The 102,930-nt window shown below is 35.2% G+C and carries 68 protein-coding genes and 2 pseudogenes (1 of these 70 running past the window's edge); 45 read left to right on the forward strand and 25 right to left on the reverse strand.

From position 1 onward, the window contains the following. Both ACHRV0_RS17945 and ACHRV0_RS17950 read right to left on the reverse strand, forming a co-directional pair. On the reverse strand, positions 1–120 hold the beginning of the coding sequence (locus ACHRV0_RS17945; protein WP_129025361.1) for a VOC family protein. 294 nt of this gene lie to the left of the window's left edge; 120 of the gene's 414 nt are visible here — the first part of the coding sequence; the start codon lies at positions 118–120; the stop codon falls past the left edge of the window. 97 nt (positions 121–217) lie between these two features. Then, positions 218–1,528 (reverse strand): DUF389 domain-containing protein, encoded by a 1,311-nt coding sequence (locus ACHRV0_RS17950; RefSeq protein WP_395441867.1) that lies wholly within the window; start codon positions 1,526–1,528, stop codon positions 218–220. Between the two features lie 220 nt (positions 1,529–1,748). Between ACHRV0_RS17950 and ACHRV0_RS17955 the strand changes: the two genes are divergently transcribed. From ACHRV0_RS17955 to ACHRV0_RS17970, 4 genes are all read left to right on the forward strand, one after another. Continuing rightward, positions 1,749–2,240 (forward strand): GNAT family N-acetyltransferase, encoded by a 492-nt coding sequence (locus tag ACHRV0_RS17955; protein ID WP_395441868.1) that lies wholly within the window; start codon positions 1,749–1,751, stop codon positions 2,238–2,240. Positions 2,241–2,243: 3 nt separating this feature from the next. After that, a complete protein-coding gene (locus ACHRV0_RS17960) occupies positions 2,244–2,729 on the forward strand; it encodes a MarR family winged helix-turn-helix transcriptional regulator (RefSeq protein WP_395441869.1) in 486 nt (161 codons plus the stop codon). Between the two features lie 325 nt (positions 2,730–3,054). Further along, positions 3,055–3,693 carry a hypothetical protein gene (locus ACHRV0_RS17965; protein ID WP_241686603.1) on the forward strand — a complete coding sequence of 213 codons (639 nt, stop codon included), beginning with the start codon at positions 3,055–3,057 and terminating at the stop codon, positions 3,691–3,693. 103 nt (positions 3,694–3,796) lie between these two features. Beyond that, positions 3,797–4,243, forward strand: coding sequence for a hypothetical protein (locus tag ACHRV0_RS17970; protein ID WP_129025365.1), 447 nt, complete (start codon positions 3,797–3,799; stop codon positions 4,241–4,243). A 102-nt stretch (positions 4,244–4,345) separates the two neighbouring features. On the opposite strand, the gene ACHRV0_RS17975 is transcribed toward ACHRV0_RS17970, so the two are convergent. Then, positions 4,346–5,953 carry a class I SAM-dependent methyltransferase gene (locus ACHRV0_RS17975; RefSeq protein ID WP_395441870.1) on the reverse strand — a complete coding sequence of 536 codons (1,608 nt, stop codon included), beginning with the start codon at positions 5,951–5,953 and terminating at the stop codon, positions 4,346–4,348. A 257-nt stretch (positions 5,954–6,210) separates the two neighbouring features. Between ACHRV0_RS17975 and ACHRV0_RS17980 the strand changes: the two genes are divergently transcribed. Next, entirely contained in the window at positions 6,211–8,586 is a 2,376-nt protein-coding gene (locus ACHRV0_RS17980; RefSeq protein WP_395441871.1) for a sulfatase-like hydrolase/transferase, read from the forward strand. A 284-nt stretch (positions 8,587–8,870) separates the two neighbouring features. Here the strand turns inward: ACHRV0_RS17980 and ACHRV0_RS17985 are convergent, their stop codons facing one another. Beyond that, complete coding sequence (locus tag ACHRV0_RS17985) at positions 8,871–10,343, reverse strand: DUF1254 domain-containing protein (RefSeq protein ID WP_395441873.1); 1,473 nt, start codon at positions 10,341–10,343, stop codon at positions 8,871–8,873. A gap of 231 nt (positions 10,344–10,574) precedes the next feature. On the opposite strand from ACHRV0_RS17985, the gene ACHRV0_RS17990 reads away from it, so the two are divergent. Then, on the forward strand, positions 10,575–12,116 hold the full coding sequence (locus tag ACHRV0_RS17990; protein ID WP_395441874.1) for a DUF1254 domain-containing protein: 1,542 nt from the start codon (positions 10,575–10,577) through the stop codon (positions 12,114–12,116). Positions 12,117–12,150: 34 nt separating this feature from the next. Then, a complete protein-coding gene (locus tag ACHRV0_RS17995) occupies positions 12,151–12,960 on the forward strand; it encodes a hypothetical protein (protein WP_395441875.1) in 810 nt (269 codons plus the stop codon). A 150-nt stretch (positions 12,961–13,110) separates the two neighbouring features. Here ACHRV0_RS17995 and ACHRV0_RS18000 read toward each other — a convergent pair whose 3' ends face one another. Beyond that, positions 13,111–15,285, reverse strand: coding sequence for a TonB-dependent receptor (locus ACHRV0_RS18000; protein WP_395441876.1), 2,175 nt, complete (start codon positions 15,283–15,285; stop codon positions 13,111–13,113). Between the two features lie 344 nt (positions 15,286–15,629). Here ACHRV0_RS18000 and ACHRV0_RS18005 point away from each other — a divergent pair, with 344 nt between their 5' ends. Further along, positions 15,630–15,878: a hypothetical protein gene (locus tag ACHRV0_RS18005; protein ID WP_395441877.1), complete on the forward strand. Its 249-nt coding sequence runs from the start codon at positions 15,630–15,632 to the stop codon at positions 15,876–15,878. A gap of 95 nt (positions 15,879–15,973) precedes the next feature. Continuing rightward, the gene (eptA, locus tag ACHRV0_RS18010) at positions 15,974–17,509 is read left to right on the forward strand and encodes a phosphoethanolamine--lipid A transferase EptA (RefSeq protein WP_395441941.1); all 1,536 of its coding nucleotides are present in this window, start codon (positions 15,974–15,976) and stop codon (positions 17,507–17,509) included. A gap of 35 nt (positions 17,510–17,544) precedes the next feature. On the opposite strand, the gene ACHRV0_RS18015 is transcribed toward eptA, so the two are convergent. Together ACHRV0_RS18015 and ACHRV0_RS18020 are read right to left on the reverse strand one after the other, a co-directional pair. Next, the gene (locus ACHRV0_RS18015) at positions 17,545–18,015 is read right to left on the reverse strand and encodes a cupin domain-containing protein (RefSeq protein WP_395441878.1); all 471 of its coding nucleotides are present in this window, start codon (positions 18,013–18,015) and stop codon (positions 17,545–17,547) included. A gap of 13 nt (positions 18,016–18,028) precedes the next feature. Further along, positions 18,029–19,435, reverse strand: coding sequence for a DUF1254 domain-containing protein (locus ACHRV0_RS18020; protein ID WP_395441879.1), 1,407 nt, complete (start codon positions 19,433–19,435; stop codon positions 18,029–18,031). 345 nt (positions 19,436–19,780) lie between these two features. Here ACHRV0_RS18020 and ACHRV0_RS18025 point away from each other — a divergent pair, with 345 nt between their 5' ends. The 3 genes from ACHRV0_RS18025 to ACHRV0_RS18035 all read left to right on the forward strand — a co-directional run bounded on the left by ACHRV0_RS18025 (position 19,781) and on the right by ACHRV0_RS18035 (position 23,410). Beyond that, a complete protein-coding gene (locus tag ACHRV0_RS18025) occupies positions 19,781–21,205 on the forward strand; it encodes an amino acid permease (protein ID WP_395441880.1) in 1,425 nt (474 codons plus the stop codon). An 83-nt stretch (positions 21,206–21,288) separates the two neighbouring features. After that, on the forward strand, positions 21,289–21,987 hold the full coding sequence (locus tag ACHRV0_RS18030) for a DUF1826 domain-containing protein (protein ID WP_395441881.1): 699 nt from the start codon (positions 21,289–21,291) through the stop codon (positions 21,985–21,987). 697 nt (positions 21,988–22,684) lie between these two features. Then, a complete protein-coding gene (locus ACHRV0_RS18035) occupies positions 22,685–23,410 on the forward strand; it encodes a hypothetical protein (RefSeq protein WP_395441883.1) in 726 nt (241 codons plus the stop codon). 102 nt (positions 23,411–23,512) lie between these two features. Here ACHRV0_RS18035 and ACHRV0_RS18040 read toward each other — a convergent pair whose 3' ends face one another. Next, a complete protein-coding gene (locus ACHRV0_RS18040) occupies positions 23,513–23,917 on the reverse strand; it encodes a helix-turn-helix domain-containing protein (RefSeq protein WP_395441884.1) in 405 nt (134 codons plus the stop codon). Between the two features lie 181 nt (positions 23,918–24,098). Between ACHRV0_RS18040 and ACHRV0_RS18045 the strand changes: the two genes are divergently transcribed. The 8 genes from ACHRV0_RS18045 to ACHRV0_RS18080 all read left to right on the forward strand — a co-directional run bounded on the left by ACHRV0_RS18045 (position 24,099) and on the right by ACHRV0_RS18080 (position 35,200). Continuing rightward, a complete protein-coding gene (locus tag ACHRV0_RS18045; protein WP_395441885.1) occupies positions 24,099–24,659 on the forward strand; it encodes a hypothetical protein in 561 nt (186 codons plus the stop codon). A gap of 273 nt (positions 24,660–24,932) precedes the next feature. Beyond that, a complete protein-coding gene (locus ACHRV0_RS18050; protein WP_395441886.1) occupies positions 24,933–25,766 on the forward strand; it encodes a universal stress protein in 834 nt (277 codons plus the stop codon). A 21-nt stretch (positions 25,767–25,787) separates the two neighbouring features. Then, entirely contained in the window at positions 25,788–26,834 is a 1,047-nt protein-coding gene (locus ACHRV0_RS18055; protein ID WP_395441887.1) for a beta-ketoacyl-ACP synthase III, read from the forward strand. A gap of 94 nt (positions 26,835–26,928) precedes the next feature. Next, the gene (locus ACHRV0_RS18060) at positions 26,929–28,014 is read left to right on the forward strand and encodes a sensor histidine kinase (protein ID WP_395441888.1); all 1,086 of its coding nucleotides are present in this window, start codon (positions 26,929–26,931) and stop codon (positions 28,012–28,014) included. 5 nt (positions 28,015–28,019) lie between these two features. Further along, positions 28,020–28,772 carry a LytR/AlgR family response regulator transcription factor gene (locus ACHRV0_RS18065; protein WP_395441890.1) on the forward strand — a complete coding sequence of 251 codons (753 nt, stop codon included), beginning with the start codon at positions 28,020–28,022 and terminating at the stop codon, positions 28,770–28,772. A 695-nt stretch (positions 28,773–29,467) separates the two neighbouring features. Then, entirely contained in the window at positions 29,468–30,601 is a 1,134-nt protein-coding gene (locus tag ACHRV0_RS18070) for an efflux RND transporter periplasmic adaptor subunit (protein ID WP_395441891.1), read from the forward strand. A 31-nt stretch (positions 30,602–30,632) separates the two neighbouring features. After that, positions 30,633–33,788 carry an efflux RND transporter permease subunit gene (locus ACHRV0_RS18075; RefSeq protein WP_395441892.1) on the forward strand — a complete coding sequence of 1,052 codons (3,156 nt, stop codon included), beginning with the start codon at positions 30,633–30,635 and terminating at the stop codon, positions 33,786–33,788. Between the two features lie 2 nt (positions 33,789–33,790). Continuing rightward, the gene (locus tag ACHRV0_RS18080) at positions 33,791–35,200 is read left to right on the forward strand and encodes an efflux transporter outer membrane subunit (protein ID WP_395441893.1); all 1,410 of its coding nucleotides are present in this window, start codon (positions 33,791–33,793) and stop codon (positions 35,198–35,200) included. Between the two features lie 104 nt (positions 35,201–35,304). Here ACHRV0_RS18080 and ACHRV0_RS18085 read toward each other — a convergent pair whose 3' ends face one another. Beyond that, positions 35,305–35,682, reverse strand: a complete 378-nt coding sequence (locus ACHRV0_RS18085) for a hypothetical protein (protein ID WP_395441894.1) — start codon at positions 35,680–35,682, stop codon at positions 35,305–35,307. 55 nt (positions 35,683–35,737) lie between these two features. Here ACHRV0_RS18085 and ACHRV0_RS18090 point away from each other — a divergent pair, with 55 nt between their 5' ends. Then, the gene (locus ACHRV0_RS18090; protein WP_395441895.1) at positions 35,738–37,240 is read left to right on the forward strand and encodes a S41 family peptidase; all 1,503 of its coding nucleotides are present in this window, start codon (positions 35,738–35,740) and stop codon (positions 37,238–37,240) included. A 594-nt stretch (positions 37,241–37,834) separates the two neighbouring features. Here ACHRV0_RS18090 and ACHRV0_RS18095 read toward each other — a convergent pair. The 7 genes and pseudogenes from ACHRV0_RS18095 to ACHRV0_RS18125 form a co-directional block, all read right to left on the reverse strand. After that, positions 37,835–38,923: a hypothetical protein gene (locus tag ACHRV0_RS18095; protein WP_395441896.1), complete on the reverse strand. Its 1,089-nt coding sequence runs from the start codon at positions 38,921–38,923 to the stop codon at positions 37,835–37,837. A 1,024-nt stretch (positions 38,924–39,947) separates the two neighbouring features. Further along, the gene (locus ACHRV0_RS18100; RefSeq protein WP_395441897.1) at positions 39,948–40,394 is read right to left on the reverse strand and encodes a hypothetical protein; all 447 of its coding nucleotides are present in this window, start codon (positions 40,392–40,394) and stop codon (positions 39,948–39,950) included. Positions 40,395–40,468: 74 nt separating this feature from the next. Beyond that, the gene (locus ACHRV0_RS18105) at positions 40,469–41,725 is read right to left on the reverse strand and encodes a hypothetical protein (RefSeq protein WP_395441898.1); all 1,257 of its coding nucleotides are present in this window, start codon (positions 41,723–41,725) and stop codon (positions 40,469–40,471) included. A 220-nt stretch (positions 41,726–41,945) separates the two neighbouring features. Continuing rightward, complete coding sequence (locus tag ACHRV0_RS18110; RefSeq protein ID WP_395441899.1) at positions 41,946–42,359, reverse strand: hypothetical protein; 414 nt, start codon at positions 42,357–42,359, stop codon at positions 41,946–41,948. Next, positions 42,346–43,485, reverse strand: a complete 1,140-nt coding sequence (locus ACHRV0_RS18115) for a cyclic GMP-AMP synthase DncV-like nucleotidyltransferase (RefSeq protein ID WP_395441900.1) — start codon at positions 43,483–43,485, stop codon at positions 42,346–42,348. Before ACHRV0_RS18115 ends, ACHRV0_RS18110 begins: the two co-directional genes overlap by 14 nt. Beyond that, positions 43,482–44,288, reverse strand: a complete 807-nt coding sequence (locus ACHRV0_RS18120) for a hypothetical protein (protein WP_395441901.1) — start codon at positions 44,286–44,288, stop codon at positions 43,482–43,484. Before ACHRV0_RS18120 ends, ACHRV0_RS18115 begins: the two co-directional genes overlap by 4 nt. A gap of 3 nt (positions 44,289–44,291) precedes the next feature. Beyond that, positions 44,292–44,518 (reverse strand): annotated as a pseudogene (locus tag ACHRV0_RS18125) (DUF2188 domain-containing protein). Positions 44,519–44,686: 168 nt separating this feature from the next. Between ACHRV0_RS18125 and ACHRV0_RS18130 the strand changes: the two are divergent. The 5 genes from ACHRV0_RS18130 (at position 44,687) to ACHRV0_RS18150 (ending at position 50,385) form a co-directional block, all read left to right on the forward strand. After that, positions 44,687–45,280 (forward strand): hypothetical protein, encoded by a 594-nt coding sequence (locus tag ACHRV0_RS18130; protein ID WP_395441903.1) that lies wholly within the window; start codon positions 44,687–44,689, stop codon positions 45,278–45,280. After that, the gene (locus ACHRV0_RS18135; RefSeq protein WP_395441904.1) at positions 45,277–45,690 is read left to right on the forward strand and encodes a hypothetical protein; all 414 of its coding nucleotides are present in this window, start codon (positions 45,277–45,279) and stop codon (positions 45,688–45,690) included. Before ACHRV0_RS18130 ends, ACHRV0_RS18135 begins: the two co-directional genes overlap by 4 nt. Positions 45,691–45,693: 3 nt before the next feature. Beyond that, positions 45,694–46,473, forward strand: a complete 780-nt coding sequence (locus tag ACHRV0_RS18140) for an ImmA/IrrE family metallo-endopeptidase (protein ID WP_395441905.1) — start codon at positions 45,694–45,696, stop codon at positions 46,471–46,473. 115 nt (positions 46,474–46,588) lie between these two features. Then, the gene (locus ACHRV0_RS18145; protein WP_395441907.1) at positions 46,589–49,720 is read left to right on the forward strand and encodes a P-loop NTPase fold protein; all 3,132 of its coding nucleotides are present in this window, start codon (positions 46,589–46,591) and stop codon (positions 49,718–49,720) included. Between the two features lie 44 nt (positions 49,721–49,764). Continuing rightward, the gene (locus ACHRV0_RS18150; RefSeq protein ID WP_395441908.1) at positions 49,765–50,385 is read left to right on the forward strand and encodes a hypothetical protein; all 621 of its coding nucleotides are present in this window, start codon (positions 49,765–49,767) and stop codon (positions 50,383–50,385) included. 142 nt (positions 50,386–50,527) lie between these two features. On the opposite strand, the gene ACHRV0_RS18155 is transcribed toward ACHRV0_RS18150, so the two are convergent. Both ACHRV0_RS18155 and ACHRV0_RS18160 read right to left on the reverse strand, forming a co-directional pair. Continuing rightward, a complete protein-coding gene (locus tag ACHRV0_RS18155) occupies positions 50,528–54,622 on the reverse strand; it encodes a COR domain-containing protein (RefSeq protein WP_395441909.1) in 4,095 nt (1,364 codons plus the stop codon). A gap of 469 nt (positions 54,623–55,091) precedes the next feature. Then, positions 55,092–56,204 carry a DUF4238 domain-containing protein gene (locus tag ACHRV0_RS18160; RefSeq protein ID WP_395441910.1) on the reverse strand — a complete coding sequence of 371 codons (1,113 nt, stop codon included), beginning with the start codon at positions 56,202–56,204 and terminating at the stop codon, positions 55,092–55,094. 228 nt (positions 56,205–56,432) lie between these two features. Here ACHRV0_RS18160 and ACHRV0_RS18165 point away from each other — a divergent pair, with 228 nt between their 5' ends. Together ACHRV0_RS18165 and ACHRV0_RS18170 are read left to right on the forward strand one after the other, a co-directional pair. Then, the gene (locus tag ACHRV0_RS18165) at positions 56,433–57,923 is read left to right on the forward strand and encodes a recombinase family protein (RefSeq protein WP_395441911.1); all 1,491 of its coding nucleotides are present in this window, start codon (positions 56,433–56,435) and stop codon (positions 57,921–57,923) included. Further along, positions 57,910–58,074 carry a hypothetical protein gene (locus ACHRV0_RS18170; RefSeq protein WP_025572058.1) on the forward strand — a complete coding sequence of 55 codons (165 nt, stop codon included), beginning with the start codon at positions 57,910–57,912 and terminating at the stop codon, positions 58,072–58,074. The genes ACHRV0_RS18165 and ACHRV0_RS18170 overlap by 14 nt, the downstream gene beginning before the upstream one ends. 562 nt (positions 58,075–58,636) lie before the next feature. Here the strand turns inward: ACHRV0_RS18170 and ACHRV0_RS18175 are convergent. Both ACHRV0_RS18175 and ACHRV0_RS18180 read right to left on the reverse strand, forming a co-directional pair. Beyond that, a complete protein-coding gene (locus ACHRV0_RS18175) occupies positions 58,637–59,917 on the reverse strand; it encodes a DUF6602 domain-containing protein (RefSeq protein ID WP_395441912.1) in 1,281 nt (426 codons plus the stop codon). A 217-nt stretch (positions 59,918–60,134) separates the two neighbouring features. Beyond that, positions 60,135–60,773 (reverse strand): hypothetical protein, encoded by a 639-nt coding sequence (locus tag ACHRV0_RS18180; RefSeq protein ID WP_395441913.1) that lies wholly within the window; start codon positions 60,771–60,773, stop codon positions 60,135–60,137. Positions 60,774–61,181: 408 nt separating this feature from the next. Here ACHRV0_RS18180 and ACHRV0_RS18185 point away from each other — a divergent pair, with 408 nt between their 5' ends. The 6 genes from ACHRV0_RS18185 to ACHRV0_RS18210 all read left to right on the forward strand — a co-directional run bounded on the left by ACHRV0_RS18185 (position 61,182) and on the right by ACHRV0_RS18210 (position 72,860). Beyond that, positions 61,182–63,272 carry a hypothetical protein gene (locus ACHRV0_RS18185; protein ID WP_395441914.1) on the forward strand — a complete coding sequence of 697 codons (2,091 nt, stop codon included), beginning with the start codon at positions 61,182–61,184 and terminating at the stop codon, positions 63,270–63,272. 290 nt (positions 63,273–63,562) lie between these two features. Beyond that, positions 63,563–64,552 carry a hypothetical protein gene (locus ACHRV0_RS18190; protein ID WP_395441915.1) on the forward strand — a complete coding sequence of 330 codons (990 nt, stop codon included), beginning with the start codon at positions 63,563–63,565 and terminating at the stop codon, positions 64,550–64,552. A gap of 1 nt (position 64,553) precedes the next feature. Beyond that, positions 64,554–65,468: a hypothetical protein gene (locus tag ACHRV0_RS18195; protein ID WP_395441916.1), complete on the forward strand. Its 915-nt coding sequence runs from the start codon at positions 64,554–64,556 to the stop codon at positions 65,466–65,468. A gap of 470 nt (positions 65,469–65,938) precedes the next feature. Continuing rightward, entirely contained in the window at positions 65,939–66,868 is a 930-nt protein-coding gene (locus ACHRV0_RS18200; RefSeq protein WP_395441917.1) for a hypothetical protein, read from the forward strand. A 59-nt stretch (positions 66,869–66,927) separates the two neighbouring features. Continuing rightward, a complete protein-coding gene (locus tag ACHRV0_RS18205) occupies positions 66,928–68,001 on the forward strand; it encodes a ComEC/Rec2 family competence protein (RefSeq protein ID WP_395441918.1) in 1,074 nt (357 codons plus the stop codon). Continuing rightward, on the forward strand, positions 67,998–72,860 hold the full coding sequence (locus ACHRV0_RS18210) for a hypothetical protein (RefSeq protein ID WP_395441919.1): 4,863 nt from the start codon (positions 67,998–68,000) through the stop codon (positions 72,858–72,860). The genes ACHRV0_RS18205 and ACHRV0_RS18210 overlap by 4 nt, the downstream gene beginning before the upstream one ends. 35 nt (positions 72,861–72,895) lie before the next feature. Here ACHRV0_RS18210 and ACHRV0_RS18215 read toward each other — a convergent pair whose 3' ends face one another. Both ACHRV0_RS18215 and ACHRV0_RS18220 read right to left on the reverse strand, forming a co-directional pair. Continuing rightward, positions 72,896–74,524 carry a hypothetical protein gene (locus tag ACHRV0_RS18215; RefSeq protein ID WP_395441920.1) on the reverse strand — a complete coding sequence of 543 codons (1,629 nt, stop codon included), beginning with the start codon at positions 74,522–74,524 and terminating at the stop codon, positions 72,896–72,898. Between the two features lie 68 nt (positions 74,525–74,592). Further along, the gene (locus ACHRV0_RS18220; RefSeq protein ID WP_395441921.1) at positions 74,593–75,489 is read right to left on the reverse strand and encodes a putative phage abortive infection protein; all 897 of its coding nucleotides are present in this window, start codon (positions 75,487–75,489) and stop codon (positions 74,593–74,595) included. Between the two features lie 351 nt (positions 75,490–75,840). Between ACHRV0_RS18220 and ACHRV0_RS18225 the strand changes: the two genes are divergently transcribed. The 10 genes from ACHRV0_RS18225 (at position 75,841) to ACHRV0_RS18270 (ending at position 98,917) form a co-directional block, all read left to right on the forward strand. Then, on the forward strand, positions 75,841–76,086 hold the full coding sequence (locus ACHRV0_RS18225) for a hypothetical protein (protein ID WP_395441922.1): 246 nt from the start codon (positions 75,841–75,843) through the stop codon (positions 76,084–76,086). Between the two features lie 413 nt (positions 76,087–76,499). Then, positions 76,500–81,080, forward strand: coding sequence for an SMEK domain-containing protein (locus ACHRV0_RS18230; protein WP_395441924.1), 4,581 nt, complete (start codon positions 76,500–76,502; stop codon positions 81,078–81,080). Further along, on the forward strand, positions 81,056–81,700 hold the full coding sequence (locus tag ACHRV0_RS18235; protein WP_395441925.1) for a hypothetical protein: 645 nt from the start codon (positions 81,056–81,058) through the stop codon (positions 81,698–81,700). The genes ACHRV0_RS18230 and ACHRV0_RS18235 overlap by 25 nt, the downstream gene beginning before the upstream one ends. A 1,174-nt stretch (positions 81,701–82,874) precedes the next feature. After that, positions 82,875–83,786 carry a type IX secretion system membrane protein PorP/SprF gene (locus ACHRV0_RS18240; protein ID WP_395441926.1) on the forward strand — a complete coding sequence of 304 codons (912 nt, stop codon included), beginning with the start codon at positions 82,875–82,877 and terminating at the stop codon, positions 83,784–83,786. Between the two features lie 11 nt (positions 83,787–83,797). Further along, positions 83,798–85,741 (forward strand): OmpA family protein, encoded by a 1,944-nt coding sequence (locus ACHRV0_RS18245; RefSeq protein ID WP_395441928.1) that lies wholly within the window; start codon positions 83,798–83,800, stop codon positions 85,739–85,741. A gap of 54 nt (positions 85,742–85,795) precedes the next feature. Next, positions 85,796–92,353 carry a gliding motility-associated C-terminal domain-containing protein gene (locus tag ACHRV0_RS18250; RefSeq protein WP_395441930.1) on the forward strand — a complete coding sequence of 2,186 codons (6,558 nt, stop codon included), beginning with the start codon at positions 85,796–85,798 and terminating at the stop codon, positions 92,351–92,353. A 446-nt stretch (positions 92,354–92,799) separates the two neighbouring features. After that, positions 92,800–94,254, forward strand: coding sequence for a DUF1254 domain-containing protein (locus ACHRV0_RS18255; RefSeq protein ID WP_395441932.1), 1,455 nt, complete (start codon positions 92,800–92,802; stop codon positions 94,252–94,254). 15 nt (positions 94,255–94,269) lie between these two features. Further along, a complete protein-coding gene (locus ACHRV0_RS18260; protein WP_395441934.1) occupies positions 94,270–95,760 on the forward strand; it encodes a DUF1254 domain-containing protein in 1,491 nt (496 codons plus the stop codon). A 276-nt stretch (positions 95,761–96,036) separates the two neighbouring features. Beyond that, positions 96,037–96,282, forward strand: a complete 246-nt coding sequence (locus ACHRV0_RS18265; protein WP_281632454.1) for a hypothetical protein — start codon at positions 96,037–96,039, stop codon at positions 96,280–96,282. Between the two features lie 1,141 nt (positions 96,283–97,423). Beyond that, positions 97,424–98,917 carry a DUF1254 domain-containing protein gene (locus tag ACHRV0_RS18270; RefSeq protein WP_395441936.1) on the forward strand — a complete coding sequence of 498 codons (1,494 nt, stop codon included), beginning with the start codon at positions 97,424–97,426 and terminating at the stop codon, positions 98,915–98,917. Positions 98,918–99,570: 653 nt separating this feature from the next. Here ACHRV0_RS18270 and ACHRV0_RS18275 read toward each other — a convergent pair. From ACHRV0_RS18275 to ACHRV0_RS18285, 3 genes and pseudogenes are all read right to left on the reverse strand, one after another. Then, entirely contained in the window at positions 99,571–100,512 is a 942-nt protein-coding gene (locus ACHRV0_RS18275) for a manganese catalase family protein (protein ID WP_091131978.1), read from the reverse strand. A 424-nt stretch (positions 100,513–100,936) separates the two neighbouring features. Beyond that, complete coding sequence (locus tag ACHRV0_RS18280; RefSeq protein ID WP_250347269.1) at positions 100,937–101,635, reverse strand: DUF2243 domain-containing protein; 699 nt, start codon at positions 101,633–101,635, stop codon at positions 100,937–100,939. A gap of 154 nt (positions 101,636–101,789) precedes the next feature. After that, positions 101,790–101,930 (reverse strand): annotated as a pseudogene (locus ACHRV0_RS18285) (chromate transporter); the annotation flags it as partial. 269 nt (positions 101,931–102,199) lie between these two features. On the opposite strand from ACHRV0_RS18285, the gene ACHRV0_RS18290 reads away from it, so the two are divergent. After that, on the forward strand, positions 102,200–102,421 hold the full coding sequence (locus ACHRV0_RS18290; RefSeq protein ID WP_369014907.1) for a T9SS type A sorting domain-containing protein: 222 nt from the start codon (positions 102,200–102,202) through the stop codon (positions 102,419–102,421). Positions 102,422–102,930 lie beyond the last annotated feature (509 nt).

The following is a 102,930-nucleotide window of genomic DNA, read 5'->3' on the forward strand; positions in this document are numbered from 1 at the left end:
GCCTAAATTTTTAGCGTACCAGTTTTTGGTTTCCTGAGGATTATCTAAAAAAAAGAAAACACCGCCAATTCCGGTAACTTTTGGTGTAGTATTATCTGATTGCTCTTTTGATGTTTCCATAGTATTTTTGGGTTTATAAGTACTAAAGTATGAACTTTTATCTTTTTGAATCTAATAAAATTAAAAAAAAAAAGGAGGTCAAAAAATAAGATTGTCATCACTGCTTCTTAAAGATTTCTACATCCTTAACAGCAAGTCTTACACTAAGCCAATCTTTAAATTTCTTTTGATCAGTTTCATTAAAAGTCCCTTTGCCGTCATAGATTACAGCAGTAATGGCATAGGTGCTGTCACTTTCGGTAACGAAATTTGTTTTTGTGACTGATAAAGAAGAAATAGTAGGAAACAAAGTTTTAGTCTCTTTTAAGATTTGCTCATTATCAAACTTATTCTTAGCAAGTTCCTTTTCGAGATGCAAAAGCTTTAAATCTTTCGCATCCATTTCGTTTTCACTGCTTTTAATTTTATTCAGAAGATCATTTTTTAAAGGATCCTGTTTATCATCGCTCTCTTGTCTGATAAGAAGTTCAGTTCCCTTTAAATATTTATTTCTGTTAAGTTTTGTTTTGAGTTCCTTTATTTCTTGTGTATCAAATTTTTTAGAAAGAAATGCCAATTCAATTTTTTTCTTCTGCGGATTAAACTCCGTTTTCTTATACACCACAGTATATCCCTTACTGCTAAATTCATCATCAAGAAAAAGATCTACATTTTTTTTAAACTGCTGTTCTACATATAATGAAAAGGCAAGATAACTGCTTGGTATTAACATACTCGTAGTAACCACAACTATTATAAGTTTTACTCTTTTTTGTTGTTTTTCATCAATTTGTTTTACCGGCGGATAGTTCAAGTATTTTATGATCAAAAAAGTAGCAATACCAATAAAAACGCAGTTTATGATATACAAATAAAATGCTCCTAGAAAAAATGTCCACTGCCCGGTTGCCAGTCCATAACCTGCAGTACACAAAGGCGGCATTAATGCTGTTGCGATTGCAACTCCTGGAACAGGATTTCCTTTTTCAGTTCTTGTAATTGCAATAACTCCCACAATACCACCAAAAAAGGCAATAAGAATATCATAAATATTAGGAGAAGTTCGTGCTAACAATTCAGATTGAACATCTTTGAAAGGACTTAAGTAAAAATAAAGTGTTGAAACGGCTAAACTTACAAAAGTTGCATTTAGAAGATTTCGTAATGATTTTTTTAAAAGTGCAAAATCATAAATACCCAATGCAAATCCAGCTCCAACAATAGGTCCCATTAATGGAGATATAAGCATGGCACCAATAATTACTGCGGTCGAATTTACATTTAACCCAACCGAAGCGACCATAATTGCACACGCCAAGATCCATAAATTTGCTCCTTTAAATTCAATGTCCTTTTTTACCTGTTCAAGAGTTAAAGCTCTGTCGTTTTCACCTTCACGTAAATTTAAAATATCTATAATCTGCTTCATATTTTCCCTGAGATTTAATTGAACCTAAAGTCACTTTAGTTACTAATTTAAAACAATTTAAGGGATAAAGCACTAGAAAAGGTGTTATTTATTCCCGATTCTCTTTTTAATGTTTAACAGCAAAGACATTAAAAACAATCTCAAATAAATCATAAAATTTCGTATTTATTTTTATTTATGTATTTAACTACGTAGTTTTGTGTTATAAAATTTATACTATATGAAACTTGTTATTAAACCTGTCGATAATCAATATTCGAACGACATTGTAGATTTGATATTAAACATTCAGCAAAATGAATTTAATGTTGCAATTACAATTGAAGATCAGCCGGATTTGCTAAATATAACTAATTTTTATCATGCAGGAGGCGGAGACTTTTGGGGTTGTTTTATTAATGATGAACTTGTAGGAACCATTGCTTTAATTAAGTTTGAATCGAATACAGGAGCCATTAGAAAAATGTTTGTTAAGAAAGAATTTAGAGGAAAAGAATTTTCAATTGCTCAAAAATTATTAGAAACTTTAATTGAATATTGTCAGCAGAATAAAATTGATGATCTTTATTTAGGAACAGTTTCGATATTAGAAGCGGCATTACGTTTTTATGAAAAGAATAATTTTGTACGAATTGAGAAAGGAGAGCTTCCAGAAACATTTCCATTAATGGCTCCAGACAATGTGTTCTGCCATTTAAATTTAAAGAAATAAAAGATGAATATTATAGACGAATCAGGAATTTTGGCGCTTTCAACACGATTGCAGCGATTAAGCGAACAATTGCGTAAAGACGGCGCATTGTTTTATAAAGCTTATGGAATTGATTTTGAGCCAAAATGGTTTCCAGTAATTTATACTTTGTATCATAAAGGTGTATTGAGTGTAGTGGAAGTGGCCAATGAAATTGGTTACACACATCCATCAACCATAAGTTTGCTTAAAGAACTGGAGAAACAAAAACTGATTCGCTCTAAAAAAGATAAAATCGACGAGCGCAAAAGACTCATTCGGCTTACTTCAAAAGGGCAGGAGCTGATCGAGCAGATGAAACCTGTTTGGGAGATTATGAAAAATGTACTTACAGAAATTGCAGATAATCAGAATAATTTATTTAAGGCGATCAATGAAGCCGAAAATAAGATATTACATCAAAGCTTTCTTCAAAGAGCACTGCAGTTAAAAAGTGAAGAAGAAAAATAATAAAAAAGCGATCTAAAAAAGATCGCTTTTTTGTTTCAAGCACTCAACTTGATAAACGATAATTTAAGAATGATAAAGCCAACATGCTCCAAAAACTACTTCATTTGAATTTACTGCATCCTTAAAATGTTATCTATTAAATGTACGATAAAAATTACATATTGGTTTTGTATTCTATCATAAAATTTTGTAAAATTTTTAAGGCAATTTTGATTTTCGAAAAAAGTTAAGAAGTAATGAAAACAATTACGAGTTGATTTTTATAGATTTGTATAATCTGAATATTTTCAAGAGATCAATTGGAAAACAATTACAAAATCTAATAATGATAAAATCGGTTACTTCAATATATTTATTTTTAATGTTAGTATGCGCAAATGCTTACTCTCAATTGAGTTCAGATAAGATATTTGAAAGTTTTAAACAGGGCGAACGTACTAATTGTTCCTCAATTGCATTTATTAAAGCATCTTTAAATGTTTACGGATTAGATAATCTTTTTGTCAGCGAAAAGATAAACGACAGTTTGTATAAAATAACTTTAAAGAATAATGCATCATTCAATTTGAATCGTGATGAAATAAATAAAGCTAAAATTTCTGCTGGCTTTGTATATATAAAAGACAATTGCGAAAGTGAAAAAATTACAGATTATGCCATACTTACATATGCGGTAATGGCAAAATACAAACAAATCATCGACAAAGATGCTGTATTTGATAAAGCATTAGAAGATTTGGAAGACGGTACGATTTATACTCCAACCATTTATAAGTATTTAGGATTTACGGTTGGTAAACAAATACAAAAATTAAAGCGGCAATCAGGAAGCGAATTCTGCGGAGTTGTTGCATGGTCAAAAGCACATGCCGTTTTTGTTTGCGAAGAATTTATGGACTATTATGGCACTAGAAAAAGCATTTGGATAAAATATCCAGGACGTTTTAGAATAATCAAAACGTAGAAGTTATGAAATTCTAGACATAAAAAAGAAATTATTAAGTTGTAATTTAAGTTAATTTATATATTTTTGTTTTTAAGAACAACACCCAAATCCTATTATTAAAATGAAGAGTAAGATTATTTTACTAAGTTTCCTTTTCTTCTTGACAACTGGCGCTGTATCAGCTCAGGCAAAAAACGCTCCAAGAAGTATTATCAGTACAACAGCTATCATCCGTAAATACCACGATCAAAAAGAATTGAGCGGTATGCAAAAAGGTGAACTTTTAGAATTGTACATTGAGCGTATTAAAGTATTAGTAAAAACACTTCCTTATATTGCTTTGGTAACTAAACCAGGTGTTACAATGGCTGACTTAGGTATTCCAGACGATGGAGATCATAAAAAAATTCTTGATGGTCAAGCAGTAGGAACTACAAACTTCTTAGATACTACAGTAGAGTTTCAAAGAAAAATGATGCCTTACTCAGACAAAGGAAATCTTGTTGCTGCAATCTTGTTTTACGAAAGCACATTAAAATCATTACACGAATTCAATGATTTGAACTAAATGTAATTAATAAAAATATAAAAGCTCCAAAGTCATTTGATTTTGGAGCTTTTTTGTATAAAGAATTTTGTTAATCGTAATTTGCGTTTAAAACGAATCTTTTTAATTCCCTTTCAACAAATTGATACTTACCGTGGCTATATCTGCTTCCGGAAATCGCTTAAAAGTAGATTGATCAGGAAACAATCCGGCTTCTGCGGCAATAGCATTAAAAACATCAATTTCAACAATATATTGATCCGAAAATCCATGCGTAGCATCATAAGCTGTGGCAGGAGTTTTTCCTAAATTGGCTGCTGCAAGTTCTGGATTTATAGTATGTAATTCAATTAAAAGCAAACCAAACTTGCGAACGTACGGAGACCATTTTTGTAAATGCTCTAAGAGATTATCTTCTACAAGATTGTTGCTGATTCTTTTTCCTCTATAAGCAAATGCTCCAGTAGAAGAGCTGACTCTGTCTTTTTTGATATGTTCAGGATCTTTCCATATTCGATTGTGATCCAAAAAAGTTCTCACATTAAGTAAATCCTTTAAGTCAATATTATAATTCTCCCTCAAATCATCCGAGAGCAAATCAGGACGTCCAATATCTCCCCAAATCACTTTTGCCCAAATATCGGCCTTTATTAGATTAGCTCTGGTAACTTTCAAAGCAGCTTGATTATAATCGGCTCCAACCAAAAACAACGGATAATCATCCAGCATTTTTCCTCGTAAAGTTTGTCTTTCGATTACTTCAAAGATGTGTTGTAAAAATGCACCGTTGCCGCAGCCCATATCCAAAATTCCTTTTGGCTGTTCTTCAATTGGCAGGTTAAAAAGTTTAATAATAATTTCGTCTACAACCTTAAAATAAGTATCATGAGCGCCGCCGCTTCCCCAAACATTCATGACACGATCAACATGAATTTCATTTTCACCATCAGCTGCCATTCGTAGAACGTCGGGATTGCCAAAAATTAGTTCTTCAATTTTAGCAAACGTTGGCAGATAAGAAACTGTAACGCCATAGGCGCTCGCTCTTTTTGCGAAAAACAAACCTTCTTCAGTAAACTGATAGTTGCCGTTTTTTTCTAAAAACCATCCAAGATGGACAAAAAAGTCAAGTATCTTTTTGAAATTTTCAGGCGATTTATGAAACTCTTCTGGTTTGAAAGAAGTTTCCATAAAATATTTATGAAACATCCCGTTCATTGCCAAACGAACTATTGTAGGACCTATCAAATGTCCTTCAATATGTTTTAAAATCTGATCCTGAATGCTGTTTGTCAAGAGATCATCAGATTGTTTTATGCCGTATTTTGTTTTATATTTTTCAAAAATTGTATTCAGTTTTTCAAACGGAACATCTTCAAACAGACGCGGATGAAATTGAACAGACAACTGCAGTAAATCAACAACATCTTGATAGAGATAAAACATTGAAAAGGCAATTTCTGTTTTTTCGTTTACTGAAATTGTAATTTCTTGTTTTTGATTGTCGACCGCATAATTTAGAAAACCTTGAGAAGCCAAAATTCTCAAACCTACATTCAGATAACCTTCATTTGCTTTAAAAGCCGCTGTAAGTTCTGATAATTGTACCTGTTTTTTGCTTAAGATAAATTCTAAAACGGCATTATTCTTAAGGGCTATAGCTGCCGGAGCAACAGCTAAACCATCTAGATGTCTAAAAATAGAACTACGAAGCTGTGATTTATCGGTCATAACAATAGAATGAAAGTTTACTAAAAATAGTATTTTTTTTTAAATTTATTAGTGGTATTTCTAGAAAATAATTATGCTTTAATGATGTTAAAAAAAGTTAGAACAGCAGTTTTCTTAAAGATCAGATTATAATTACATAGTAGTGCTTTATGATCAAAGTGTTTTTTGTAAAATGGTTTCATATTAGAATTTGCAACATCATTTTAAAATTTTGTTAGACAGCTAATTGTAAATTAGTGTTAACAAAATTGTAAACTATGAAAACACTTATAAGCCGAAATCTGCTTTTGATATTTGCAGCAGTTTTTTTATTCAGTTGTAATCAATCAAAGCAAAACGATGTAGTAACAGAAAAGTCAGAATCTGATGGATTAGATCGAACAAGTTTGCCAATTCCTGAGCCTCCGTTTGGAGGTAAAATAGGAGAAACTTATAAAGATTCAAAAGAAGAATGGCCAAAACTGGTGACACCTCCACAAGGTGCACCAAATATTGTTATTATCTTATTAGATGATGTTGGATTTGGACAAGTAAGTACTTTTGGAGGCCCAGTTCCTACACCTGAACTAGACAAACTAGCGGCAAATGGATTAAAATACAATCGTTTCCATACAACCGCAATTTGCGGACCTTCAAGAGCCGCTTTGTTAACTGGACGAAATCATCATAACGCAGGATCGGGCTTTTTGGCAGAATGGGCAACAGGATACCCTAGTTACAATTGTATGATTCCGAAAACGACATCGACTTCTGGACGAATATTAAAAGGAAATGGATACAATACCAGTTGGTTTGGAAAAAACCATAATACTCCAGATTGGGAAAGCAGTGTAGTTGGACCGTTTGACCGCTGGCCTACAGGTTTGGGATTTGATTATTTTTACGGATTTATAAGTGGTGAAACTCATCAATATTATCCAGTACTTTTTGAAAATACAAAAGCCGTTGAGCCAGATAAAACGCCTGAGCAAGGTTATCACTTTATGACTGATATGACTGATAGAGCCATCAATTGGATGGAATACAGTAAGTCTGTTGCGCCTCAAAAACCTTTTATGATGTATTTTGCTCCCGGAGCTGCACACGCTCCGCATCATGCACCTAAGGAATGGCGTGAAAAGTTTAAAGGTAAATTTGATAAAGGCTGGGATGTTGTAAGACAAGAAACATATGAGCGTCAGTTAAAAATGGGAATTATTCCGCCGGGAACAAAACTAACTGAAAGACCAGACTGGGTTACGCCTTGGGATAAACTTTCTGCAGATCAGAAAAAACTCTTTGCACGTTTAATGGAAAACTATGCAGGATATCTTTCGTTTGCCGATCATGAAACTGGTCGACTTTTAGAAGCTATCAGTAAACTTCCTGATGCCGATAATACATTAATATTTTACATTGTTGGAGATAATGGTGCCAGTTCTGAAGGTGGAATGGAAGGCACTATTAATGAAGTAAAAGCCTTAAGCGGTATTGCAACGCCTTTGGCAGATAACTTAAAACACCTAGATGAAATTGGTAATCCAAATACTGAACCTCATTATCCTGTAGGTTGGGCTTGGGCAGGAAATGCTCCTTTTCAATGGGTGAAACAAGTTGCATCTCATTTTGGCGGAAGCCGAAATCCTATGGTAGTAAGCTGGCCTAAAGTTATTAAGGACAAAGGCGGTATGCGCAGTCAGTTTGTACATTTAATTGATGTATTACCAACCATTTTAGACGCATCGCATTTACCTGCTCCAAAATCGGTTGATGGTGTAGAACAGAAGCCTATGGATGGTGTTTCTTTCCTTTCGACATTTGCAGATAAAAATGCAAAACCTGTTAGAACAAGACAGTATTTTGAAATTTTCAGCAATAGAGCTATTTATGATAATGGATGGGTTGCTGCTGCTCAGCATACCTTTCCGTGGAGACAGGATTTTGCGCCTGGAAATTGGGATAATGACAAATGGGAGCTGTACAATATTGACGAAGATTATAGCGAATCTACAGATTTAGCTAAAAAATATCCAGAGAAATTAGAAGAATTAAAAGCGATTTTTAAAGAAGAAGCGAAAAAGAACAATGTGTATCCTTTGGACGATCGAGGTACAGGAAGATTAATTTCTCCAAAACCAACGCCGTCAGATCCAAAACGCAAACATTTTACTTTTTATGCTGGCGCAACAAGATTGGCAGAAACAGCTTCTCCAAATACTAAAAATAAATCGCACAGTATTACTGCCGTAATTGAACTGCCTACAAAAGCAAGTAACGGAATTATTGTTGCATCAGGAGGAAGTTCTGCAGGATTTGCATTGTATGTACAAAACGGAAAACTGGTTTATCATTATAATTACTTCGATGATTCTCGTTATGTAATTACTTCAAAAGAGGCAATACCGCTAGGAAAAAGTACAGTACGATTTGATTTTGCCTATGATGGCGGCGGTACAGGAAAAGGCGGTACAGGCAAACTTTATATCAATAATAAATTAGTAGGTGAAGGACGAATTGATAAAACTGTTGCAGCACGATTTGGTATTGACACTTTTGGTATTGGTGAAGATTCTGGTTCTCCAGTTACTACTTCCTATCAAGTGCCCTTTAAGTTCACTGGAAAAATTGATAAAGTAGATATTGATTTAAGATAATATATTGTCGTTTGACTCATGTTGAATTGTAGACAAAGATAATAGATCAATAAACGAAACACTTGCAATGACTTTTTTGCAGGTGTTTTTTATTTATAAGTATTTTGATCTGATTAGAAATGGACTTCTTAAAAAAAAGTTGATTTCTCTTTGAGTGTTACATTTTATTAACCTGAACAAAAGTTTTTAAATCACAAGAATAATATGCCTCTGGTTGAAAAGTAATAATAAAAGGCAGATACTAATTTAGTATCTGCCTTTTTTAATATAAAAAACGAACCTTTTTAATACTTTTCTACAACTGGCGGAGTCCAGCTTTCATCTATAATTGCTTTTTCTCCCCAATAGGCTCTAATGTATAATGAAAAATCTCCTTTAGGTGCAGGTATCCAGTTACTTTCTTTATCGGCACCAGGATTTTTATTTCCAACATATAATGTCAGTGAACCATCAGCATCTTTTTTAAGACCTTTGTTTTTTGTGCCAAGAGAATAGCGTTTTAAATCATTCGCAAAAAAGAAATGTTCTGCATTATATAAAGTCATTGACCAAAAACCTTTTACAGGAGGAAGTACTTTAAAAGTTACTTTATAATTGCTGCTGCCATTTAATTTCTCGCCTTTAGTTGTATCGTCTGTGTAGAAATATTGTGTCTCAGTAGGTCTGTTATCAAATATATTACTTCTTCCAGAACTTGTACGATTGGTGTAATCAAATCCCCAAACAGCATTGTGAAAAGATCTGTTCCATCCATTACCTGCAGGTTTTCCGTTGTATTTCCATTTTAGATAATCTTTTATAAGAGTTTCATTTAAGGTAACAGCCTCCTGAACTATTATTTTTTTTATTGCTGGATCTTTTGCAGCTGTTGCAAGTAAAGCTTTAAACTGTGCATATAAAGCTTCTTCTCCTTTTAAAGGCGGTACTTTTTCTAAAATTTCAGGTAAAAGATCAAAGAATTTTTCAGGAACTACCCATTTAATTTCACCTCCGCCAGTATCACCTGTTGGAATATTAGGAACTTTATTCCATTCTTTAGTTTTCATTTTTCCATCAAATTCAGTAAGCGGATACGCTACAATTTGATTGATAACAGGTTGTAAGGCGGCTCTATCTTGTGGAGTATCATCTAAGAATACTCTCGGAATTGCATTTCCTAATTCTGTTTCAAATTTAATAACTCCAGCTATTCCATCAGGAACTTTTCCTTTCCAGTTAGGTCCATGAAGCAAATAGAATCCGGGTTTAGTATTGTACATTTTTCCCATATGACCCGTTTGTTCAGTTCTAGCATTATATAGTGCATAAACCCAAAAACGATCTCCAAAATCAGGAACTTGTATGACTACAGGAGTTTTATCGAGTTCAAAATAACCATAACCGTATGCAACATCTTGGTTTGGACAGGCTACACTGTTTTGCTGAGGCGCTATGTAATCTGACAACATACAGATTTGCCCTAAAGGTGCCCCGGGAAGTACGCCATTAAGTCTGCCGGGCTCGGTTAACGGACGAAAAGCATTACGTCTATTAAATATATTAGCAAGCGGATAACCCCAAATATAGGCTGCACGTGCAATAGTTCGTGCATATTCAGGATGAAGTAAAACATCTGATCCTGGCACTTTAATCGAATCAGAACTTAATGTATCAACGCCTTTTTCTGCTGTTACATTTTCAGGATTTACTGTTGATTCTTTTTTGCAGCTCGTAAAAATGATAGAGAGCATGCAAATGGATAATAGCATTTTTTTCATCTTGACTTTATTTTTAGGATTACACATTTTTTATAAAGGGAAATTGTTATAAGCTTTAGTAAAGTTTGACTTAACGACTATCAAATTTAAAGAATGATTGTTTTTAAAGTTCAAATTTCATGTTGCAAATTAGAACTTGCAACATGTTTACTTAGATGTGCTTTATAGTTATTACTAATTTAGTATGAGTTATATAAGAGAAAAAAAATTGAATTAAAACCAATTGTAATTATGAAAAAATCATTTGCAGCTCTTACACTTTTAATATTGCTTTTTACAGCTTGTAAAGAGTCTTCAGGTAATAATACCGACACTAGTAATTCATCTGATAAAGCAACAGATGGAGAGATTGTTGGAGGTTATCCAACAGCCGAATCTTCTGAAAAGCTAAATGATGATTTGTATTTTCAAAGAGCTACACAAGTTTATTTATGGGCATTGCCAGCTGTAAATATGTATGCGATGAAAGAAGGTTTAGGCAAAATATCTGGTGAAGGATATAATGTAATTTCTGTTTTTGAAAAAAGACTGAAACCAAAAACCGTAATTACAACACCAAATTCTGATGTAATTTATGCCTTAGGATTTGCTGATCTTAGTAAAACAGGACCTTTGGTTTTAGAAGTTCCTCCAATGCTTCAAGGGATATTAGATGATTATTGGCACAGACCGCTTGCAGGTCCTGCAAAACCAGATGGAACTACTTACTTAGGTGATATTGGTCTTCCTGGACCTGATAAAGGAAAAGGAGGGAAGTATTTAGTAATTCCATCAGATTATAAAGGTGCTGTTGACGAAAAAAACTATTTCGTTTTCAGATGTAAAACAAATGGACTTTTTATTTTTCAGCGTGGTTTCTTTAAATCTGTAGATGATTTATCGCCGGGAGTAAAATCTGTTGAAGGAATAAAAATCTATCCTCTCAACGGAGAAAGAAAACCGATGAATTTTAAACACGTTTCTGATATTGCTTCAAATGCCTTATTTGCGCACGATTTTAGTTATTATGAAATGTTGGACAGATTCATACAAAGTGATAAAGTCGATGATATAGATCCTTATATGCACGGTATGCTCGAAGCTATCGGAATCAAAAAAGGAGAAGCATTTAAACCTACAGAAAAGCAAAAAGAATTGCTAGGCAAAGCGGCACAAACGGCATGGAAAATGGCTAAAAACGTTGCAGGAAATTATGATAAAGAAAAAGATGCACTTTGGTGGGCTGACAGAAAATGGATTGCTCACGCTAAAACCAAACAAGATGATTTCATGCGTACTTTGCTGGATGAAGAGTACCGTAATAGAATAACAAAACATACAGATGTAAACGCTAAAATACAAATGTATATTAACCACTATTCTATTAGTACAGGAATGATGTCTTCTATTCCTGGTTTAGGAGCGAAATATGGGAATGCTTATAAAGATAAAGATGGTAATTTTTTGATGGGAGAGAATACCTATAAAATTACTTTCCCTGCAAATCCGCCAGCAGGTTTATTCTGGTCGTTAACTTTGTATGATGCAGAAACGGCTTCAGGAGTTGATGCAAAAGATCAAGTTTATCCATCATTAAACTCTATGAACAAACTTATTTACAACGCAGATAAATCAGTAACTTTTATTGTTGGGCCTGATAAGCCGTCTGGTGAAGCAAACTGGTTAAAAACAGTTCCGGGTAAAGGATGGTTTGCTTTATTTCGTTTCTATGGACCAAAACAAGAGTTTTTTGATCGAAAATACAAACCGGGCGATTTTGAAAAAGTAAAATAAAGGAGCCTTTTTCTAATAAGTAAACACAAATACTATGAATTTTAAATATAGTGTTTTAAGTATTTTATTTTTCTGTTTTTGTCTTCCCATTTTCAGCCAATCTAATGAAAGTGAGAAGACCTCAATAGAAGAAATGAGCAAAAAAAGACAAGATCCCGTAAGTGGTCTGCGCAGTGTTTTTCTGCAGGAAGTTTTATTGCCTGTAGCAGATGGTACCGCAAGTTCCTTTTCGATACAACCCGTTTATCCTTTTAAATTGGCAAGTAATTTAAAGTTGATAACCTATACGATTATTCCTTTTCAAACTGTACCACCGCTTTTTGACGGTGGTACACATGAAGGAGGAATGGGGAATATTTTGTTTAACGGATATTTTTCGAGCATTCAAAAAAAAGGAAAGTTCAGCTGGGGTATTGGGCCCGCTATGCAAATTCCTACCAGAACAAATCCAGCATTAGGAAGTAATCGTTTAAGTTTAGGACCATCGGCTTTATTGTATATGGCAGGAGATAAATTTTCAGGAGGCATTGTTTTACAAAACTATTGGTCTCTAGGCGGTGATGATGTAAATAAAGTTAATTCAGGAAGTATTCAGTACATTGCTTATTACAATTTTCCAAAAGGATGGTTTGTTGAAAGTAATGCGACTATCGTGGTAAACTGGCTGGCATCAAGTGGCAATCAATGGTTGGTTCCCATTGGAGGAGGCCCTGGAAAAACATTCCAAATAGGTACAAAAAGCAAACTGTTTTATTCTGCTGCAGCTCAAGCCTTTTATAATGTAGAGCGTCCAGATTTAATTGGAAATTGGCAGGCGATACTTCAGTTTCAGGTTATTTTTTAATTCAAACAGTATTTAGACTTCTAAGGGACAACGTTTTAATTGTTCCTTAAAATTTAGAGCCTTCAAAATTATTTGATTTTGAAGGCTCTTTTTGTATTTAGAAAAATCTGTTGTAAATCTTTTTATAGCGGATTATTGCCAACTATAGTATTAAAATGCCTGTGTAAAACTAACCGTCAAACGAGTACCATTTTCTTTAACATAATTCATATTGCTTGACTGCCATTGAGAGATAACAGAATAATAATCTTTGTTGAACAGGTTTTCGATACCTAAACGAATAGTACTTTTTTCTCTGAAAGTATAGCTTGAAGAAAGATTAAAAGCCGTGAACGATTTTATAGGCCCTGTTCCATAAGTATAAGCGCCGTTTACAGGTTCAAAACGATCTCTTCCCGGCGTATTTATCATTTGTAAATAGATTGACCAAGCTTCTAAAGGTCTGATAACGGTAAAGGCAGTAATTTTTGGCGGATTTATACGATCACCTCCTAAATATACTTTTTTGTCTGTAAGCTCTCTTTTTCCTTCAGTAAAAGAATAATTAGCGCCAATATCAACTTTAGCGTGAAGACGATATTTTGCTGACAGCTCAAAACCATAAATTTTCTCAGGCGAGCGTGAAATCTGCGGATTACCATCAATGTATACATATGAAGCTCCCAATTTTGAAGTACTGTAATACACCGCAGCATCATAAGAAAGTTTAGCCCAAGCTCCAGAGAAACCAAATTCGTAATTGTTTGCTGTAACCGCTTTTATCGAAGTATTGTTTACTGTATTTTCTTTGGCAGCACGCAATACTAAACCTAAATCAGCAACACTAAAACTTTGAGAGAAACTTACAAAAGGTTTAAACAATGACCATTTTGTATAACGAAGTCCTGCATTAAACATAAGCGCATTAAAATCCAGTTCTCCGCCATTTACAGCAATTCCGCCGCCTACGTAAGTGCCGTTTACATAATTACGAATACCTATAGTAGTATAATCTGGCACATCAATATTTACATTTTCAAGTCTTAAACCCGTTTTTAAAACCAAATTTGGTCCAAACATATTTTTAAGCTGGAAGTAAGGAGCTATGTTATTCATCTTCATTTCAGGAATTACCAATCGGCCATCAGTAAGATGAGTATCAGTTATATCCGATAGAATATCTAAACCATAAGTTAAATTACCTGATATAAGAGTACTGAATTCATAAGGCGTATTTAAATTTAAGCGAAAACCAAGTTTTTTGCTTTGAGTTGCAGGTTGTCCGTTGTTTTCAAAAAAATCACTGTAATTAATTAACGTAAGATAATCTTGAAAATAAAGAGAAGCATTAACATCTGTTTTTCCAATGATGTTTTTTCCAATATAGCTTAAACTCGCATTATGGTTATACGGCGTTCCTTCAGGTTCTCCCGGACGCTGTCCTTTTACACCAATTGTTGGCGAATCAAAATTGCCATAAACACCAGCTTTAGCAACGTAATCTGTATGCTGTGTACTTTCGAAATAATTGTACATTAACTCTAAACGATTATTGTCATTAAAATCATAGCCGACTTTTGCAAAAGCATTCCAATTTTTAAGATCATTCATTCCGTATTCAGGAGAAAGAACACGCCCTTTAGCATCACGATAAAGACCAGTTTCTTCATAACGTCCGCTTACCACATAATCGAACTTTTTTATTTTTCCAGTAAATAACTGCGACACAAAGAAACCAGCAGTTTCAGCAGGTTTAACTAGCGAAAAAGCTGTTCCAGCCTCTGTCGATCCGCTTATTGCTTTGTCTGGATTTGATTTTTTAGTAATATAATTTATCAAACCGCCATCGGCACCATTACCATAAATAGCAGTTGCACCTTTAATAACTTCTACGCGATCTAGAACAGTAGGATCTAGTGAGCGCATATCTTTGGCACCATCTCTCAACGGTGTTGATTGCGGAATTCCATCAATCATAACCAAAACACGTCTACCACGTAATGTCTGACCTAAATTTTGAGTTCTATTAGTCGTAAAACCCAAACCCGGCACAGTTGCACCTAATATGTCACTAAGATTGGAGCTTATGCTTAATTGCTGTTGAATTTGTTTTTTGGATAATAATGTTACCGATGAAGGAACCTCATCCAGAATTTCAGCCTTTCTAGAGGCAGAAACGACAATTTCTTGCAATTCGTTATCCGCTTTCGATTTATCGTTTAAGATACTATCTTGACTTTTTGTGGTTTTGTCTTTTTCGTTGTTTGTATTTGTTTTAGAAATTTGTTGTGCAGAAAGTGTACTTATCGAAAAGAACACTAAGAGTAGAGTAGAAAATTTTATCATTATTTATTTAGACTTAATTAAAACAAGTGCAAATATATGAAATGTAATAAAATATAAGGCTTACTATCAGTACTGTTTCTCTGAAAATTAGTGAGATTGACAGAAAAACTTTTAAAAACTACTTATTAAACAGATCCAGTTTTATTGGTGTATGGACTGTTTTTATTTTTTCTAAAACTTACCTTCTTTTCTAAGTGTTTTATTTAAGATATTTTCTAAGTTGAGGTTTTAATGTTAATATGTTAGTAAATAATGATTTATATCTGTTTTTTTAACAGAACAAAAAATAAAATTTTTCTACATTTGATAGGAATTGAATCTTTATTAATTTAAAAATATTTACGATGGAAAAAGCTATAAAACTAAAAGTCCGCAAGGAGTTGAATAGTCAACAACAGTTGAATATAATTAAATTAAAAGGAAGTTTAATTACTAAGGGCTACACAGAAATTATACATATTCTGGATCAAGATGATGAGTTTCATATCAACTCTTTTGAAACTCCTGTTGAAACAAATACGGAAGTTCAGGAATTTATTAATGCATTTATAATTAAAGAGAATCTGGCAGATACAATATCACTTTTTAGATAAAAGGTATTGATTACAAAGTTTAATTTATAGACACAATAAGCTGTTATTATATGAAATTAGCTTGCACATAACAGTTGCTTTACTATACAAAATTATTGCAGTTCATGTTTGAAAAGGATTGGAGAATAACATATTTTGTTCTACTTATAAGCTTTTTAAATTTTCTTCTTTTTCATTTACCATTCTATGTTTATGTCTTTAATAATGTTGATTATAAAAGCATGAATGGTATAATTTTGATTGTAAGTGTAATCGTTTTAATGTTGGTTTTAAATGCGTTTGTGTTTTTCCTGCTATTTTCGATTTCGAATTATGTTGGAAAAATGCTATCGGTTTTATTCTTTATAATCAATTCTATAGCGCTTTATTTTATCAATACTTATCATGTTATAATAGACGAAAGTATGATTGGTAACGTTCTCAATACCAATTATGAAGAATCAAGCAGTTTTTTTTCTATCAAACTAGTTTTATACATTATTTTCTTGGGGATTATTCCGAGCATTTATATAATCAAAGCCAAAATATTAAGGGAAACATGGAAGAAATTTTTAACTATTTCTTCTCTCTCTTTATTATTTATAGCTGTTTTAGTATTTGTCAATGCCAGCAATTGGTTGTGGATAGATAAAAACTCCAAACAATTAGGAGGTCTTGCAATGCCTTGGTCATATTCTGTAAATACGTCACTTTTTTATATTCATAAATACAAAAAGAATCAAAAGGAAATTTTACTGCCAAATGCTGTACTAAAAGACAATCAGAAAGCGGTTGTGGTTTTAGTAATAGGAGAATCAGCAAGAAGTCAGAATTTCTCTTTATATGGTTATAAGAAAAACACCAATCCGCTGCTTTCTAAAACGCAGAATGTATTTCATTTTAACGCTGTTTCTTGTGCAACTTATACTACTGCTGGTTTAAAGTGCATTTTGGAGCATACTAATAGTGATGATCTTTATGAGATATTGCCCAATTATTTGTTCAGAAATAATGTTGAGGTTGTCTGGCGAACTACAAATTGGGGAGAACCTCCGGTACATATTGAAAAGTATCAAAACAGAGATGTTTTAAGAAAGGATTGTATAGGATCAGGGTGTAATTATGATGAGGTTCTTTTAAATGGACTGACAGAGCAGATTATGGCAAGTAAAAAGAATAAAATTTTGATCGTCTTGCACACAAGTACCAGTCATGGACCTGCTTACAGTAAAAAATATCCGTCTCAATTTGAGACTTTTAAACCCGTTTGCAATAGTGTCGAATTAGGAAAATGTTCTCAAGCAGAGCTTATTAACGCTTATGACAATACTATTGTTTACACAGATTATATTTTGCATCGTGTAATTGAAGATTTAAAACAACTGAAAGAATATAAAAGCACCATGATTTTCGTTTCGGATCATGGCGAATCTTTAGGCGAAAAAAATCTATATATGCATGGAGTTCCTATGAGTTTTGCTCCTAAAGAGCAATATGAAATTCCTTTTATTGTATGGGTATCTGATCATTCTAGACAGCTTAAGCCTAATAAATCAGTAACACAAAATCACGTGTTTCACAGCGTTTTAAACTTTTTAAATATTGAAAGTCCTATTTATAATGAAGAAATGAATATTTATGAATTGAAATAGAATAACGATTCAATTTACGCTGTTGAAACAACTTCTTATAAAAAAGTAATTCCAAAACTGCCGCAAATATTCAAAACCTTCCCCATATCAGGCGGCCCAGGCGGCAGTTGGTTAAGCTGGGTGAACATCTCTTCGATTCCAGAAGGGATTATTGTAACTATGGCTTTGGCATTTTGTTCTCCCACAACTCTAAATGAATGTGGTATTTTACGTGGCAGAAAAATAGTATCGCCTGCTTTTAATCGGTTTGTATTGCCTTCTACAATAAATTCCATTTCGCCTTCTAGTATTCTAAATACTTCGTCTTCATTTGTATGCACGTGCAAAGGTATTCCAACTCCAGGCGGATTATTGTTTTCAAAAATGGTAAACCTTCCTGCGGTGTCTTTGCCTGAAAGCTTTATTGTTTGAATATCTCCAAGAATATTTTGATGCAAACCTTGTTCAGCAGTTATGATTTTTGCAGGCGGTGGGGCAGTTTCGTCAATAAAATTATCTTTTGCCATAAATTTTATTAGATTATTTTTTTACAATTTCAGGTAAAGGCATTTTCCAAATGTTGTTAAGCACATCAGATTCTGGGCCGTAAATTCTCATAACAAACATGAAGTTTTCATCTTTAGGAGTAGGGAGCCAGTTACTTTCTTTGTCTTTTCCTGGTGAAGTGTGCTGCAAATAAATAATCAAATCTCCATTTGCTTCATATTTTAAGCCTTTGGTTTTGTTACCAATCGAATATCTGTTGATTGAGTTTGGAACAAGAAAACGTTTTGGCAGATTATACATAGTTATACTCCAAAAGTATTTTGCTTTTGGCAGTTGATCCTTGCTGAATTTTATCACATAATTATTTTTCCCTAAAAGCGGCTGTTTGTCTTTGTCGTTACCGCTTCCGGTGTAAACCGCTTCTTCTTTTGTATTTCCATAAATTCCTGCTGCGGCAGCAACTGCTCGGGTTAAGTAATTGTTTTTAAGTTCGGCGCGAGTACCAAAAAGATTTGCAAAATCGGTTACATTATTTAAGTTAGATTCCAGTTCTTGTTTTGCTTCAGCAATTCCTTTTTCTATTGCTTTAATAGTTTCTGGCGGATATTTAGAGCTGTCAAAAGGAGTTCCCGGTACAATTCCAATTTTAGCAAAACGTGCTCTAAGTTCCTTTTCACTGCTGTCTTCACTGGTATATTGTAATAATGAATTTAATACATTGATAAACTCTGGTGAACTGTAATCGCTTTCTTTCCAAGTTGGAAGCGGTAAATTGTATTTTTTTACTTCTGGAGCTACGCTTTGTGTAAATTGATGAAGTGGGATTAACTTATATTGCGCCTGAATTTTTTTAAGATTTGATACATCTGATGGATCATGAAGCTGAGTACGTCCAACAAGAAAAATTAAATTTGTTTCAGAGCGTAAAACTTTATTGATGCCTTTTGGAGTTTCGCCTTTCCAATCTGGTCCAGCAATTAGATATTTTCCTGCATTATTTCCAGTAGTTCTTGATCCAATATATTCATAATTAAAAGTATATAAATCTACAAACTGCATTACATAATACCTGTCGTTTTCTATTTTTGGAACTTCCATAACAACAGGTTCATTCGAAACATCAATAGCAGCCATTGAATATGGAGTGTCATTATTTATTGTTATTACCAAAGTGTCTGCAGGAGTTGCACTCATGGCAAAACTTTTAAACTTGTTAAAGCCTACATATTCTTTTGCCTCTTTATTTATGGCACTTGCATAAATAGTTTTATAATTATAGAATATAGGATATCCGTAAATCCATGCTTCTTTTGCAATAGCAGTTATTGAATCAGATGATACTGCTGCATCAGTATTATCTTGTTTATCGTTTGAGGCGTTTTTTTTGCAGCCAGTAAATACTAAAAGAGAAATGATTAAAAAAGCAGTTAGATTTTTCATAATCAAGCAGTTTGTTTATAAATAAATTTTTTCCTGATTTTAAAATTAGAATTTAAACGAAAAACTTCAACTCTTTTAGATACAAATATGGTTGCAACTTATAAGTTGCAACCATATTCTCTATTAATCTTCAACAAAAGAATTAATCAACAGTTTAAGTACAATTGATAATTAGAAAAAAAAGTTGAATTACGTTGTAAAGTTACCGCGAAGTCTAAGACTTCAGAATGCAGTAAGCGAATAGGATTTTTTAGTATAGTGCATCCTTTGTACGATTCCTTTTTTAACTTATCTTCGCTCTTTATACATTTGTGAGTACATTTAACTCATTTTAAATTTTAATTTGTGAAACAAAAACAAGAAACTGCACAAGAGAATCAACTTAAACGCGGACTTACTAACCGTCATATTCAGTTAATTGCCTTAGGAGGATCAATAGGAACAGGTCTTTTCTTAGGTATTGGTCCAGCGGCCGTATTAGCAGGCCCATCTGTTATTTTAGGATACGCTGTTGCCGGAATTATCGCTTTTTTTATTATGAGACAGCTTGGGGAAATGGTTGTCGAAGAACCTGTATCAGGAAGTTTTAGCCACTTTGCTTATAAGTATTGCGGTTCTTTTGCGGGTTTTGCATCTGGTTGGAATTATTGGATTTTATATATTTTAGTCAGCATGGCTGAACTTACCGCCATTGGTGTATATGTGCAGTTTTGGTGGCCGGAAATTCCGCTTTGGGCATCCAGTTTGTTTTTCTTCTTGGTTATTAATGCTTTGAATTTTGCTTCTGTAAAAGTGTATGGAGAAACTGAATTTTGGTTTTCAATTATAAAAGTGGTTGCGATTATTGCAATGATTCTTTTTGGTACTTATTTGCTTATAAGTGGTACAGGAGGAGAGCATGCAACGATTCATAATTTATATAACGATGGCGGATTCTTCCCAAAAGGTTTCTTTGAAAAAACTACTGATGGCAGTTTTCAAGGTTTATTAGCCGCAATGGCTCTAATTATGTTCTCGTTTGGAGGTTTAGAACTTATTGGAATTACCGCTGCTGAGGCTGAGAATCCAGAAAAAAATATTCCAAAAGCGACCAATCAGGTTATTTATAGAATCCTTATATTTTATGTTGGAGCATTGGTTATTCTATTTGCTTTATCACCGTGGAGACAAATTACTACAGACAGCAGTCCGTTTGTAATGGTTTTTCAAAATTTAAACGGAATGGAATTTGAGCTGTTTGGCAATAAAATATATTTTACAAAACTTATAGCCAATGTGCTTAATTTAATTGTATTAACCGCCGCTTTATCAGTATACAACAGCAGTGTGTACAGTAACTCACGTATGTTATACGGTTTAGCAGATCAGGGTAGTGCACCTAGGTTTTTAAAGAAGCTAAACAAGCAATCGGTGCCTGTTAATGCTATTTTAATTTCTTCATGCTTTGCGGCAATCTGTATTTTAATAAATAAAATAATCCCAGAAGAAGCTTTTAGTATTTTAATGTCTTTAGTAGTGTCTTGTTTGGTTATTAACTGGGTTATGATTTCGTATACACACCTGCAATTTAGACTTGCAAAAGATAAGGAGAACACAAAAACTAAGTTCCCATCGATATTTTATCCGCTAAGTAATTACATCTGTTTCGTATTTTTATTGGGAATTTTATCCATCATGTGGATGACTAATATGAAATTGTCTGTAGAATTAATTCCTATTTGGCTGGGGATTCTTTTTGTTTTCTACAAAGTTTTTAAAACAAAAAAATAAAGCAGCTTTTACTGCATTATTCAATATTATTTAAACACATAGAAACAATTATGTTTCTATGTGTTTAAAAATAATATCATTCTATGAGCACTATATTTTCTGATAACAGCCAAATAGGAGTAGTAACTGCTTTCTCTGATCTTGTAAATACCCATTTCAAGGGAAAAATGAATGCGCTTTGCTGGTACAGAAATTTAGATGGCGATTTTAATGAGATTGTAACCAAATTATCTTTAAAAGAAAATGTAACCGAAGTTTTTCCCGAAGATCTAATCGCGCTCCAACTATCAGAAAAGGGAAATACGGCAAGAGAAATAATTTTAAATGATTTACAATTATTAACTGATTTTGGTGCTTCGCCCTCGCTTAATTTACTGAAATGTTACGAACGTGACGACGAATTTGATTTTATATCTACAGATGTGTATTCGTTTCACGTTGATCGTTCACCCATTGCAACCGATACTTTTTTATGTACCTATCACGGAGCCGCAAGTGATATTGTTTCTAATTCGCAAGCAGACCAAAAAATCCTAATTCCAGAAGTCCGAGCAAAATTAAAAGAACTGCATGATGGATCAGAAGAAGAATTCGAAGATTTTCTAAAAGAAAACTATTTTGATTTGCATTATCAGCTTCATCCTGATGCAGAGCCTGTTAATTTAGGATTGGGACATCTGTGGCGTCTGGCGGTAGATCATCCAAAACAACAAGTACTGCCTTGTATTCATAGAGCACCAGTAGAAAATGAAGGTGAATATCGATTGTTGTTGATTTGTTGAGATACGAAGTTAGATCGCTCGGATATTACAAAGCAAATAATAAAACCATAATCTTAATAGAATAAGGAAGTTTACTCTATTCTCATAGTCAAAGGGTAATTATGTTTCTCATTTTGAAAGGCTGATCATATCATTTTGATAGGATTTATATATGACATGATAATTTTAATTTGGTATTAAATTGATAATTAGTTGTTTGATGTTTCTTAAGTTTTATTGGCATGCAATTTGTTTTTGTTTATCAAAAATAATTCAACTGTTTTGCATAAATGCATATTATTATAGTTGTAATAATAGAATTATAACCCCAAAACAGTATCAATTTTAAAGAAATATGAAAGCAAAAAAAACTAGAAATAAAGAGATTACGAAACAATATTTATCAAATAAATCGATGCTGAGAAAAGATAGAGCCATTAACTTAATTGTGTTTGCTATAGTTTCCTTTATTACCGTTTTGCTAATCTGGCAAATAGTGTAGGTTATATTTAATTTAGCCTATTTCAAAATTATACTTTGCGGGCAGGGATTACAAATCCGCGCGATCGGGTTAAAAAAAATATTTGGAAGAGAATAATTTTGTGAATTGCGCAGATAAATTTAATAGTTTTGATGAACTTGATCTTTGAGACGGTATTAAATGCGTCTTAAATGGATAGAAAACAGAACTAAAAAAAAAAAATGAAAAATAGTTGAAATGACAGGTAAAATAGAAGAACTTTTCAAATTCATTTCTAATAATAGAAAATACAACAAAGCTTTACAAGAGAGATATTATCGTTCAATTATTTTGCCATGTAACGGTGAAAAAGAAAAAATAGTTTCTTTATTATATCATATTGCAAACACTCAAAGCCAGCCTAAAATTGACAATCTTGCGGAATTTTACAAATCAATTATTACTGAAGAAAATTCTTTGAAGTCATTTAAAGAATTTGTTATAAAAATTAATCCCAATGGAGAAAGTAATTTTGAAAGCGTTTATAAAGGAATGCTAAATCAAAAAGGATGGGGACCAAAAACTTCGGCATTAATTTCAAAAAGTATATTTCACTTACATAATGGACAATATTCAGCAGATTTAAAAATTTGGAATGATGTTCCTACACTAATTGATGAAAATGATAGTTTTTATCTTCCCGTTGACGCTGTGATAATTGCTATTTTTAAAAAATTAAACCCCGATAAAACTTGGAATTTTACAAACATAAACTCACTTCTTAAACGTAAATATATTGGACAAGAAATTGAAATTTGGGATGATTTATGGTTCTGGGGATTTATAACGCAAAATGGAGGGGAAAATCGAAAATTTGAATGGAATGAGAACAAATACTGGGCATTAAAAGAAAGTGACAAAGACAAAATAAAAATAGAAGAAATAAAAAATAAATGTCAAGAGTTTTTAGGAATCTTTAATTAACAAAACTGAATGAGTAAAATACTTGGCATAACAGTTATTACAAAACAGAAAAGAGACTTTTAAAAGTCTCTTTTTTTTGAATTAATATATCTTTAAAAACTATTATTTGCCAATCAATTTCTCAAGCCTAACCATCATTTCATCTTTCTCTTTCAACATCCTTTCATACAAAGCAATTTTTTCTTCATGAAGTTTAAGTAATTTGTCGATAGGATCATTATTGAAAGTTGGACTATAATTTATCAAACCTTGAGTATCATGAAAGGTATTAGAAATAATATTTATTGCCTGCTCTTCATCAAAATTCTGAAAAGCTTCAACAGGAATTTTTAATACTGCCGAGATTTGTTTCAGCAAATTGTCTTCGATTACATCTTTTTGCTCCAGCATAGAAATTTTCTTTTGGTTCCATTCTTCGCCCAGATCATAAGCTAATGCTTCCTGCTTTATGTTAAGCATTTCTCTAAAACGTTTTACGTTTCTTCCCTGATGTATTTTCTGTTCCATAATGAATATTGGTTTTCTAAAGGCTCAAAGATAAAGCCATTTGGATTAAAAATCATGAGTTTCAAAGATAAAAAATTATTTCAAAGAAGAATTATTTTGTAAGAATATTATAGTTGTTATTCGAATAGATTATCCTTTTGAAAGAATAGAATTTCGCTTGATAATTTTAAATCGACTAACTATGAAAAAGAATAAAATATCTTTCGAAACCAGATATTGGGCAGGATATACGACAAAAAATCCGTTTAGAGCAATTAATGCCTTTTTTGACTATGCAGATCTTGATTATTATAAACAACATTTAAGCGAAATGGTAATGTACAGCTATAAAAGAAAAGTCTATTTACAGGACAATCCCGCTAGTGTTTTTGTTTTGTACACTGCTTTTAACTCTTTTCTGAAAATTTGTTACTGCCTGCAAGAGAAAAACAAAAAATGGAAGATTAAAGAATCTTTGCGTTCAGAAAAGGTTTTCCATCTTTTGTCCCTTACAAAGGAAGAATACGAAAATCCTTTTATTGTATTTCAAAAAGCATTTGATGAATTTACGCTTGAAGAATTTGCACTATTTCTATGTCAAATCCTCGAGCTTTCGTTGTTTCCCTATGCCGAAGATCCTGACTTTGACCTGACAACGCCTTATATTCATTTAATGAAAATGCTCGATGCAGTAGAATTGATAAGAGAAAGGGGAGTTGAGAAAATCAAGAAAACAAATCAGATTAATGCTGTGACAGAATAAACAATCTCTTATTCAAACTTTCAAAATACAACGATATGATTTCAAGAAAATAGTATTGAATATTTTTTAAGTAAAAATAAACAGCCTTAACTTTTTGTGGCAAAAAAGGTATCCACTTCAAAGTAATATTAAATGAAAAAAAGCTTCAGTGAAAATTTTCAGAATGTAAATATTACGGTTGGGTCTAAAAATATGATTCTTCGGTAATTTAAAAAAAAAAGGAAAAGTTTAATTCAGCAATTTTACGGCAATAATTGCTTAATCTATATATCTATGATCACTTCACTTACCATAATCGCGGCTACAAATTTTTCTACTATCGCAGACAATGCAGTAACTTATGCAGCAGGACTTGCAAAAGCAACAGGTGCCAAACTTATTTTGTTTAATTCATTTTCGTTAAGCGTTCACAGTGCTAATTCTTTGATTACTGCCGAATCGATGCAGAAACAAATGGATAAAGCAGCTTTACGAGTTCAGGTTTTAGCTTCAGAGATTGCAGATTTGTTTAAAATTTCGGTAGAAAGTATTTGCAGTTATTCTTTTTTAGAAGATGAACTTCCTGCTATCATTGATCAAACCAATGCTAATCTTGTTGTTATGGGTATGGCAGAACGTTCGCTGGAGCAGGATTTATTGGGAAATACAACCACTTCGGTTATTAAAAGTTTAAACATTCCTATTTTGGCTGTTCCAGAAAATGCTCGTTTTCAAAACGCAAAAAAAATCCTGTATGCTTGTGATACGGTAAGTTTATCGTCAATTAGAAGATTCAGCTGGATTAGAGAAGTAATTGGCAATTTAGGTTCTGAAATTGAATTTTTCAGCGTTGATAAAAAATTGGACGAAATAAGAGAAGAACAAGGTAAAATTTTACTAAATTCTTCAATCGAAAAAAAGTTTGAAGATGTAAAATACATTTATAAAAACGTAAGATCAAATGCGGTGATCGATGAAATTAAGAATGAAATCAAAAATTTTGAAGCCGATATTTTAGTAATGGCGCCTCAAAAATATGGTTTTTGGGATTCACTGATTCATAGAAGTAAAACTAGAATTATGGCAGCAGGTTTAGATATTCCATTATTATCTATTCCAAAGAATTAAAAAAACAAAAAAAACAAAAAAATGAAGGCAGTAATTACAGCTATAGGCGGTTTTGTACCCACTTCAATCCTAAATAATAAAACAATTTCGGAAACTGTTGAGACTACAGAGCAATGGATTGAGAAGAGAACCGGAATAAAAGAAAGACGAATTGCAGTAGGTAAAAGTACTTCTGATCTTGCCTGCGGTGCGATCGAAAATCTATTGAGCAATTATGATGTTGATGCTTCTGAAATTGAAGTTTTGATACTTGCAACAGCTACACCAGATCATATTTTGGCACCAACAGCCAGTAAAATATGTGAGCTGAGCGGACTTAAAAATGCTTTTGGTTTTGATATGAATGCAGCTTGCAGTGGTTTTTTGTATGCCCTTGAAATGGGGGCGACTATGATTGAAAGCGGACGTTATAAGAAGATTATTGTAGCTGGTGCCGACAAAATGAGTTCGATTGTTGATTATGAAGATCGAAATACTTGTATTCTTTTTGGAGACGGAGCAGGAGCAGTGCTCTTAGAAAAGACCGAAACAGAATACGGATTAATGAAGAGTATTTTAAAAACTGACGGAAGCGGTACTGAATCTTTAGTTGTACCAGCTGGAGGGTCTAAATTTCCTGCCAGTATGCAGAGTATTCTACACAAAAAACATTTTATTACACAAGAAGGATCATTTGTATTTAAAAGAGCTGTTGAAGCGATGTCAAGCGTATCAAGAGATGTTTTGATTAGTAATGCTCTAGATGCTGATGAAATTGACTGGGTTATACCACATCAGGCTAACCTGAGAATTATAAATGCTGTGAGCGAGAATCTTGCTATCGATAATAAAAAAGTAAAAGTTAATATTGAAAGATATGGTAATACAACCTCGGCGACAATTCCGTTATGTCTATGGGATTATGCTGCCGATTTTAAAGAAGGACAAAACCTGCTTATAACTACTTTTGGCGCTGGATTTTCTTGGGGAGCAACCTGTTTAAAATGGGGTGTTATGAGAGAAAGAAAATCACAGAAGTCTAATAAAACAATTCAAAAAAGAAAAGTTTTAGAGCCACAATTATCGTAATCTTAAAGATGAATCAAAATAGGATTTTTTCAATTTTTATCTTTGTTTAAAATTAAAAGTCTAAATTTATTCATAAACCAGTTGTTGTAAGTAAATGGGAGCAAGCGTTCAAAATAAAATTTCGGGGAAGAATTTTTTCTACAAATACTATAGAATTATAGTCATTCCGGTAGTTTTTTTAGTGTATTTGTCTTCCTATTATCTGTTGAATCCGTATCAAGAAGAATCTTTAATATCTCTTGACTCGACATTCGATATTTTTATTATTCTGATATACTGTGGTGTACTTACAGAATTAAGTCTTTTTGTTGGACGAAGTTTAAATCGTTTAATACGCTGGGAGCATAATCCTATTTTTAGAGCAATTGCGCAGTTTATGTGCCTCATAGCGGGGAATATTCTTTTAAATTATATTTTTTCATATTTATGGAACTATCTATATCCCGAAGCTTGTTTAGAAGAAAATGAACTGCTTATTATTTGGCAGTCTAATATTATGGCTGTGATATTATCACTTTTTATTAGTTCAGTACATACCGGAATTTTTTTATTGAACCGCTGGCGTGTGACTTCAAATGAAGCAGCTGAGCTTAAAATTAAAGCCTCAGAACTTCAGGAAGCCGTAACACGATCACAGTTAGAATCGCTAAAATTGCAGTTAGATCCTCATTTTATATTTAATAATTTCAGTACATTGACTGAACTGATTCACGAAGATCAACAAGAAGCAGGATCTTTCTTGGAAAATATTACACGAGTGTACCGTTATATGATTTCGAACTTGGATAAAGACACTATAACGGTAAGAGAAGAAATGGAATTTTTAAATGCCTATTTCTATCTGTTAAAAAAACGTTTGGGTGAAAAAATTGACTTACATTTAGAAGTTGACAGCGATTGTCTTGATCTTCATTTGCCGCCATTAACGTTACAATTATTGGTCGAAAATGCCGTAAAACATAACATGGCAACATTATCCAGTCCGTTGATTATATCCATTTATTCAGAAGAAAAAAGTTTAATAGTAAAAAATAATTTACAGCTTACTTCTGGAAAATCCCTAGTTTCTACAGGCGTAGGACGCAAAAATATTGAATTTCGCTATAAGATTCTATTCAACAAAAAACCTGTTTTTTCACAATCATTAGAAAGTTTTATAGTGCGTTTACCATTAATATAGAGAGTATGAGAATTTTGATTATTGAAGATGAGAGTATTAATGCCAGCCGACTTAAAAGACTCTTAGAAGAATTAGAACCCAATTGCGAGATTCTTGCTATTATTGATACCGTTGAAGGCGCTGTAAAGTGGCTTCGCGCAAACGAAAAACCAGATTTAATAACCATGGATATTCGACTGGCAGATGGAATTAGTTTTTCTATTTTTGAAGAAATAAAAATTACAAGTCCAGTTATTTTTACCACAGCTTACGATGAATATGCGGTAAGAGCCTTTAAGGTCAACAGTATCGATTATTTGATGAAACCTATTGATAAGAGCGAACTGGAATTTGCTTTGCAAAAGTTTAAAAAACTGTCTAAATCTGACAGTAATATCGATATTGCCGAGATTTTAAAAGGTTTTATAAATAAACCGAATTTTCGTCTGCGCTTTTTAGTAACGTATCGTGACGGCTACAAAAGTGTGAATGTTACTGATATTGATTTTATCTATTCCGAATTTAAAACTTCAAATTTGGTTTTAAAATCAGAAATGGTAATTCCAATTCCGCAAACTATGGAAGAATTGGAGCAGGAACTTGATCCCGATGTTTTTTTTCGCGCCAACAGGCAGTTTTTCATACGTGCCGAAAGCATAAAATCGATCGCCAATTATTTTAATGCCAAACTTAAAATTCAGTTAAAAGCTGATCCAGAGCGCGAAGTAATTATAAGCCGCGAAAAAGCTCCCTATTTTAAACAATGGATGGATCGCTAGGAAAGGTTTAAAGATGCAAAGGTGCAAAGTGACAGAGGTTTAAAGGTTTCTTTAATTTGCCCTCTTTCAGAAAAATAAACTGTAAATTAAAAATCTGTTAAATCTCCTCAATCTGCGAGAAAAAATGAATCTTTTCAGTCCTTTAATTCTATCTAACTACTTTTTTTAATAGTTTTTTTTCGCCACGACTCTAGCGATAGCGAACAGGCGAAGCAATTCATGAATCGTTTTTTCACGCAGATTTAAAACGATTTAAGCCGATAAGTGCAGATTATTATTCATAATATTTTAGTTTAAATCTGCTAAAATCTTTTTAAATCTGCGAGAAAAAAAGAATCTTTTCAATCCTTTAATTCTATCTAACTCTTCTGAAGTTTTTGTAATAGGCTTAAAATTATAGGCCTAAATCTTTACGTCTTCGCTCTCGATAACTATTAGGATTACATGCGTATTTCTCGTTGCTGAGAAAAATCGTTGTGATTTAATCTTCTTTCAAAATAATTATAAAAAAGCCTTTCTATAGCGTGTAGTACTATAGCATAAGGTTTTTTTTATGCGCTATTATTTGGGTAGACTTACGTCTTCGTTTCAGTATCGAAAAATTCCGTTTGGGTAAGTTTATCCCGTAAAAAGGCTCTTTTGAGTTGTTAATTTGCTGTCAAATTTGAGATAATTCATTTAAAATGAAAAGTAAAATGACAAAACAGTTTTTTAAGAATAATAAAGCAATTGGCAGGATTGCGGTTTTATTGATAATCATTTCTTTCTCTTCGTGTGGGAAAAGTGCAGATGCGCAACAAGCTCCGCCAAAACCAGAAGTCGATTTTTTACAGACCAGTTCCGCAACAGGCGATGTAGAAAAAAAATATCCCGGAACAGTAGAAGGTACTGTAAACGTTGATATAAAAGCGCAGGTATCAGGTTATCTTGAAGCCATTTATGTCAAAGAAGGAGATTATGTAAACAAAGGGCAATCTCTTTTTAAAATTAAAGGCGACATATATGCCGAGCAGGTAAACAACAGCCTTGCGGCTTACAAAAGTGCTTTGGCGAACCAAGCCAATGCAAAGTTGGAAGTAGAAAAAATCAAACCGCTTGTTGAAGGAAAAGTTTTCTCTGATATGCAGTTAAAAACAGCGCAAGCTAGTTACGAAGCAGCGACAGCTCAAGTAGCGCAGGCTAAGGCAGCTTTAGGATCATCAAAGTTAAATGCCGATTTCTCTTTGATTAAAGCTCCTGTAAGCGGATATATTAGTCGTATTCCAAATCGTATAGGAAATTTAGTTACACCAAACGATGCTGTTCCTTTAACTACACTTTCAGAAATTAACAATGTGTTTGTTTATTTTTCGCTGACAGAAGCAGATTATTTGGCTTTCTCAAAAGATTCAAAAAGCGATCAAACAGTAAGTTTGATTATGGCCGATGACAGCCTATACGATCAAAAAGGAAAACTGGAAGTGGCCAGTGGAAACATTGATCGTACAACAGGTACAATTGCTTTAAAAGCCATTTTTCCCAACCCGAGAAAAGAATTGCGTTCTGGTGGTTCAGCAAGAGTGGTATTAAACAAAAGTTTATCATCAGTAATTACAGTTCCAATGGCAAGTGTAAAAGATATTCAGGATAAATTTTTTGTTTTTGTTCTGAAAGAAGGAAACAAAGTAGCTATGGTTCCTATTGAAATTGCAGGAAGCGCCGGAGTAGATTACTTCGTAAAATCAGGTTTAAAATCAGGAGACAAAGTAGCTTTAAATTCTATCGATGTGCTTTACGATAGTATGGAAGTAGTTCCAAAAATCGCTGGTAAAGCCTTAAGCAGTAAATAATTTTTGATTTAAATTTATAATAACATTTTCCATGTTAAAGAAAATAATAGACAGGCCGGTATTGGCCACAGTTATCTCTATTGTATTGGTAATCTTGGGGATCATTGGTCTTACCAGATTATCTGTAACGAGATTTCCTGATATTTCGCCGCCTACTGTAATGGTAAGCGGTACGTACCCAGGAGGAAATAGTGAAACCGTTATTCGTTCAGTGGTAACCCCATTAGAGGAACAAATTAACGGGGTTGAAAATATGGAGTACATAAAATCTACTGCCAGTAACGATGGATCCTTTTCGATCAGCGTTATTTTTAAACAAGGCGTAGATCCAGATCAGGCAGCGGTAAATGTGCAGAACAGAGTACAGCAAGCGACGCCGAAATTACCTCAGGAAGTAGTTCGTATGGGACTTACGACCTCGAAACAACAAAATAGTATGATTGTTATTTTCAACTTGTATACAGATGATAATAGCAAATACGACGAATTGTTTTTGCAGAATTATGCCAACATAAATTTAGTGCCTCAAATGAAACGTGTTCCAGGTGTGGGACAGGTTCAGATTTTTGGACAAAAAGATTATTCCATGCGTGTATGGCTTGATCCTAGAAAAATGGCAAATGCAGGTTTAGTTCCTTCAGATGTTACGCAGGCAATTGCAGATCAAAGTTTAGAATCGGCTCCCGGAAAATTAGGAGAAGAATCTAAAGCCGCTTTAGAATATGTAATTCGTTACAAAGGAAAAAAGAACAAACCAGAGCAATATGAAAATATTGTAGTTAAAAATAACGGAAGTAATGTCCTGCGATTAAAAGATGTTGCGCGAGTTGAATTTGGTTCTATTTCATACAGCGGAGACAATAAATCGAACAGTAAAAATGCGGTTACAATGGCAATTTTACAAACTTCGGGATCTAATGCAAACGATATTGAAATCGGGATTAATAAAGAAGTAGAGCGATTATCAAAATCTTTTCCTCCCGGTATTAAATACGTTAATGTAATGAGTACCAAAGAACGTTTGGATGAAGCAACAGGACAGGTAAAATCGACTTTGTTTGAAGCTTTTATTCTGGTATTTATAGTCGTATTTATATTCCTGCAAGATATTCGCTCGACGATAATTCCAGCGATTGCAGTGCCAGTGGCTATTGTAGGAACCTTTTTCTTCTTGTTGGTTTTCGGATTTACCATAAATATTCTAACCCTCTTTGCGTTGGTTTTGGCCATCGGAATTGTAGTGGATGATGCTATTGTGGTCGTAGAAGCCGTTCACAGTAAAATGGAAGAAGATGCAGGGATTTCAGCAAAAGAAGCCACTCACGGGGCAATGGCAGAAATTACAGGAGCAGTAGTTTCGATTACTTTAGTTATGTCAGCCGTATTTATTCCAATTGGTTTTATGACAGGATCTTCGGGGATTTTCTATAAACAATTTGCCTATACTTTGGCGATTGCGATTATTATCTCGGCTGTAAATGCCTTGACGCTGACTCCGGCTTTATGCGCATTATTGCTAAAGAATCATGGTGATAAACATGGAAATCACGAGCACAAAACTAGTTTTAAAGACCGTTTTTTCGTTGGATTCAATACAAGTTTCAACAATTTTACGGGAAGATATATTAAAGGGGTTCGTTTCCTTATTGGAAGAAAATGGATTGCAGCGGGATTGGTTACCGGAATAACAGCTCTTGCAGTGTATATGATGATGTCAACACCAAAAAGTTTCGTTCCGCTTGAAGACGACGGATTTATGGTTTACAGTTTATCAATGCCGCCGGGAACTGCACTTGATCGTACCACTGAAGTAGTGCAGAGAATGGAGAAAATATTAGAATCAGAAAAAGCGATTGATGTCAATACCAGTATTACAGGATTTAATATTTTGAGTAACAGTTCCAGTACCGCATACGGATTAGGATTTATTAAATTAAAACCTAAAAAAGAAAGAGGTGAAGTTAAAGATATTGATGAAATTTTGAACAGTGTAACGGCTAAATTATCCAAAATCAAAGAAGGTTCGATTATGGTTTTCAGAATGCCGCCTGTTGAAGGATTTGGTGTAACAAGTGGTGCTGAAATTGTATTGCAAGACAGAATGGCAAGAAGCCCGGAAGCCTTAAAAGCAATGTCAGATAAAGTAATCGGACAGATTATGCAGCAACCTGGAGTTCAATATGCGTATACGACTTTTAGAGCCGATTATCCGCAGCTGGAATTAGAAGTTGATGAAGACAAAGCCCGCCAGATGGGAGTGAATGTGAAAGAACTGCTAGGAAATATCCAAACGTATTTTGCAGGAGATCAATCATCAGATTTTACAAGATTTGGTAAGTTTTACAGAGTAAATGTAAAAGCTGATGGAATTTTCAGAATGGATCAAGATGCCTTTAATGAGATTTTCGTTAGAAATGCAGAGATGCAGATGGTTCCTGTAAAATCAATCGTGAAATTCCATAAAGTGTACGGACCAGAATCAGTAAACCGTTACAACCTTTACAATTCCGTAAATATTACTGCAATGGCATTACCAGGTTACAGTAACGGTCAGATTATGGGGAATTTAGAAAAGGTTTTAGATAAACTTCCTTCTGATTACAGTTACGAATGGACAGGTTTAAGTTTGGAAGAAAAAGCAGGAGGAAACCAAACTGTTGCCATTTTTGGATTATGTCTGTTGTTTGTATTCTTTTTATTGGCAGCGCAATATGAAAGTTATTTATTGCCGTTGGCTGTTTTACTATCAATTCCAACAGGAATATTAGGTGCTTTTGCCGGAGTAAAAGCAGTTGGGTTAGATAACAACATTTATGTTCAGGTCGGACTCATTATGCTTGTGGGGCTTCTCGCCAAGAATGCCATTTTGATTGTAGAGTTTGCGCTTCAAAGACGTCTTTCAGGTTTAAGTATTGTCGAAGCAGCAATCGAAGGAGCAAGATCAAGGCTGCGACCAATTATTATGACTTCATTGGCCTTTATCGTAGGTATGATTCCATTGATGTTTGCGTCTGGAGGAACTGCAGTTGGGAACAGATCGATTAGTGTCAGCGCTTCGATTGGAATGTTAAGCGGTGTGGTTTTAGGAATTTTTGTGATTCCGCTGCTTTTTATCGTATTCCAATATTTACAAGAAAAAGTATCGGGTAAGAAGGTTGCAGCGCAAGTTCAAACTATAAAAGAATAATAATGAAAACACTATATAAAATTGGAATAGTTTTACTTACCGGAACGCTCATGACCTCATGTGTGGTAGGAAAAAAATATTCCCGTACAGATTTACAAGCGCCGGAAAAATACCGTGAAGAAATTGCGGTTACCGCAGACACGGTTTTAGTGCCGTGGAAAAACTATTACAAAGATCCTTTGTTGGTTAATTTGATTGAAAAAGCCCTCGTTAAAAACAACGAGGTGCTTATTGCAGTCAAAAGTATGGAACAACTTGACCTTGCTTACAAGCAAGCCAAGTTGTCCTTACTTCCAACACTTGATTTTGATGCAGGAGCAAGCCGTTCCTACCTTTCAAAGAATTCGTTAAACGGATCTTTAAGTTCACAGTTTACGAGTAAAGATTATATGGACGATTACAGTGCTAATCTTCGTATGTCTTGGGAAGTTGATATTTGGGGAAAAGCAGCCATGCAGAAAAGAGATGCAAAAGCAACTTATTTTGCTCAGAAAGAAAACCTGTCTGCTCTAAAAACCAGAATTATTGTTCAAGTGGCACAATCGTATTACAATCTTTTAGGATTGGATGAACAATTGAAAATTGCTGAAAAGAATATTGAATTAAGCGACAATACGCTTAAAATGATGAAACTGCAGTACAATTCGGGCTCTATAAGCTCTTTGGCAGTAAATCAGACTGAGGCTCAGAAAAAAACAGCAGAATTACTCGTTCCTTTAGCAAAAGCCAATATAGCCGTTCAGGAAAATGCCTTGCAGATTTTGTGTGGTGAATATCCAAATACAATAGAGCGTTCCGGAAACCTAAATGTTGATGAATTTGCTTTCGAGATGCCATCAGGAATTCCAGCTTCACTTTTAAGCCGAAGACCAGATGTAAAAGCGAGTGAATATGCAGTTATGTCGGCAACAGCTAAAACAGGTTTAGCTAAAGCCACCATGTACCCAACGTTGAGTTTAAGTCCGTCAATTGGAATCAATTCATTTGAGTTTGATACCTGGTTTAATTTTCCCGGATCAGTTACAAAAAATATAGCAGCGAATTTGGCACAGCCTATTTTTCAGAAAAAAGCTTTAAGAACAGCTTACGAGGTTGCCGTTTTAGAACAGGAAAAAGCAGTTGTATCGTTTAAACAATCTTTTATTACTGCTGTTGGTGAGGTTTCAGATGCCATGTCAAGATTGAAATATGCTGACCAGCGCATTGAACTGGCTCAAGAAAAAGCAGCTTCTTTAGACAAAGCTACTGCCGATGCTTCACTTTTATATAAAAGCGGGATGGCAAATTATCTTGAAATTATTGCAGCACAAAACAGTGCATTGCAAAATGATCTCGATTTGATCACTATAAAATTGGAAAGATTAAATGCGTCCGTAAACCTCTACCGCGCTTTAGGCGGAGGAGTGGAGTAAATTCCAAATAGAATTAATTCATCATCTCTATCAAGACAGATTGAGATGGTGAATTTTTGTATGTTAAAGAAAAAAAATATTCAACTATAATTAAACTTTTTCAATTAGTCCGTGATTAATTTGAATTTTACAGGTTGAAAAAAGATATTTGAATTTTTCTCAAAATAAATTCCATTTTCTTTGTTATCAAATTTTACTTTGTAATTATGAATTAAGGTAGTTTGTGCAATCATATTTATCTGGTAAGTATCTCCAATTTTATTTGCTTTTGATATATCCTGAACAATACCATTAATCACCACCGATTTAGGAACAACAGCAGTGTCATTTAATTTAAAACTAACTATATACCCTCTTTCACTATTGCTGTTATAACTTTTATACGTTTGATTTTTAATATCTAAAAGCTGTCTTGAACAGGAAAGAAAAAAAAGTCCAAAAGAAAATAATAAAAAGACGGCTTTAGGGATACTATTTTTCATAATTTTAGCGTTTTACAACTACAAAATTAGCTTAAATTAAACGATTGAAAAAATAATGAAATTAAAATATATTGTTAAGACATTACTTGTAGGATTGGTTTTTACAGCTTGCAGCAAGGATTCTGATTCTGACACTAAAGAAGCCACAACGACCAAGCCAGACGAGATTAACAACTTTGTTTGGAAAGCTATGAATTCTTGGTACTACTGGCAGCCCAACGTTGCCAATTTGTCCGACGACAAAATCACTTCTACCGAAGTATATAACAATTTAGTCAACGGAAAAACTCCCGATGCGCTTTTTTATTCACTTCTATATCAAAGAGGAACTGTCGATAGATTTTCTTGGATTGAAAACAGTAATGAGATAGTGCGTGTTTCAAAAATTGCAGAAGTCGAAAAAAAGGGTGGTTTTAATTACGCAATTTACCCTAAAGATGCATCCAATACAAATTTGGTAGCCTTAATTAACTACATCGTACCTAATTCACCAGCAGCTTTGGCAGGATTGAAAAGAGGTGACGTTATTACAAAAGTAAATGGAAGCCAGCTTACTTCAAGCAATTATGACCAACTAGAAAATGCACAATTGACAATTACTTTGGCAGCAAGCGTGCAATTTTCAAGCGGTGGTTTAGTAACCACAGACAAAGCAGGAACTGTGAGTGTATCAAAAGCCGAAATTGATGAAAACCCAGTGGCTTATTACGAAAAGAAAGTATACGGAGCAAAGAATGTTGGTTATCTAGTTTTTAATGGTTTCAAATCCGATTATAATGATGAACTCAATTCGGCTTTCGCTAAAATGCAAGTGGATGGAATTAATGAATTGGTTTTAGATTTAAGATACAACGGAGGCGGTTCATTAGAAACGGCAGTTGCCCTAGCTCAAATGATTAATGGCAGTTTTACCAATAAACCATATATTTATTTAGACTTCAATAATAAACACAATAGTGAAGACGGCTATGAAAATCTTTCTGAAAAAGTAAACATTTTTAACTTGGTTGATAACAAACCAACTTTTCAGAGAGAAGAAACTATAAACAGCCTTGCTTTGACAAAAATATATGTGCTGGTAAGTTTTCAAACCGCTTCTGCCAGCGAGCTCACGATACAATGTCTAAAAAAATACATTAACGTAATCACAATAGGTGAAGAAACTGTTGGTAAATTTGTTGGTTCAAACACACTATACGATTCTCCTGCCAGTGATTATACGTCCTATGTCAATCGAAGCACTAAACACAAATGGCAATTGCAGCCCATTACTTTTTCATATTACAATAAAGACAAAGACGCAAATCCAGCGAAAATTGTACCTGATTACGAAATTAATCCTTATAGTACTTTTTTAAACCTGGTTGAATTTGGAAACGTAAAAGATCCTTATTTGAATAAAGCTCTCGAATTAATTACAGGCCAAACTATACGAACTACAGCAAAAACCGCCAATTCTTCTTTTTTAATAAAAATGGACAATCTTGCCGCATTCAATCCTACAAATACTGCCAGAGGTTTATATATAGAGGATTTTAAAAGGTCGAAAAAACAATAAATAACCACGAAACTAAATATAGAAATTAAAAACATCAATCTTAATTTAGGCTATTTCAATTTAGATGAAATTCGTGTTTAAAGTATAAATTAGCTCTTTTAATCTTAATAAAAGAGCTTTACTTTTTTTACAGGAATAACCAACTCTCCGAAGAGTTCTTATGAAAAGCTGTGCGAATGTCTCCGGACTTCGCGCAATTTTTTGTTACTTAGAAATTATAAACCAGATAGAAGTCTCCTGACTTCAAACATCTTTGTTATATCCAAGTTGTAAATAAAAATCGTTGTATAATTCAATTTTTAAAAGCTGCAAGATTTAAGATAATCAACAAAGCACTTTACAAAAAGGCATAAAAAAAATCCCATTTCGTTAGAAATGGGATTTTAATTTTGTGACCCTTATTGAACAATTTACAAACCATTTTATAAATGATTTAAAGAAATCGGCTTATTTTTAAGTTAATTTGTAAGATAATTATTCTGTATTTTTATTCAAGAAAGGTTTGTATGTATCGTAGGGGTTAAATGTTAAAAAATGTAAAACAATAAAAATTCATTTTAAAGCAAAAATCAACAACTGTATTGGTAATTCTATTTATTTCTTTTTTTTGTCAAAATATTCTAATATGAAAATTGTTTTTGCAACTAAATCTTCATTTAATTTATATTTTGCTTCAATTATATTTCCGCTTTTATCGTAGTTATATTCTTCTTGGTATTCAATTGCTTTTTTAGAATCCAAACCGTAAAGATTGGCAATGATAGGGCATTCTGCAAAAGTTTTAGGAGTATTAATAACTGCTTTTTTTAGCACTAATTTACGGTCGATATTATAGAGATATTTAACATTTAAAGTATCTGAATCTTTAGTTGCAAAAATACTTTCCAAGTTATTATTTGAATCGTAAGTATACTTGGTATTCAAGATCCTTTTTACAGAACCCAATGTAATTAAATTTTGCTCTGTAAGTTTTTCGTTAGTATGCGAATAATGTACAGTAGCTATTGTATCTGTTTTAGAATCATTAATGTTAAGATCAATCTCATCAGACAATAAATTTGCTGACGAATAACTTAAGCGAACCTCAGAATATCTCTTAACATTATAAGGGGAACCAAAAGACTTTCGTGAAGTTAATAATTTATTTGTATAAGTGTATTCGTCTTTTAAGGCCAACTCATTTTTAAAATAACTTTCTTTGGCAATTAATTGATTATCATTATTGTAAGTGTATTTTGTTAAAGTACGCTGAATTGTATCGTTGTTTCTTATTGAGCAATTGTATTCTGTACCTCTAATTTTGTTCCTGTTATACCCAATTTTACTATATGAATTAACCCCAGATTTTTTGAAACTTTCCTGAGTAATTCCTAAATAGATACTATTTGTATCATATCTGTAAACACTTTTCGAATATGGTTTTCCTTTATCAAAAGAAGTATTCTCAGTAGTCAAACCTTTATTATTATAAGTTATAATAGACAAAGTATCATTCATAAATTGATTTTGTAGTCTTTGACTAATGATTATTACTTTTTTTACAGATGTTGAAACTGTGTTGCCGTAATGTGCTTTTCCCTCATAAGGTCTTGGCGAGATTTGAACTTCCCAATTATTTTGAGCAAACAAATCTGTAGATAAAAGAATTAATAGCAAAACATAATAGAAATGAAAATTTTTCATTTTTCTTTAATTTTAAAATGATACAAATATATATTAATTATAACTCCAATAATTAATGCTGAAACCAAAATAACATGATCCACTTTACTATCAAGTTCCTTCCCAGCTCTCTGAAGAGTTCTTATGAAAAGCTGTGCGAATGTCTGCTGACTTCGCGCAATTTTTTGTTTCTTAGAAATTATAAACCAGATAGAAGTCTCCTGACTTCAAACATCTTTGTTATATCCAAGTTGTAAATAAAAATCGTTGTATAATTCAATTTTTAAGGATCAGCACAAAATGTTGTGGGGAAATATTAAAAACAAGAATTTACAACAAATCACAAATAAAAACGCAAAGATTTGCAAAGTTTAAATTAAAAACTTCGCGAATCTTTACGTTCACCGATATAGGACTTATTTATCTTATCAAACATAGCCCGTGGTTTCAACCACGGGGACACAATGTATTTAAAAACACGTTTCCCGTGGTTGAAACCACGGGCTATATTTTTATCTAATCTTTTCTTTTTTAGGCTAACGAATATTTATGCTTAATTTTTGCTAGTCCACAGGTTTTTGTCTTGATCCATTTTTAAAAGCTGCAAGATTTAAGATAATCAACTAAGCACTTTACAAAAGTGCATAAAAAAAAATCCCATTTCGTAAGAAATGGGATTTTAATTTTGTGACGTTTAGTTCACAATTTACAAATCATTTTATGAACGATTTAAAGAAACTAGCTTATTTTCAAGTGAATTTGTAAGATAATTATTTTGTTTTTTCGCTTGTGAGCGGTTTGTATATATCGTAAGGGTTAAATGTTAAAAATTGTTAATTCGACGATATATGATTTGGGTTATCATGATTTATGAATAAAAATTTTGGCAAAGTAAAATTAAATCATTCTATAGAAAATATTCCTATCAAAATTTATCGATGATGGACTCTAAAAATAATTGCTTAACTTTTCGTTTATTTGAGTCAAGATAGTTTACTTGAATTTTTAAGTTTTTATTATTCTAGTGCTAGAAACGGTTAATATTTTATTTAATTCTTTTTACTCTTATACTTTTGCCTTTAACTGTCATTATATAATGGCTTCCGGTTTTAATTATAATTGCATTTGGTCTATATGAATAGAAGTATTTATACTTGTGTTTATCCTGTTTCCAAATCTGTCCATTTTGAAGTTCAAAAATTGTGTCACCAGACCAACCTTTAAAATCATTTATTATTTTACTCTTTATTGCTGTTGTTTCCTGAATTTTAGCATAATCGTTCATTCCATTCGGCACAATTATTTTAGTATAACCATCGGAATATATTTTGACAGTTGGTCGATAGGCGTAATGATACCTATATTTATATGCTGATTGATAATAAACAGTTCCATCTGTTAATTCAAAAATCATTTCTTCATCAAAACCTTCAAATTCATCTTCTATTTGTCCTGTTTTAACTAATTTCCATTTTGTTAAATCTATGTCCATTGCAGTTAGTATAATGTTGTGAATAAAAAATATTTGTAAAAAAAATGAAAGGTATTATGAATACCTTTCATTTTTTAATAATTGTTTGAATTGTAAAGTAAAACATTAGATATTAAATATCTAAGTTTAAATTTTAGATCATACTCCATTTCAATTTCGTTTGATGCTGCGCATATTTTTAGTAATGTTTCTAAATTATTTATTTGTCCAGTTTTTTCTCTTGAAAAAAGATCTGCCAGCTTCTTGACTTTCCTAAAAGGACTATTTGTGTTTTTTATTTTATGTTCAATTTTAGCTCTTAGCTCATCGTAGGAATCTGCTTTGCTGTAAAATTCAAATTCGGCACTTAATTTTTCACCTGCATTGAAAAGTTCACTTACATTCGCAAATGTCTCAATAAAATTTTCACCTGAAACAGTGTGGCTAGATCTTATAGAGTTATCAATTTTACTTTCATCTCTATTTGGGAATAAATATATTTTGTTTTTTTCTGTGGCTTTAGGGAAAAATTCGAGAGTGCTGTACACTCCAAAAGAAGTATTGCCTTGATCTTCATTTCTAATAGAAATTGACGATCTTAGAAAACCCACTTCACCTAAAGAAATTGATTTTTTTTGAGAAATAATTAAGTCTAATTTAGATTCACTAAGGGAAACACTAGAAATTAAGAATTCTGTATTAGGGTTTGAAATCTTAAATTTATTCAATTCAAGAATTGTCATTACAAAAGACTCCGCAATTCCGTATTCCTTAAATGCGGCACTATTTATACTTTTGAGATAATAGTTTTCCTTATGATTTAGTATCCTGAATAATTTTGTTTTTATAGATTCTTGATTCTTTTCATAATATTTTGCCCAAGAATCATTTAGGTCAGCAAGTAATTCTCTTTTTTTGTAGTTTTTACTCATTGATTTAACATATTGAGATAAACTTTTGCTATTATAAAAAAGTGCTACAGAATCATAAATACCTTCAGCTTCTATTAAATCATAAATGAGTTCGTTTTCATTACCATTTTTTATCTTGAAAATAAAAGCTGGTTTTTTATCTTTGGTATCAAATTTTAACTGACAAGTTACATCACTTTCCTTTGCTTCTAAACGGACTAAATTAAATTTTTTTGAGTATTGATATATCAGTTGATACAAATATTCAATTTTTTCAATTTCAATAACGTAATTTTTGTCTAAACTATATTTATTAATGATTTTTTGCTTAAGATTTTCGTCATTTATTAGTTTTAATAGCTCATCAGTATCAATAAAATCATTTGATTTTACATTATGTAGTGAAAAGGTTTCAGTTTTAAAGTAGTCTTTATTTTCCATGGTAATTTGTTAGTTAAAAGTTATATTAAATTATTCCAACCTCTTCAATTTTTACGCACTATTTCTTACTTTTCTGAAATATCGATGAAATGCGAATAAAATCTACGAAAGGTTATATATTTTGTAACAGTCATGACATATCATTAAATTATCTCATAAAACAAATTTCATTATTAAAGTTTAAGATTTTTTATGGAAAACCATAATTTAAATAAATTAATTATGGATGTTCACCACCACCTAGCCATTCATTTGTAGTATGCCAAATCTCATAATAATAAAGCCATAAAGAAATCCAGGGAATAATTGTGTCACTGATATACATTTTTCTTGTAAACTCATCATATTTTGGCATGTATAAACATAGGTTTTCTTGTGAATACATATGTGGTATATTTTCTCCTTTTTCATTTTTAATCAAAATCGGACTAATTACCCGAACTTGTATTGGTTTTAAAATATGAAACTTGACTTCAATTGTGTATGCTTCACTTCTTGATGTCGGCTGTAATATTCCAACTGCTTTTAGCTCAAACGAATTAAAACTTACCTTCCAAGTAGAATATTTAGTTCTAATTGCATTTACTTGTTGCACAATAGACTTGTTTCTATTTAAATTCTTAATCTGCATCATTACCAAAGAAGGTATTTGTTTTTACAAGGCTTGTTGACACAGTACCAGCTGCACCAATAATTCCGGAATTTCTGTTTATGCCTAATTGATTTGCATTTCTTGATTTTTCAATAATATCTGCTTGTGAAGTCTGCGCTTTGAAATAGAGTTCATCACCAAACAAGCCTTTAAGTATTCTTCCTTCCGAAATAATGCCATTTTCTTTTTTAAGTTCTTGCCACTGTTCATATAAATGCTCACAAAATGTTTCAAATGCCTGATAGTATCTAGGTTCCCTTTCCCATTTATCCGTAAAATCTTCTTCAGAATTAACAGGATTTAAAACTTTAAGCCTCCATGAATTATGTATTGTATGTTGGCGAATTCTATTAACAATATTTTCAACAGTTAAATAAATACTTTCTTCTCCATTATAATATAAACCAGCAATAGTGGTTAGTATAATACTAGATGTCTTAAAAGTGTCATCGTCGTGAAAGTAAATATCGCGATATCGTTTTATTAACTGGACGGCACGTTGAAGTGGTTTTTTATTCTCAAAATCATTTGAGGGTAAATTTTCTGCACGTAAAGCTTTTTCCAGTAGACTAATTTTGACAATGTTAGCCTTATTCAAGAACCATTTAGAGTAGCCTCGTGGATTGGAACTTACCCAATATCCTAATAATCGGTCAGGTACTCGTATTTTATCTTCATCCCAATCATTTTCCTGTACGCCCGGTAAAATGTCCATATGGAAATCACCAGAGTAATTCAACCGTATACAACGGTTCTTTAACTCCATTTTCTCTTTGTAGATAGCATGTTCGGAAAGTCTTCTTCTCAGTTCGAAGTATATTTTTTCAGGTGTGTGAATATCCCATTGTACTTTCAAATGCAGAGCAATATCTAGATCGAATTCATCTTTGCCTATAGGCTTAACCGTTGTTCTAATTCTTACTGAACCGTGAGGATATAATTCATATTTAAATGGTTTAAAAAATTGTTCATCAGCTTCAATCCATTTTTTTATTGCTTCGTAATGCTGAATCATTAACTCATAACGTGTTTTATCAAGTTGTAGCGATTCGGCCATTCTATCAAGCAAATCGTCTAACTGTACATATTTATTTTGAAATGGTATCATTTTGGTAATATTTTAAAAGTATGTGGTAATATTCTAACACCATTATTGGTGGCACCTTTTTTTATTTCTTCGGATGTGACAAATGCAATGTTTGGATTTTTTTCTAAACCTTTAATAGCATTTTTCTGCGCGTCGTTTTCCAAACGGAGTTCAAATATATCGGCGTGTCTGAATTGATCAATAGGATAATCCTCATTTCTCAAAATTCCTTCTTGATGTTGGCCAACATATGTATATTTAATATGCTTGAAAACATTGGAAGGCAGTAGACCCGACTCTATGAGTTCTTCGCAAAATTCCCTCCAAGGATCTATTTCTCGATTTTCACGACTATCGAACCATTTAAAGAACTCTAATATTTTTTTTCGGTTTTTGATAAGTATGCGCAAATCATTTTCTGTAGCCCCATCTCGAGGTACATGATTGCAAGGGGTAATACCTAGCTTATCAAAATTTGCGCTGTTCTCTTCCTTGAAATATTTGTAAGCACCTCCAACAGGCTGAAAACCTGTAAAGTCATTTTTATGTCGCTTAATAAGCATGTATTTTCCATTAACTTCTATTCTAAACAAATAGGCCACAGTTAACCTTACGGAAGTGTTTGGCTTCCATATTTTTGGCCATAGTAACTTCCATCTTTTTTTATTTTCAAAAATAAAAACGATAAATTCAATGCAACTAGCAATTACTAAACCAAGAGAAATTTTGAAAATAGTACCCTGTACTTCTCCATTAGAAAGAAAAATACAGGATACAAATCCAATTACTCCGATAAAAAAATTAATTTTTCCTTTTGCATTCATATTCTATCCTTTTGGTGGGAAATTATCTTTACCGTAAGTATTACGCTCTCTAATACGTCCATTGCGACCATGTATAAGCATTTCCGAACCTTGATTAATTGCAATTGCCCTTGCAATTTTAATTGCTTTTTTTGTGTTGTAACTACTTTTGTAGCTTTGCTATTTCCAGTTCCTTTGACTGCCCATTCGCCCCTTCTTGGTACGACATGCTGATTTTTTCCTGTAGACATCTTTCTTTTAATTAGTTAATATTAATTGTCTGTATTATTCATCTGTAATTTTATTATTTTTACATTCTTACAGTGATCGTACAATAATAAATGCTATCGTATTTCATAAATTTACCACGACATGGTATTTTTTTTTATTTCGTCAGCATTTTATACTAGCAAAGGCATATGGAAGACTTTAAAACTATAGCTTCACATGAGTTATTGATGGAACAACTATCTAATCGTGACTGGGATAAGTTCTGGTTGCGCTTAATGGGGCGTTGTGCTTGGATATTACGTAAAAGATATGGTGTGAAATGGAAAAACGATGAGTTACAATCATTTTCCAGAGATGCTATAAGCGAAGTAGTAAATCAAATTTTTGTAAAGGGTAGTCGAAATTGGAATATTGATCATTATGTAGATTTTGAAGATTTTATAATTGGTGCAATTGATAGCCATATTAATAATACGCTTAATAAAGCTGTGAAAGAAACCGAATTTGATGAAAAAAAAACTTTGTCAGATGAAGATCCAATAGGTGTTAATATTGAGCAAATAATTATAGGAAAAGAATTAAAAGAACAAATATCTAAGGTCTTACAAGAATCTGGAGCAAAAGAGGATGAATTATTTATATTTGAATGTTTAGCGGAGGGTATTGTCAAACCTGAGGAAATAAGAACAACGATTGGACTATCAGAAGAAGAATTTCATAATGCCTGGAGGCGTTTTAAAAGAAAAAGAGAAATAATTAAACAAAAATTAGCCGCAAAATGAATACTAATAAAAAAAACAAAACCATCATTGATAGATTGGATGATGTTGAATTAGAATTGCTGCGTACTAATGATGAATATACAAAGCAATTCCTCAGTGAAGAAGGAATAGATCCTGAAAAAGAAATGGAGTTCTCAAGTCAGTTCATGAAAAAAATTAGATTCATGGCTACTGGAATGTCAAATAAAAAGAGAGACCAAAAATTGCTTGACATTGCCTTTGAAAGGCTTAAAGAAGTAATTATAGAAAATGCTGATAAAGCATCCGATGCTCTTGTAAGCCTCTTGCAACAGAAAACTCCGGCAGTGCATTACAGAAAGTTAGAAAACTGGTCTGATGACGAGATACGTAATGTTCTTTTAGATGTAGATCTAGCAAAACTTATGGATGAATTAAAAAAAGAGCAATAATAGATGTCAAGAGGGAAATTTGCTGCACAAAAATTAATGAATGAGTGCGGAATTGATGATCCAACTGAATTTCCTTTAGATATAATTGTTTTTGGACGAGGTGCTACACTTGTTGAAAAACCTTTAGAAAATTCTGAAGGGAGAATTGTTTTTGGTAAAGATTCTGCTATTATCACAATAAACTCAGAGATACCTTATGCAGGTAAAAAGCGGTTCGTTATTGCACACGAATTAGGTCATTTTGAAATGCACAGAAATGTTATTGCTGTGCATAATGACAATGATGCTACGTTGGAATTTTTTAAAAACGGCCATCAAGAAACAGAAGCAAATGAATTTGCTTCTGAATTATTAATGCCGGAGAATATGTTTAAAAAAGAATGCGCTGGAAAGAAATTTAGTCCAGATCTACTTCGTAAATTATCAGAGAGATTTCAGACAAGTATTACATCAGTTGCTTATAAATATTTTGAGCTCGGATCACATCCTATTTGTCTTTTTTATATGCATAACAATCAAATTAAATATTGGAAACGGCCTGAAAATTATCCACATTTCATAATTGATAGAACTCGTCTCTCTCCGCCAGAGGATTCTGTTGCTGCAGAATTTTTTGAAAAAGGAAGAATTTATTCAAAAGAACAAAACAAACAGTCTATTTGGAAATCAACTTGGTTTGAGTTAAAAAACTGGGAAAATGATAATAATTTTAAATTTTATGAATATTGCATTATCACGCCGGCATATAATACCGTATTGAGTATAGTTTGGGAGGAAATTTAACGGTTTAATTTCCTGTAATTAAACTTTGTGGCATAATTTAAGAAAAGGGATAAATTATTTAAAATAGCATTTAAATTTTTATACTTTTAGGTGCTACATAATTTAACAATACTGTATGGAATATTCTTACCGGATCTTATTAAATCCCCCTCCTTCTGATTCACAACTAGCGATAGTTTCTATTAATGACTTAGGTACATTGGGTAACCTTAATGGCTTTGTTATTAAAGATTTTGGTTATGATCCTGCAATATTGAATCTTCTTAAGTTAGAAAAAGGATATGATTTGTTTGAATTAAATGCAAAGCCTATACTTTTTGTTGTCACGATCAATCAAAAACGTGATACTGCAGCACTTCTAAGAGCCAACCTTTCAAAAGCTTTAAGTAACAATCCTGAAGCACTCTTCAATAGAAAAATTTGGATTCCTTTACTTGGTACAGGAGCTGGTGGACTGTCTTATCAAGAAAGTTTGCAAATAATCATAGATGTTTTAAATGTTCTTAAGGATTTTTCGACAGATCACAAAGCGGAATTTATAATTGCAATTCCGAACGATAGTAAAGGAATTGCCTTTCATGAGGAAATTTTAAAAGATACAAACAGCGTAAAGGATGATATAATAGAAAAACTAATCGAAACGAGCAATTCAAAGTTTTTTTTAGTAGGTTCATCTTGGGATGGAGAAGAACAGGCAGAAAGATTTTATGAAAATAATCTATGGGAGACAGGATATCACGAAAAATATATAGAGATAATAAATAGGGTTAAGACAGGTGATATTTTAATACATAAATCTTCTTTTTCTACCAAGGATGGAAATAACTATTTGAGATTTAAAGGACTGGGTGTAGTAACCCATAATTTAAATAACGGTACTACACTGAATGTAAACTGGATCGTTAAAAAACAAAAAATTGATGTTAAGAAGTTGGGGTATCATAGAAGTACTATTGTACAGTCTCAACAGGGAGATGTAATTACAATTTTTAACAGTTTGCCTGATAATCTAAAAAAGCGTATAATAGTTCAATTATCCAGTTCTAATACCATTTCCACTTCAACTCAGATTGCCGGACTTATAAGTGATTTGGAATCGGGAAAGGATTATTTGAATATTACTCCTGATGTTAATTCCTTTGCATTACTATTGGCTGCTAAATCTTTTGCCCCACCATTAGCCATCGCGTTATTGGGGCGATGGGGATCAGGGAAAAGTTTTTTTATGAATAAGCTGAAACAAAAGATAATAGATTTGTCTGACTCAGCTAGTAATCACTTTTGTGAAGGTATTGTCCATGTACATTTCAATGCCTGGTCTTATATGGATGCCAATTTGTGGGCGAGCATCACAACACGGATTTTTGAAGGACTGCATCATTATATTAAAAGTGATACTTTAGCGAGCGGTCACATAGATGAAATTGAAAAAAGACTAACCGAGGACCTTTCAGTAATCAAAGAGGAACTTGCTCACCTTAAGAATAAAAAAGAGGAGATCGACAAGCAATTGGAAGTTCTCGAAGTAAATCAGACAAATATTAAAAAAGTCCTGGATGATAAGATTAAAATAGTACGTGAAAATTCCTTAAAAAGCATACTTACAACAGTCGATAAAGAATTTAAAGTACAGGAAAAAATTCAGAGTGCCATTAACGAAAATGAAAGTATCGTAAAGAATATCGATGAATTCAAAAAGATTGTACCAGAGCAATACTGGTATAGGCCTGAAGAAATGTATGAAAAGATTCGCTCTGTTCCTACTTTTATCCGACTGTTTACCTCTTCTCCAAACAGGAGATACAATTGTATATGGTTGGTTGTTACACTTTTGCTTTTGGTAGGTATCCCGAGTTTAATCTGGTGGTTCAGACATGAAATTGGTTCCAATACATTTATACTGACACCCGGAGCATGGATGACTATTAGCTTCCTAGGAGCAATCTATGTCCGCGCTGTAAAAGTTTATAAGGATGTGAGCCCTTTTTTTGCGAAGATGTGGAGAATAAAGGAAGATTATCTCAAACAAAAAAATGACGCCATTTTTGAATTCGAGCAACAGCAAAAAGCGCTTGCTTATGAAATCGAATATAACAAGAGTGAACTTGATTCGATAAGTACACAAATTACAAATGTTAAGATTGTGCAGTCGACTGTCGTTTTCAAAATGGAAAATTCGTTGTCTACTGCGGCATTATATGAATTTATCGAAAAAAGGTGCAATAGCGAGGACTATAAAAAGCATTTAGGGCTTGTTTCAATAGTTCGTAAAGATTTTGAAATATTAAGTGATCTTTTTACCAATCACAAGGGTGAATATTCCAAGACAAAAGATAAAAAGCGATTTAGGGAATTATTCAGCAAGCCATTAGATCGAATAATTCTTTATGTTGATGATCTTGACAGATGTCCTGAAGAAAGGGTTGTGGAAGTTCTGGAGGCCGTAAATCTTTTGATGGCATTTCCTTTATTTATTGTTGTAGTTGGAGTGGATCCGGTGTGGGTTAAAAATGCGCTGGTAACTAAATACAAAAAACAGTTTGGTTATAAAGATTCAGGTCATGAATATATTGATCCTGCGAGTTATCTTGAAAAGATTTTTCAGATCCCGTTTCATTTAAAGCAGGCTGAAAACAACCATATAAAAGATATGCTGGAAGGGCTTTCACAAGTACAGGAATTACCTAATTATACATCGGAAAATAATAATACGAGTACAGATTCAGAAGAAAAATCTGTTGATACTAAGGAAATGGAAAGTGAAGCGAAAAGTGAAGCGGAAACAATTATTACCACCAGTGAAGGTGCAATAAGTGAGTCTATTGTCATAAAAGCTTTAAGTTTTTCGGATGATGAGTCTGCCTGTATCCGCGAAATGTCAGTTATTGTGGGAACCAGTCCGCGACTGATCAAACGTTATATAAATATTTACAGAATTGTAAAAACACATGATTATATAAATTCAGGAAGTAATATCAATGATGAGGATTTGAGAATCATACTTTTTGTACTAGCATTATCATTAGGTAATTTCAGAGCTATTATGCCATCGCTTATCGCTTTCCTAGAATTAGCCAAAGATGAAGAGCAATTCTCGAGGTATCTGGGAACGAAGTTAGAGGATGATACTAATGAATTAAGAATAGAACTTCTTAATCTATTAAGGCGTGATTTACCGGATCGACTGAGTTATGAAGCGGGACAAATTAAAAAGCATATTAATTTTATAAGAAGGTTTACTCTTTAGCGAGTAGCAGATTAATAGTAAATAAATAATTAATTTGAAAGTCTATGCATTTTAAACTAACAGAGGAGATTATAGATTTAAGTACGGCCAAAAACTGGGAATTAGCAAAGCGCGAATGGTCTTTTGATTTGGCGTACTACAGTGATGAATTATTGACCTGTCTGTGCGGTCATTATCCAATTAAAAATATCTGTGTCATCGTCAATGTGACAAATAAAATGAGTACTGAGGTTGGAAATTGCTGTATTAAAAAATTTCTCGGAATCGATGATGGGGATAAAATCTTTACTTCCATAAAAAAACTCAAGGAAGATATTACCAAAAGTATGAGCGCTGAAGTTATTGATTATGTTTACAAAAAAAATGGTATATCAGACTTTGAGCATACATTTTATATTGATACATATCGAAAGAGAAATTTGTCTGTCAAGCAGTTGGATGTTAAGAAACGAATCAATGAAAAATTTTTAAAATTTACCAGTTATGAGACTAATTCGCAATTTTCTAAAATTAATCTAATACTGAGTTGGGCTCAAAACAATCCTAATTTTGATACTGATTTTGTGCTTTCAATAAGAAAGAGCTGTGAAAAAAATGGAAGATTAACTGAAAAACAGGTGACGGCCATAGATAATATAATTAAGAAATTTGGGATTGGAAAATGATTCTTACGTATAATTATTAAGGCAGACATATTCTGAAAATTTTGATGAATTTCATTTGAGAAACTATCGAAATTTTTAGAAAAATATACTGTTACCAGAATGACTTACTATAAACCATATCAAGTTTCTGCCTGAATAAAATTTACTTTTTAGTATTATCATCCAGGCTTCCTCTTACTTGTCGTTCGTATATTTCCTGAAGGTCCCGACCGATAATTTCGAGTTTGCCAGGATCCAAATCTTTTTCAATCATCATTCGTACAGTAGTTGTTATAGTGCTCCATGCTATGTTAGGATTGTGAAAATCACTTATAGGCTTAGCCTGATAGGGTAAAGCAGAAAATCTCTGGAGATTATATTTTCCTTTACCGCACCAATCATAAAAATCCAATATGATAGGTATAATTTTTACTGATTTGTCATTATCGTAACGATCTATGGCATTGGTAATTTCATGGTCGATGATATATTTTGTGTTAAAAAAATATTCACTTGCCATAAAAAAAACAATATCTGCCTGATCAAATTTTTCTTTAATTGTCAAGTCCCACTCATCTCCAGGAATGAGAGCTGTGCAATACCACGGTTCTTCAATTAGATCCGCTTCCACTAATGGCTGTAAATATCTTTTTAGACTATTTACCTGTTCAAGATCTTTTTTAGAATATGAAATCACTACTTTTTTTCTTTTAATTTCTTCTGTTGTATATTTTTTGTAATTTTTTAGATTGAAAATTTTTTCTTCATCTTTTACCTGCTTGAAATCTTTAAGTTTTTTTTCAGTAAAAACGAATTTGCCATGTTTTGCATTTTTATTTAATACAGCTATTGATATAAAGTCTTCGCCCTCAAGGGTAACCATTTCCTCCACTTTATATCCTTTATTAATTTCGCGGATATACCCAATTATTTCGTCAATAAATTCATCCTTTTGAATGGTCAAATTAAGATTATAAATATCAATGCATGCATTTCCATCTTCATTTCCAATATGAAATTTAATCATTGCTATTTCTTGTGTAGTTGGTTTTTTGATAATAAGACCATCTTTCCAGTAATAAAACATCTCATCAGAATCATTGCTAACTGACGGCAAGATCAGACTGCTGTACTGCTGAAAAATACTTAAAACGATGCTTTTCTGAATAAATCCGGAATATTCAAACCTACGGGAAGGTATAACGCCTTGCTGGAGAAACAAATTTATTTTTGTTTCAGGCATTTGAGGAAGGTAAAGAGGTGCTATATACTTTTCAGCAAATGGATGTTTAAAGATAATTTTGAAATCGAGCATCATATCCAGAACACTTGAAATATGATTATTCTCGATATTCTTTTCTTCGATTAAGTAATTTCTATCGAATTCTCCACCCATGTCTTTGAGATCCCGAAGCACACTGTGTATACTGTTGATCAGCCACTTTTTGTCCATATAAACAAGACCATCCGGATGTTTGTCGGAAAATAGCAGTATCCCTATTTGTTCGAGATAGCGGATCAATATATAAGCTTGGGTAATATCAATGGGAGAACTTATAAGATTGTTGCAATAAGCCAGAAAATCAGTTTTGCTAATTACAGGTTTTCCAGAATAATTACTAAAGCTGTTTTTTATTATTTCATAAAATTTAGGCAAGGTAGCACCTATAATTTCCATGCTATTTAATATTTCCGTGAGCAGTATGTCAAACTGCTCCATATTTCTGCGAGGTGATTTTATTGACATTGTTGTAATGTCGTAAATAAAAGGATAGTCATTTTTAAGTGCAAAATTGTTTAAAAATTCTATTTCTGAAATAGTTCCTACCTTATTTTGAAGCAGAAGTAAAGAACTGTTATAGCTTTGATTATTTTCACCCATTAATTTAATATTGGCACCTTCTATGTCCTTGATATAAAATTTAATAGACTCAAGCCAGTATTTCATAGGATAATCCTGCGTATCTACTTTAATTTTGTCACCATTGTGATTTAATTGAATGCAGGATCTAAGATTTAAGTTATTTGTTTGTGAGGTCCAAAGGAGAATATAAATTGCATTTGAACCGTAAAATAAATGGTGGGTATCATGATAATAATCATGACCTCCAAAATCAAAAAGATGAAGGGAACATTCTTCCTGTAACGAATTTATTTTGTATTTGCTTTTTACAATTTTTTCCTGCATCCAAAGTGTTGGCAAGTGATCTACTTCGAGATTTTGTTCATTATCGAGATATTTGACCAAGGTAGATTTACCTACCTCACTATTACCCACCAGTATGATTTTTATATCTTTATTGATAAATTTCCCTCTTTTTCGTATATCGTTCAATGTTGTAAGTACTGCTTCTTTGCTGATATTTATAATTTCCATTGGAGGCTGTTCCAAAGGATTTTTAGCAATACTTATTGTTTCCAGTTTCCATTTATCATTTTCAATCCCAATATTTTCAATAAGATGCTCGACAGGTCTTAAATCTTTTATTTTATTATTATGAAGATCAATAGTTCCGATAGTTGATATATCCTTTAAGAATGTAACTGATTTTATATAATTGTTACCCAGATAAATTTGACGGATTGGACTTTTTGCCTTTAGAACTTCAATTGTTTCAATTTTATTATTATTTAAAAAAATAACTTCCAAATTATCAAATTGATTTAAGTAACGAACATGTTTTATTTCACAATTACTCACATTAAGAAATTGTAGATTTTTAAGGGCAGTTAAGGCATCAATATTATCTATTGGCCATCTGTTGGAAAGTTTATTTTTTTTATCCCAATCACCACCACATATCAGGACTTTAAGATTGATAAGGCTCCCTATGTCAGATGGAATAAACTCTATTGTGTTCTTTTTTCCGGCATTGGTACTGTATTGCGGTGTCCAGACTCCATTTTCAAATTCGCCCCATTCATTACTAAGAATAAGCTCTTCCAAATGTATACATTCAAATAATTCGGGGATTAAGCAAAGATCTCTTATTCCTAAATTTCCTAGATCAAGCTTTGTAGATTTGTTTTTTAAACATTCGTCAATAAGATTGCTAGCGTGATAAAGGTTAATTTCACTCAAAAATAAATCTTTTTCTTTAGCAATACCATGATGCCAAATTGGTTTAACATATGGAAGATATAATATCCTGGAGCATAAGGCCCCAAAATTTTCGGCGTTACTGGTTTTAATTCCTAAAGATTTAAAATAATGAATGGTATAATTGTCGTCTTGCTGTAAAGTTTTTTGTTCACCAAGCTTGAGTTCTTCCTCAACTTTTTCACGGTGAGCTTTAGATAACATAGTTAAATTATTGGAGGGATCTAATAAGTAGATAAAGGCATTTCTAATACTGGGACTCAATAAATTTATATCATGACTTTTTTTAAACTTAATAAGATTTAAGAACCAATCATTCTGTCTCACGCCGGCTCTTGCCAGAACACGTTTGTCAGGATATTTATTCCATATATTTTTCCTGTAAGCATTGTAATCGAGGTAGGCAATCAATTCACCACAGAGTGTCAGAAATAAAACATATTGATCATTGTCTTCGTGTAGTTTCAAAAAGTCTTTAAATGGCAATTTAGAATTTTTAAATTCCTGTTCAATGGCCTCATAAAAACTATCTTCAGTCGCAGAATAGTTACGATATTCCCACAGTTTTTTTCTTGCTAATTCAAAATAAAAATCAGCATCATAGGTTAATTGGACAATATGTCTTTCGTTATTTATTCTGGGTAGTTCTGCTTCTATTACCAATTGTGAACTAGAAGTATCAATATCATATATATTGTTCTCAAAAGAATTAAAAATTCTTTTATCGAGAGTGCAGAAGGTCAAGCTTATGGAGCTTTTCGCTATTTCATAAAATGCACTGAGCATAATATTTCTGCTTTTGAAATGGTTTAGTTTTCCTGCTCCTGTTCCTAAGATTGGTGTAGCTATTTCCCTAATATCAGTTTTATCCTCTACAAATTCAGCAATTCTATGTGCAACAAGTCTTATGGAATAATATGCACTTTCAAAATTATCAACAACGCATGCAAAAACTATATACTTAAAATGGTAAGAAGACTCAACCTTCTGAATCTGTATATCACCCAGCTTGTATCTTTTTAACTTATATTCTATTTGTATATTTAAATTTTCGAGCTCTTTCATAAATGATTCTGAAATAGTCCCTTCGGAGGAAATAGGAATTACTATCAGGTCACTTTTTGCATCAAACAAATTAGCATTTATAAAATCAAGCATAATTTTGGTAATAGCTTTGGTTAGAAATTTATTAGGTAACTAGTTGTAATTTTATACAATAGTTGATGTACTTATTAACACATTTATGTAAATATACAAGTATAGTGGAAATAATTCTTTTATTTATAAGATAAAACCTCTTAACTAAAGTGTTTTTCGCTTCCTAATTGGCAAGTGAGGAAAGCTTAAATCACCAACTAATTGCTCAGTTTTAGAGTTATTATATCGTGAATGTCCTGTTTGATCTGTAGCCAATTACTTTTTTGTCAAATAAGTTTAAATAATGGTCAGATATAAAAAGAGACATCCTGTATTTGAATATAATTTATATTAGAAAACCAACCCTTGAAAAGTTCATGTTCAAACAAAAAATGGAAAATGGAAAGGAGTAAATTATCAGAACTTTTATTCCGGTTTTTATATCAGAATAGATAAAATTATAGTTTCAGATTTTTTTTACTTATTATGACTATTCAATAATTGGCAGAATTGTATATACTTTATAAGTATGCCCATTGAATTTGACATTTTTCCTGTACTGATCTTGAATCGTATGCAGTTTAACTGCACAAGATTTTGAGATAAAATTTAATTTCTGAAGAGAGAGCCTAACATTCAAATCCGATACTCCCATTTCAATCATTTGCGCTGTAAGGTTATCAATACCTTTTGGGGCTTTTAATTCATGCACGTTAATAAAATCATCATTAGCTTTTTTATATTTTTTCGATTTTTCTTGGAGTGTTCGGATATAATGTTCGGAAGCTTTGTGATTGAAATTAACAGTAGATTCGGAATTAAGAAACTGTAGGAGATTAAGCTGGTCAATACTGTTTTTATCGTGTATAGATACTATCTGCTCTTTTTTATTTCCAAGTTTATAGATATCAGAATCATATATAGCTAACATATACGAATCATTTAGCGGCAGGAAAAGCTGCAGCCCTTTTAATCCAAAATCTCTCTGGCTGCCAAACTTCCAGTTTCTTTTTTCTAAAAACTGATTATACATGACAAGTGGATTATCCGAAATAATAAAAGGATTTGAGGTTTTGTTTTTAATGAGCTTATATTTCAGGCTCAAAAGATCTGGCACCAGTAGTTCGGCAGACTTTAGCGAATTTAGTTTGCCTTTATCGGATTGTTGTTCTTGTAATCCTGGAATCATATCGGTAGAAATATTACCTTCACTGATTTTGGATTTAGTATTTGGAAGTTTTTGCTCAAAGTTTTTTAGAATTTTGAAATGAATAGGATTTCGAAGATCCAAAATAATCAGGAAATGCAGCATTTTAGAATGATTAGGACTTTGTGGAATAGGCAGTTTTTCTCCTTCCCACATTTCTCTAAAGATTGGCGCAGAATCTGATTCGAGCTTTGCAAGCCACTCTTCAAGCTCGCCATCACGTCCATAAAAATGTTTTCTGCCTAGATGCGAGGATATTTTTACATGACTTTTAAAAACATTCCTATTAGTCTCGAACATGCCGATGGTTTTTCCATTATTCTCAAAGGAGAAGAAACGCTGGAAAAATTGTGGTACGAAGTGCTGTATTTTCGGAATTTGTTTTTTTTGTGCCATTTTGCATTCTCTTTATAAAACAGAATAACTATTGTTATGCTTTGCTTAAATTTAGCAATTAAAAGCTGTGAATACAATATCATTTTTTTTAAAAAAGCTATTGAATTTTAATGGGTTGTATATATTTTTATTATGTATAGCGTTTTACTAGAACAACATGATAACTTTTTTATTAATAAGTTAATGTATAAAAATATTAAGTAGTAAATCTAACCAATATATTATTATATGAAGTCAGCCTATTTATACGTTCGTGTAAGTACGGACGAACAAAAAAGAAAAGGTTACTCCTTGCCAGAACAGGAGGACAGACTATTGAAGTATTGTAAATATTACGATATCGAAGTCAAAGGAATTTATCGTGAAGATTTCTCCGCGAAGAGTTTCAACAGACCAGAATGGAATCAATTATTTTCAGAAATTAAAAAGAAATCATCAGGAGAAGATAAAAATATACTATTTATCAAATGGGATCGATTCAGTCGTAATATTGAATATGCATACGAAATGATTGGTAAGCTTCGGAGATATAAAACAACAGCAAAGGCTATTGATCAGCCGATTGATTTCTCTGTGCCGGAAAGCACAGTTATGCTGGCTGTATATTTAGCTGTACCGGAAGCAGAAAATACACGAAGAGCTCAAAACACTTCAAATGGCATTCGTCGCGCGAAGTTGATGGGTAGATATCCCAGTAAGGCACCATTAGGATTTATTAATTTGACATCAATGGATGGTAAAAAAGGTATCGCTCCTAAAGAGCCTGAAGCCGAAATTATAAAATGGGCTTTTTATCAAGTCGCCAAGAATGATCATAAAATAACTGAAATCATGAAAATAGCTCATGATAAAGGGTTAATATGTTCAAGATCACACTTTTTCAGGATATTGCACAACCCAGTTTATTGCGGGCTTATACCAGTCAAACTTGATTCTAGTGAAGAGCAGATGGTAAAAGGATTACATGAACCTTTAATAGCAGAGTCTTTATTTAATCAGGTTCAGTCTGTTATTAATACAAAGAGAAGAACTACTGCTAAAAGAAATGATTTACAATCGTTATTTTTTCTTAGAGGTTTTTTAATATGTCCTGTTTGTGATCGAAAACTTAGCGGAAGTGTTTCAAAAGGAAGGTCAAAAAAATATCCATATTATCATTGTCATGATGGTTGTAAAACAAGGATAGATGCGGTCTTTCTTAATGATTGTTATCAAAATAAACTTCAACAATTGATACTCTCAAATAATACAATTGAATTATTTAAGAACATTTTAGAAGACCAGAATATAAAGACACAGAAAGCAAGTTATTTATATGCTCAAAAAGTATTAGAGAGGAAAATAAAAGAGGAGAGAGTAACCCTTTCTCGAGGCAGGAAATTATTTATAGCTGGAATATTAAAAATTGATGACTACAATGAATTAAAAAAAGAGAATCAAGTCAGCTACAAAAATCTTAAAAAGGAAGCACGTGATATTACTGCTAAATTAAAAGCCATTGATAAAAAAAATCAATTAGAAGAGAAAGCGTTAGTCGAAATCTTTCAAAGATTTTCTGAATTTGATGTCTCAGACAAAAGGCATCTTGTAAATCTTATTCCACCGACTGATATTGATTTTAAAACAGGAGCACTTTCTTTAAATCTAAATCAAGCTTTTTTAAAAATACTATCAAAAAAAAGTAACCGAAAAACCAATAAAAAAAATGAATTTCATTGAGAAGAATGTTTCAGTAGAAAAAGCCGTTATTATTCTTTCCAAGAATGGTATTCAGGTAGATGAGAAGGAAGCCAAAATTATTTTGGAATTACTATATTTAGTATCAAAAAATTACGATAAACCAAAAGAGAAAAAAATCCTATATCCTTAACGGGATTTCGAACCATCGTTCAGCTTCGATTAAATCTCTAATAGTGCCACTTTAAGACTGTTTATTTCAAACAGACTAAGAATTTCTTGTGAAAAAATCGAACCACAAATATTAGGCTGTGAAGGCTTGAAAAATCTATATGTTTGTGCATAAAAAAAGAGACAACTATTATATAGTTGTCTCCTTAAGTGACGGGGACAGGACAAATTACAACATCATTTTTGGATGATTTGAAGAAATTGGCTTTCTATATGTAGTGTCTGTCTTGCATTGGCTATGTAAATTTGGTTTAGATGTCCTGTTGGGGATTGATGCAAAAATTGTAAAAACTCAGTTGATTCATCGAATTAAACTGATATATAAATTTACAAATTTTATGGAAGATTTTAAAAGATTGTTTTAAGTTAAGGTAGTATTGTCTTTCTTTGGCTCTATGAATTACTTTATTCGATTTAGGTTTTGTGGCACAAAAGTAATTCCTTTCAAATGTTTTTCTCCGCCAAAAAGACATCAGCATAAGGATATCATTGGTAGCTTTTTTAATGCCATTTTATACTCTTTTTTATTTATTTAGAAAATATGTTTCCATTTCTAAATTTTTATTCTCTCCAATGTATACTTTTCCATCATGTGAAATGATCAGGGGCTCATCTATAAATAATCTTATTTTATTATTACGTGTATATATAAGATTTTCAGATACCATTGAGTTTATAAACATCTGAATATCAATTTTACTTTCTTCTATAAACGCTAAAAATGATGAATCGTTTGCGATGTCAATTTCGCCTGTTTCTATCAGTACTTTAACAACTTTTAATTTATCTATGCATAATTCTATCGGAGACCATGGAATATATCCAAGCGGTGCTGCTAGATCTTTTTTTCGCTGGTAAAAATAAGAGTAATCCCAGCCCCAGGAATCATTAATTTTCTTTTCTGCGCATGATAAAAAGGTATGGGAAAGTTCTCTTCCAAAATCATTACCAAAAATGGTGGAACTTATTTCAAATTTATATGAAAGACGTGTCCAAATAAGTTCTAAAAGGTGATACATAGGTTTATTTGCAGAAGACACTAAAATCGGAAAGTAGTATTCTTCGTTTAGAAGCGGAATTCCCATTGGCATTCCATTGTTTTTTAAAATGGTACTGTTTCCACAGATAATTAAGCTCGGAAAACTTTGGGGATGATAGCCTTTTACCGGACCTCTCACAATTTTTTCCTGTAAAAGTTTAGCAAAGCCCTCACGCAAAGTATATTCAGAGCTGTAGCCGTAATAGCCAATTACAATTCTTAAGGGGGTTGTTGCTTCAAGAAGCAAATAATTGTAGATTGTATTTTGCCTGTCGTTAAAATTTTCTAAAGTTTTTTGATCAGGTAAGTCAGTTGATGTTAATGCCCTGTAGGCATCCCGAAAAATGTTAAGTTCATACAGCTGCAATTTTTGGCTTTCCGCTACGACATTGACCGATTGTAAGTTCTCGTGGGCGTCATCCAGATCTTTTTTGTATAGATTTTTCTTCACTTGAAAAACCGCTATTACATTTTGTACATGGTATTTAAATTGTGTTTTAGTAAAAGATATTTCAGTTCCTTCACCCGCTACAAGCATACAGTCTATTTCATCACTTAGCTTACCTTGATCATTATAAATAAAACTATTGTTTACTATACGCAGATCAAGGTCTTTAAATATTGCTTGGTTTAAAATTTCTGACGTAAGACCTTCGTACATGTTCCCAATAGTTGGAGTATGAGAAATATTACTGTCATTTTTTAGAATAGTTCCTAACGCTTTTTTTTTAAATTCTTCTAAAAAGTCTGAAACGGTATTAATCATTATTAAAAGTTTTTTTTTAGAGCTTCTTTTCTCTTTTCCAGAAAATTTTTCTACCTCTAAAGTATCATTTTTATTTGTAAGTGGCGCAAAATTTTTTGAATGAGAAGTAGTTGTCTATTATTATAAAGAACATTTTATTTAATTGCAGTATCTCTGCAGCAAGATTCGTATTGCGGGAACGGTCCCGAAGCCTCGGGAACAATTCCGCGCTAACATCCTAGCGATCGGGTAAAATTATTTTATCTGGAGGGAGGCAGGTGCTTGGTTTTTCACATGGTAAATAACACGGGAGTTGACAGGGGCAATTTTGTGCAAAGTCTTGATTTCCAAGTATTAATTCCATGATCCTTTCAACTCTATATGATGCGGTTTCTTTATTTAAGCATCTGGATTGATCATCAAAGTGTTGGAACTGTAGATTATTTGCGCCATGCATTCCATAATCAACGGAATGTGCCCATTCGTGTACAATAGTTACAGCCAAACTATTTAAATCCTGCTTGTAGCCACGGCGAGTTATAAGAGTGCGTTCTTCGTTGGTAAGTGCATTAGAAATATGAAAGGATACTTTTGGTGCCAGTTCAATATTTGTAGTTTTTCGATAAGCTTTAAGTACATCTGCAAGTTTTGCCATGCTGTAACTCAAAGTATCAGTATTGTCGATATATTGATCGCTCCAGTTTTTAAGGTCATTCCAAAATCTTTCGCTAGATAAAATGTCATCGGCGATCTTAATAGCTTGCTTTATCCTTTCATCGCTGCCAGAATAGTAGAATCTACTTGAGCCACTTGATTGAGCACTAACTGTAAAACTGTTCAGTAAAATGATCAGAAGCAATAAATATTTCTTTTCCATAAATATAATGAATTAGATTAGTATTATCTGCATAATTGATATTAAACAGTAATAAAAGAGATTCACTGCAGCTAGTATTTGAGATATTTTGTCACTAAAATTATCGATTTTATTTAGATAAAAAGTACGTATAAATACCTAATTTATATTCATTATCGAAAAATTCATATGTAAATCCGACAATTCAGTTTTTTTTAAGAGCCCAAGCTCTCCGGATAAAGATGGATTTTAAAGTAAAAGATTGTTAGGGCAAATTTAATCTCAATATCTACGTTAAATTATTAGAAAAAACTTGTCTGCATTTTGTGGTAAAAAGGTAATCCCTTTCAAAAGAGTAAACAGGTAAATGTACGCATTTTAAATAGGTGATAATTAGGTACTTTAGTGCTATAGATTTAATTACTGCTTATGAAAAAAATTACTATTGTTTTATTGTTTTCAGTATACTGTTCAGCACAAAATGCCTATCGCGATGCAAAGTTATTAACAACGCCAAAAGTGGCAGTTATTCTTTCGCAAATTAAAAAACTGCAGGCTGATGATTTATACAGTACGAGATCTTATAAAATGGAGGTGGATAATTTAAAATCATTTTTAGATAATCCGTTTAGTGAAGCAGCTTTTGTAATTGATATACCACAATCATTGGAAACTTTAAACCGGGCGGAAGCCTATTTGGCTTCTACTGTTACAGCGGCCGGCGGGCATGCTGATACTGATGGAGACGGTATTTCTGACAGCAAAGATAAGTGTCCAGATAAAGCCGGCAGGTTTGCAGATAAAGGTTGCCCGCCAGAACCAATGACGGATTTGCCTCTAAAAGGGCAGGATATGACAACGGTGCTTGTCGATGCACTGGCAAAATTTCTGGTTGATCGTGTAAAACAGGAGCTCACAATTTCGTTTTACGAAAATTTTAAAACAAAACTTGACAAAGTCATAACTGTTCAATTGAAAAATGTAAAAGATTCTGTTGGAAAACCTGTTATGCTGACCCTTGAGTTAAAAAAACTTTTCCCAAATACATATCTGATGTTAAGCAGTAAGAAATACTTTGATACACCATCTTTGGGAAAAACGTGGGTAACGGCATTTAAAAAAGATCTTATAACACTGCCTGAGCAATTGGAAATTATTGTCAGAAGTAGTCTTACCAGTACCAATGTTGGTAAATTTGCAATTATTTCATTTGATGCCATATCCTATGCAAAAAAAGGAATGCATCCAATTGCTATTATTGAAAAACTAGGTAGCAATAGGATTCTTATCAAAGATTATAGTTTCGAGTCGAGCCAGGTCCTGGGATTGTTGTCGCTAATTTCATCCAATCTGACCTTTGAGAAGGTCAATGGAAGTACCCAGATAAAAGAGTGGGCATCGGTTAATGATTTAAAAAGTTTGGATACCAGCAGTAAAAAGTACTTGACTGCCTTAATTTATCAGCAGGGGGTACAAAGAAAATTATTTGAGAAAATCCAAAAAGCCGGTGGAGAGAGTTTAAAATCCAAAATCAGCATTAACAACTATTTAATATTTTACGATCATATTGAGCACATGAGTGCTGAGTTTTCCAATGTAATAGAATTACTGAAAGAAGTGCGGGACGAAGCCGATAAAAAGGACAGTGGTAAGACACTAGAGGATTATTCCAGTTATCTGAATTCCTTTTTTAAGCTTTTCGATATAAATATGGAATCAATTTATATACTTCTGGATGATCCAGGATATTATGAATCGTCTTACTATAAAAAGATCAAGCCTATAGTTCAGGATGTAATTGGATTTAATAACGCACTTGGACAAAAAAATTATGCGGAATGTATTCTGCTAAGCACAGATTTTCTTCAACATGTGTTCTCTGAGGAAGTAACAGTTGATGCAAATAGTGATGAGGCACTTAAAGAATATTTCTATTACTGCAATTTTTTAGCAGATATAATAGCGGCCTCAGAATCCGATAACAGTGAAAATGTTAAGAAGATTATAGAGAACTATGCCATGCCAGTGAATTCATACCGTATTAAAAGATACTATTCCCATTCATGGGATGTAAATGCTTTTCCGGGAATATATGGAGGTTATGAATTTGATGCTAGTGAAAGTTTTGCATATGGCATTACGGCACCTGTTGGGATTTCATATTCGCGAAGGCTCTGTCTTAAGAAAGAGAGTTCTGGATCTGTTTCATTTTTTTTGTCTGTAATAGATATTGGTGCTCCCTTCAGCTATAGATTTACCAACGATGAGGCTCAGGGGCTGCCGGAGGAAATAAAATGGGAACAGATCTTCTCACCTGGTTTGTTTATAATTTTTGGTGTAAATAATAGTCCTATAAGCTTTTCAATCAGTGGTCAATTTACGCCTCTTTTGCGCGATATCAAAGATGAAAGCAATATTGTCAATGAGAATAACATTTTTAGGCTAAGCGCAGGAATTCTGGTTGATATTCCTCTTTTTAATCTTAAAAAAGGAAATATGTATAATAAAACATCTGATTAGTCATCTAAAATGTAAATCGGAATTTGTTATTGAAAATAATGAAATTCTTGCGCTGTAGAATCATCATCTGGAATAGTGCAGGTAGGCTTTAAAAAATATGTATTTATACTTAACAAATATAATGGAAAATTTAGCTTTTTGTATTTTAATTGAAACTGAAATCTACTAGAGTTATAGCATAATCGCATAAAATGAAACTTTGAATAATTGCACCTTATATGAAGATGGTGAAAAAATCAGAAGCAAATAAAATTACTCCGTGATTTTATAATAGTTAAAAAGATTTTCTTATGATTAAAAAGTTTTTAATAGTCATTTTGATAATGAGTGGCAGATGCGTCTTTTCGCAGGAAAGTATTTTAATTGATCAACTTCAGTATGGGGCCAGCATAAAAGCAAAAATTGAGCTGTCAAATAATGCTAAAGATGAGCCTCTTTTCAATTTCAGAATTTCCTCAAATGTAGGGGCGGCCGGCAAATGGCTTTCGGATAACCTTTATCCTTCAATTAATTGTGAATTTCAGTTATATAATGGAGGCTTGGGTTCACGGTCTAAAAAAAATCCATTAAATAGGTATAGCACCTTTGATGCAGTAATTGCATTTACCCTTACTGCCGGCGATCTAGATAAAAGTTATCAAACAGAAACGCTTTCTCTTTCGAGAAACAATCCGCTGCGTTATTTTGCGGATTTTGCAGTTCCCTCATTGCAGAACCCATATAATTATTCTGTATCTCTGGGAACTAATTTGGTTTTTACAACAGACGGTGCAAGATCTTTTCAGCGTTTAGGTTTTTTAAATCTCAATTGCAGTGGAGTGCAGCTCTCCTATTATAACGACGGCACTCCTTTTCAGCACATTCTTTTGGGAGATGGAAAGGACCGATATTACACAGGTGGTGGAGTTCTTTCATATAATAACGGCTATGGGAATATTTCTGAATTGAGATCATATTCCCTAGAGGTATCTTATCACAAATTCACAGGTTTTAATTTAAGTTCATTTGAATTGGCCAATTCGATTAATGCGTCGAATGTAGACTATAAGGAAGAGTACCAAAGAGAGTTCAACAAAAGCTTGTGGAAGTTTAATTTTTTATCAAATGATGAAAATCACGGCTACGGTCTAGCGGCAGCGTTTTATAACTCCACTAGATTCGACGGCCAGCATCTAATACACTGGCTGATCAACAACTCTTTTCATATTGTGCCCTACGATTTCAGTTATGCACTGGAACCTTCTTATTACCTCAAAAGTTCAACTTTTAAAAATTTATAATATGAAAAAGATATTTTATTTTTTTAGTTTGATGATAACTGTATTGATTTCGGGTTGCGGGCGGACTTGGTACTATTCAAATGAGTGTTATTCCTTGAATTTTATTAATGTTGATTCTGCGTCAAATGTATTTATCAGGAAACTTTATTTGAATGAAAATTTTGAGAAAACGAAAGATTCAATTTCATTATCAAATAAAATAAACAGAAATAATACATTAATAGAAGTGCAGTATCTAATATTTAATCCCAATAGGGAAGTCATCTATATCGCCACAACACCTTCTAGATATATATATGACAAAACAGACAGCTATTTGATCCACAGCGGAAAAAAAACTTACCCGAATGGTTTTTATTTGAACACATTCTACTTTGGCATTGAGATTGCAAAACCTCAAAAAAATATTAGAAGGGTAGAGTTTAAAAATAACAAAATGGCACAAGAATGGAGTTTTAATATTATTGATAAAGATTATATGAATCTTTCTGTAATTGATAATTATAAGATAAAAAGGGTTTTTGTTAATCAAAACAAAATGGAGAGAAGGGTTTTTGTGTCTACCGAAAATGTCTATTTGTCTTCCAATCATGAGGTTGCATTTGAAAAAGTAGATAATTTCCGTTATCTCTCTTTTAAAATCCCGGATGATAAAAAAGCAGCTTCACAAGCACTAAACAAGAATGTGGACAGTCTCAATAAAACAAAATATACAATCTACGATGAGCATTGTCAAAAAAAGGATACATTTTCGTCTAAAATCCTTTACCCGAAGGCTAATAAAATTTATTTTAAATACTGGAATAATAAGCTCGAATATATTTTCATTCCATTCAGCCAGCCAGTGAAAGGATATCATAGTATCAAATTCAATTGCGACAGGGTGAAATTCAGCAGGCCAATGCAGGCAGGGTAAAATTTTCATCAAAAAATGTTGTCGCTTATTCAGGTTTACTCTGTTTCGTTGATTTAGCCTGAATACTCTTTTTTTAATCTTATTTTAGAGAAAGAAAATAAATGAAAAAAAAAGATTCTAACCTATCGTATTTAGTACCAATATTAAAAAATTGGCGTGGCGAGACAAATTTATATATATTTTCTGGATGATTTGAACAGCTTGGCTTACTGGAAGCAGAGGCTGTCTCTACATGTCTTTAATATTTTGGTATGGATTTACTGTTGGGGATTTTAGTGTAGGATTTACATGTGTATATCGTTATGTGCTAAAATTACTTTTTAGTAAAATTAGGTAATCTGAATTATAATAGACAACGTTAACTAATGTGAAAATATGTTTACCGAAAAACTTTGCAGAATTAAAAATGAAGAGCTGTTTTGATATGATAAATTCTTACAAATTTATAGCATTACAAAAAGTTAAAACAAATGCAGTTAGGACTTAGACCTTCATCATTTAATTTCGCATATAACGCTGTTAATCTGGTAAAGAGAGACCTGCTTTACTTTGACCAGGTTCATATCTGCAGCTTTAATAATTTTACAATTTTTGACGAACTGGATACCAGTGATCCGCATTATCTTGAAAAGTTGCGCAAAGAACTACAACCCGCTTACGATGCAAAATTGCTGCACCATTTCAACTTATCAGAAATGGTTAATTATGTGGTAAAAGAATTTAAGGGCGGAATAGGTCCGGAGCTGTTGCCTTTAGTTAAGAAGGTATCGAAAATCAATAAGCCGATGGATGTAAAAAAATTTCCAAAAAATCCTTCAAAAAAGATGATGGAAAAAATAATTCATCAATACATGGATTCCGTTGATGCTTCAGAGAATGATGCTACCCGTATTTCTTCTATTTTTCTAAATAGTTTTTCTAGAGATAAAACGGCTGCTCTTTTGGATTACGGACTTGGAGAGTCAGAAAAAAATTCATCGAAGGTTTTAGAGGTCGTACTCTCTAAGCTTCCTGTTCCAAATGAGAATGTTTCGTGGCAGCAGATAATAGATTATCGATCTGATCCTGATTCTGCCGCCAGATTTACAGCTTTGAGGGTCTGGATGCAGGATATCAGTCGGCAGGATTACACAAGACATGAAATCAGCGAACGAATTGATCACCTTCTCAATGAATATGAAATGCATTTAAAATTTCACAAATTAAAGTACGCCCACAGCGGCATGCGTATTTTTGTAACTGCAGCGGCCGATATTATAGAGAATGTGGTTAAACTTAATTTTGGCAAAATTGCAGATACAATGTTTTCGCTCAGTGAAAAAAAAATCGAACTTTACGAAGCTGAAATGCAGGCGCCGGGAAGGGAAATAGCATATCTTTCTGCAGCTAAAAAAATATAAAGAAGATGTTGCCTCTGTTGGCAGAATTGAATTGTTTGTTAATATTGAAATGTTATTTGATGAATTTAAACCCGAACGAATTGAGTATTAGTTTTTTTGATGCTCAGGGAGGAGATGCAGTATGGATAAGATATCGTGGAAACGACCATTTATGGCATAATATCTTGATTGACGGAGGTTATATAGGATCTTACGATGAGATATTTAAACCAGTCCTGGATGCTATTTCCCAATCGGGGGAGTTTGTAGATTTATGGATAATTACCCATATTGATCTGGATCACATTGGCGCAGTTATTAGCTTTATTGCGGATAAAACTCATAATGAAAACCAAGAATTGATAAAGTTATTCTGGTTTAATCATGCTGAATTTAGAATGCCTTCACTAGGTGGTAAAGTAGGTTATAAGCAGGGAATTGCGCTTCGAAGCTATCTGGAAAATACCGGCAAACTGCTCAAAGAAAAAATTACCATTGAAACCGGAACAGTGGATTTTTACGGTCTGGAGCTTACCCTTTTGGGACCGACCTTGGAAAAAATTGCAGCTGCAGATCTGGATTGGAATAAAAGAGAAGTAAAGGGAGGAGCAAAAATTTCTCGTCGACAAAGTGATCATCATAAGAAAATTGAGGAGTTTACAGCAACCGAATTTACAGAAAATGCAGATATTGTAAACGGATCTTCCATCATATTTTTGCTGAAATTCAAATCAGTCCGTGGCTTATTCCTAGCTGACGGACATCCTTCAGATGCGGTGAACGGACTTAAAACCCTGGGTTATACAAAAGAGAATCCCATAAAAGTAAATTTTGTAAAAGTGTCCCATCATGGAAGCAAGAATAATACAAGTCCCGAGCTGTTAACTTTTATTGATACAGCTGTATACGTAATTTCTGCAAACGGAATAAGCAATAAGCATCCAGATAAAGAAACAATGGCAAGAATTTTACATCATCATCAGCAAAACGGCCGCGGTCTTGAATTTAAGTACACCTCGGGCACTGACCAGATCAGATCAATATTTAATTCGGATGAAAATCCCGAGCAGCGCTTTAATTTCATCCAGACCTTTATTGAAGAAGAGCATCCGGCAATCATTTTAAATTATCCCGCTTTAAATAATAGCATATGAAAAAGGAGTTGTTTCAGTATGCCACGGTAAAAATCAAATGCAAAGAGGAAACGGGTACAGCCCTTTTGTATTCCCCAGGCGAGGCCTTTGACTATATTTATGTTTTTACGGCCAAACATTGTCTTGTGGGGGAAAATTTTGATCAGGATTTCGTCAATGAGGATATAACAATAGAAAAGATTTTTAATCCTGCCGACAACACCTGGCATTCTTACACTGTTTCCCAAACTGATAAAATAGTCTGCACCAGCAGCAATGAACTTGATCTTGCTTTGATCATAATTCCAAAAACAAATATAGAAGAATTGTCGGGAGTAAAGTGTTTTTTTCCGATAATTGACAGAGCATCTTTAACTGGGGAATGTCTTATCAGAGGATTTGCTGATTTCAACAGCGGACAGGAAGATCGTCCCTACGAGCTCAATTTCGAAGAGTATTCTAAAGACAATAAAAATCTGTTCAGCTTAAATTTTGATGGATCTCTTGATACACGATATCAGTCAGCGGTTTCAAATGTCCAGGGACTTTCAGGAAGCGGTGTGTTTACTTTGATCAAAGATAACCTGTATTTGATGGGCATACTTCATACTTACGAAGAAAAAAGCCGGTTTTTTGCAACAGCAATTATGACATACAACCACCTTGTTCCGGAAGGTTTTGAAAAATTGGCGACTGTCAATCCGGAGGAAGATGATGCGGTAATTGATGCATTTGATAAAATAGAAGCAAACAGGTCGGCGGTAGATATTAAAACGCGTGACACCATTGGTGAGGTCCATATTGCAAGAGATATGAAAAGGCCGCTGCAAATTCTCACAAACAGCAGTATGCTGGTGCTGTACGGAAAGGCCGGTACAGGAAAATCGGCTATGGCTAAAACTGTACTCAATGAATTAGAGAAAAGCGCCCAGACAGCAGTTATAGCTTTTACTGCAGAGCAGCTTGCTGCTCCCTCACTTCATGAAGCGCTCCTTAAGGCAGGTTACGGCGTCAGCATCCAGCAGATAATAGAGAGTCCCTTGGCAGGGAAAAGAGTCGTTTTTTGGATTGAAAGTTTTGAAAAACTTGCAGAAAGTGGATTTGGAGGCGCGTTTACAGAACTCTTGGCTTTAGTAAAAAAGAACTTGCGTATCGGAATGGTTGTAACGATTCGTGATTATATGCTGCAGAAGTTTAAAATTTTTTACAACCATGAATTCCCTGGTCTAGATATATTTTACCAGATCAGTGAATTCAATGAGCAGGAAATGATGCAGATTAAGGCATCACTGCCGCAAATCAGCCCTCTGCTTAAAAATCAGAAGCTGACCCATCTGCTTTGCACGCCGTATTATCTGGATAAAGCACTGCGAATCTACCCAATGGTCAAGGATGCAGAAAGCCTTGATGAGGCGGGCTTTAAAAAGCTAATGTGGGAGGAGATCATAGAGGCAGGCGACAGCAATAGAGGAGCTGCGTTTGCTGCTATCGCCCTGAAAAGGGCAAAAGCCATGGAGCTCTATACTTTTTATGAGCCTGACCACAACACGCAGGCGCTTATACAAGACAATATAATCTATGCAGAGCCGGGAGAACTTCAAAATAGATTTTCTCCCTCACATGATATATTGGAGGATTGGGCGCTGGTGCGCTACATTAAGCAGGAGCGTCAGAAAGCCCAAAAAGAAGAGGATTTTCTTTCAGGTCTTGACAGCAGTCCGGCTGTCCGACGGGCATTCCGATTGTGGCTTGAAGATTTTTATACCGAGCACCCCTCAGATGCCGACGATTTCAGCAGAAGCGTACTTCTGAGTGTTACAGTGGGAGATTCATGGAAAAACGAATTGAGGATCTATATATTGCGTTCAGAAAATGCTTCAGGGGTTTTTTACTCTTTGAAGGAGCATCTTCTTGAAGATAATGCCAGACAGCTTTTTCATGTTATTTACCTGCTGAGAACATGCTGTAAGAATATCAGAGAAGCGGGTGATCTTGACGATCTTATCCCTTTAGGTTCCGGATGGGATGCAGCGATTGATTTTGTGCTTGCCAACAAAGATGTCCTTTACGCAATCCCGCAAATGCAGGAATCAGTTTTGGAGCTCATTTTTGACTGGGCCCTTCAGCTTGCTGAATTTAATCCTGTGGTGCTTCCTGCCGGTTCACAAAGTGCGGCGGTTCTTCTGGAGGATCATTTAATAAGACATCAGGATGCATTTTCTGATTATTCAAGAAGCACAATTCCTAAAAACGACTTTAAAAAAGCGCTTAAGATTTTTCTAAAGCTGACTTCAAAAGCCCAGCCAGCAGTAAAAAAACTGCTTGATGCAATAGTGGATCCTCATAATAAAGACAGTGAGTGGCATCATAAGGGCATGCTGGAATATGCAAAAGAACTGATCATTGAAGATGTAAGCGGTGAGCAGATCTGCAGGTTTTATCCTGAGATTGTATTATCTGAGGCGGTGCAGACCTGGATTGAAAAGAAAAGGGAACCTCGTCCCGGCAGCCTGATAAGCATGCTGGAAATTGAACGCGGGCCCGGTTACTGGGGCTTAAGCGATGATATTGATTATGATTCTTCCAGTGCATACCGGACATTCTTTTACTGGATGTTCCTCTATCATCCTGATAAGGCGGTATTGTTCCTGACAAGCTTTTTAAATGATGCCTTTAAAAAAAATTATGAAGCAAGGGCACGTGATTTTGACCAGAGGAAGGAGATAGAGCTGCAGTTTCAGGAACATGGAAGCAGAAGTTATTACGGAAGCTTGGAATATTGGACCCTTTACAGGGGAGCGAATGCTTCTAATATGCTGATAAGTTCGCTTCTGATGGGGCTTGAAAAGGGTCTTTTGGATTTGGCTTCAAATGGACTCGATAGCGACAAAAAGGTTATGGAACTCAATGAGCAGCTGGTGCTCAATACAAACAATAGTGCGGTTCTGGCTGTAGTAAGCAGTGTGGTACAGGCTTATCCCGGCCTTCTTGATTCTATTACTGCGGTGCTGCTTGGGAACCGCCAGCTGCTGGAATGGGATTCCTCCCGATATGCCACGGATCTGATGGGGCAGAATTTTTATTATGGTTCGGATCTGTTTTTAAAAAAAGAGAGGATTGCAGCTGATAAAGAACTGCACCGGACGGCTTACCGCCGCGGGTTAATTGGTTTTGCTGCCAATTACGTTTTCAGCTGCCGGACCATGAACCTTCAGATTTTTGAACAGCTGGATGTCTTATGGAAGGAAATACCGCAAGCAGATGCTTCATGGCGCAAAGCTTTATTTGAAATGGACCTAAGGAAATATAAATTCAAGACCGTTGATGTGCCGGGAACAAAAGGAGTTATTGAAATAAGCCCGGGATATGATACAGAAATCGAAGCGTCAATTAATGATATTCAAGGCATGTCATTTCCAGAGATTGGCACGGTTTGGGCTTCACAAGCTTTTAAGAGGCAAGAGACAGGGGACATTTCGTATGCTTCATGGAAAAAAGGCTACGATTACCTGCAGGGTAGAGACGCGGCATTTGATATCATGACTGCACCGGGTAAAATGGCATGTCTGGGCCTTCGTGATTACTTTGATGAGCTTAGCGGGGAGGAGAAAGGCTGGTGCCACCGCAAATTGATTTCGCTCGGCAGTGAACTAGCGCAGAATAATCCAGGATTTGACACGGATCTTACAACCAGTCTTATCGACAAGGAAGCGGTATTGTACGGCATACCGCTGCTCTTTAAAGTTGCATTGGACAAAGAAGCTGAAACGCAGGTTAGGGCGCTGGTTTTTCAGCTCCTTACAGCACGAATTGAAAACAGGTTTAAGCACTACTTATATATCAGTATAAGTGAAAATTTATGGAAATTGAGACCTGAGTTTTCTTTAAACTGCTGGTATGGACTTTTTGAATACCTAGAGAAAAGCAATGCGGATTTTAACAGCAGGAGCGTTTACTTTTTTGCTTCCGAAAAAGATAAAAACCCACTTTGGAAGGAGCAGCTTCAGAGCGCTGTTGTTGCAGATGAACCTTTTATAACTTCTTCAGCGATCCCTGAGCTGGATCATGCGTCTCGCTGGCATCTTGACGGTATACTTGAAATGATTGCCGCCGATACAGAGATGAAAGAGCAGAAGCAGTTCATTGCCGGAATGCTTTCCCAGCATCTTTCACAGCTGGAGTTCCAGCAGCGCAATTACGACGAGTTTTTTGAATGCAGGGAAGTATTTAAAAAATTTTATTCCAAGTATCTTCTGCAGTGCCCAAGACCATATGCAGAAGAGCTTTTTGTCCAGCTTTTGGACTTGACCCTAATTGGTCCTGAAAGAAAAGACGGCCTAAAGGATCTTTTGTATATTAAGGATATACTTAAACAGTTGATACTGGAGGTGATCTTCGCAGATTCCGAATCGCAGACGGTGAAGCAATTCTGGTTTTTATGGCATAAGCTTCGGGACTGGATTTTATCAAGCGGCCGTATATTCCTCATATCGGTTCTGCTTCTGGATATAGATTGGAACGTACATAGGGAGAAGTGGGACAATCTTAAAGGGGAAGAGCAGTTCTACAAAGATTTTATCACAAAGTACGGCAGTTATGCCGTTAATGAATCTATTGATCTTCTTGCCGGGGCGGGTTTCAGGAATTTTATGCCGCATTCGGTTTCATGGATGGCGGCACTTTTGAGAACTGATTTGAATGATGCGCCAATAAACAGGAAACTCGAGCGTTTTGTCCACAGGGCATTTTTCAATTATGCGGCCAAGATAAAAGGAAGCACTGTTTTGAATAAGGATTTTCTTTACCTGCTTGATCTGCTTATAGCCAAAGGCTCTCCTAAAGCATACATTCTTAAAGAAGAAATGATCCAGTTCAAGTAATTAAATGGAAAGCTTGAGCAGTTGCAAGGTATAGTTCAGATCACTTTAAGGTCTTCGGGAAAGATATTGAAGACCTCTTTGAAGTTCTTCCTTATCCAGTTTTTCATGTCCTCTTCGCTGTGTTGATTTGTAAGCCACTGGTAATCGTATTTAAATTCCCCTTTTTCTTTTATCCATTTGAAAATCATATCGTGCATTGTATTGTGAGCATAGAATAGCTGGAAAGTAGCATCGATATTTTCTTCTGTGCAGTTTTCAAAAAGAATTGGTTTTATTACACCATCAGATTCATCAATAAAAAGCGCCTGATGTTTATTGAAAATAGATTCCACCAATTGAAGATTCAGTTCCTGGTCTGCTTCCACGGTCATTGATTTGCCGGTCCAGCAGAATATTTGCGGGTAACGCAGCTTGTCCTGCTGAAAGCGTATATATTTGGAAACAAAGAGCCTGATTTCCATGTTCTCTGCTTTATATTTCATTTCACTTTCTTCTTTGAGCAGTACCTTGACAGATTCATGCGTGTTTTCCCATTCTGCCACTATAACACTGCCGCAGATGGGTGGCATGCACGCTATAAGGGAACATAATTCCTCGCTAAGATCAATATATTCATCTCGTGAATAATTTTGGACCGCTGTGGCCCATTTGTTCTTGTCTTGTTTAACTGCTCTGCAAAGCAGACTGAACCTCATGCCGGGATCATTGGAAATAATGAAGCTTTCATAATGGGTGATGTCGAATGGAAATCCGTCAACGGGATTAATAGCTATATCGCAAAGCAGAAGAAACAGACCGATTACTGGATTGTTAAAATCAGCGGGGCGCTCTATTTCTGTAGTTTGCAGAAAAAAGTCAAAGGCCTCTATATAAATGCCGTGCAGCATTCCAAGTTTTTTAAAATCTTCATATGCATATTGATTGTGAAAAGCTATCGCAAGATATTGAAGCTGGTTGAATCTGGCCTGACCTTCATATATTGCTTTGGTTCCGAGAGTCGAGGCTGGATTTGGAGAATCAATATCAAAACCTATGACCTTTTCATCAGCTAGTTTTTTAAAATTTTCCGGCCACTGGTTGACTTTAGGAAGAAAGGAATAGTCTGGGTCAATGGAAAGAGAAACAATGTGTAGTGAGGTCGACCATAATATATGGAAACAGTGCCCAATGCACAGAAAAAAGCGGTTGTTATCGCTAATCTTCTCGATGTATTTGTTGTCTAAAATAAATAATTTAGCATATTGGATATCATAATAATAATTAAGAATGCTATTGAGCTCCCTATTATCGGTATTTCCATTCTCGCGGAACTCGATCTGGTCAAAATTGACCAATGGCTTAAATTTGTCGCCTTTTTCTATCATTATCTTCAAGTCCCTATGCGCTGAATGAGCCATTGCCGGATAACTAAGGCTCGTCAAAAATCCCAAATGCGAGCCTACATGCTGCCACCAATGGATAGTTTCATGCATGTAGGTTGAAAAAGCCTGAATTTTTTCAGCGCTCATCCCATCACTTTTTAATGCTTGATTGATATCCTCACGAAGCCTTATTACAAATTGCATTGGATTGTACATGCCTTTGGCACTGGTGCCGTTCAAAGAAGATTCAAGTTCTTGGAATGCAGTTTCCTCGGAAGTTAAAAGATTTGGATTTAATTTCATTTTGGAATGGATTGCCGTATTTTAGTACTTCTAAATTATTTTACTGCCCAGTTCATCAGGTAACAGTTTTATTCTCCGAAAACTTTTTTGTTTTCATAATATTTAAAATAACTTTTTAGATCGTCATCATGCCTGTTTATATTTTTTAAAAGGGAATATTTTTCTAAAAGAGGTTTGAATTTTGCGCCGAATTCAGACAGGCCGTTTAAAAACAGCCATTTTAATTCATAATCAGAAAATTGGGCGCGGACTATAGAGGTATAAAAATATCTTTTTTGATGATCCTGCTCCGGGTCTTTGATCTTAAAGTCGTACTGATCAATTATTTTGACCAGCCTGTAGAGGTTTCTGAAATAATTTCCAAACTGGTTATCAATCTCCTCGCGGTAATGAGCAGTATAAGCTTTCCTGAAATATGATAACCGCGTTTCATTTGCTTCAAAATACCCAGGTTCAAATTCCTTCAGATATCTTTTTTTCTGATAGTAGGATTCCTCAATTAAGTCGCTGAATTGCTCGTATTCGATTTCGAATACTTGCTTTCCTTTTGCAATAAATTCCGTTTTACTCTCGGAGTTGTATATCTTGCTGATTGGACTAACTTCATTTCTTATATAGGTTTTTTCGATGCTGTTCACTATATTGAGATGAAAATTTATAAGGTTGAAAAAAGAGTTTTCAAAGTTTTGAATGTTTTCTTTCTGCTGCTGCAACGAAAACTGGTCGGTAATAATAGTATTGGCATTTATCTGTGCTTTAAGTGCCATATAAACTAAAATGGAGCCAAAAAAACTTAAAAAAGGCGCTGTAGTTCCGCCGATGGTATCTCCGCTGGCAGAGGGCTGCGCCGCAAATAGGAAAAAAAGTATGGGAACTAAAACAAGGATAAGCCCTAAGCTGCCCATCCATATTTTTTCCCTTTTGGAAAGCTGAAATATACTGGTCTTTTTTTTGTTGTTTTCCATAGAAAAAAATTAATCTTTTTCGGTTTTATACAGACTCTTTACACATATCCCGCATACAGTTTTTCCCAAATGAGCGGCCGTGTATCTTGCGTCGCTTTCGTTGATGCATTCTGTTTCTGGAATTCTCTGTTTTGCTGTACAGCAAAAATCAAGTTTATAGTACAAAAATTACTAGGTAAAAACACCTGTTTTTAATAGCAGGCCTGGTTAATTTTTGATCAGGCCAATTCAGAAAGTTTACACTGGATATAGTAAAGGGAGTAATTTACTTTGGCTGCATTAGTATGCTCAATTAAAAATTCCTGTATATTTGGTATAGAGTAAAATATATTTTAATACAGATCTTTCACAATGAAAAAAGCGATACAACTACAAGTGAGAAAAGATTTGGATGCCCGCCAGCAGCACACGGTTCTTAAACTCAAAGGCAGCCTTATATCAAAAGGGTACACCGAGATCATCCACATTCTGGATCAGGATGAAGAATATCATATCAATATTTTTGAAACCGCAGAAGAGAAACGCAATGAAGTCCAGCAGTACATTTCGGCCTTTATCGACAGGGAAAACCTTGTGGATACTATAACGGTAAGATAAAGTGAACTTTAAAAACATCTGGGACAAAACAGCGCCCGCTTGGGCTGCTTTGCATTTACTCTGCCAGGTATATTTTGAAACTTAGTGGTGAGTACCAGTTATTTATCAAATTCTATTTTTTAATTTTAAACTTCTCATATTATATGAAGATGGCAGACAGCCGCGCAACAGATTAGCAGGAGAAATTCATTATGCGTTTTTGGAAGCTCTTCCAGCAGCACGCTCCAATCTTTTGCGCCGAACCCCAGTGCAAAAGGATTTCACTTCTATGGGGGCTTGGACGGCTGCGAAGTCTTATTTTCTTCGGAGAATTGAATATTTGAGCCACTTTGTTGAGTTAAAAAATTATGAGTTGTTGATTAAACAAAGATTTCTTTTAAATGTAATATTATCATTTGCTTTAAGGTTGCCCTATGGGCAGAGTAACTAGAAATTATGCTATATTTGAAAGTGCCAAAGTTTACTTCATTATGAGTGTTTCAACGATTTTTTTGGAAAATATTAAAAACCAGCTTCTGCTTTATGCCCAGCAACTTGAAAGCTCAAACAAAACTGGAAACAGCGGACCATCTGTGTTGGGCGAGGGACTTTTTTTAAGAATTTTTAATATTATTTTTGGATGGGAGCTTATAAACGCTAACAGATTGATTTCCAACCAAAGCGCTTTTGACCTTGTTGATCAAAGCAGGAATATTTATGTGCAAGTGACTGCGAACGGTTCCTATCGCAAAAAATTTAATGATTCAGTTTCCGCAATGAAAACTTTCGGTATTAATGCTGAATCAGATTTTATTGTATTTTTTATAACCAGTAATGTTACCAAAGGCCTGCTTAAAACTTTTAAAGAAGGAAAACTTTCCTATAGGGCTGCTGATCTAAGTTGGCTTATCCATGAAATGCAGCACAGCTGCGATGCACAGAAGCTCAAAGAGATTAATTCGCTTCTGCAGGATGAGCTCGGTTCAATAACCATCAGCCAGCAGGAGGGATCCCAAGATAAGCCCTGTCAGGAATTGGTTGAAGCTAATACCGGTTTTATAATCAGGAGAGAGGCACTGCTGCAAAAGTTGTTTGATTTCAGTACGCAGGGAAATAGCCTTGTTGCGGGCGGCCCGGGTTATGGCAAATCTTTTATGATTGATGCACTGCAGAGAGAATACAATAAAAATGAAATTCCTTGTTTTGTGATCCGTATCAATGAACTCATTGATGGGGATGATGTCGAAGTCAGCGGACTGCTTGGAGTAAAAAACAGCTGGCTGGAAAAATTAGCAATAGTCCAGGACACAGCAGGTGAAATAAAGCCGCTTTTAATATTTGATGCCCTTGATACAGCAAAAGATGAACGTTTAAAAGCGAGAATATACCAGCATCTTCGAAATGCCATGAAAAAGCTTTCAGGCGGATGGAATGTTCTGGTCTGCTGCCGGGCTTATGATGCATCCAAATCTCTAATACTGCAGGAGCTTTTTCCCGCCGTTCTCTTTGGAAATGAGGCAAAAAACAGATACATGGAAATTCCGCAATTGGATGAAAAAGAACTGCATGACATATTCTTTACTTATCCTGAAATAAGAAATGCCGCTGAAAACTGCACTGCTGATCTACGCAGACTCTTACTAGTGCCATATTTTCTGGGACTATTTCAGCAGATCGTTTCAAATCAGCACGGGGATGCATTAAGACTGACTGGCATCACCGCAGAATGGCAATTGCTTGGGTATTTTTGGAAAGTCAGGGTGGAAAGTAGCAGGAGCTGTGATTTTTTTGCACATAAGCTCACCAGTTCACTTGCAGCAGTCCCTAGTCTTGTAGCCAAAACCTACAATGTGCTTACCCTTGAACATGCACATGATTTTGAAGAGCTGTCCAGACAGCATATCATTACAGAACACCGAAACCTGGTCTCCTTTACGCATAACATTCTGCTGGAATACGCCGTGAACAGATATCTGATGCACGAACAGTTAGACGAGCAGATTCGTTTTATCAGGGAGAATGAGAAACTGCCCTTTTTATTCAGACAGAGTTTTATATATTTTTACAGTGAACTTTGGGACAGCAGCCCTGATTTATTCTGGGAGCACTATTTTGGGATCAGATCTGTTGATGAACCGGTTTTCAGGCTCTTCCATCAGACTATTCTCAACTTTATAATTATCGTCTCTTTTAAGTGTCCAGCAGATCTGCAGCCTGTTTTGGAGGAAATTGATAACGAGAGCCGAGCGGAATCCCTTCGAAAAGTTCTTGAATCGCTTAGGTTTGTGCATAAAGGTTATGTCCGCTCGTTTGATTTGGATCTTTTGTCGGTTATCTGCCGTGAATTGCACCCTTTGCTACTTTGGGAGACCGGAGTTCACCTAGAAACAGCAATAGATTACTTTTCTGACAATACTGAGAATACTGAAAATGAAAAGCTGCTAAAGCTGGGTGAAGCGTGCCGCATATATATGCAATATGTCTTAAAGGAGCGGCCGCTCTTTCACAACAGGTCATTTATCGACCAGAACTCGGGTTACAGAGGAGTTAAAAATCTCTGTAAAACTTTTTATTCAGATCCAGAGCAAAACAAAGAAATTATAATAGAAATTCTTTCGCTCTTGGAAGAGGAAGATTTTCCGTTAAATTACTTTAGCACACTCAGTGAATGCATAACCGATGTTTTTAAATGTGATCCTGAATTTGGAGCCAAGGTCTATAAAACTATTTACCTGCATAATGAAGTGAGCGATAAGCCAACCTCCCTGGGAGGAGCTGTACTGGCATTAAACAGCAACAGGAAGCAGGATTTTGAAGGCAATTACTATGGACTGGAACAAAACTATAAACAATTGCTGGAAATTAATTTTTATTGCGCTGCAGCTCTAGGTGCCGCTATAGTAAACAAAATAAGTGTCGCCCGCAGTTTTGAGCCACATTCCTTTAAATCAGAAATTGTAATTGGCCATGCGAAGGGTTTTATCACGGATGACTATTCATCGTTTGATGAAGATGAAAATTACGGTCCCTATACACATGCAAAACTAATTTTTGAAGTTTTACAGGAAAGTATTTCACATTTAGAGAAAGAACTGGTTTTAGAAAAACTTTATGAACTTGTCCCAGTGATGGAAGCAGGCTGTCTGTGGCAGAAAATGCTTGATTTTCTTAAAAATAATGTTTCTCTTTTTTCTGATTTTGCTTATAAACTGCTTCTCAACAAAATATTTTTTGAGACTGATGAAACAATTTATGGAGCGGCAGCGCTTTTAGGGCAGGTATGGCCTTATTTAAGCAGAGAGGAGCGCGGCAATATTGAAGCTATGCTCTTTAAACTGGAAAATTCCAGAGCGTATTATCCGGATCCATTATGGCAGGTGCGCAGGATTAGAGTGATTCTTTCTGAAGTGCCTTACGCAAGCTTGGTGCTTGAAGAGACTATGGAATTTATAAGGGCACATGGAATTGCAGAAAACAATCTTGAGCATTCAAAAGGAATCACAGCAGCAGAAGTGCAGTCCCTTACAGCTGAGGAATTGCGCAGCTATTCCGGATTTTATGAACAGGAAGATTACGGTGAATATTACAGCCTGTTTTCACAGGTTGAATCCTTTAACAGCCTGTTCAAAAAGCACCCTGAAAATCCAGATGAAAGGATCTGCTTTAAAGTGCCTTTCAAAGCTGCTTCGCAGCTTTTTAATGTTTCTCTCAAAGGATTATTTATCAATGAACGCATGAAATTCAGCTGTGACCGCGAACTGGCAAGATTTGGCAGCATTATTTCTGCAGAAGATGGTCTCTGTGAAGAAGAAAAAAGATTGATAAAAGAGATGTCATTTCATTATATTTCAATTGAAGATTACAAAGTACAGGTTTATGAAAACGGAGATCTAGGAAGCAGGTTTGGCGGGGCATTTTCACCTAGTGCCCGCACTTCATCAGTCCAGCCGCTGCTCAATATGATGTATGAAGATAGGGATGCTGAAAGTGAAAAGACGGTTTTAAATCTTATGAGTGATAATTCGGCCTATATAAGGCTGACTTCTTTATCGTCGCTACCTTATTTCTGGCGTTATCACAGGTCTTTATTTTGGGACAAAATTTTTGAACGTCTTGAATTTGAATCTGACGGATTGTGCATAACGCGTTTAATTAAAGAACTCTGTTATGATAACATTATAAAGGATGATCTGGCTGAAGTGGCAAAAGCCAGCCGGTTGATCGCTTCACGATTAGCTGGGGAAGATAAGGAATCCCTTGGCGAGATATGGAAAAATTTTGCGGTATTGCTGATTACTAGGGTTTTACGTCATGACAGGGAGCAGGCCTTAAATCTCATAAAAGATAATTTGCATAATAGAGAATTTTGTAGAAACCTGACCTTTCAGATAAGAAGCTGCATTAATTCTATAAATGGGGGAGAAAACTTCATTGAAAGGTTGGAAAAGGCATCTGTCCTTTTTGACGTGCTGCAGGAGATCCTAAGAAATAGATTCACTAATGCAGGCGACTCAGCTTTAACTGACAGTGGTCTGTATGAAGATCTAAAGATAATTGACCATGTTATTATGAATATTTATTTTGCGGTAAGCCATGGATTAATAAAGAAAGCATTAACGTTATCGGAGAAAGAAACCCAAGCGTTGTTTAATAAATTTCTGCCACTCTTATATTACACAGTAGAAGAATCGTCAAAAATAGAAAATGGCTTTATGGCTGCCCATACTGGCTATTATTTTATGCAGACACTTAATCTTTTCGTTCGATATGAGCCTGTACATTCTCTTAAACTGGCAGTTTCTGTGGTTGTATATGCCGCGAAAAATGGTTTTACATACGATTCTTCGACTCTGCGTGAAGTGGTCAAATTAGCAGAAAGATTAATGACGGACCATAAAAAAATACTCTCCGATCCCGAAAATTTCAATAGACTTATTACTATTCTTGACCAGTTTGCCCAATCGGGCTCACAGGAAGCACTAGAACTTACATGGAGCCTAAAAGAGGTTTTCTAAGATATGGACCGAAAATACTAATAGCTGGGTCTCTTTTTAAAGTTCCATGTTTGTTTAATTTTTTTGCAAATCAGGCGTTTATAATGTTTTTGTTAAAAACAGCAGAGCATGCAATGGCAGTTGTAGAATGCAATGATGTTATATCACTGTACGAGAAGAAATTATCAGTTGCCAGAAATTTATTAGTTACAGAGAAAATTGATCCTGAAGATTATAATCTGATGAAAGTTGAGTACAATGCTATTATCAGCAAGCTGGAAAAAGAGATTGGAAATGTAGAGGATGACAGGGCTAATATAGAGCAGTTAACGAACTCAGAACTGGAAAACCTTTTAAAACTCGGTAAGACCTTTGAAGATGGGACTTTAGCTGATTCTAGGGAGATGATTGGTTTAATTTTTCCCGAAAATTTCACATTTGAAGAAAAGAAAATCCGCACCGCCCGAATCAATGAAATGGTTAATTGTATCTATTTGGTAAACAATAGATTACGGACAAAAAAAAACGGGACAAAAGATGATATTTTTCTTTTGTCCCGAGTAGTGACGTTTAGTTCACAATTTACAAATCATTTTATGAATGATTTAAAGAAATTGGCTTATTTTCAAGTGAATTGGTAAGATAATTATTTTATGTTTTTACCCAATAGCGGTTTGTATGTATCTTAAGGGTTAAACTTTAAAAAATGTTAAGACATATGTATATTTAAATTTATTAAGATGTAATAGTTTTTTATAAAATTCTTGAAAATAAAATTTGGTACTATCTAAAGAGAACGGGTTAGCTTTTATTAAAATTATATTATAATTCGTAGATTATTCAAATCAAAATTTGTTGATGAAATTAGAGTTTATAAATGGCTTTAGTCTAATCAGAAAGTTATTTTGTAGACATTTGTAAGTAATGATATTATTCGAACTTTACATGGTTAAGTCATTTTTGATTTTTGACATGATTTCGTGCAACTACTCTTCTTTCTTCTAGTGATAAGATTTTAATTTTTAAATTAATAAAATTGATCCTTCTTTTCCTAAAGTAATATTAAAAAACAACAACCTGCTTTTATGGCAAAATTGGAGCTATCTCCAGGAAAAGTAAAAGGTGAAAAAGCTAGATTTAGAGTTATTTATGTTAAAGTGTAAAATTAAATAATATAAATAGTTGATTATCAATATAAAAGTTCTAGATTTGTAAGAGGTTTAATACTATTATTGGAGTTTGTCAACTTTCGTAATCAGAGATTTTATATAATAGTATGATTGAGCGAGTAGATTAACTACTCAAATTTTAAATCTTTAGAGATCTTAAAATTATTTTGTTTGATTTTTTCTTAATGCAGACTGTTAACCAGTTCTCATTTTAAAAGAAATGATATGAGAACTATCTGACTTGTTTTATCTGATCAATAAAATAAGTTTTATTCAAGTGAATTTCTGCCCTCAAATTTTTTGCCTACCCCAACATAAATCAATTCATGATAAACTCAATCGGTTTGTCATCAATTTTTGGCCCCACCTTTTTTAAGTCATTAAGTACTTAACAGAATTTAAAATTCTTTATAAGCCAAACCAATTGAAGCCTTTTGATAAAGTGTTGATTCACTTTATATTTTCCAAACCGGATAGTACACTCCTAAAATTTTATCATTTCCCTTTGGTCTAGTCTATAAGATTCCAATAAAACTATTGGAACTGATTTGACTAATCAGACATTTATTCTATTGATTTTGTTGAAGAGCGTCAGTTCTTATGACTAATTCGTCATGCCTTAATGTTAAATTTAAAAATTTGAAAGATGAGGAAAAAACTACTTTTTTACATATTTCTATTTGGATATTGCGGCAGTTATGCACAGCAGGATGCGCAGTTTACGCAATATATGTACAACACAATAAACATAAATCCTGCCTATGCTGGTTCTCGCGGCGTGCTGAGTATTTTTGCTTTACACCGCGACCAATGGGTAGGGTTAGATGGTGCACCAAAAACAAATACAATTTCTGTAAATACTCCGATAAACAATAGCAATATTGGACTCGGTGCTTCTTTAGTCAATGACAAAATTGGGCCTACAAATGAGAATGAATTTTCGGTAGATTTGTCCTATACTATTCCCACATCAGAAACCTGGAAACTTTCTTTCGGAATAAAAGGTTCGGTAGACGTCTTTAATCTTGATGCAAGTAAACTAAATCCTGAAAATCAAGGTGATCCTCAATTTCAAAACTTAGACAGCGATGTATCTCCAAATGTAGGAGCTGGAATTTATTGGCACTCAGACCGAGCTTATATTGGATTGTCTGTCCCCAACTTTATTCAGACCAACAGATATGACGACAATGATGTAGCAATTTATAAAGACAAAATAAATTACTACTTGATAGGCGGTTACGTTTTTAATTTTTCGCAGGAAATAAAATTCAAACCAGCACTGCTGACAAAAATGGTTGAAGGAGCACCGCTTCAGGTCGATGTATCGGCTAATTTTTTATTCTTCGAAAAATTGACTTTAGGAGTTGCCTATCGTTGGGACGCCGCCGTGAGTGCTATGGCTGGATTTCAAATCACAGATGGATTATATGTTGGCTATGGATACGATCAAGAAACCACCCAATTAAGGAACTATAATTCTGGCTCGCACGAAATATTTCTGCGCTATGAATTCTTCATAAACAATGGCAAAATCACAACTCCTCGTTTCTTCTAAAAAAAAGTATCATGAAAAACTATACACTACTTTTCCTTACAGCTGTAAGTACTTTTTCTTTTGGCAGTTATGCGCAGCAAGCCAAAGTAAATTCCGGAGATAAAAAATATGATAATTATGCCTACGTCGATGCGATAAAAACATACGAAAAAGTTGCCAACAAAGGTTACAAGTCTGAGGATATGTTCAAAAAGCTTGGAAACTCCTATTATTTTAATTCCGATTTCGCAGGCGCCGCAAAATGGTACGGCGAGTTGTTTGCAATGAATACAGCTGTTGAACCAGAATACTATTACAGATATGCACAATCACTAAAATCAATCGGCGAGGCTGACAAAGCAAATAAGCTTATGGATGATTTTTATCTTAAATCAAAAAATGATAATAGAGGCAAGCTTTATAAAGACGATGTAAATTATTTGGATCTTATTAAAGCAAACTCCGGAAGATATAAAATTGAAGATGCTGGAGTAAACAGCAAATATTCAGACTACGGATCATTTGTTTACAACAACAAACTTTATTTTGCTTCAGCTAGAGATACCGGAAATTTTACACAGCGAAAACATAAATGGACTGGTGAGTATTTTACGAATATTTATAATACAGATCTTGACCCTGAAACCGGAAAATCTGCAAAAGTAAATAAGTTTAAATCTGCAATAAACACTAAATTCCATGAAGCTTCTCCGGTTTTTACGCGTGACGGAAAAACAGTTTATTTCACCAGAAATAATTACCTCAACGGAAAAAAAGGAAAAGATGAGAACAAAACCACCTTTATAAAAATCTATAAAGCCACGTTAGATAAAGATAATAAATGGTCAAATATCACCGAACTTCCTTTTAACAGCAATGCATACAGTGTGGCGCATCCTGCCTTAAGTCCCGATGAAAAAACACTTTATTTTGCTTCTGATATGCCGGGTACAGTCGGTCAATCTGATTTGTATAAAGTAAGCATTAATTCAAACGGAGGCTATGGTACGCCAGAAAATCTTGGCTATACAATCAATACAGAAGGAAAAGAAACCTTTCCCTATGTAACAAGTGAAAATGAGATTTATTTTTCGTCAGACGGTCATCCCGGTTTGGGAGGTTTGGATGTTTTTGTTGCCAATATTGATTCAAATGGTAAAATAAGCAATATCCAAAATTTAGGATCCGATGTCAATTCTCCCAAAGATGATTTTGCTTACATTATTGATCCAGCGACCCGAAAAGGATATTTTAGTTCGAATAAAGACGGCGGTCATGGTTCTGATGACATCTACAGTTTCTTAGAAACCAGAAGACTTAATTGTATTCAGGAACTTTATGGCGTCATAACTGATGTTCAAACAGGAGCAATTCTGCCTGAAACAAAAGTTACTTTGTTTGACGATCAAATGGCAGTCAAGAGTACTGTAGTTTCAGACAATTCAGGAAATTATTCATTTTCTGTAGAATGTGGTAAAACCTATAATGTGAGAGCCGAAAAAGCTGACTATGAAACTAAGGAAGTAACTGTAACCATTTCAAAAACTACCGGAAAAACCAGCTTGCCAATTGCTTTAGATAGAGGTATTTGCCGAGTAACTGTTGGCGATGATCTTGGAGTTTGCTTTGGTATAAAAATGATCTACTTTGATTTGGATAAATCTAATATCAGAACCGAAGCTGCAATTGATTTAGAAAAAATATTAGCGGTATTAAATGAGTATCCTAATATGAAACTTGATATTCGTTCGCATACAGACAGTAGAGCAACGCATCAATACAACGAAGCTTTATCTGACCGAAGAGCAAAATCAACAATTAATTGGCTGATTAAAAACGGTATAGCTCCAAACCGTTTAACTGGAAAAGGATACGGAGAGACGCAACTTGTCAATAAATGTTCAGATGGAGTTCAATGTACCGAAGAAGAACATCAGGCAAATAGACGAAGCGAATTTATTATTACTGCTTTGTAAATCTGGTTGCCTTATCTGAAAGAGAAAAATATAGCACATTAAAATTTATCGATAATGAAAAATACAGTTAAAATCTTATTAGTATTTATTACAGTGTTTTTAGTAACAAGTGTATCTGCTCAAACGAATTACAGTTTTTCAATTGCTGATATTTTAAGTTCAATGCCAAATGGAAAAAGAATGCCTGATGGAACTATTGTAAAAGCACAGCTTATAACTACGGGCAGCGCTACACATTCTACAGGAGCTGCGGGTTCAGGAACTCCAGGGCCGGATATCGGAGGATTATTCACTGGAATTACGCTTCCGGCTTATGTTGGAGACAAAACACCGACAAATTTCACCAAAATTCAAATGGCCAATACCCAGAATGCCGATAATGGACTGGGGAATAACTGTACGAACAGTATTGGTTTCAGGATTTATTTCAGCAGGCCAATTTCCAGCATCAATTTTCTTGCTTTAGATATCGATGGGGTTCATGGCACACCGAACGGAAATGCAGAGTGGGTGGCTTTTTTTGGATATAATGGCAATACATATGTACCTTATTCCATCAGCGGTCCGACGACACAACTTACAAATCAAAATATAAATACTTCTGCAGCAGGACATAGCTGGAGAACTTTAATTACGAATTCTATTGGCGCTACTGCTTCGGCTGCTTTGCCAAACGCAATGACCATAAGACGCCAGACAACAAATGGAGGCTCGGGAACGCCAGATGATTTAAATCATCAGGTGTTATTTACGCCACCTTCGTCCGCAACCAAAGTGACAGATTTTTTTCTAATGACAGGTATTTGGAGCGTTACAGGCCAGGCCAACGTTCAAGCGTCCGGTTTAAGTCCAATCGTAATAACAATTAGTTCTGATTTTGGTGATGCGCCAGACAGTTATAAAACCTTGTTGGCATCAGGCGGTCCTTCGCACGGGGTTGTTGGTACTCTTTCCTTAGGAGATTCAAATCTTGCTGAAGCGGATGGCCAGCCTTCTGCGTTGGCTAATAGTTCTATTGATGATGATGGTGTTCCGACCTTTCCGCCATTGACCAATAATGGACAATTAATCAACACTTATACAGTTGCTGCCAATTTTCACAATAATACAGGGCTTGCAGCAAATTATGTGGCATGGATTGACTGGAACAATGATGGTGTTTTTCAGCCAGGAGAAGGTACTACCGCAACAACTCCCGCGGGAACATTGGCAGGAAGCGTAAACCTTACATGGAATAATGTTACATTGACCAATACATCCGGACATGCAAAAACATATCTTAGGGTGCGAGTAACCACAGAAGCTATAACGACTGCTGATTCCGGCGGTGCTTTTATGGATGGGGAAGTTGAAGATTATGCCATTGGGCTTCCAGCTGCAACGCCTGATTTTGCCTGTTTTAATGTTGGTTCACCTTCTGGTCTGATTAATGTACTCTCCAATGACACTACAGGAGAAGTTATTGTCCCCCTTACAACAGGATTAGTGAATCCCGGCACTGCAACAAATATTGTTGTAGATGGTTTTGGCGATATAATACAAATGACTATTCCAGGAGATGGAATATGGAAAATCAATACATCTGGACAAGTAACTTTTGAACCAGAATCAAGCAGTGTAATAAGTCCAACACCAATTGCTTACAATGGAAGGGATGCAGATGGGAATATATCCAACAATGCGTTAATTACTTTAACCGCGGCAAGTGTTCCAGTAGATACTACCGTATCAACTCAGGGGTGCTTTCCAACAACACTGACAGCAACCGCCAGTGTTCCCGCTGGTCAGTCTGTTGTTTGGTATGATGCAGCTACGGGAGAAAATATAGTAGCTTCTCCAACTCTTAGTGCTGTTGGCACTATTACTTATTATGCACAAGGAAATAATGGTACATGTGTCACAGCAGTAAGGACTCCTGTAACTTTGACCATAACCGCGCCACCAAATGCCGGAAATTTATCAGGAACGCAAAATATCTGCCAAGGAACAACGACCACTTTTAGTTCAGATGGTGAGACAGGGGGGACATGGTCCAGTCTTGACCCTACAATTGCTTCTGTAGACAGCAGTGGAATAATTACGGGATTATTAGCTGGCACTACAACTATAAGCTATACAATAACAGGAACGGGAGGATGCACAAATGTATCTGCAACAAGAACCGTTACTGTTGAAGATGCGGCAGAATCGGGTACTATCTCAGGAAATCAGGATATTTGTATTAGTGGTACTTCTGCATTAACTTCGAGCGGTACTCCAGGAGGTGTTTGGGAAAGCGAGGATATAACGATTGCAACAGTTGATATAAATGGCGTGGTGACCGGTGTTGCACGTGGTACAACGAATATAAAATATACAATAATACAAACGGGAAGTTGTCCGGTTATACCTTCTGTTTATTCAGTAAATATTATTCAAGCAAATCCGGGGACTTTATCAGGAAAACAGAATTTATGTCCTGGAGATACAACCCTTTTTACTACTGATGGCGACCCGGGCGGACTTTGGAGTACAGATAATCCTGGTATTGCCACTGTAGATGCAAATGGGGTAATTACTGGTAATGGACCGGGAACTGCAACAATTACCTATACTATAACTGGCTTGAGTGGCTGTCCATCAGCTGCAACAACAAGAATGATTACTGTAGATGTCAATGCCTCTGCTGTCGCATCTGATATTACGGGTGCAGACACTGCAGTCTGTCCTGGCGGTAGTGCTACGCTAACGGTAAGTACATTGACTATTGGTATTCCTACCTTTACATGGTATGCTGATCAAACCAGTACGACAGCAATTAATACTGGTACAACGTATACTGTTTCTCCAGCATCCACTACAACGTATTACGTCAGTGTAAAAGGTAATGATGTTTGTGAGAATGAAATCAATAATAGAAAACCTATTACAGTAACAATCAATTCTTTAGGACTTGATTCCGATATAGCAAGTGCAGACGCAACAATATGTGCTGGTTCTTCTGCAGCATTAGCGGTTTTATCAACTACCGTGACCACGCCCGTTTTTAGATGGTATGCTGATCAAACAAGTGCTACAGTTCTCTACACTGGAGATACTTACACTGTTTCTCCCGCCGTAACTACAACGTATTACGTAAGTGTAACCGGGGACGGAGTCTGTGAGAATGCAGTAAATACAAGAAAAGCAGTTGTAGTGACAGTAAATTCATTGGCTACATCATCTGATATAGCCACCGATAATCAAGAAATTTGTGGAGGCTCTACTGCTTCTTTGACCGCTTCTTCACGTGTCGCTTCACCGGTCTTCAGATGGTATGCTGATCAAACTACTTCAACAGTATTGAGTACTGGAGCCACATATAATCCTTCACCCGTGTCTACTACTACGTATTATGTAAGTGTTGCTGGTACTGGAGTTTGCGAGAATGCCATCAATACAAGAAAAGCTGTAACAGTTACAGTTAACGGCTTAGCAACAGCTACAGATATAGTAGCTACAGATGTCACAGCTTGTCCAAATGATGCAGTTGTTTTGACAGCTTCATCGACTACAGTGACTACTCCAGTATTCAGATGGTATGTTGACCAGACGGCAACAACTATACTTCATAATGGAGCAACTTTCAGTCCTTCGCCAGGTTCAACTACGACTTATTATGTGAGTGTGAGTGGGGATGGAGTATGTGAGAATGCAATAAATACAAGAAAAGCGGTGACAGTCACAATCAATCCATTAGCGACGGACGCAGATATAATTGTAGCTGATCAGACTATTTGTTCGGGTGAGATTGCAGTTTTAAGCGCATCATCATCTCTTATTAATCCTGAGTTCATTTGGTATGCGGATCAGACATCTGTTACGCCACTTTCAATAGGAGAAATCTACAGTCCTACGCCTGCAACAACCACTACGTATTATGTGAGCGTGAGCGGTGATGCCGTTTGTGAAAACGCAATCAATACCAGAAAGGCGGTAGTGGTGACGGTTAATCCTTTGGGACTTGATTCCGATATTACAGCCTCCGACGCTGTGATCTGTGCGGGAGCATCCGCTACGCTGACGGCTTCATCTACTACGGTTACCACTCCGGTCTTCAGATGGTACGCCGACCAGACCAGCACAACGGTGCTCAGCACTGGAGCCACCTATAACGTTAGTCCTGCAACAACCACTACGTACTATGTGAGCGTGAGCGGGGATGCCGTGTGCGAGAATGCCGTCAATACCAGAAAAGCGGTAGTGGTGACGGTTAATCCTTTGGGGCTTGATTCCGATATAACAGCCTCCGACGCTGTGATCTGTGCGGGAGCATCCGCTACGCTGACGGCTTCATCTACTACGGTTACCACTCCGGTCTTCAGATGGTACGCCGACCAGACCAGCACAACGGTGCTCAGCACTGGAGCCACCTATAACGTTAGTCCTGCAACAACCACTACGTACTATGTGAGCGTGAGCGGGGATGCCGTGTGCGAGAATGCCGTCAATACCAGAAAAGCGGTAGTGGTGACGGTTAATCCTTTGGGGCTTGATTCCGATATAACAGCCTCCGACGCTGTGATCTGTGCGGGAGCATCCGCCACGCTGACGGCTTCATCTACTACGGTTACCACTCCGGTCTTCAGATGGTACGCCGACCAAACCAGCACAACGGTACTGAGCACTGGAGCTACCTATAACGTTAGTCCGGCAACAACCACTACGTATTATGTGAGCGTGAGCGGGGATGGTGTGTGCGAGAATGCCGTCAATACCAGAAAGGCGGTAGTGGTGACGGTTAATCCTTTGGCTTTGGCTTCTGATATTTCGGTAAGCACAGCAAATGCTTCGTTATGTACAGGAGGCAGTGCTTCAATTACAGCTACTAGTGCTATCAGTAATCCTATTTTCAAATGGTACCAAGATGTTAATTTGTCTGTTTTGCTTTATACAGGAACTACTTTTGTGACCCCAGCTATTACAGCCAATACCTCTTATTATGTTACTGTTCAAAATAATGCTATTTGCGAAAATAGTATTGGCAATGCTTTAAAAGTAGAGCTAGCAATTATTTTGTGTTCAGATATTGCTTTGACGAAAACTGTAAGCAATATGTCGCCTTTCGTTGGCGATCAGGTTGATTTTACCATAACGGTAAGTAATCTTGGGCCAAATGACGCCACAGGTGTACGTGCAAATGATGTATTGCCGTCTGGTTATACTTTTATTAGTGCAAACAACGGTGGAGTGTTATCTGGTAATACAATTACATGGCCAACTTTTAATATTTCAGTTAATAATTCTGTTTCATTGGTTTACAAGGTCCGAGTCAATACTTCGACTGGGACTGCGGATGAATACAAAAATGTAGCGCAAATAAATGCTTCGGATAATTTTGATCCGAATTCAACTCCAAACAACAACGATCCATCAGAAAATGATCAAGATAGTGTGATTTTGACTCCAATTATACCACAGCCTTCAATTTTATTATATAAAGATGCTTCTTTCTCTGCTTCTAATGATAGCAACGGAAATGGTTTTCCAGATGTCAATGAAACAATTACATACACTTTTGCGGCGCAGAATACAGGAAATATCAGATTGGAAAATGTAAAAATTAATGATCAATTTTTAGGTATAACTAATTTATCGGTAACACCTGGCACTTTGGATCCTGGACAAACGGGCAGGGCTGAGTTAATTTATACAATCAAGGAATCAGATTTTGAGAAGGGAGTGGTTTACAATAGCGCAATTGCACAGGGAAATACTCCATCTACACCGGATAATCCGGGAGGTACAGTTGTTACAGATACATCTGAAGATCCAACTGATCCTGTTAAGCCTGGTGATGAATATTATGATCCAAATTGCCCGACATGTACTGTAGTGCCGTTGCCAAATATTCCAAAAATTGCAATTATTAAAGAAATTGCTTCATTCAGCGGAAATTTCAATAATGCAAAAGTTGGGGATGTCATTAGTTATCTTTTTACTGTGAGCAATATTGGAAATACCCGTTTAAGCAATGTGAGAGTGACTGACCCTCTTCCTGGATTATCGGCACCTACTCTTGATCCTGTAGATTCGGGCAATAAAACTGGTGATCTCAATTCAAACGGATATCTGGATACAAACGAGAAGTGGCTTTATCGAGCAGACTACGTTCTCACTTCAGGTGATTTGGCAAAAGGACAGGTCGTCAATCAGGCTTTGGCAGAAGCTACCGGACCGCCTACACCTGTAAACCCTAATGGGGAAGATGTTAATGACTTGTCTGATAAATCGTCGCCTACCAACGAGGACAATGATCCAACAGTTCTTGATATAGTAGGTTGCCAAGTAGTCGTTCACAATGCAATTTCTCCAAATGGAGACAACATAAATGATACTTTTAAAATTGATGGTATTGAATGTTATCCAAAAAATACAGTTGAAATTTATAACCGATGGGGAGTAATTGTTTTTCACACCGATGGATACAATAATGAGAGCAATGCATTTGAGGGCTACTCTAATGGAAGGGCGGTGATCAATCAAAGCAAAGGACTTCCGACAGGCACATATTATTATATCGTCAGATATCAAAATTCCGAGGATAGAGAAATAACAACGGCAGGTTATCTTTATTTAAGCATGAATCAATAATAAAAAACACTTCAAACATGTTTTAAATAAATGCTGTTTGGAGTGTTTTTAGATTTAAGGCATTCTGCGGTAAAAATGAAGCTTTTTTGAAATAGCGATATATGTTCTTTAACAAATGGGGCATTGCCAAACCATTGTTTTACCATTCTTAATCAGATTGTGTCGCCAGGGCTGCCTTAGTTTTTTGTAAAAAATAGGAAGAGCCCCTAATAGCGGGGGGCCGTATTTTGCATTTCTATTAAATTTCATATTTTAAAAAAAAAAAACTGGAAAAAATAATGCTGTAAGATTTTTTTGTTATTTTTATGTAATTGTTTGATGTTAAATATGATAGCTTAAAGGCTGGAAGAGTGCTGTAGTTTTAAATGGCATTATTATAGGCATGTTTTTTTTGATGGCTGCATAACGAAAGAAGAAGATATATAACTGATAAAATTTGATATATTATGAAAAAAAGTCTCTTTGTTTTTTCATTTGTCCTGCTATTGGCGGCATGCAACCAAACACCATCAGCAAATTCCGGTGAGAAAGCCGATATTGAGGGTGCTGTTTCGGCAGAATTCAAACCTGCCAGCATCAAGGAACAGATGGTTTACCAACGCGCAATCGAAGCTTTAGTATGGGGCATGCCTGCCGTTAATTATGATCTTATGCTTCAGGCAATGCTGGGCAGCACCAAAGGGAAACAAAATGAGATCATATTTTGGTCAAAACCCGTAGACTGGCATAATCAGACGCTAACGCCAAATCCCGACGCGATTTACTTTATGTTTTTTTTCAACACAAAGGATGCAGGGCCAATAGTTATAGATGTTCCTGCGGCAAAAAATGGCTCCTTTGCCGCCAATATTGACAATATCTGGCAGATGCCCCTTGAAGATGCAGGACCTTACGGAGCCGATAAAGGCGCTGGCGGCAAATATCTGATACTGCCGCCTGACTATAAGGAAAATATTCCTAAAGGATACATTGTGCTGAAAGCCGATACCTATGAGGGTTATGGATTATTCCGATCCAACCTGCCCAGCCACAGTGATGCCGATATAGTGAATGCCGTCAATTACGGCAAACAGCTAAAACTATATCCGCTTGCTAAAGCCAATAATCCCGGCGAAACAAAATATACAGACGTGAAGGATGTGCTTTACAATTCCGTCATCCCCTACAACAGCCGGTTTTTCATCTCCCTTGACCGAATTGTGCAAAGCCAGCCTATGCTGGTGCGCGATAAGGCGATGATTGATAAACTAAAAAGCATAGGCATTGAAAAAGGGAAACCCTATAACCCTGATGCACGAACCACCGAGATTCTGAATGCGGCGGCAAAAAGTGCGCATGACTATTTGGAAGCAATGCTTGAAAAAGGCTTCCCGCCGATAAATCCTGATGCTAAATGGGCTGTTCCCGCAATGCCGGAACTCGTTAAGGCGGGATCTTCGGGATATGCGGAATCTGATATTTATCCTACAGATGCCCGTGCATTAACCTATTCAATCGGTTATGTAGGCATAAAACGCCTGGGTACAGCGCAAATATATCTTATTGCAGGAAAAGACAGGGAAGGCCGCGCGCTTGATGGAGATAAAACCTATATGCTCCACGTGCCTGCAAATGTGCCCACCAAGCAATACTGGTCGGCAACAGTCTACGACCGGACAACACATTGCCTTATCAAAAATCTGCCACGTGCAAGCAGAGCATCGAATGCGACAGAGATCCAAAAGAACACAGATGGCTCGGTCGATATTTTCTTCGGCCCAAAATCCCCTGCAGGCAAGGAATCAAATTGGATCCCAACGGACCCTAAAGGAAAATTTGAAGTATTATTCAGGCTTTACGGCCCGGAAAAGCCCTTTTTTGACAGGGTATGGAAACTTGGAGATATAGAAGAGGTTAAATAATCAATTGCTAAACTTATGGAAAAGAAACTCATCTGCGTGATTTTGATTGCAGCCTTGACGGCATGCAACCAAAATAAAAACAGTGATACGAAAGCATCAAATTCTAAAGGGATTGACAGCCTAGCGACATCCCAGACAGCACGCGAGCTGCCAACGGGTCCCGACACCAATGTAAAAATTACTCAAGAGTATGCCGCTTTGGCGGCTAAAGATGCCTATTTTTGGGCATGGCCGCTGGTAAATATGTACAACCGCCGAATGGCTTTCAAGGATGTAAAAGAGCTGGCCCTGTCCGGACCTCTGCTTATGGCTCCGCTGAATCAGTTTACCATGCTTACCGATTATGTGATACCTACGGAACGTGCCATAGCCTGCCCGAACCAGGATGTGGTTTACGGTATTGGATGCCTTGCTTTGGACCAATCGCCCGTTGTGGTGCAAGTGCCTGATTTTGGCAAACGTTTCTGGGTCTACCAGATAGTTGATCTGCGCACCGAAAGTTTCGCAAAATTGGGAAAGATGTACGACAATAAGCCGGGATTTTATTTATTGGCCGGACCGGACTGGAAAGGAGAGGTGCCTAAGGGAATAATAAAAGTTTTCCGCTCGTCAACCAATACTGGACTTGTGGGGCCCCGTGTTTTTCTGGATGACACAAAAGAAGACCGAAAAGCAATTCAGGAGGTACTCAAATCAGTGGTTATGTATCCCTTGTCTGATTATGACGGCAAAATGAAAACCATCGATTGGGCCAATATCAAAAAACTTCCCGGAGGCGAAGGAGGAAAAGAAGAAGCGGTATGGGTGAACCCCCAGACATTCTTTGACGAGCTTCCTATCGTGCTGGCAGATGCAAAGCCACTGCCGGGCGAGGAGGCGAAATACAAGCAGATACTTGCTGTAGTGGAAGCCGCAAAGAAAGACCCAAAACTGAAACAGGCGATGATCGATGCAGCCGTTGAGACAGAGCGTCAGGTAATAAAACCTTTAATGGAATTCCGCAACTGGGGGATCCAATTGCCGTTTCACTGGTCAGGGGTAACGAACGGCGCATCTTGGGGCACAGATTATTTTACGCGCACTGCGGTAGCCAAATCCAATATCCTGGTTAATGCCCCTAATGAAACACGCTACTTTTATCAGGATCTGGATTCAGAAGGTGCCCGATTAAACAGCTCGAACAAATATAAAATTACTTTTGCCAAAGGGCAGCTGCCACCTGTTAATGGATTTTGGTCGCTTACATTATATAACGAGCATCACTTTTTTGAAATCAACAAGCTCAACAGATATTCATTGGGGACAAAGAACAAGACAATGGCATATAATCCGGACGGTTCGCTGACCATTTATATTCAATCAGTTCCGACTGATGCGAAAACCCAAAACAATTGGCTTCCGGCCGTTGAAAAGGGGGATTTTTCGCTTTATCTCCGCACTTACTGGCCAAAGGAGGAAGTAGTAAATGGAAACTGGACTCCGCCGGCAGTAATAAAAGTTGAATGATGTTTTGAGATTGCAGCTTTAAAAGCAGTTTGGGTTTGATAGTACATTTATGGCTTAAACGTGCCCAGGCTCTTTTTTCTAAGTTTTTGTTTTCAAAAGCGGCATACGCCGACTATTTTGCCGCAAATTTTGAACAGTTGAAAAATCTGCTGTATGGGTCTTTTAAAGTTTTCACTTTACGGACTCCCATTTTTTTGACGCATCAGCAGATCTGCGTACAATCAAAATCACTAAATTTGAATAGAATATGACATAAAAACCAACAGATCTTTCACAATGGAAAAAGCGATACAACTACAGGTGAGAAAAGATTTGGATGCCCGCCAGCAGCACACCATACTTAAACTCAAAGGGAACCTGATTTCAAAAGGATATACCGAGATCATCCATATCCTGGACCAGGACGAGGAGTTCCATATCAATACATTTGAAACTCCTTTGGAGAAACGAAATGAAGCGCGGCAGTATATAGCGGCTTTTATCGATCAGGAAAATCTTCTGGAGACGATCAGCATCAAATAGTCAAAATGTCTGTATAAACCACAGCCCGCCGGCTATAAAGCAGGCGGGCTTTTTACTTTTATCAAAGATCCTGCGTTTTTTGGGCTGGGGCAATTAATTTTTTAGCCGGATAAAACATTATTAGGTTCCAGTTATTATATGTTTTAGGGAGCTTTTTCCCGCTATGCGCTTCAATCTTCTGCCCGGACCCCGGCGCAGAAGGATTTCCGCTTCTATCGGGGCTAGGTTTGCCTAGTTTGTCATTGGAGAATTTAAAGCAGATATTTGGGATTAAAGTTATGGGAGATGGTTGACGCAATGAGTAAATTATTTACTGCACTCGAGCAGCAGTTATATTTGAAAAAATGAGAGCGGAAAATACAAATAATGATGAATTATTAAACAGTTTTAAAGTGAGATTTCATTTTCGAAATTGAAGTAATTAGAAAGAATAATAGCAAAAATGAAATAAAGTCAGCGTTTTACTAGTATAAATAAAAAAAGGGCGCCCATTGTCTTCCATTGGCGCCATTTGGCTTTTTGTGACGGGGACAGGACAAATTACAACATCATTTTTGGATGATTTGAAGAGATTGGCTTACTATATATAACGGCTGTCTTCCATTGGCTTTATAAATTTGGTTTAGATGTCCTGTTGGGGATTGATGCAAAAAAATATAAAAACTAAATTGGTTTATGACTTGACATAAGCAAAAACGATACTTGGACGAGAAGTTCTAGTTAATGTTTGTTGATTTTTAAATACTTGTACATAAAGGTAAATGTGTTTTAAAAAAAAATATTGTAACTTTAAACTGTGTAATAATTTGAAATTGTTTATTTTTTAGTAGATTATGTAAGGTTTCGGCAATTTCAGATTTTAAGCACGCTAATATTCAGAACAGATTTTGTATCTACGAGGAATAGAATCTGCCATTTAGGGCATGCCGGCAGTAGATTTTCAATTAGTAGTTGATGCTTTTGCTAAAATCAACTGCACCTGAATCCGGCGAATCGTATTGAATTCCAACTGACCCTAAAGGGAAGTTTAAAATTTTAGCCCGCTTTTAAGGCCCGACTCCAAAGCTGTATGATCAGAGTTGGAAACTAAATGAAGTAGAAAAAATCAAATAAGCTATAGTTATTTTTTAAATTTTGAAAGATGAAAAACAAATTGATTTTAATCATTGTACTTCTTGCAATGACAGCCTGCAATCAGAATAAAAGTGATAAAAATGGAACATTCTCTTCTGCAGAAACTGATGCTGATGTTTCAGGCAAATTTTCGGATTCAGTACCGAATGGCCCCGATGTAAATGTAAAGATTACAGAATCTTATGCAAGACAGGTCGCAAGAGATGCCTATTTCTGGGCTTGGCCAATGGAAAACATTTACAACAGACGTCTTGCGTTCAAGCAGTCGCCAAAAGTAGGTCTTATGAATGGCGTACTGCCATTTGCGCCATTAAATTCTTTGGCAATGTTGCATGATTATGTTAAGCCTGAACAGCGCTGGGTTGCCTGTCCAAATCAGGATGTGGTTTACGGAGCTGCTATTGCCGCTCTTGATGAGACTCCTGTCGTGATACAGGTTCCGGATTTTGGCAAGCGTTTTTGGGTATATCAGGTGGTGGATCTTCGCACAGATGCTTTTGCCCAGCTTGGGAAGATGTATGGTACAAAACCAGGATTTTACATGCTGGCGGGGCCTAACTGGAAAGGAGAGGTGCCTAAAGGAATCACTAAAGTATTTTACAGCAAAACAGGCACAGCCTTTATTGTACCTAGAGTTTTTCAGGATGATACGCCCTCAGATAAAAATGCAGTCCAGGCCATAATTAATTCTATTGATGTCTATGCTCTGGATAAATTTGACGGAAAAATGAAACAGCAGGACTGGAGCAGGCTTCCATCCTTAGGTTCGCCGACAAAAGATGGCGGATCTGAAGAAACGAAATGGGTCTTTCCAGATACCTTTTTCGATCAGCTTCCTATTGTATTGAAAGATGCTCCTCCATTGCCCGGCGAGGAAGCTCGTTACGCACAGGTACTGGCAGTGATCGAAGCAGCAAAGAAAGATCCTGCATTGAAAAAAGCGATGATTGAGGAAGCCCATAAAGCGGACAAAGAACTGGTTGATCCATTACTGCAATTTCGCAACTGGGGAATACCTCTTCCAGGGAACTGGACCACTGCCGATAACTGTGCTGCTTTTGGAACGGATTATTTCACCCGTACAGCCATAGCAAAATCCAATATACTGGTGAATGCAGGTAAAGAAACAAAGTATTTTTATCAGGATCTCGATTCAAAAGGATCTCGACTGAATGGTTCTAAACAGTATACTCTAACATTTGCAAAAGGTAACCTTCCGCCTGTAGACGGCTTCTGGTCTCTTACACTTTATGACAAGCATCACTTTTTCTATCCCAATGCCATAAAACGCTATTCGGTTGGAACTAAAAACCGGGATTTAAAGTACAATGTCGATGGTTCCCTTACATTGTATGTGCAGCATGCGGAGCCGCAAGGGGACAAAAAAGCCAATTGGCTGCCGAGTCCTGCAGATGATTTCTGTTTATATTTCAGATGCTACGGCCCAAAGCAGTCCGTAATTAAAAATCAATGGACGCCTCCGTCTGTAGTAAAAATTTAATTTCAGTCAAAAAGAGAAAGTAAAGGAAAAAATTATTTTAAGTTGATTATATAGTAAAAATAAATAAAAAATGGCGCCAATTGTCTTCAATTGGCGCCATTTGGCGTTGTGACCTCGACAGGACAAATTACAACATCATTTTTGGATGATTTGAAGAAATCGGCTTTCTATATGTAGTATCTGTCTTCCATTGGCTTTGTAAATTTGGTTTAGATGTCCTGTTGGAGATTGATACAAAAATTATAAAAACTCAATTGTCTTATGGCAGTATACTAATATACAATTCTGCAATATTTTATGATTTACCAATTATTGCAGTCAGAAAAAGTGTCCTTGTATACTTTCTGACACTGCTACAAACTATTATTCGTGAATTATCATCTCTTGTTCTCAATTAGTCCGCCCGCATAGTGATAAAATTGATTTGTGTAAGTAGCACTTGCACAAATTATCTCGAATCATCATATTAGGTTACTTACTAAAGCATTATTTTAAAGAAAGCAAGAATGGTTTAAAGTCCTCAATTTTAGTGAGAGTAGAAAAAAATGGCGCCAATTATCTTCAATTGGCGCCATTTGGCAGTGTGACCTCTATGATATAAATTCACACAAATTTCATTCAGAATTTAAAGAAATTAGCTTATTCTAATGGCACTACAGGCCAGTGTCATAATCACTCCAGGAGGCGGTGCCTTCCGGTTCTGCCATTTTTACTTCTTCGCTGCGCATCTGGCTCATCTGCTGGTTCACTTTATCCATCTGCTCCAGTTCAGCATTGTAGGTGTCCTCATTGTCGGTCAGACCTTGGGTCTGTTTGACATACGTCTGCGGATCTGGGATATACTGCCATTCTTTGGACATATCGGGCATCTCGCCTGTGTTCCAAGGGGCCTGAACGCTTTTTTCAGGTGAAAAATTAAAATACTGTTGGGTAAAGCGTGGATCAGCCTGAAGCACTCCAGGAGGGAAATTAGGCTGGATCGAATCGAGTGCGGCTTCAAACATTTTGTAATGCGCCACCTCACGGGTCATCAAGAAAGACAGCGTCTCTTTGACATAAGGGTCGGTGGTGAATTTCATCAGATGCTCGTATACGAGCTTAGCGCGCGATTCAGATGCGAGATTGCTCCTCAAATCCACCGTAAGATCGCCGTTGGAGTGGATGTAAGAGGCGCACCACGGAATGCCTTGGCTGTTTTTAAGTGCTGGACCGCCTCCGGCAATGATCGGAAATTGCGGATTTGCAGTAAGCGCAGCATGGATGATGGTTTCCTTTGCGGCCTTCCCGTCAAGCACCTGCATGATTTCTGAAGAGTCGGCGGCATCCTTCAGCTCTCCGTTTACGCCCTTCAGGAGCATTTGGATAGTTGCCCCCACGATTTCAAGATGTGAAAATTCTTCTGTGGCGATATCCATCAGCATGTCATATTTGTCAGGATGCGGCTGCTTGGCATTAAAAGCCTGCGTAAAATACTGCATTGCGGCGGCCAATTCGCCATTCTCGCCGCCAAACTGCTCAAGCAGAATGTTGGCGAATGCCGGGTCGGGTTTCGATACCCTCGCATTGAATTGTAAGTCTTTAGAATGATGGAACATAATTTTGATTTTAGAAATTGATAATTTTATGGAATTAAAATCCAGCTGGCGCTTTACGGATAATCCATAAGAGATTGGATATTATGCACAGTGCCTTGCGCTGGGGTCTTACCTCTACATGACGCCTTTGCTATTCATGGCGAAGTAGTGCTGGTCAGCTGGTATCCTGACGCTGATTTGAAGCAGGCGAAAGATACATCTCTGAGAGAAGTCGAAACTATTGGTCTGACTTCCATCCATTTTAGTTTTCAGCAAATGACGCCAAATGATGCAAGTGCTTTTTATACAATTATCGCCTTTTATTACATTTTTACATCTTCGACTTAGTGCTATTAGGAAAATATTTAATTATCGGAAATGAGTAATTCGTGCTCATTGTTATAAGCAAATTTGGACTGCCATTATGCAATGGCCTTTATCATATTTATATAATTTTTTCCCTTTTTCTTCCTTTATAATATAAAAAAACGCTGGCTGCAATCAGACTTATTCCCAGTATATGAAAGGCCAGATTCCAAAATTCTTTTTCATTGGCAGCTTCCCTGACATTATGCAGTCCGAACACTTCGTGGTTTATCACGCCTTCTATTACATTAAAAATTCCCCAGCCAGCCAAAAGACCAGCGCCAAAGACATATCTTGAACTGCTGTTTTGGGGTGTCTTTAGTACTTTCCATATCAAGAATATGCCTATTAGTACCGTGAGCATAGTGAAAAGATGGAAAATCCCGTCCCAGAACATGTTGACACTTTTTCCCAACAGGTTATCTGCTGGTATTCTATTGGAAAGCATTTCATGCCACTGCAGAATCTGATGGAATACTATACCGTCAACAAAGCCGCCGAGCCCCATTCCCAGTACCAGCGATGCGCAAAGTAGCGGCATTCCTGCAGGCTCATAGAGCATGGCGTTGTTTTTTCTTAATGCCAGCCAAGATAGAATCATTATTATCAAGGAAAGCGCAATAAGGGGCAAGGCAATTGCGAGACTATTTTCCTGCCAGCTGCTTTTAATGGCTGCCTGCAATTCTTGATTGCAGTTTACGCAACAGAAGGCGTTGGCAGGGACTAGCAGCATTATAAGTGCTGGTGATTTTTTAAAAGGTGCGGCATCTGTTCCCATAAATCATGTTTTAGAAGTTCAAACAAATCTCATGTCATTGAAGAGCATATGCTTACAAGATTCAAGTAAAACTTTTCAGAATTTAAGACAGCAATTTTTTCTGATTTGTAAACAGCATCTGGCTTACCTGTGACAAAGATAAAAGCCACAGACGAAAACACGGGCCGGGCGTAAACTGGCCCACAGCAATGGCATCTATAAGCTGCTGCCTTGTAAGTAGCCCCTGCGAAACCAATTCTGTGTCTAGAAAGGCAAAAAGCACATATACGATAACGTGCAGAGCAGCGCTTATTTTAGAAAGGTTCAAAAGAGTCACTGAGATATCTGATGACAATAAAGTCGAATTTAAGTTTGAAAATATTAATCTTCCTTTTGATGACGCCCATAATGACGGCTACCTGGCTTTTAAATAAAAACTAAATCGACCCTTGCCGAAGGAGATACATTTGGCAATGCTGCGGACATATTTTTGACAACAATAATGCAATTACAACAAATGTTCCCATTACAGAGATAAGCAAAACATTAAGGAAGCCGGATTTTCCATTTAACAGATATTTTGCCTTGTATCCAAACCCTGCAAATGAAACTTTGAATATAACTGCCGATACTGATATTCGGTTGACATCAATACAGATTTACAATGCCTTAGGCCAGCTGTTGAGAGTCATGTATAACGCAAAGAATGTTCATTCAATTGATGTTTCAGCATTGCCTTCTGGCAGTTATTTTATAAAAATTGCTTCTGATAAAGGCAATTCCAATGCAAAATTTATAAAAAAGTAATAGGGGCATATATGCCAACCCTAGGATTGATTCTGTAAATCTGCAGATTTGTTAGTGTTACTGATTAGGTGTTTTTATAATTTAACCGCTTAACTGGCTGAAAAAGAAGATTAAGTTTTAATTAGTGAATTGAACAAGAGACGGTCGGCAGGCCGTCTCTTGTTTTATGTCTTTTAAAAAAACTTAAATGCTTTGCCTTGCCTTAGTGTTTCAAATTGGGCCATGAGAATAAAATGCATTTCTGCAATGGCAAATGCATAAAAAATGGATTTCGATCTAATGGAAATCAGCGTTATGAATGTTGTGCTTTGACCCTTGATGGGCGATAGGGCTGGAACGTCTCTTTATTTAATAGGGAGACTATTAAATCTTTTTTAAGCTTTTAGTTAGTTAGTTAGTTAGTTAGTTAGTTAGTTAGTTAGTTAGTTAGTTAGTTAGTTAGTTAGTTAGTTAGTTAGTTAGTTAGTTAGTTAGTTAGTTAGTTAGTTAGTTAGTTAGTTAGTTAGTTA

This window comes from Flavobacterium sp. FlaQc-30 (assembly GCF_044005885.1).
Classification (GTDB): domain Bacteria; phylum Bacteroidota; class Bacteroidia; order Flavobacteriales; family Flavobacteriaceae; genus Flavobacterium.

Bases quoted from the DNA above. Each gene is read 5' to 3' on its own strand.
- ACHRV0_RS17950 (WP_395441867.1), bottom strand. From the start codon at position 1,528: ATGAAGCAGATTATAGATATTTTAAATTTACGTGAAGGTGAAAACGAC.
- ACHRV0_RS17955 (WP_395441868.1), top strand. From the start codon at position 1,749: ATGAAACTTGTTATTAAACCTGTCGATAATCAATATTCGAACGACATT.
- ACHRV0_RS17960 (WP_395441869.1), top strand. From the start codon at position 2,244: ATGAATATTATAGACGAATCAGGAATTTTGGCGCTTTCAACACGATTG.
- ACHRV0_RS17965 (WP_241686603.1), top strand. From the start codon at position 3,055: ATGATAAAATCGGTTACTTCAATATATTTATTTTTAATGTTAGTATGC.
- ACHRV0_RS17970 (WP_129025365.1), top strand. From the start codon at position 3,797: ATGAAGAGTAAGATTATTTTACTAAGTTTCCTTTTCTTCTTGACAACT.
- ACHRV0_RS17975 (WP_395441870.1), bottom strand. From the start codon at position 5,953: ATGACCGATAAATCACAGCTTCGTAGTTCTATTTTTAGACATCTAGAT.
- ACHRV0_RS17980 (WP_395441871.1), top strand. From the start codon at position 6,211: ATGAAAACACTTATAAGCCGAAATCTGCTTTTGATATTTGCAGCAGTT.
- ACHRV0_RS17985 (WP_395441873.1), bottom strand. From the start codon at position 10,343: ATGAAAAAAATGCTATTATCCATTTGCATGCTCTCTATCATTTTTACG.
- ACHRV0_RS17990 (WP_395441874.1), top strand. From the start codon at position 10,575: ATGAAAAAATCATTTGCAGCTCTTACACTTTTAATATTGCTTTTTACA.
- ACHRV0_RS17995 (WP_395441875.1), top strand. From the start codon at position 12,151: ATGAATTTTAAATATAGTGTTTTAAGTATTTTATTTTTCTGTTTTTGT.
- ACHRV0_RS18000 (WP_395441876.1), bottom strand. From the start codon at position 15,285: ATGATAAAATTTTCTACTCTACTCTTAGTGTTCTTTTCGATAAGTACA.
- ACHRV0_RS18005 (WP_395441877.1), top strand. From the start codon at position 15,630: ATGGAAAAAGCTATAAAACTAAAAGTCCGCAAGGAGTTGAATAGTCAA.
- ACHRV0_RS18015 (WP_395441878.1), bottom strand. From the start codon at position 18,015: ATGGCAAAAGATAATTTTATTGACGAAACTGCCCCACCGCCTGCAAAA.
- ACHRV0_RS18020 (WP_395441879.1), bottom strand. From the start codon at position 19,435: ATGAAAAATCTAACTGCTTTTTTAATCATTTCTCTTTTAGTATTTACT.
- ACHRV0_RS18030 (WP_395441881.1), top strand. From the start codon at position 21,289: ATGAGCACTATATTTTCTGATAACAGCCAAATAGGAGTAGTAACTGCT.
- ACHRV0_RS18035 (WP_395441883.1), top strand. From the start codon at position 22,685: ATGACAGGTAAAATAGAAGAACTTTTCAAATTCATTTCTAATAATAGA.
- ACHRV0_RS18040 (WP_395441884.1), bottom strand. From the start codon at position 23,917: ATGGAACAGAAAATACATCAGGGAAGAAACGTAAAACGTTTTAGAGAA.
- ACHRV0_RS18045 (WP_395441885.1), top strand. From the start codon at position 24,099: ATGAAAAAGAATAAAATATCTTTCGAAACCAGATATTGGGCAGGATAT.
- ACHRV0_RS18050 (WP_395441886.1), top strand. From the start codon at position 24,933: ATGATCACTTCACTTACCATAATCGCGGCTACAAATTTTTCTACTATC.
- ACHRV0_RS18055 (WP_395441887.1), top strand. From the start codon at position 25,788: ATGAAGGCAGTAATTACAGCTATAGGCGGTTTTGTACCCACTTCAATC.
- ACHRV0_RS18060 (WP_395441888.1), top strand. From the start codon at position 26,929: ATGGGAGCAAGCGTTCAAAATAAAATTTCGGGGAAGAATTTTTTCTAC.
- ACHRV0_RS18065 (WP_395441890.1), top strand. From the start codon at position 28,020: ATGAGAATTTTGATTATTGAAGATGAGAGTATTAATGCCAGCCGACTT.
- ACHRV0_RS18070 (WP_395441891.1), top strand. From the start codon at position 29,468: ATGACAAAACAGTTTTTTAAGAATAATAAAGCAATTGGCAGGATTGCG.
- ACHRV0_RS18075 (WP_395441892.1), top strand. From the start codon at position 30,633: ATGTTAAAGAAAATAATAGACAGGCCGGTATTGGCCACAGTTATCTCT.
- ACHRV0_RS18080 (WP_395441893.1), top strand. From the start codon at position 33,791: ATGAAAACACTATATAAAATTGGAATAGTTTTACTTACCGGAACGCTC.
- ACHRV0_RS18085 (WP_395441894.1), bottom strand. From the start codon at position 35,682: ATGAAAAATAGTATCCCTAAAGCCGTCTTTTTATTATTTTCTTTTGGA.
- ACHRV0_RS18090 (WP_395441895.1), top strand. From the start codon at position 35,738: ATGAAATTAAAATATATTGTTAAGACATTACTTGTAGGATTGGTTTTT.
- ACHRV0_RS18095 (WP_395441896.1), bottom strand. From the start codon at position 38,923: ATGAAAAATTTTCATTTCTATTATGTTTTGCTATTAATTCTTTTATCT.
- ACHRV0_RS18100 (WP_395441897.1), bottom strand. From the start codon at position 40,394: ATGGACATAGATTTAACAAAATGGAAATTAGTTAAAACAGGACAAATA.
- ACHRV0_RS18105 (WP_395441898.1), bottom strand. From the start codon at position 41,725: ATGGAAAATAAAGACTACTTTAAAACTGAAACCTTTTCACTACATAAT.
- ACHRV0_RS18110 (WP_395441899.1), bottom strand. From the start codon at position 42,359: ATGATGCAGATTAAGAATTTAAATAGAAACAAGTCTATTGTGCAACAA.
- ACHRV0_RS18115 (WP_395441900.1), bottom strand. From the start codon at position 43,485: ATGATACCATTTCAAAATAAATATGTACAGTTAGACGATTTGCTTGAT.
- ACHRV0_RS18120 (WP_395441901.1), bottom strand. From the start codon at position 44,288: ATGAATGCAAAAGGAAAAATTAATTTTTTTATCGGAGTAATTGGATTT.
- ACHRV0_RS18130 (WP_395441903.1), top strand. From the start codon at position 44,687: ATGGAAGACTTTAAAACTATAGCTTCACATGAGTTATTGATGGAACAA.
- ACHRV0_RS18135 (WP_395441904.1), top strand. From the start codon at position 45,277: ATGAATACTAATAAAAAAAACAAAACCATCATTGATAGATTGGATGAT.
- ACHRV0_RS18140 (WP_395441905.1), top strand. From the start codon at position 45,694: ATGTCAAGAGGGAAATTTGCTGCACAAAAATTAATGAATGAGTGCGGA.
- ACHRV0_RS18145 (WP_395441907.1), top strand. From the start codon at position 46,589: ATGGAATATTCTTACCGGATCTTATTAAATCCCCCTCCTTCTGATTCA.
- ACHRV0_RS18150 (WP_395441908.1), top strand. From the start codon at position 49,765: ATGCATTTTAAACTAACAGAGGAGATTATAGATTTAAGTACGGCCAAA.
- ACHRV0_RS18155 (WP_395441909.1), bottom strand. From the start codon at position 54,622: ATGCTTGATTTTATAAATGCTAATTTGTTTGATGCAAAAAGTGACCTG.
- ACHRV0_RS18160 (WP_395441910.1), bottom strand. From the start codon at position 56,204: ATGGCACAAAAAAAACAAATTCCGAAAATACAGCACTTCGTACCACAA.
- ACHRV0_RS18165 (WP_395441911.1), top strand. From the start codon at position 56,433: ATGAAGTCAGCCTATTTATACGTTCGTGTAAGTACGGACGAACAAAAA.
- ACHRV0_RS18170 (WP_025572058.1), top strand. From the start codon at position 57,910: ATGAATTTCATTGAGAAGAATGTTTCAGTAGAAAAAGCCGTTATTATT.
- ACHRV0_RS18175 (WP_395441912.1), bottom strand. From the start codon at position 59,917: ATGATTAATACCGTTTCAGACTTTTTAGAAGAATTTAAAAAAAAAGCG.
- ACHRV0_RS18180 (WP_395441913.1), bottom strand. From the start codon at position 60,773: ATGGAAAAGAAATATTTATTGCTTCTGATCATTTTACTGAACAGTTTT.
- ACHRV0_RS18185 (WP_395441914.1), top strand. From the start codon at position 61,182: ATGAAAAAAATTACTATTGTTTTATTGTTTTCAGTATACTGTTCAGCA.
- ACHRV0_RS18190 (WP_395441915.1), top strand. From the start codon at position 63,563: ATGATTAAAAAGTTTTTAATAGTCATTTTGATAATGAGTGGCAGATGC.
- ACHRV0_RS18195 (WP_395441916.1), top strand. From the start codon at position 64,554: ATGAAAAAGATATTTTATTTTTTTAGTTTGATGATAACTGTATTGATT.
- ACHRV0_RS18200 (WP_395441917.1), top strand. From the start codon at position 65,939: ATGCAGTTAGGACTTAGACCTTCATCATTTAATTTCGCATATAACGCT.
- ACHRV0_RS18205 (WP_395441918.1), top strand. From the start codon at position 66,928: ATGAATTTAAACCCGAACGAATTGAGTATTAGTTTTTTTGATGCTCAG.
- ACHRV0_RS18210 (WP_395441919.1), top strand. From the start codon at position 67,998: ATGAAAAAGGAGTTGTTTCAGTATGCCACGGTAAAAATCAAATGCAAA.
- ACHRV0_RS18215 (WP_395441920.1), bottom strand. From the start codon at position 74,524: ATGAAATTAAATCCAAATCTTTTAACTTCCGAGGAAACTGCATTCCAA.
- ACHRV0_RS18220 (WP_395441921.1), bottom strand. From the start codon at position 75,489: ATGGAAAACAACAAAAAAAAGACCAGTATATTTCAGCTTTCCAAAAGG.
- ACHRV0_RS18225 (WP_395441922.1), top strand. From the start codon at position 75,841: ATGAAAAAAGCGATACAACTACAAGTGAGAAAAGATTTGGATGCCCGC.
- ACHRV0_RS18230 (WP_395441924.1), top strand. From the start codon at position 76,500: ATGGGCAGAGTAACTAGAAATTATGCTATATTTGAAAGTGCCAAAGTT.
- ACHRV0_RS18235 (WP_395441925.1), top strand. From the start codon at position 81,056: ATGGAGCCTAAAAGAGGTTTTCTAAGATATGGACCGAAAATACTAATA.
- ACHRV0_RS18240 (WP_395441926.1), top strand. From the start codon at position 82,875: ATGAGGAAAAAACTACTTTTTTACATATTTCTATTTGGATATTGCGGC.
- ACHRV0_RS18245 (WP_395441928.1), top strand. From the start codon at position 83,798: ATGAAAAACTATACACTACTTTTCCTTACAGCTGTAAGTACTTTTTCT.
- ACHRV0_RS18250 (WP_395441930.1), top strand. From the start codon at position 85,796: ATGAAAAATACAGTTAAAATCTTATTAGTATTTATTACAGTGTTTTTA.
- ACHRV0_RS18255 (WP_395441932.1), top strand. From the start codon at position 92,800: ATGAAAAAAAGTCTCTTTGTTTTTTCATTTGTCCTGCTATTGGCGGCA.
- ACHRV0_RS18260 (WP_395441934.1), top strand. From the start codon at position 94,270: ATGGAAAAGAAACTCATCTGCGTGATTTTGATTGCAGCCTTGACGGCA.
- ACHRV0_RS18265 (WP_281632454.1), top strand. From the start codon at position 96,037: ATGGAAAAAGCGATACAACTACAGGTGAGAAAAGATTTGGATGCCCGC.
- ACHRV0_RS18270 (WP_395441936.1), top strand. From the start codon at position 97,424: ATGAAAAACAAATTGATTTTAATCATTGTACTTCTTGCAATGACAGCC.
- ACHRV0_RS18275 (WP_091131978.1), bottom strand. From the start codon at position 100,512: ATGTTCCATCATTCTAAAGACTTACAATTCAATGCGAGGGTATCGAAA.
- ACHRV0_RS18280 (WP_250347269.1), bottom strand. From the start codon at position 101,635: ATGGGAACAGATGCCGCACCTTTTAAAAAATCACCAGCACTTATAATG.